This window comes from Clostridium sp. OM05-9 (assembly GCF_003481465.1).
GTDB lineage: Bacteria > Bacillota > Clostridia > Lachnospirales > Lachnospiraceae > Coprococcus > Coprococcus ammoniilyticus.
The window spans coordinates 188,258-303,600 of the sequence record NZ_QULF01000003.1; the positions used below are offsets into that span (position 1 = coordinate 188,258).

Genomic DNA, 115,343 nt, shown 5'->3' on the forward strand with positions numbered 1-115,343 from the left:
CATTATAGCATAGTTCTGATCAAATCGACTGACATTTCATGCACATATAGTGACAATTCATGTAGCGGATGCAAAAAAATAAAATCTGTTGTAGAATGCGGAACTGCTTCATGATAGACTGAAAAAATCAAGAGAATTCAGATCAATGGAGGATTAATAATGGGAAAAGTACGATTCAATGATAATACAGAAATAGTTGCAGCTGTAAAAGAAGGACTAAAAAGGAAGGATGGATATTGTCCGTGCAGGCTTGAAAAGATACCGGAGAATAAATGTATCTGTAAAGAATTTCGGGATCAGATCAATGATCCGGAGTTTGAGGGATACTGCCATTGTCAGTTATATTACAAAGAAAAGTAAAATAATATATGAATTATTATCAGAACATATAGACTGGTTCGTCAAAATAAACATAAAAATATTAATAAATCCAAAAAAATTGCTAATAAATCCAAAAATATTCTATTCTTTCTTCCTGCTTGTCACATTATAATGAATTTAGTCAATGAGACAGAGCGAAAAATAAACAAAATGTACAAACAGGAGGAATGAAATATGAGAAAGAAAAAAATTATAGCTGTCGTTGCAGCAGCAACACTTGCATTATCAATGGTAGGATGTGGATCAGGCGGATCAGGCGGATCAGGCGGAAGCAGCTCAAGCGGAGTTGCAAATAAGGATAAGCCACTTTGCTGGTTCAACCGTCAGCCATCCAACAGCTCAACAGGAGAACTTGATAAGGAAGCATTAAGCTTCAACAAAGATACTTATTATGTAGGCTTCGATGCTAATCAGGGTGCTGAGCTTCAGGGCCAGATGGTACTTGATTATATCAAAGCAAATGCAGCAACAATCGACCGTAACGGTGATGGCGTTATCGGATATGTTTTAGCAATCGGTGATATCGGACACAATGACTCAATCGCTCGTACTCGTGGTGTTCGTTCAGCACTTGGCACAGGAGTTGATGCAAATGGTGCAGTTGATTCAACACCTGCAGGTACAAACGTAGACGGATCAGCAAAAGTTGTTCAGGATGCAAAGCTTGATGTAGGTGGTAAGACATATACAATCCGTGAGCTTGCTTCACAGGAAATGAAGAACTCAGCAGGTGCTACATGGGATGCAGCAACAGCAGGAAACGCTATTGGAACATGGACAGCTTCATTCGGTGATCAGATTGATGTAGTTGTTTCAAATAACGATGGTATGGGAATGTCAATGTTCAATGCATGGGCAAAGGATAACAAGGTTCCTACATTTGGATACGATGCTAACAGCGATGCAGTAGCAGCTATTGCAGAAGGTTACGGCGGAACAATTTCACAGCATGCAGATGTTCAGGCTTACTTAACACTCAGAGTTCTTCGTAACGCACTTGATGGTGTAGACGTTGATACAGGTATCGGTACAGCAGATGAAGCCGGTAACTGCTTAACAGAAGGTGAAGATTACAGATATAGCGAAGAAGAAAGATCATACTACGCATTAAACGTAGCAGTAACTGCTGAAAACTATCAGGATTTCACAGATTCAACAAAGGTTTATGACAAGGTTTCAAAACAGCTTGATTCAAGCAAGAGCCCAACAAAGAAAGTATGGCTTGATATTTACAACGCTTCAGATAACTTCTTAAGCTCAACATACCAGCCACTTCTTGAGAACTACGATGATCTGCTCAACCTGAAAGTAGATTACATCGGTGGTGATGGTCAGACAGAGTCTAACATTACAAACCGTCTTGGTAACCCGGGCGAATATGACGCATTTGCGATCAACATGGTTAAGACAGATAATGCAGCATCATACACAACACTTCTTAACAAATAAGATAACGGATCGGCAGGCAATAATGATTTAACTCAGAGGGGTGTCAGATACAAGATTTGATACCCTTCTTTTACTAAGAAAGGGAAGTAGAGATATGGCAGAAGATAAGAATAAATACATCTTATCGATTCAGGGCATGAGCAAATCATTCGGTAGAAACAAGGTTCTGGATCACATCAATCTGAATGTGAAACCGGGTTCGATCATGGGTCTTATGGGTGAGAACGGTGCCGGAAAATCGACAATGATGAAATGTCTCTTCGGAACCTATCAGAAGGACGAAGGAACTATAATATTAGATGGTAAAGAAGTAAACTTCTCAGGTCCAAAGGATGCCCTTGAAAACGGAGTTGCAATGGTTCATCAGGAGCTTAACCAGTGTCTTGAAAGAAGCGTTGTGGACAACCTGTTCCTGGGACGTTACCCAAAGAATTCCCTCGGTGTGATTGATGAGGGCAGGATGAAAAAAGAAGCTTCAGATTTGTTCAGAAAGCTCGGTATTACCGTAAATCTGACACAGCCGATGAAGAAAATGTCAGTATCGCAGCGTCAGATGTGTGAGATCGCAAAGGCTATTTCTTACAACTCAAAAGTAATTGTACTTGATGAGCCGACATCTTCACTGACAGCACCTGAGGTTGCAAAGCTGTTCAAGATGATGAGACAGTTAAAAGAACAGGGTATTTCCCTGATATATATATCACATAAAATGGATGAGATCTTCGAGATCTGTGACCAGATATCCGTTCTTCGAGATGGTAGTCTGGTAATGACAAAAGACAGTAAGGATACAAACATGAACGAACTGATCTCCGCAATGGTTGGTCGTTCTCTTGACAATAGATTCCCACCTGTAGACAATGAGCCTGGTGAGACAGTTCTCTCCGTACAGAACCTGTCAACAAAGTATGCACCAAAGCTCCAGAACATTACATTTGATGTTAAGAAAGGTGAGATTTTCGGACTGTATGGTCTGGTAGGTGCAGGTCGTACAGAGCTCCTTGAAACCATATTCGGTATGCGTACAAGAGCAGCAGGAAATGTACTTTATAATGGCAAGATGATGAACTTCTCATCACCAAAGGATGCCATGGATCATGGTTTTGCCCTGATCACAGAGGAAAGAAAAGCAAACGGACTTTTCCTGAAAGCAGATATCACATTTAATACAACAATTGCAAATATGAACCATTATAAGAGCGGAATCGCACTTAGCCATGACGATATGGTTCGTGCAACCGCAGAGGAGATCAAGGTCATGCATACAAAATGTATGGGACCGGATGATATGATCGCAAACCTCTCCGGTGGTAACCAGCAGAAGGTTATCTTCGGTAAATGGCTGGAGCGTTCGCCTAACGTATTTATGATGGATGATCCTACAAGAGGTATTGATGTAGGAGCCAAGTATGAGATCTATGAACTGATCATCAACATGGCAAAGCAGGGTAAAACGATCATCGTTGTATCCTCAGAGATGCCTGAGATCCTTGGTATCACAAACCGTATCGGTGTTATGTCGAACGGTCATCTTGCAGGAATTGTAAATACAAAAGAGACCAACCAGGAAGAATTATTAAGACTTAGTGCGAAATATTTGTAATAGAGAGGAGTTTTGGTTATGGCAGATAAAAGTAAGATCCTTTCGGCTGATGCAGAAGCAGCGCTTTTAAAGCCGATTGATGAATATGTAGGAAAAATACAGTCACAGATCGATGCACTCCGTGTAGACGGATCTGACAAGGTTCAGAGCTATAAGAACCAGATCGCAATTGCGAAGGAAGACAAGAACTTATCAAAGGATGAGAGAACAAAAGCAGTTGCAGCAGCAAAAGCCGGACTGGAAAAAGCAAAGAGTGTGGAAGCAGCAAACAAGGATAAGGTATCCAAGTTGATCGCAGAAGCAGAAAAGTACCTTTCCGAGAATTATAACAGCAAATACTATGATAAAGTAGTTGCAAGCTGCGAGGCAGAAAAAGCAGCAGAAAACGAAGCGTATGAGAAGGTTCGTGCAACGATCAAGACAGAGCACGAACAGACACTTGCCAAGCTGTCCGCTGCAGATGAGATCAAAGATGAGAAATATGTATATAAGAACAGATTGTTTGATGCACAGATGTCTCATGAATCCAGATTACAGGAGATTAAGGACAGAAAGCATGATGCATTTGCACATAAGTTCCATCTGATCGATCTCTTACGGATGTCCAAATACACATTTGGTCAGAAGCAGGCTCAGAAGATCGAGAATTACAAATACACATTTAATACATCCCAGTTCCTTTATAAGAACGGTCTGTATATCGTAATCATCCTGATCTTCATTGCACTTTGTATTATCACACCAATCGTTAAGAATACACAGTTATTAACCGTTACCAATATCCTGAATATCTTACAGCAGGCATCTCCTCGAATGTTCCTTGCACTCGGTGTTGCCGGTCTGATCTTACTTACAGGTACTGACCTTTCCATCGGACGTATGGTAGGTATGGGTATGGTTACAGCAACTATCATCATGCATAACGGCCCTAACACAGGTGGCGTATTCGGACATATCTTTGATTTCTCAAATATTCCGGCCGCTCCTAGAGCAATTCTTGCCCTGGTAGCCTGTATAATTCTTACAACAGTATTTGCAAGTATCGCAGGTTTCTTCATGGCGAAGTACAAGATGCATCCTTTCATCTCGACCATGGCGAACATGCTGATTATCTTTGGTTTAGTAACATACGCAACAAAGGGTGTATCATTCGGTGCGATTGATTCTTCCATCCCTAGCATGTTCATCCCTACATTTGGCAGCTTCCCATCTATTATTCTTTGGGCAATTGTAGCAATCATTGTTGTATGGTTCATCTGGAACAAGACAACATTTGGTAAGAATCTGTACGCTGTAGGTGGAAACCCGGAAGCAGCAGCAGTTTCAGGTATCTCAGTATTCAAAGTAACACTTGGCGCATTCATCCTTGCAGGTATCCTTTACGGATTCGGTTCATGGCTTGAATGTAACAGAATGGTAGGTTCCGGTAGTGCTGCTTATGGACAGGGCTGGGATATGGATGCCATTGCAGCCTGTGTAGTTGGTGGTGTATCATTTACAGGTGGTATCGGTAAGATCTCCGGTGTTGTAACTGGTGTACTTATCTTCACATCATTAACATACTCACTGACAATCCTTGGTATTGATACAAACCTTCAGTTCATTTTCGAAGGTATCATCATCCTTGCGGCTGTAACTCTTGACTGTCTCAAGTATGTACAGAAGAAGTAAGGAAATGTAATAATCGCTCACAAAAAAAACGATATAAATCAAAAGCCGCTCCGTTCGTCTTTGATATGCTTTCTGTCAGGCTGACAGATGCAGGCTCCAGACTGAACGGGGCGGCTTTTAAAATATCAGGAGTACGCTGCTATTTTATTTGGGATATATACGGTAAAACGGGATTTTGGGGTTCATTCTGAACGTAGATTTGTTATAATAAGGAACAGATAGAAAGAATAAAAGAGGAATGAGATATGGATAATTATAAAGTGGTACTCGTCGATGACGAGGTGGAAGTAATCGATGCGATCGAACAGAGAATTCATTGGGATATATTAGGATTTGAAGTCGTTGGAAGTGCGACAAATGGTGTGAAAGCACTGGAGCTTGTGGAGAAGCAGCAGCCGGATGTCGTGATAACGGATATCAAGATGCCATATATGGATGGACTGGAGCTTGCCAGAAGATTGAATAAAGAATATCAGAATATCCATATCATCATTTTTACAGGATTTGATGAGTTTGAATATGCGAAGGAAGCGGTTCATCTGGAAGTAGAGGAATACATGCTGAAACCGATCAATGCGCTGGAGCTTACGGAATGTATGAAACGATTGAAAAAGACGCTGGATAAGGAGAGAGAAGAACGTCTGAATGTAACAAAGCTTGAGAATTATCTAAAGGATTCCCTTCCGGTGCTTCAGACGAATCTGTTTGTTTCGTTGATCGAGGGTCGTGTAAATGAAGAATATTGCGAGAAATTTTTGAATGCGTATCAGATCGATATAAAAGGACCGTATTATTGCTGTGCGATCTTTCATACCTCGGAGCATCATGTTCCGGATGGTATGAATCCATTGCTGCTTGCCATGTCAGTCGAGCATGAGATCAAGGATCGTTTAGCACCGGAATGGAAGAATCATATGTTCACATATCTGGGAAATGCGCTTATGATCATAGAACTGGAAACGGAAGAAATGGTCGTTGCATTTACAGATGCCTGTGACCGATTCTGCAAATGGGCATATCGTGTTATGGGAGCTGTTGTGACTGCGGGAATCGGAAGAGTCTGTGATAATCTGATCAGCATTAATTCTTCTTATGATGGAGCAAGAGAAGCAGTTTCTTATCGCGTGTTATATGGAACGAGCCGTGCGATCAATATTGGTGAGATCGCACCGAAGGAGCAGGAGATCCTAATCCAGCCGGAGGATACAAAGATGCATGATCTGTTCAAGGCTATTCATCTGGGAGTACCGGAGACACTTGAACAGTCGGTGCGGAAGGAAGTGGAGAAGCTTCACAATAATGCGCAGACTGTGAGCCAGTATAACCTTGCGATCATGGAGATGGTGGGAGCATTTTATCGATTCTGTGCTAATAATTTTATAGATTTTAATGAGTTTTGCGGTAATGTCGGAAATCCATACGAACGTGTACCGGAGATGGATGAAAGCACATTAACCGCATGGATGATCGATTCGGCAAAAGCCATCAGTGAGGAGCTGAAAAATGCCAGAAACAGTACATCGAGGCGTATGGTTACGGATGCGCAGAATCTGGTGCATGACAGGTATATGGAGCCGAATCTTTCCCTGGATACCGTGTGCTCGGCACTTGGAGTATCGAATTCTTATTTTTCCAGTGTATTTAAAAAAGAGACAGGAAAAGCATTTGTAACATATCTGACTGATTACCGGATGGATCATGCGGCAGAACTGATTCTCGAAACAAATGAGAAAAGTTATCAGATTGCAGAGCGGGTCGGTTATCTTGATGCAAATTATTTCAGTTATGTATTTAAGAAGCGTTTTGGGGTATCGCCATCCAAATACAGAACGGAGCATCTGAAAAAATAAAGGGTAAATAAGGGGAAGCGTGTTGAAGGATATAAGAAAGAATAAAAAGAAGAAAAATGAAAGTTCTATTATCGGACGTCTTCGGGGGTGGTTTTATCACGGCAGATTTATAGGTTTTGATATTCAGTCGATCATTATGACGGTGCTTACTGCCCTGACGATCATCACAACCGTTATCATGGGTCTGCTGTTGTATAATCGTTTTAAGATGGCAATTAAGCAGACTGCGGTCACGAATACGGAAAATATGGTGGAAAATACTGTTGAAAAGCTGGATGCGGATCTGTTAAATGTGCGTCAGATTACGAATGCGGTGAATTATAATATTATTCAGGAATATGATATTTCCAGTCGGGATTTTAACCGGCAGTTCAGTCTGTTATATGAGATTAATGCCGATAAAATCCAGAGTATGGCGTTATATGATGATAAAGGAAATCTTCTTACGGCAGAACCGGTCGCGGTACAGAAGGATGCTGTGGAACCGTCGGAGCAGGACTGGTATCAGGATGCAGAGGCAGATATCGAGAATATTCATTTCTCTATACCGCATATCCAGAATCTGTTTGTCGATGGCACATATCGATATTACTGGGTTGTATCTCTCAGCCGTTCAGTTGATATTAACGATGGTGAGCAGCCGGGAAGTGGTGTCCTTTTGGTCGATATGAAATATTCGGTGATAGAGGATACATTGGCACGGATCAATGATGCGTCAAATGGCATCTATTATTACCTGTGCAGCCGTGATGGTCAGATGATCTATCATCCGCGCGGAACCGATATGGACAGAGGATATTTCAAAGAAGAATACAGGGATGCAGCAACCTATGAGGATGGAACATATGAACTTACGTTCAATGGCAGGACAAGCAATGTGATCGTAAACAGTGTTGCTTATACCGGATGGAAGGTGGTCGGTGTAGTACCGGAAAGTGTACAGATCGCGAGCATCAACCGGTTCCGGTATTATATCATTACAACGGTTATCATTCTTATGATGATGCTTTTAGGGGTGAACCGTATTATTTCGAAGAAGATATCCAGGCCGATTCTGAAGTTAAATGAATCAGTCAAAGCATATGAGGCAGGTGGTCCGACAGATATCTACATCGGTGGATCGTCCGAGATCCGTCATCTGGGATATTCCGTTCAGAAATCCTATGAACAGATCGAAGCTTTGATGCAGGAGATCATACGGGAACAGACGGAACGAAGAAAGAGTGAGATGGATGCGCTGCAGAGCCAGATCAATCCGCATTTCCTCTACAATACCCTGGAATCCATCACATGGATGGTAGAAGCAAAGAAGAACCTGGATGCGGTGTTTATGATCTCCGAGCTTGCAAAGCTGCTTCGTATCAGTCTGTCAAAGGGCAGAACGGTGATCAGAATATCGGATGAGATCCAACATAGCAGAAGTTATATGAATATTCAAAAAGTTCGATATAAGGAGCGTTTTCAGATCGAATTTGATATTGATGAAGAGATTAATGAGTACTGTACAGTAAAGCTGATCGTTCAGCCGATTCTTGAAAATGCCATTTATTATGGTGTAGGGAATATGGATGAGGATGACGGCGGCAAAATCACGATCCGGGGAGAGAAAAAGGACGACGATATATATATTTCCGTAGAAGATAATGGTATGGGAATGAATGAGGACATTGTAGAGAATATATTAAAAGATAATAACAAAGTACCAAAACATGGTTCAGGTGTCGGTCTGATCAATGTTCATTCCAGAATTCAGTTGATGTTTGGAAATGAATATGGTCTGGAGGTTTACAGTGAGCCGGACGAGGGTACAAGGATTGTGATCCACATACCGGCTATTCCATATACAGAGGAGAATCGGGAACAGCTTGAAACACAAAATTATGGAAAGGGGAGAGTGACAGATGAAGAGAAATAGAATTACTTTCCTCATAGCAGAGCTGATCCTGGTTGCCATTGCCGGTATATTTATCAACCGGATCTTTCGGGAAGATAATCCACAGAAACGTGTGGCAGTTATTCTTCCGGATTCCGGTAATACCAGATGGGAAGGTCTGGTTAATGGACTGAAGCAGTCTGCGCAGGTAAATAATATTCATTTGATCATCTGTAATACAGATGAGATCGTAAGTGCAGATGATGAAAAAGAGCTGATCGATGAACAGCTTGAAAATGATGTGGATGCATTTATCATCTGTCCGGCTCCCGGAACAGATACAAAAGATATGCTTACGTCTTTGCAGGCGGAGAAAGAGACCTTTGTTCTGATAACGGAGGATGCATATATGGCAGATGACACAGAATCGACCGGATTTGTAACGATAAAGCCGGATAACTATCAGATCGGCTATACTCTCGGCAGGCAGATCATAAAAAATGATACAGATAAGTCGGCAGGCAAGAAGATCGGAGTGATTGTCGGACGGGCAGAGACTGAGGCAAGTGTCAGCCGTGTAAAGGGACTTACCGATGCACTTGCAGGATATAACTGTGAGTTTGTCTGGACATATAATCAGAATAGCGGTAAAGATACCTGTAAGGCGGTGGATTCTCTGGAAGCGGTTGATTATATAGCAGCTATGGATACAGAAGCTCTCGATACACTCGGAGAAAATGCTGAAAATGGGTATTATAAAGGGGCAGAAATATATGGGGTAGGTACAAGCATGAAATCCATAGCCCTGCTTGATTACAACAAGATTAAATGCCTTGTTGTGCCGGATGGGTACAGCATCGGTTATGAGAGTGTAAATGAGCTCGCAAAGAAACTTGGACGACCATTATATACATTAAAAAGTCATGAAGAAGCGATACGGGTAATCTATAAGGATGACCTGTTTTCGGAAGAGACAGAAAGGTTTTTATATTCGTATGAATAGAAAGAAAATAAGAAAAATAATAGCCTGTATATGCATATTGGCAGTTATGATGTCTCTGGTATCCTGCGACAGCAGGAAAAATCAGAAAGACAGAACTCTGCGGGTCGGCGTTGTTACGTATACGCCGGATGATCCGTTTATCAATGCAATGACAGATATATTGAAGGAGGATCTGAAAGCATTAGAAGCAAGTGATATGAAGGTTATCGTATCAGTCAGAAGCGGAGATAACAGTCAGCAGGAGCAGGATGAAGTGGTGGAGGAAATGATCGATGCCGGATGCGATGTGCTTTGTGTAAATCTGGTCGATCGAACTGCTCCGTCAAATATTATAAGACTCGCAAGACAGAATAATATTCCGGTGATTTTCTTTAACAGAGAGCCGGTAAGAGAGGATCTGCTGCAATGGGATAAGCTGTATTATGTCGGATGTGATGCAGCACAGTCCGGCGAGATGCAGGGGGAGATTGCTGCGGAATATATAAAGAATCATCCGGAGGTGGATCGCAATCAGGATGGTAAGATCCAGTATGTACTCTTAGAGGGTGAAGCCGGACATCAGGATGCGATCAGCCGGACAGACTGTTCGGTAAAGACCATTCTTGAAAATGGTGTGAAGCTTGAGAAACTGACCTATCAGTTTGCAGACTGGAACCGCGCACAGGCAGAGAACCGAATGAGCCGGTTGATCAGTCAATATGGGGATCAGATAGAAATGCTTATTTCCAATAATGATGAGATGGCACTCGGTGCAGTCGAGGCTTATAAGAATGCCGGATATATGCAGAGTGATTATCCGGTCATCTTTGGTATCGATGGATTAGATGATGCGCTGGAAGCTGTTCGGCTGGGCACTATGCAAGGAACTGTCTATAATGACAGAGAAGCACAGGCAAGAAAGATTGCACTGATTGCAGTAGCCTTGTTCCGTGGAAATGATGTGAGCGTATTAGGACTTGAGGATGAACGGTATTATATGGCACAGTATCGTAAGGTCGATGTCGATAATGTGGATGAATTTTTGCAAAAATAGCTATGCAACAGGAGGTTTGCAGGTATGCAGGATATATGGATTGAATCTTTTTATAATGAAATTGATGCTGAGAAACGACAGGCATTTCTAAAAGAACATACAGGAGATCCAAAGGACGAATTGGACGCATTTCGAGAGAAGCTCTGGATTGCCCGGTATGGCAAACGAAAACCAAAGAATGATGCATTTGTGGGCTATCTGATGCAGATGAAATATATCGCAGAAGGTGGCGGCATGAGCCTTGGCGCACAGAAAAGAAAGCAGGCTGCGGAAGTCCTGACAGGTTTATTCCTCGGAAACTATGACAATCTGGATATCGAGAAGCAGGAAATGATATTTTATGAGATTAAAAATGCTTTCCTGAAGCTGATCGGTGTCAGCAAGAACGGACGTGGATTTACTTCTGTTGTATTTGGCATGGGGCAGTTATCCGATGAAAGTGTAGCAAAGAAGATCGCAGATCAGGTCAGCACGATCGCATTTGCCACACCGCATATGCTTCATATGGATAAGGAGTTTGCGGTATTCCAACAGGCAGCACTTGAAGCCTTTCGACAGGAATTCCCGAACCGGGAGCATTTTCTGAAGAAGTAGGGGTGTAAAAAGAGCGTTATAGGGCAAAAAAGCCAGATAAACATTAATTATTGTGTTTATCTGGCTTTTTTATGATTCTCTATGCATTCTCCTGCGTAGCAGCACCTTCGTATACGGCTTCGTTTGTAAGTTCAATGCCGAGCTTCTTAAAGGTTGTCATGTCGACTGTGGACAGGATCGATGATACATGGAGCTGGCAGCCGGACAGCTTTGGAAGCTGTTCCAATGCATGCTTTGCATTTGGATCGGATACAGCACACATGGATAATGCGATCAGAACTTCGTCGGTATGAAGACGAGGATTCTTGCTGCCAAGGTATCCGGTCTTTAAGTGCTGGATCGGTTCTATAAAGGTACGTGAGATCAGATGTGTATTTTTATCAATATTTCCAAGTACCTTAATTGCATTTAATAATACAGCAGATGCAGGACCGAGCAGATCGGAAGTGGAACCGGTAACGATCGTTCCGTCCGGCAGTTCTAAGGCTGCGGCGGCTGAACCGTTTTCCTGTGCAAGGTTATTTGCAACCGGAACAACAGCGCGGTCGTTGACTGTGATCTTCGCCTGATTCATGATAAGTTCCTGTTTGTATACTTCGTCTTTGGTCGCTTCGTCTTTGACGAAACGGTTCAGAGACTGGTAATATCGTCTGATAATTTCCTGCTTGGACGCTTCTCTGCAGGCTTCGTCGTCAATGATGCAGTTTCCCGCCATATTTACACCCATATCGGTTGGAGATTTGTATGGACAGTATCCATAGATTCCTTCGAACATGGAAGCCAGAACCGGATAGATCTCGATATCACGGTTGTAATTGACGGTTGTTTCACCATAAGCTTCCAGATGGAAAGGATCGATCATGTTGACATCATTTAAGTCTGCGGTAGCAGCTTCATAAGCCAGATTGACTGGATGCTTAAGTGGGATATTCCAGATCGGAAAAGTCTCAAATTTGGCATAGCCGGCCTTGATGCCACGCTTGTTCTCATGGTACAGCTGTGACAGACAGGTCGCCATCTTGCCGCTTCCCGGACCCGGTGCGGTAACAATGACAAGCGGACGGGTTGTCTCTACATAATCATTTTTTCCATAGCCTTCATCACTTACGATATAGTCAATGTTATTCGGATAACCCTCGATGGAATAGTGATGGTAGACCTTGATGCCGATCGCTTCCAGTTTCTTCTGGAAAATATCGGCAGATGGCTGTCCGGCATATCGTGTGATAACCACGCTGCTGACATACAGCCCTTTCTTTTTATATACATCGATCAGACGGATAACATCCTGATCGTATGTGATTCCCAGATCGTGACGGATCTTATTGCGCTCGATATCGGCGGCGTTGATCGAGATGATCATTTCTGCCTGATCTGCAAGCTGTAAGAGCATCTGTAATTTGCTGTCCGGTGCAAATCCCGGAAGTACGCGGGAGGCATGATAGTCGTCAAATAATTTGCCGCCAAATTCCAGATACAGTTTATCTCCAAATTGTTCGATACGTTCCCTGATGTGCGCAGACTGCATGGACAGGTACTTGTCATTGTCGAAGCCAATGCGTTTCATTTTTTGAAATTCTCCTTCGTAAATTAATCAATATACGGAAGACACTTAAGAAAATGAAGTGCCCTATAAGAGAATACCACAGAGAGGGGAGAAAATATAGAGAAAATTTGCTCAAGGCTTCGATTTTCCCCAATATCCTTCTATAGCTTCCTGATTCAACCCTTCGCCGATGACAATCAGGATTGCCTGTCCATTTGGGATCGGCTCAATCTCGGTCTTCTGGTGTGTGACGTTGATGGATATCCAGCTTCCATCAGCGAGCTTCTGGAATCCTTTAATCCGGAAGACCTTACCACAGGCTGGATCGAGCAGGATTTTCTGGCAGCTTTCTTTTAAGAAATCCTCTGTAAAATCCATATTCATGAAGTACAGACTGTCGTAGGTCTGTTTGTCGTCAAACCAGAGTTTCGTATAATTGGCATCCTGATAGCCGGATGAGAGGATCGCTTTATAGTCTTCATCGGTCAGATCTTTCCAGTCCTTTTCCAGAACTATCTGCTTTGGCGTGGACTTAGAATGCAGAATGTCAAATGACTGTTTTACATAATCTTTGGTAGAGGTTAACTGTTCCGGTGTGACTTCCTGTGAATGACTGTATAAGACAGTGCCGGCCTGTGCCACCTGAGAAGCCAGAAGATAACGGGAAGCTTCGGAGAGATTCTGCTCCAGTGTGGCATCGATGATCGTGATAACATTTCCAATCGTGTACCAACGGTCAAGCGGATCTTCGTGCAGGGCATCAAAGAATTCATCCATATCGAAGATGCCGGATGGCTCTACCAGAACGCGGTCATAACCACACATTCCCATTGCGATCAGCTTGGTTTTGAATCGTCTGCGGTGACAGTCGGCATCACAACCGCCGGCAACCATTTCCAGTGTACAGTTATCACCAAGGATATCCTGTAACAGCATGGCATCGACATTCACTGCACCAAAATCGTTTTCAAGAATGCCGATATTTAAGCCCTGATCGATCAGGTATTTGGCATATTTCCTTATAAAAGTAGTTTTACCGGAGCCTAAGAATCCGGTGATCAAATCTATCTGAATCATAAAAATCACCTCTTGCTGTATTTGCAGATGATATTCGTGTGTGCATTCGTAACCTATATGTTATTTGTGTATCTTAACTTGCCAATACAGGGGCATTTGAGGTCGCCGGTACTTGATGGCACATAAGTGGCATCTTAGTACCGCTGCAGACCGAAACGAGCGGAAGCGTCCCCTGATTGGGAATGTTAAGGATACACAAATATAGAAGTAGATAAGTGCACACACGAATACCATCTGCAATCACATTCTAGCATAGGTGGGGGAAAAAGAAAATCGAAGGAATGGGAAAAGTTATCTTGTCTGAATCCCATCCATAAGGTATAGTAACCTTATCACGAAATAAACGGAAAAGGGTAAGACGAATGATTTTAAATGTAGAAAATTTGACACATGGTTTTGGAGACAGAGCCATTTTCAATAATGTATCTTTCCGGCTGCTTGCCGGTGAACATATCGGACTGGTTGGAGCAAATGGTGAAGGTAAAAGTACCTTTATGAATATTGTGACAGGAACACTTGCGCCGGATGAAGGTAAGGTGGAATGGAACAAGCATGTGCGTGTTGGCTATCTGGATCAGCATGCGGTGCTGGAAAAGGGAATGACGATCGAATCTGTGTTGAAGTCAGCATTTTCTTATCTGTTTGAGATGGAGGAGAAGATCAACCAGATTTATGACAGCATGGCGGATGCAACGGATGATGAGATCATGGAAATGATGGAGGAAGTCGGCACGTTGCAGGATCTTCTGACAAATCATGATTTCTATATGATCGATGCCAAGACGGAACAGGTAGCGAGAGCGCTGGGGCTTCTGGAACTTGGACTGGATCATGACGTAACAGATCTGAGCGGTGGTCAGCGTACCAAGGTTTTGCTTGCAAAGCTGTTACTTGAGAAGCCGGAGATTCTGTTGCTTGATGAGCCGACAAACTATCTGGATGCAGAACATATCGAATGGCTGAAACGGTATCTGCAGGAGTATGAGAACGCATTCATCCTGATCAGCCATGATATTCCATTTTTAAATGATGTCGTAAATATCATCTATCATATGGAGAATCAGGAGTTGAACCGCTATGTCGGCAACTATGACAAATTCTTGGAAGTATACGAGGCGAGAAAGGCACAGCAGGAGGCTGCTTACCGGAAACAGCAGCAGGAGATCAGCGAGCTGAAGGATTTCGTTGCCAGAAATAAAGCGCGTGTTGCCACAAGAAATATGGCGATGTCCAGACAGAAGAAGCTGGACAAGATGGATGTGATAGAACTTGCCAGGGAGCGCCCGAAGCCGGAATTTTATTTTAAGGAAGCGAGAACACCGGGCAAGATGTTATTTGAAACTGAGGATCTGGTGATCGGGTATGACAAACAGGCACCACTTTCCAAACCGATCAACCTGCGAATGGAGCGTGGAGAAAAGATCGCGATCGTTGGTACAAATGGTATAGGAAAGAGTACGCTGCTTAAGAGTTTGCTTGGAATCATCAAGCCGATATCCGGTACGGTACATCTGGGTGATTATCTGTATAAAGGTTATTTTGAACAGGAAATGGCCGGAACAGAAAATACCTGTCTGGAAGAAATCTGGCAGGAATTTCCGGGATTTTCACAGTATGAGGTGCGATCGGCACTTGCTAAATGCGGACTGACAACCAAGCATATCGAGAGTAAGGTAAAGGTATTAAGCGGTGGTGAGCAGGCAAAGGTACGCCTGTGTAAACTGATCAATCAGGAGACGAATCTGTTGATCCTCGATGAGCCGACAAACCATCTGGATGTGGATGCAAAGGACGAATTGAAGCGAGCATTGAAAGACTATCACGGTTCGGTTTTGTTAGTCTGCCATGAGCCGGAGTTCTATTCGGATATCGTGACAAAGGTGTGGAATCTGGAAGAGTACAGTGTGCTGACACTGTAATAAAGAAAGGTATTGCAGGCAGTTTTTATGTAGAAAATATAAGGCTGTCTGTAATTGATAGCACATATAGTTTAGTATGAGAAATGAAGTTATAAATATGAGGTGAAGAACGTCTACAATTCGTAGGAATATAGACGGCTATAAATATGCTGACAGAGATAATACTGAATGACAAAGTGACAAATGAAAACATCCGGGTACAGGTTATAAGATCCGGGAGAAAAAGTCTTGGTCTGGAGGTGCGACCGGATGGAACGGTACTTGCAAGGATTCCGGCGAGATTATCTGACTGGGAATTAAAAGCATTTATAGAGAAACAACAGGATTGGATCTTAAAGAAGGTGGATCAGGTAAAAAAGCGTGCGGATGCACGAACGAAAATTAAGGTTCCATCTGTGGATGCGTTATCAGATGCAGAGATTCAGAAGATCAAGGATAAGATAGCAGATCGGGTAAAGTATTATTGTGCGGTTATGCAGGTGACAGTTGGGCGCATCACGATCCGCAACCAGAAGACCAGATGGGGAAGCTGCAGCAGTGCCGGAAATGTGAATTTTAATTATCAGTTATATTATCTGACGGATGAATTACTTGACTATGTGGTAGTGCATGAGCTGGCACATAGACGTCATATGAATCATTCCAAAGAATTCTGGTCAGAGGTAGCGCGGTATTGCCCGGACTATAGAGCGAGACGGAAGCAGTTAAAAGAATATCAACTGGCGAATTAAAACCTGAAATGTAAAGGAAGTTTAATATGGGATTATTTCGAAAAAAGAAAGAGCAGGCATCATATGATAGTCAGAAAAAACGACCGGTCATCAAATGCAGCATCTGCACCGGTGAGCAGGTCGCAGGTTTTCAGGATATTCATAACGGGACATTTGAAGATGTCATGTTGATCCGTGGAAAAGAAGATCTGAAAGTCTTCCGGAAAAAATATGGAATCCCGCAGAATGCGGAGATTCCAAAGATATATTGATTTTCTTTCATGTTTTCAATATGATCGCCGAGTGTAACCCCGTCTTTGTTTATATCGATGTCTTTAATACCCATAATAGTACCTCCTGAAAAAATAGTTCCTATATTATCTATAATACAGAGTTCATAACAAATAGCAAAAAGGAGTTTAACAGTGACACAGGAAAATTTAGTAAGATTTGAGTTCCGAAATATTAAAAAGAATGAAGCAGAGCAAACAGCAGAGATCGAACGGATCTGTTTTCCTTCGAATGAGGCATGTACTCCAGAGATGATGTATTTGCGTGTAGAGAAGGCACCGGAAATGTTTCTGGTTGCGGTAGATAAAGCGACAGGTAAGATTGCAGGATTTATTAATGGGCTGTCTACAAATGAAACGGTTTTGCGTGATGAATTCTTTCAGAATGCAGATCTGTATGATCCTGCCGGAGAAAATGTAATGATCCTTGGTGTTGATGTCCTGCCGGAATACCGCAGGATCGGGCTGGCTTCCGAGATGATGGAATGTTATAAGAACAGGGAAAGACAGAATGGACGAAAGCGACTGATCCTTACCTGCCTGGAATCCAAGGTTGCCATGTACCGGAAGATGGGATACGAGGATAACGGCATGTCGGTTTCTTCGTGGGGCGGCGAACAGTGGCATGAGATGACGTGTAAACTGGGAAAGGGTATCCCGGAGGCGATTGCAAAGACAGCGTTGGAGCTTGGATAAGGAGAAAGAATATGCATACATTAGAAGTAGCCAGAAAATATGAAAAAGAATATGAAGTTGATGCTGATAAAAGACCGTTATTTCATGTGACACCACCGATCGGCTGGATGAATGATCCCAATGGATTTTCAGTATATAAGGGACAAATCCATTTGTTTTATCAATATCATCCATATAGCAATGTATGGGGACCGATGCATTGGGGGCATCAGGTAAGTGAAGATATGATAAGTTGGAAGCAGTATCCGACGGCACTTGCACCGGATATGGAATATGATGAGGAAGGATGCTTTTCCGGTTCGGCAGTTATGACAAATCTTGGACATGTGCTGTTTTATACAGGAGTCAGTAAAGATAAGAATGGTGGCTGCAATCTTCAGAATCAGTGTATGGCAGTTGGAGATGGTGTAGGTTATAAGAAGCTGAAGAACAATCCTGTTCTCACAGGAGCGGTGATGCCGGAGGGATTCAGCCATATTGATTTCAGAGATCCGAAGGTATGGGAAGAAGATGGTATTTACTATATGCTGACCTGCAGCCGGGATGCTCAGAATAAAGGAATGATCGCGTTATTTTCAAATTCTGAAATATATCAATATCTGGAAAAAACAGAGCTTACCGAACAGGAGACAGAAGCCTTTGAGAAAGCAGCAGGTTGTTGGAAATATGGAGGTGTATTTGCAGAGCACATGGAACGGTTAGGAAGCGTATGGGAATGTCCGGATTATTTCAGGTTAGACGGAAAAGATGTGCTGTTGTTTTCACCACCTGATGTACAGGCGCAGGGAAATGAACTGCATAATGGTAATAATGCGATCTATGTTGTTGGAACATATGATCATGCAAAAAAGCAGTTTCAAATGGGGCAGCCACATACACTTGATAAAGGTCTGGATTTTTATGCATCACAGACGACAGAACTTCCGGATGGAAGGAGAATCCTGATCGCATGGATGCAGTCATGGCATAATTCATTTATCCCGGATGGACAGGAGTGGCAGGGCATGATGACAATTCCAAGAGAATTATATCTGTCAGATGGCAGGATCATCCAGAAGCCTGTGAAAGAACTGGAGCAATATCGGGTTCGGCCGGTTTCCTATTCGAATGAAAAGGTAGAAGGCGGACAGAACTTTGATGGGATAGAGGGAAGAACGCTGGATATGACAGTAACAATAAAATCCGGTGAATTTCAGGAGTTTTACATTGATGTAGCAAAAGATGCAGAGCATTATACCAGAATTACATATAACAGAAGAAAACGGGAGATCGAAGTTGACCGGACATTTGCCGGAATGAACCGGGATGTAGCCTGCATCAGGCGGGCAGAGGTAGAATCAGAATCAGAGCAGATAACATTACGGTTTATTCTTGACCGCAATTCGGTAGAACTGTTTGTGAATGACGGAGAGTTGTCAATGAGTACAGCAATTTATACGCCGCAGACAGCAGATGGCATTTCGTTTTTCTGTGATGGAAATGCGATAATCGATATAAAAAAGTTCGATATTGAGATTCCGATGAACAGATAAAATTCTGATACCGGTTATAGATATAGTAATCTGAAATACCGACAATGCAATGAATTTATTTGACGGATAAACCACATGTAGTATAATAAACATGACCATTCGTTTAGAAATAAGTGCGGCATTTGCCGTATTACCCATGACTCTTTTTTCTATTGCGTAGGCAGAGCGGAGCTTTCAGAAGGTAGCGGATGGTCTTTTTATGTATATAGATCAGACAGGAGGAAGCACTACAATGAAGATGATATCGTGGAATGTGAACGGAATTCGCGCATGTGTTGGAAAGAATTTTATGGATTTCTTTAAAGAGGCAGATGCAGATATTTTTTGTATTCAGGAATCAAAAATGCAGGAAGGACAGCTTCAACTGGAGCTTCCGGGTTATTATCAATATTGGAATTATGCAGAGAAAAAGGGATATTCCGGAACTGCTATTTTCGCAAAGAAAGAGCCGTTGTCAGTGGCATATGGAATCGGTATAGAAGAACACGACCATGAGGGACGAGTCATCACACTCGAATATGATAATTTTTATATGGTCACTGTATATACGCCAAATTCACAGAATGAGCTTGCCAGACTGGACTATCGTATGAAGTGGGAGGATGATTTCAGAGAGTATCTGAAGCAGTTGGAACAGACAAAGCCGGTGGTAGTATGTGGGGATATGAATGTGGCACATACAGAGATCGATCTGAAAAATCCAAAGACCAATCGTAAGAACGCCGGATTTACAGATGAGGAAAGAGAAAAATTCAGCACCCTGCTTGACAGTGGATTTATTGATACGTTTCGTTTTTTTAATCCGGACGCAGAAGGCATTTATTCCTGGTGGTCTTACCGTTTTAAGGCAAGAGAGAAGAATGCCGGATGGCGGATCGACTATTTTTTGACCTCAAAGGTTCTGGAATCCAGACTTGTGGATGCAAAGATCCATACAGAGGTGTTGGGTTCCGATCATTGTCCGGTAGAACTTGATATTGACCTGTAACGGTGCCATTTATAAGAATAAATGTTTACTGACAGGAGAAAAAGCACAGATTACAGCACTTGCGGGTGTAGAAGAATAGAAAAAATGATAAAAGGAGAAATTATATATGCCAGTTTTTGATTTCAGTGATAAACCGGTAAAGAATGAGGATACGGTTTGTACCTATACGGCATTTCAGTCAAATGCAAAGGAAAAGACACCGGAGGAACCGATTCTGGTGTTAGATAACAGTGAGAGACAGTGGATCCATCATGCGCTGGGCGTTTTTACAAATCCGGCAAAGCGTACTACTTTTGAATTCAAGGAAAATGGGGAGACATTTTCAGCAGATATTTTAAAGATTGATTCCAGATTTGTCAGTCTGATCAAATGGCTGGGAGAAAATCATATCAGTGTACGTCTGTCCGGTAAAAATCTGGAAGACGGATATGCAGTATACAGAATCCGAGAGACAGCATTTGGTGGCGGAACCAAGTTATCTGCGGCAGATGGATTTTTACAGTTTATGATCGAACGACTGCTTGCAAGTACAGCATCAGAGGAAGTCGAGGAGGATGACGATGCAGACGAGGAAGGCGACGATATGAAGCTGACCAGTCTTCAGAGCATTTCTGATTTTATGACATGTGCGGGCAGAACGATGCCGGATAATATCCGTCTCTGGGCGAGAAGAAATCTTGCTGTTGCCAGATCAAACGAGGTGTCACCGGAGGAGCGTCGTCATGCACAGAGAGCACTCTCGATCATGATGAATATTCAGTGGAAGAGCAATTATTTTGAAGCGATCGATCCGGTTGAAGCAAGACGGATTCTGGATGAAGAATTATATGGAATGGAACGTGTAAAGCAGAGGATCATGGAGACGGTTATCCAGATCAACCGAACTCATACCCTTCCTGCTTATGGACTTCTGTTGGTCGGACCTGCCGGTACCGGAAAATCACAGATCGCGTATGCGGTTGCCCGTATTCTGAAACTGCCATGGACAACCCTTGATATGAGTTCGATCAATGATCCGGAGCAGCTTACAGGAAGCTCCAGAATCTATGCAAATGCAAAGCCGGGTATCATCATGGAAGCATTCTCGATCGCAGGAGAATCCAATCTGGTATTTATTATCAATGAGCTTGATAAGGCTGCATCCGGAAAGGGAAATGGAAATCCCGCGGATGTACTTCTGACCCTGCTTGATAATCTTGGATTTACAGATAACTATATGGAGTGTATGATCCCGACCGTTGGCGTATATCCGATCGCAACGGCAAATAATAAAGAAGATATCAGTGCGCCATTGATGTCACGTTTTGCGGTTATCGACATACCGGATTATACCTTTGAAGAAAAGAAGATCATTTTCAGTAAATTTGCATTGCCAAAGGTATTGAAGCGGATCGGTCTGAAAGAGAATGAATGTATCATTACAGAGGATGGGCTGGATGCGGTCATAGAAGAATTCAAGAATACCTCCGGTATCCGTGATCTGGAGCAGGCAGCCGAGCATCTGGCAGCAAATGCACTCTACCAGATCGAGGTAGATCATGTACCACAGGTGACCTTTGACGCGGAGGGCGTGAGACATTTGTTCCTGTAGGAGATTTCCTGTAGGAATGTTGCCGGACGGCTGTTTTTAGTTAAATGAAAATGGAGCGTAAGTAAAAATGATAAAATTAGTAGCAAGTGACGTGGATGGAACTCTTGTTCCTGACGGAACATTTGAGATCAATCCTGAGATCTATGATGTAATAAAGGCATTAAAAGAAAAGAATATAACTTTTGTAGCAGCAAGCGGCAGGCAGTATGCGAGCCTTAAGAAGTTATTTGCACCGGTTGCAGATCAGATCTTATATATCCCGGATAATGGCGGATTTGTCAGAGGAAGCAAGGGCGAAACATGGCTCAAACGTCCGATGGAGAAAGACCTGATCCGTGCGATCGTGGAGGATGCAGAGAAGCTGCCGGATGTAGAGCTGTTGCTCTGTGGAAGGGATTATGCCTATGTTGGAAGCGAGGATGGACGACTGTATAACTGGATGCGGGAAGCATATCGCTATGAGATCAAGGCAGTGCCGGATCTTACCGATATTAATGATGATATCGTGAAGATCTCGATATTTCACCCGGAGGATGCAGAGCGGATCGTAAAAGACTGGTTTTATGACAAATGGAAGGATACCATTCTACTGGCACCTGCCGGAGTTTACTGGGTAGACTGTTCGGAACCATCGATCAACAAGGGAAGTGCATTACAGTTTCTGCTTGATAAATATGAGATCAAACCGGATGAAGTTATGGTATTTGGTGATAATATCAATGACCTTGGTATGCTTGCCTGTGCAAAGGAAAGCTATGCGATCGGAAGTGCCAGAGATGAGGTAAAGCAGGTAGCAGCCCATGTAGCAGATACGATGCGCAATCAGGGTGTGATCAAGGTGTTAAAGGAGCAGCTGTTAAAATAAACTTAGACAGTAGTTGTGATTGAAAAAGGAGTGAAGCCTGATGGCATGTACAACGATATTAGTTGGAAAGAAGGCATCCTATGATGGATCAACGATCATTGCCAGAAACGATGATTCAGGATCCGGTCATTATATGCCGAAGAAATTTGTAGTCGTAGAACCGGAAGAACAGCCAAAGATCTACCATTCGGTTCTGGCGCATCTGGAAATTCCGCTTCCGGAAGAAGCGATGCGCTATACCTCGATGCCAAATGCAGTCGATGGTGAGGGCATCTGGGCGGCAAGCGGTGTAAATGCAGCCCATGTTGCAATGACAGCGACCGAAACCATTACATCGAATCCGAGAGTGCTCGGTGCAGATCCTCTGGTCGAGTATCAGCCGGCAGAGAACGGAAACGAAGAAATATCGGGCGGAATCGGAGAAGAAGATATTGTCTGTCTGGTACTCCCATATATAAGAAGTGCGAGAGCAGGTGTAGAACGTCTTGGAAATCTGCTTGAAACGTACGGAACCTACGAGATGAATGGAATCGCATTCCAGGATCAGGATGAGATCTGGTGGATGGAGACGATCGGAGGACATCACTGGATCGCGAAGAAAGTGCCGGATGATGTCTATGTTGTGATGCCGAATCAGTTCGGCACGGATGTATTTGATATGAAGGATGCATTAACGGATCAGAACGCACATATGTGCTCAAAAGATCTGGCGGAATTTATCGAGAAGAATCATCTGGATCTGACTATTAGAAGAAGCACAGAACGTAAGGACGAAGATGCGGATCTGCCGTTTGGTAGATTCATTAATCCAAGAGAGATATTTGGCAGCCATGATGATTCGGATCATGTCTACAATACGCCAAGAGCATGGTTTATGGAGCGGTACCTGAATCCGAAGACGTACCGCTGGGATGGTGAAAATGCAGATTACACACCGGTATCGGACGACATTCCATGGAGTCTGATTCCGGAGTATAAGGTGACGATGGAGGATGTCAAATATGTGTTGTCCTCGCATTATCAGGGAACACCATATGACCCATATCTTCCATATGGAGATAAGAAGATGGCAGGTGCATATCGTTCCATCGGCGTTAACCGGACTGATTTCATGTCTGCGATCCAGATGCGACCATATGGAGCAGAGGACAGCCGTGTGATCGAGTGGGTGGCATTTGCTTCAAATGCGTTTAATGTCATGGTGCCATTTTATGCAAATGTGGACACAACACCGGAATATCTGGCGAACACGACCGCTGATGTATCTACCGATAATTTCTACTGGAACAGCCGGATGATCGCAGCGATGGCAGATGCATCTTACAGCAAGTCGCTGTTTCATATCGAACGGTATCAGGAAACCATGCTTGCGAAAGGGCATGAGGTGATCAACCGATACGATGAGCAGATAGAAAAAGAACCGGATGTCGGTAAACGAAGTGCGCTTCGAGAGCAGGCCAATCAGGAAATGGCAGATATCCTCCGGAAAGAGACCGGTAATACGCTTTCCAAAGTCTTATATGAACTGAGTAATCAGATGAAGAATTCTTATGCGAGATCGGATGCTTAAGGCATCGGCATAGAGAAGCAAGAAATACAGGAGAAAAAGTAGAAAATATGAAACGAGAATCATTTAAATCCCGTTTAGGCTTTTTATTAGTAAGTGCGGGATGTGCGATTGGAATTGGAAATGTATGGAGATTCCCATATGTGGTAGGAGAAAATGGTGGAGGAATATTTGTATTGTTCTATCTGCTGTTCCTTGTGGCGATGGGGCTTCCGGTTCTGACGATGGAGCTTGCGGTCGGACGAGGCAGCAGAAAGAGTGCAGTTCTGGCTTATAAGGAGCTTGAAAAACCAAAGAGTAAATGGCACATTCATGGATGGTTTGCGATCCTTGGCTGTTATGTTCTGATGATGTATTACACAACCGTATCCGGCTGGATGGTATCTTATTTTTATAAATTTGTCACAGGCGAATTCAAGGCCGGTATGGATGCGGATGCGACCGGATCTGTATTCTCGGATCTGCTTGCCGATCCGAAGCAGATGGGCTTCTGGATGATCCTGACGGTTATTGTCGGATTTATCGTATGCAGCCGTGGGCTTCAGAATGGTCTGGAACGAATCAGTAAGATTATGATGACAGCACTGTTGGTGCTGATCGTGGTACTGGCAGTTCACAGCATTACTTTATCAGGAGCCGGTGAAGGTTTACGGTTCTACCTGATTCCAAATCTGTCAACGGTTGAGAAAGTCGGTATCGGAAATGTGATCTCCGCGGCTATGAATCAGGCCTTCTTCACTCTGAGTCTTGGTGTAGCTGCGATGGAGATCTTCGGAAGTTATATGAGCAAGGATCATGCGCTGGCAGGCGAAGGTGTGCGAATCTGTGCCCTGGATACATTTGTTGCTGTTATGTCAGGATTGATCATTTTTCCGGCATGCTTCAGCTATGGAGTAGAGGTCACTGCAGGACCAAAGCTGATATTTGTAACGCTGCCGAATGTATTTGTAAATATGGCAGGCGGCAGGATCTGGGGTTCATTGTTCTTTCTGTTTATGACATTTGCAAGCTTTTCTACGGTTATCGCCGTATTTGAAAATATCATGTCATTTGCGATGGATATGTTTGGATGGAGCAGAAATAAAACGGCTTTCATCAACTGTATCATCATACTGATCGCAAGTCTTCCTTGTGTTCTGGGATACAACGTGTGGAGTGATTTGCACCTGATCGGTGGCAGGGATATATTAGACAGTGAGGACTTCCTGGTAAGTAATCTTCTGCTCCCACTCGGTTCACTGATCTATCTGTTGTTCTGTGTTACGAAATGGGGTTGGGGCTTTGATAATTATATTGAGGAAGTAAATACCGGTTCCGGAGTGAAAATGTCCGTAAAATTAAAACCATATTTCCAGTTTGTACTTCCTGTTCTGATCCTGATCATTCTGATTCAGGGAGTGTTATAAAGAAGATTTTCAAGATGAAATATGAGAAGATATTTGGGAGATCAGACGGTATATGGATACGAAAAAATATGAAGATCAGATACCTGTAGATGAAGGCTTACAGGGAAATGAGACAATTGAAGAAGCAATCCTTGTTTTACAGCAGGAACCGACAGAAGAAATGCTTGCACATACACTTACAGTGATAAGACGGCGTGCGAGAGCAAATGGACAGTTCATTGTTGCTGTTATACCACCGGCGGGTGCGGAGAGCAGTTTGCAGATCCAGGCGATCCAGACCGAGGATGAGAGGTACTGGTGGATGGCATTTACCAGCTTTGATGAGGAGATAAAGGGCGGTGAAACCGTAATGTCGACCTTTATGGCAGATATCAGCCATCTCTTTGAGGCAGCTTTAATGACGGACGATATAGAGGGCATTATTCTGAATCCCTGGAACCGTGCATTAATGTTGGATAAGAGCCTGCTTCAGCTGATTCTTGCAGGAAAGTAGCTCAACATTAGAAAAATGCCATTTTTTATATAAAAAGTTTAGATAATTTAATTTTTCACAAAAACAGTTGTTTAAATTTCACAAAAATATAATGAGAAATGAAAAGAATTGTGATATAATCAGAAAGTAGTGTAGTAGTACACTACTTTTTGTTTTTTATAGGCAAGAGCCGTTTGCGGCTCCTTAGTCGTACCAATAAGATAGAGTAATAGGAGGATGGAAAGATGGCAAGATTTACGTTACCTAGAGATATTTATCATGGAAAGGATGCATTAGATGCATTAAAAACTTTTAAAGGAAAAAGGGCGATGATCTGTGTTGGCGGTGGCTCGATGAAACGCTTTGGATTTCTGGATAAAGTAGAAAAGAATCTGAAAGAGGCAGGAATGGAAGTTCAGTTATTTGAAGGCATTGAACCGGATCCGTCTGTTGAAACAGTTATGAAGGGTGCTGCTGCCATGCTGGAGTTTGAACCGGACTGGATCGTAGCAATCGGCGGAGGTTCTCCGATTGATGCGGCAAAGGCAATGTGGATCAAATATGAATATCCGGACATTACATTTGAAGATATGTGTAAGGTATTTGGTATTCCTTCCCTTCGTAAAAAAGCTCATTTCTGTGCAATTTCATCTACTTCAGGAACTGCAACTGAAGTAACGGCCTTTTCAATTATCACGGATTATCAGAAGGGTATCAAATACCCGATCGCTGATTTTGAGATCACACCGGATGTAGCGATCGTTGATCCTGAGCTGGCAGAGACGATGCCGCAGAAGTTAGTTGCTCATACCGGTATGGATGCAATGACACATGCGATCGAGGCATATGTATCAACCGCAAACTGTGATTTCACAGATCCGCTTGCATTACATGCTATTAAGATGATCCAGAATGATCTGGTTGGTTCTTATAACGGAGACATGGAAAAACGTGACGCAATGCACAACGCTCAGTGCCTTGCAGGTATGGCATTCTCAAATGCGCTTCTGGGTATTGTTCATTCTATGGCACATAAAACAGGTGCAGCATTTGCGGATTATGGCGCACACATCATTCACGGTGCGGCAAATGCAATGTATCTGCCGAAGGTCATCGCATTTAATGCAAAGGATGAAACTGCAAAAGAAAGATATGGAGTGATCGCAGACTTTATGGGACTTGGCGGTGATACATTAGATGAGAAGGTAACACTTCTGATCAACTATCTGCGTAAGATGAACGATGATCTGAATATCCCACACTGTATCAAACATTATGGTGCTGACAGCTATCCGGCAGAGCAGGGCTTTGTACCTGAGAATGTATTCTTAGAGCGGTTGCCTGAGATCGCAGCAAATGCAATATTGGATGCATGTACAGGATCAAATCCAAGACAGCCAAGTCAGGAAGAGATGGAGAAACTCTTAAAGTGCTGTTATTATGATTCAGAGGTTGATTTCTAAAAGTAATTGATTTATAAGAGGTACAATACTGATATAAAATAAGAATCCAGGGTATTTTTGGAACAAATTCCGAAAATACCCTTTTAAAATGTCAGGTAAAACTTGATTTCTCAGGGATAGCACTTTATACTGGAAAAGTAGTGTGCCTTTATGGAAACGAATGTAGCAGAATGCTTATCATAGGGCATAAAAAACAAAAGAAAATTTTGGAGGAGAGAAATTGAAGATCAAAAGAAAACAGATAGCGATGCTTATATTCATTGCGATCATAATCGTACTCATGGTGGTAACCGGTAAAACACCGGGGGAGATCGCAGATCCGGAGAATTATCAATGTAAGACCTATGCAACGATATTATCTCTGCTTCCACCGGTTATTGCGATTGGTCTGGCACTGATCACAAAGGAGGTTTATACCTCATTGCTTGCAGGTATTATCACAGGTGGATTATTATATTCGAATTTCAATCTGGAGTTAGGTATCAATACCATGCTGTTTAATGAAAATGGCGGTATGATCGCGAAGCTTTCAGATTCAGGAAATGCGGGTATTCTGGTATTTCTTGTTATGCTTGGTATTCTGGTATCCCTGTTAAATAAAGCCGGAGGTTCTGCGGCATTTGGGAAATGGGCATCAAAACACATTAAGACAAGGATTGGTGCACAATTATCCGTTATGGTTCTTGGAATCCTGATCTTTGTAGACGATTATTTTAATTGCCTGACTGTAGGCAGTGTCCTTCGTCCTGTAACAGATCGTCATAAAGTATCAAGAGCCAAATTATCTTATATTATTGATGCTACAGCAGCACCGGTGTGTATCATAGCACCGATCAGTTCATGGGCTGCCGCTGTTACATCATCCGTACCGGAAGATGCTGGAATTAACGGATTTGCAGTATTTATCCAGACAATTCCATATAATCTGTATGCGCTTCTTACGTTAGTCATGGTACTTGGAGTAACCATTCTTCGTGTTGATTTCGGTCCGATGAAGAGACATGAAATAAATGCGATCGCAGGGGATCTGTTCACAACTCCGGGAAGACCATATGAAGATAATGAAGAAGAAATTTTAAAAGAAAATGCACATGTGCTGGATCTGATCCTGCCGGTTGTTGTGCTGATCATAAGCTGTATCATTGCAATGGTATATACAGGTGGTTTCTTTAGCGGAACATCATTTGTAGATGCATTCGCAAATTCATCCGCATCGGTTGGTCTGGTGCTTGGTGGTGCTGTTACACTGGTATTTACGTTTATTTATTTCATGCTGCGTGATACCTTATCCTTCCGGGAATTTACGGAATGTATACCGGAAGGTTTCAAATCAATGATCGCACCGATCCTGATCCTTACAATGGCGTGGACACTTTCCGGTATGACGAATCTCCTCGGCGCAAAGGTATATGTAGCTGATCTGGTATCCAGTTCTGCCGGTTCCATGCAAGGCTTCCTGCCGATGATCATATTCATTGTTGCAGCCTTACTTGCATTTGCCACCGGAACGTCATGGGGAACTTTCAGTATTCTGATCCCGATCGTGATCGGCGTATTCCCATCCGGACAGATGATGGTAATCTCTATCGCATCCTGTCTGGCAGGTGCGGTATGCGGTGACCACTGCTCCCCGATCTCAGATACAACGATCATGGCATCTGCCGGGGGACATTGTGAGCATGTAAACCATGTATCTACACAGCTTCCATATGCACTTGTTGTAGCTGCTGTATGTATGGTTGGATATCTGTTGATCGGAATTCTTCAGGCTGCAAAGCTTGCCGCACTTTCATGGCTTGCGCTTCCGGTTTGCATCGTGCTGTTATTTGTAATTCTAATGCTTATTCGTGCAAAAACCGGACGTGAAGAGATTTAGATTTCGGATATTTTCACCGAAACGCATGGACATATTTAAGGGCGTACGATCTGAATTCGAAAAACCTGCCAGATTATAGTAAAGGAAATTAGTAGTAAAATATGTTAGAAACAATTGAATCAATCAACAATGTAGTCAATAACTTTATATGGGGAGTCCCTGCCATGATCTGTATTATTGGTGTCGGTCTGGTGTTAAGCTTCCGAACCCGGTTTCTGCAGATCCGGAAATTCCCATATGCGATGAAAGTTACGATCGGGCGAATGTTTCGAAAGAAGCAGGCTGCTGATGGAGCCATGACACCGTTTCAGGCGGTGTGTACCGCGCTTGCGGCTACGGTCGGGACAGGAAATATAGCAGGCGTTGCCGGAGCAATCGCTATCGGTGGACCGGGTGCCGTCTTCTGGATGTGGATATCCGCACTTCTTGGTATGTGTACAAAGTTTTCAGAAGTAACACTTGCCGTTCATTTCCGGGAGAAGAATGATAAGGGCGAATTTGTCGGCGGACCGATGTATTACATTAAGAATGGTCTGAAGAAACACTGGCACTGGCTTGCATATCTGTTTGCGGCATTTGGTGTGATCACAGTGTTCGGTACAGGAAATGCCACACAGGTAAACACGATCACGACAGCGATCGATTCTGCATTATTTAATTATGGAATTATTTCAAAGGATTCCGTATCAAACATAAATCTGGTCATCGGTATTGTGCTCGCAGTCCTGCTTGCATTGATCCTGCTTGGCGGGATTAAGAGAATCGGACAGGTAACAGAGAAGCTGGTACCATTTATGGCGCTGTTCTATGTGGTGCTTGCGCTTGGAGTCGTAATTTTAAATATCAATCATGTGCCGGCAGTATTTAAAGAGATTGTGGAAGGCGCATTTTCACCGGCGTCAGTAACCGGTGGTGTTGTTGGAAGCTTTTTCATGAGCATGAAGAAGGGTGTATCAAGAGGTATCTTTTCAAATGAGGCCGGGCTTGGTACAGGTTCAATCGCACATGCATGTGCAGATACAAGAAAGCCGGTAAAACAGGGATTCTTTGGAATCTTTGAAGTATTCGTAGATACTATAGTTATCTGTACCCTGACTGCATTGGTTATACTTTGCAGCGAAGTGCCGATCACATATGGACAGGCAGCGGGCGCTGAGCTTACGATTAGTGGGTTTACTGCTACATATGGCAACTGGGTATCACTTTTTACAGCTGTGGCAATGTGCTGTTTCGCATTTTCAACTATTATTGGTTGGGGATTATATGGTGCGAGGTGTATCGAGTTCCTGTTCGGAACAAAGGTAAATAAGCCGTTTATGTTTGTTTATTCACTGGTTGCTATCGTTGGTGCAACCTTAGATCTTGGATTGCTCTGGAGTATTGCAGAGACTTTCAATGGTCTGATGGCGATACCAAACCTGATCGCAGTATTCTTGCTTTCCGGTGTAGTTGTGAAGCTGGTCAGGGAGCATTTTGATCTGGAAGCAAGGGAAGAAGCATAATAAAAATAACAGATAAGTAAAAATAATAGATAAACAAAAAACATCTAATCGGATAACAGATATGAATATGTCGTTAACCGATCGGATGTTTTTTTCTTTATGGAAAGTCTTATTGCATAAAGCAAGGAACTTCAGATTAAAATTTCGTCAAATCAAAATTTTTTCAAAAAATATAAATTTGTATCAACTTTTTCTCATCCTTAAACATCTAAATAATAGAAAACAAAGTAAGAAATACTTTTGAGATAGATAAGGAGGAACGGATAATGCGTCAGAATAGGAATAGAGTCAGATTACAAAAAAGAAGAAAGATGTTCTTAATGCAGCAAAAGAGAAAGAGAAGGAGAAGAAGACAGCAGATATTTATGCGTGGAACGGCAGCAGCAATGCTTCTGTTTGCGTTCTGCATCAGTATTCGGTTTATACATATGGCGAAAGACAGACCGATTGTAGAAGGATCAACGCAGGAGCCTGTGACAACAGAGGTAAGTACGACAGAGACAAGTACGACAGAGAGTTCCGGAACCGGTAATGTGAAAGAGACATTGCTGACAGGCCGGGGAGATGATACTACAACAGGATCAGTAAAAAACATGGATTTAAAGAGCGATGACAAATCAAATGATTTTTCGGATGCGGTATTTGTCGGAGATTCCAGAACGGAAGGCTTCGTGTTACAAACCGGTATACAGACAACCGCATATGTACACAAGGGATTAACTGTTGCAAGCGCATATACCGCAAAAGTAATCCATCAGGACGATGAAGACCGGTCAGTGATGGAGGCACTTGCCAGAACAAGATATAATCGTGTATATTTAATGTTTGGAATCAATGAGACAGGCTGGATCAGTAATGATATATTTATCTCAGATTACAAGCAGATCATTGATGATATTAAGGCACAAAATCCATCTGCAAAGATATTTATTCAGTCGGTACTTCCGGTAAGTAAAGCGGTATCGGATTCCGGCGGATATGTCAGAAATGATAAGATCGCGGAATATAATAAACGATTAGAGCAGCTTGCAGCGGATGAAGGTGCTACATTTGTGAATGTGCAGGAAGCGGTATCAACAGATGGAGTTCTGCCGGATGATGCGGCCACAGATGGAATTCATCTGAATAAGAAATATTGTGAAAAATGGCTCACATATCTGGAGGAACATACACTGGATAAATAAAAATATTAACAGAGGGAACAGAACGTGAATGAGCGTAGTATTTTAAGAAAAACGAAATATCAGAATGAACGTGCCGGTTATAAAAAGCAGGAATCACAAGATACGGGAATCCGGTCAACTGTGGTGATACGATTTATTGAGGATAATCAGGAGAAGTTTTATCGGATGGCATTTAGCTATATGAAGAATGAACAGGATGCTTTAGATGCGGTTCATGATGCGGTTGTTAAGATACTGCAGAACCGGAGCCAGGTAAAAAGTCCGGAATACTTTGAAACATGGGCGTATCGTATACTGATCAATGAATGTCTGATGGCTTTGCGAAGACAAAAAAAGGTTGTCTATCTGCAGGAGGATGATTCACTTGAAGACAGTACAGACAGAACGGGAAAGCAGGAGGAATATGTCGATCTGTATCATTCTATGGATCGGCTTCCGGCAAAATTGAAAACAGTCGTTCTTCTGCGTTTTTTTGAAGATATGCCATTTGACAAGATCGCAGAGGTTACAGGAGATAATATCAACACAGTAAAATCAAGGTTGTATAAGGCTTTGAAACTCTTAAAGCTGGATTTGGAGGTTTATGATGAAGTTTAATAAAGAGGAATATGAAAATATAAAAATCCCGGAACAATTGAATTCCATAGTTCAGGATGCGATAGAAGAAGGACTGACGACAGAGAGCACAGGGATGTCGGATCAGAAGCCTGTTAATATATATACGAGACGGAAGAAACATATACTGCGTTATGCAGGAGAGGCCGTAGCTGCAACATTTTTGATATTTGTGGTTCTGCTGAATGTATCGCCGACGTTTGCAAAGGCAGCTGCCGATACGCCGTTTATCGGTTCTGTGTGTCAGGTATTTACCTTCCGGGAATATGAATATGCGGATGAAGCCAAATATGTAAATGTGAAAGTTCCGCAGTTGAATAATACCGGAAATTCCGAACTGGAAAAGCGTGTGAATCGTGAGATAGCAAAGATGATCAACCAGGAAGTGGAAGCAAGTAAGAAGCGTGCGGAAGAAGAGTATAATGCTTATATATTAACCGGGGGAGATCCGAAGAACTTTATTCCATATGATATCGTCATTGACTATGAGGTCAAATGTCTGGATGAACATTATGTATCCTTTGTGATCAGTGAAAATGAGACCCGGGCAACCGGTTATTACCAGATGTTCTATTATAACATTGATCTGGATACAGGAAAGGATATTACATTAAAAGAATGGTTTGGCAGCAATTATAAGAAGATCATAGCCGATGAGGTTCAGAGGCAGATCAATACCTGGGACGACGAAAAGAAATTCTATCTCTGGGAAGATTTAGATCTGGAAGATCTGATCAATGAAGATACACAGTTTTATATCAATGACAAGGATCAGGTTGTGGTATTTTTTAATAAATATGAGCTGGGCGCAGGAGCAATGGGAACGCCGGAATTTATAATTGATGTATCAAAATAATAGAAAATAAAAAGCTGTAAAGGAAATGTGAAATCTTTATAAAAGAGATTGACATTTCCTTTTTTTCTGGCTATATTGTTCTAAAAGAAACTTAGCACTCTTGCGACATGAGTGCTAACAGACTTTTGCCTGTATAACCAATACCAAAAGCTGTGTCAACACAGGTCAGCGGCGATTGCTGCGATAATTTGCGAAACTCAGAAATAATACAGGAAAAGGCAGTACATATATGTAGAAATTACAGGTACCTGCCGGAAAGAGAGGAGACATATGAAAGAAGTAAAATCACCCAAGAAGCCGTTGATCTTCTATTATGGGATCGTGCTGGTCGTTCTTCTGGTTTTTAATATGTTTATTTATCCGCTTCTGATGAAGATACAGGTCAAGGAAGTAGATTACGGAACATTTATGAAGATGATCAATGAGAAAAATATTGGCGAAGTAGAGGTGGATGATTCCGAGATCATCTTCACAGACAAGGATAAGAACACATACTATAAGACCGGAGCTATGGATGATCCGGGACTGACGGAACGGTTATACGATGCCGGAGCGGTATTTTCAAAGAATGTTGATGAAACGGTATCACCGGTCTGGAATTTCCTGTTGAGATTTCTTCTTCCGATTATTATATTCATCGGACTGGGCCAGTATTTCAGTAAGAAGCTGATCGAACAGGCGGGCGGTAAGAATGCGATGTCCTTTGGAATGGGCAAGAGCAATGCCAAGGTATATGTGCAGTCGACAAATGGTATCCGTTTCTCGGATGTCGCAGGAGAGGATGAAGCAAAAGAGAATCTGGCAGAGATCGTTGATTATCTGCACAACCCTGCGAAATATACGGATGTCGGTGCTTCGATGCCAAAGGGTGTCCTGTTAGTAGGTCCTCCGGGAACCGGTAAAACAATGCTTGCAAAAGCAGTTGCGGGAGAGTCCAATGTACCGTTCTTCTCGATGTCCGGTTCGGAATTTGTAGAAATGTTTGTAGGTATGGGTGCCTCCAAGGTCAGAGATCTGTTCAAGCAGGCAAAGGAGAAAGCCCCATGTATCGTATTTATCGATGAGATCGATGCAATTGGTAAGAAACGTGACGGACAGATCGGAGGAAATGATGAAAGAGAACAGACATTGAATCAGCTCCTGACTGAGATGGATGGTTTTGAAGGAAACAACGGCGTTATCATTCTGGCGGCAACAAACCGACCGGAATCGCTTGATCCTGCACTTACCCGTCCGGGTCGATTCGACCGTAGAGTCCCGGTTGAACTTCCTGATCTGAAAGGAAGGGAAGCAATCCTTCAGGTACATGCCAGAAAGATCAAGGTTTCGGATGATGTGGATTTCCATACGATCGCAAGAATGGCAGCAGGAGCTTCCGGTGCAGAGTTGGCAAATATCGTAAATGAAGCAGCTCTTCGAACAGTACGGGCAGGCAGAACGATCGTTACAGAAGCAGATCTTGAAGAAAGTGTAGAAGTAGTTATCGCAGGATATCAGAAGAAGAATGCTGTTTTATCAGATAAAGAAAAGCATGTGGTTGCCTATCATGAGATCGGACATGCGCTCGTAGCGGCCATGCAGTCGCACTCAGCACCGGTACAGAAGATCACGATCATTCCGAGAACTTCAGGTGCGCTCGGCTATACCATGCAGGTGGAGCAGGGAGACAGATATCTGCTGACAAAAGAAGAACTGGAAAATAAGATTGCAACCTTTACCGGTGGACGTGCAGCAGAGGAAGTGGTATTCGGTGAGGTTACGACCGGAGCATCGAATGATATCGAGCAGGCAACGAAGATCGCACGGGCAATGATCACCCAGTATGGAATGAATGGTGACTTTGATATGGTTGCGATGGAAGCGAGAAATAATCAGTATCTTGGCGGGGATACATCCCTTACCTGTTCACCGGAAACCCAGAGGGAGATCGACCGCAAGGTTGTAGAACTGGTGAAGGTTCAGCATGAAAAAGCACGTAAGATCTTAGAGGAGAACCGGGAAAAGCTGGATGAACTGGCAGCCTTTTTATATGAGAGAGAGACGATCACAGGAGACGAATTTATGAGCATTTTACAGGATAAGAGGTGAGAATTATGAGGAAACGAACAGGATTTGGCTGGATGGAGCTGATACTTGGAATTATACTCACTATACTTGGCATCTTTACGATGATCCGTCCTGAAAGTATGTTGAACAGTATTGTCATCTGTTACGGAATCGTGGCAGCAGTCAGCGGTATAGCAGATATTATATTCTATGTAAAGATGGAGCGGCATATGGGAGTTGTACCGACAGTATCCCTGACCTCCGGCATCTTAAGTACCCTGCTTGGTATGATGCTGATCCTCTGTCCGGGAGCCGCACAACGGTTAGTGATCTGGCTCTTTGCACTCTGGATCATTATGCACAGTATATCCAGACTGTCCCATATCAGCACTGTACGGTATTTTGCAGGTAACAGCTTTGGACTTGTATCCCTGTTGTTGAATATCATCGGTATCGTGATCGGAGTTATGCTTCTGATAGAACCGATTATGGCAGTTGTCGCATTCGGTTATCTGATCGGACTGTATCTGATCGTGCTTGGAATTGATAGTATTGCATCAGCACTCAGCAAAATGGGATCAGACTGGTAGGCGTAAATAATCCGAATCATAAAAAAATACATTTCCAGTAGAATCTCGTCGAGAAATGATGTATGATTGTACTAATTGTTTGTTAAGGACGAAAGCAATCTCAAGGAGGAACTACAGTTGAATTTCTTAGAAGAAAGAATTGTAAAAGACGGAATTGTAAAAGAAGGAAATGTATTAAAGGTTGACAGCTTTTTGAATCACCAGATGGACATCCGGTTATTTGACCAGATCGGTGAAGAATTTAAGAAGCGTTTTGAAGGAACGCCGATCAATAAGATCCTCACGATTGAGGCATCCGGAATCGGGATCGCATGTGTGGCAGCGCGACAGTTTGATGTGCCTGTTATCTTTGCGAAGAAATCAAAAAGCATCAATATAGAAGGTGAAGTATATGTGGCAGAGGTAGAATCCTTTACCCACAAATGTAAGAATCAGGTTATCGTGTCAAAGAAATTCTTGAATCCGGATGACAATGTTCTGATCATTGATGACTTCCTCGCAAATGGCTGTGCGCTTCAGGGATTGATATCTATCGTGACATCAGCCGGTGCAAATGTTGCGGGAATCGGTATCGTAATCGAAAAAGGCTTCCAGACCGGCGGACAGATCATCCGGAATCTGGGATATCATCTGGAATCCCTTGCAATTGTAGACGAGATGGATGCAGCGACAGGAAATATCATTTTCCGGGAGCAGTAATTAAAGGAGTTTTTTATGGCAGAACAGAATGAGAAAGATTCTGTGCAGACAACCTCCGGCAGTGGAGAGCACAGAGAGAAAGATTTATCCATTATGGATTACAGTAAGACCTATGGCGGAATCTCCAAACGGTTTTCAAATGTAGCAAATGAGAAGATGGAGACACCGAAACCTGTCGCAATCGGAAGAGTTCTGATCGGACTTATGGCGATGCTTCTGATATGGGCAAACTTCCAGCCGTTCGTTCAGGCGACTGTGGATGGAACAACAGAATCCGTCAATTTCCTGAGTGGAGACGGAATCCTTGTTATATTTTTTGCATTGATCACAAGTATTATAATGGTATTTAAAAATGCAAGAAAATGGACGTTACTTACAGCGATCCTGACTCTGGCTGTGATCATGATCGATCTGGTCAATACACTGGTACAGATCAAGAATAATGCCAATGGCGATATAGTCTATAGTCTTGGCTATGGAACCGTCTTCCTGCTGATCGGCGCGATCGTTATGGTAGCCGGCGCAGCAATGATTCTGGTGACAGACTTGAAGAATAAGAAGAAATAATTAAAAGTGTAAAATAAAAGAACAGCAGTATCATTATGTGGCAAGGAGATGTCTTGTGAAATAATGGATACTGCTATTTTTTTATCCAATGGCTTTTCAGCTTTAAAATTAACAGCCTAAACCAAGGTACTTGCAGATCATATTCCAAAGATCTGAACAGTTATAATTAATACACATAATAAAATCCTCCTGTTGTAATTTATAAATGTATCGATCGAGTACAATGGGATTGTAACAATTCTGTAACATTTTCACAATATGAAACAATTACCAGTTTGATTTAGCTGCATGGATCCTTTCAGGAAGCCTTTTTCGTATGTAAAAAAACAAAAATTTCCACTTGAAAAATCGAACGTAAGTTCTTATAATAAACATATGTTCGAAATACAAGCGAATAAAACTATACAGGAAAAATTACATATACTGGCGGATGCGGCGAAGTATGATGTGGCATGTACATCCAGCGGTGTGGATCGAAAAGGAAAGGAAGGAATGCTCGGAAATGCACGATCCTGCGGAATCTGTCACAGCTTTGCATCAGACGGGCGCTGTATCTCTCTGCTCAAGATTCTGATGACGAATCATTGTATTTATGACTGTAAGTATTGCGTGAACCGAGTATCGAATGATGTCAAGCGTGCCACTTTTACGCCGGAGGAGATCTGTGAACTGACGATCGAATTTTATAAAAGGAATTATATAGAAGGGCTGTTCTTAAGCTCCGGTGTGATCCGTGATCCGGCATACACGATGGAGCAGATCTGTATAACTTTACAGCTCCTTCGTACAAAATACAGGTTCAACGGATATATTCATGTAAAGACGATTCCGGGTGCGCCGGATGAACTGCTTGCGGCTGCCGGATTTCTGGCCGACCGCATCAGTGTGAATCTGGAGCTGCCGACTGCGGAGAGCCTGAAGAAGCTTGCTCCGAATAAGAGCTTCCAGACGATCATGACTCCGATGGGGAAGGTGCGTGATACGATCGCAGAGACAAGAACCCTGATAGGGAAAGATGCAAGAATGGAACGCAGTCTGGGGAATCGTTACCTGCCGGGAAGTATATTCGGGAAAGAACAGTTACGGCTGACCGGAGCACAGAGTAATGGAGGCGGCTCTCTTTGGAAGAAAGCTGCTTCCTTTGCTCCGGCAACTCAGGATACATGGAAGCCACGGGCATTTGCACCGGCAGGTCAGAGTACACAGATGATCATTGGGGCATCCGATGAGAGCGACTATACGCTGGTTCAGACGACACAGAAGTTATACCAGAACTATGATCTGAAACGTGTCTTTTATTCCGCCTATATTCCGGTAAATGAGGACTCGGCACTTCCGTCTCTTGTGACTCCGGTTCCGCTTCTGAGAGAACACCGACTGTATCAGGCAGACTGGCTGCTGCGGTTTTACGGATTTCAGGCAGATGAATTGTTGTCGGAGGAGCGACCGAATTTTAATGTCCGGATGGATCCGAAATGCGACTGGGCGATCCGGCATCTGGAACAGTTCCCGATCGAAGTGCAGACAGCTTCTTATGATACGCTGCTCCGGGTGCCGGGGATAGGACCGAAATCAGCAGGCAGGATCGTAAAGGCGAGACGGTACGGACATCTGGAATTTGACCATCTGAAGAAGATGGGCGTGGTGTTGAAACGGGCGCATTATTTTATTACCTGTGGAGGACGGATGATGTATAAGATACCGATCGAAGAGCAGTATATTACCAGACAACTGATAGGCGAGCATGCAAAAGAAAACTGGCAGGTAGAGCATAAGGAAGAAGAATATAAGCAGTTATCCTTTTTTGATGCTCAGGGAGTATTTGGAGTTCCGAATTGATTTGTGAATAAATGTAAAATCCTATTTAAGAATAGACGATTGTATGAAGAAATATTGTCAGGATAGATTTTATAGATAGATGAGGATATAGATGGGAGAATGTAAATATGAGGATATTTACCTGTAAACATCAATTAGAAGATATGATGACCTGCATCTATGATGCATGGGTCTATGCACTCCGGGTCGGACATGATAGGGTGCGGTTACGGACAGAGCCGATCGTGCAGGCAACTTTATTTGACGAGTATGTCCATGTGGATGCCGATGCAGAAAAGACGGAAAAGGTTCTGCGTTCCGTTCGAAATAAGATCGGGATGCAGGCATATATCGATGTGTATTATGCCTGTCTGATGGAAGATGATGTACTGGACGATATCTACCGGTTTTTGCGGATCGGATTTCAGGCAGGACCAAGGGTGATCGGGATGCTTGCAGAGCCTCCGGTCAGCCGGATGCTGGAGATTCGGCGGGCAGTTGGAAATGAAATTCATCATTTTCGGGAATTTGCCAGATTCAATTCGATTGATAATAAGGTGTATGTCTGTCATCTGGAACCGAAGCATGATGTGATCTATCAGGTGGCAGAGCATTTTGCAGACCGGATGCCGGACGAATATTTTATGATCCTTGATGATAACCGGAAGTATGCGGTGATCCATCCGGGAAAACATTACTCAGGACAGCAGGCAGATAGAGAAAGAGAGATTTCAGAACAGAACCGATATATGAAGGAAAAGGCTCAGAAGATGTATTTGCGGGAGTTGTCCGATGAGGAAATAAAGACGCTCCGACGGACGGAATTATTGAAGGATGAATATACCGAACTCTGGAAGACCTTCTTTCATACGATCGGGATTGAACAGCGGAAGAATCCAACCTGCCAGCGGAATCTGATGCCGATATGGAAGCGGAAGCATGCGGTAGAATTCATGCAGTAAACAAAAAAGAATAAAATTTACTAACTTTTAGTAAAAATTTAGCAAAAACTATTGATTAGTTTTTATTCTCGTGTATAATGATGATAGTGGTTATCGTAACAGAGAATCCGGTACCGATAAATGTTGTGATAACCGAAGGTTAAGAATTTATTTTACAGGAGGATTATGATATGAAGATTTTAGTAACAGGTGGTGCTGGTTATATTGGAAGTCATACCTGCGTTGAATTATTAGAAGCAGGATATGATGTAGTAGTTGTTGACAATCTGTATAATGCGAGTCCGAAAGTAATTGGAAGAATAAAAGAGATAACAGGAAAAGATGTAACATTTTATGAGAAGGATATCCGTGATCTGGATGCAATGAATGAAATCTTTGCAAAAGAAAAGCCGGATACAGTAATTCATTTTGCAGGCTTAAAGGCAGTTGGTGAATCTGTTCGTAAGCCACTCGAATATTATGAGAATAACATTGCGGGTACATTAACACTTTGCAAGGCAATGCGCGAGAATGGATGCAAGAACATTATTTTTTCATCATCTGCAACCGTATATGGCAATCCTGCATTTATTCCGATCACAGAGGAATGTCCAAAGGGTGTCTGCACAAATCCTTACGGCTGGACCAAGCATATGCTTGAGCAGATCCTGACAGATATCCACACAGCAGATCCGGAATGGAATGTAATCCTGCTTCGTTACTTCAATCCAATCGGAGCACATAAGAGTGGACTGATCGGAGAAGATCCAAAGGGTATTCCAAACAACCTGCTTCCTTATGTAGCACAGGTAGCGGTAGGAAAGCTTCCTTGTCTTGGTGTATTCGGCGATGACTATGATACACCGGACGGAACAGGTGTCAGAGATTACATTCATGTTGTAGATCTTGCCAAGGGTCATGTAAAAGCGATCAATAAGATCAAAGAGAATCCGGGTGTAAAGATTTACAATCTGGGTACAGGAAAAGGATACAGCGTTTTAGATGTTGTTAAGGCATTTGAGAAGGCGTGCGGTAAGAAAATCCCTTATGAGATCAAGCCTCGTCGTGCAGGTGATATCGCAACCTGTTATTCTGATGCAACTCTTGCTAAGAAAGAACTTGGCTGGGAAGCAGAATACGGAATCGATGAGATGTGCGCAGATTCATGGAGATGGCAGAGCATGAATCCGGATGGCTATGGTGCATAATGAAAATATTCAGTAAATAAGTAACAGACAGGCAATTGTAAACGTGCCGGAATACAGGGCATAGAGAAGATACAATTGCCTGTTTGTTTAAGATAGAAAGGGGTTCGTTTATATGGCAGAATATACAGCTTCAAAGACCAGATATACAGAGACAGAAGGAACGGATTTTTACCGCCATTGCGGTAAAAGTGGTCTGATGCTTCCTCCGATCGCACTTGGTTTATGGCATAATTTCGGTAGTGTAGATAATTATGAGAATATGAAACAGATGTGCTTTACCGCATTTGATCACGGAATCACACATTTCGATCTGGCAAATAATTACGGTCCGGTATATGGTAGCGCAGAGGAAAATTTCGGCAGAATCCTCCGGGAAGAAATGAGTGCTTACAGAGACGAGATGGTGATCAGTACAAAAGCAGGATTTGATATGTGGGAAGGTCCTTATGGCAACTGGGGCAGCCGCAAATACCTGATTGCGAGTCTGGATCAGAGCTTAAAGAGAATGGGACTTCCATATGTAGATATCTTCTATCACCATCGCATGGACCCGAACACACCGTTAGAAGAAACGATGGAAGCGCTTGCACAGATCGTAAGAAGCGGTAAGGCTTTATATGTAGGTCTGTCGAATTATGACGGTCCGACGATGGCAAAGGCAGAACGGATTCTGGATGAACTGCATTGTCCGTTTATCATCAACCAGAATCGTTACAGTATTCTGGATCGGACAGTTGAGAAGAACGGACTGCTGAAGCAGACATATGCATCCGGAAGAGGACTGATCTGCTTTTCTCCACTGGCACAGGGTATGTTAACTGATAAATATCTGCAGAATATTCCAAAGGATAGCCGGGTGGCAAGAGATGGACGGTTCCTTCATGAGGATCAGGTCGTATCGATGCGTCCGCTTCTGACAGAGTTAAATGATATTGCAGCAGGCTATAATATGAGCTTGTCAGAGCTTGCGATTGCATGGCTGCTGAACAAACCGGAGGTTACAACCGTTTTGATCGGTGCATCGAAGCCGGAACAGATACTCAGTAATCTGAAGGCTGCTGAGAAGCAGAGAACAACCGAGATGGAAGAAGAGGAACTGGCACTGATCGAAAAGGCGGTCAACCTTTATCACGCATAGAGGATAAGTGTTATTTGACTTCACTTCAAAAAAGAATATAATATAAAAGACAGTTCTGAAAAGCATTTTCTGACAGAGAATGCTTTTGAAAGTAGGAATGGATCATATTATATGTTATTTTGAAAGAGGAAGACGGTATTGCAGGCACATCAGACAGATTTCTCAAGTGGAAATGTATATAGAAATATTATAGAAGTAGCTGTACCAATGATTCTGGCACAGCTACTTAATCTTTTATATAACGTGGTTGACAGGATCTACATCGGACGGATCCCGGAAGTCGGTACAACTGCACTGACAGGGGTAGGTCTGTGCTTTCCGATCATTTCACTGATCACAGCCTTTACCTATCTGTATGGAAATGGAGGTGCACCGCTTTGTTCCATGGAACGTGGCAAGGGTAATGATAAGGAAGCGGAGCATCTGATGGGAAATGCTTTTACTTTATTGATCGGAACAGGAATTGTATTGACGATTATCGGGCTGATCTTTTATAAGCCGATTCTTTATCTGTTTGGCGCAAGTGATGATACATTCCCATATGCAGGCTCCTATATTCGGATCTATCTGCTGGGAACGGTATTTGTCATGGTATCGGTAGGAATGAATCCGTTTATTAACAGTCAGGGCTTTGGAAATACAGGGATGATATCGGTTCTGATCGGAGCAGTTTTAAATATAATACTGGATCCTATATTTATCTTTGTTTTAAATCTGGGAGTAAGAGGAGCGGCTATTGCGACGATCATTTCTCAGTTTTGCTCGACAGTATGGGTTCTTGTATTCCTGACCGGAAAACGGGCAGTGCTTCATTTGAAATGGAGCTGTATGTGGCTGCGGTGGAAGCGGGTTTTGCGGATCATCAGTCTGGGAGTGTCCAGCTTTATCATGGCATTTACAAACAGTCTGGTACAGGTTGTATGTAATGCGACACTTCAGATCTATGGCGGGGATATCTATGTGGGCGTTATGACCGTGTTGAATTCCGTGCGGGATATCTGTACACTTCCGGTTATGGGTATTACAAATGGTGCATCTCCGGTCATGAGCTTTAATTATGGAGAAGGGGCATATGAGAAGGTACGGAAAGCCATCCGTTTCCTGACTATATTATGCGTAACCTATACTTTTGCGGCATGGGGCACTCTCAGATTGTTCCCGGAGCCGTTTATCCGTATATTTAATCATTCACCGGAACTGATCGCAAAAGGGGTTCCGGCATTACATATATATTTCTTCGGATTTTGTTTTATGGCATTGCAGTTTACCGGACAGAGTGTGTTCCTTGCGCTTGGAAAGGCGAAAAAGGCTACCTTCTTTTCTCTGCTTCGAAAGGCGTTTATCGTAGTGCCGCTTACCATTCTGCTTCCGAAAATCGGAAATCTTGGAGTGGATGGTGTATTCTGGGCAGAGCCAATCTCGAATCTGATCGGCGGATGTGCCAGCTTCTTTACAATGTGTGCCACGGTGTTGCCTGAATTAAAGCATGAAAAAGCTCGATAAAAAATATAAACGACCGGATAGGATTATTAATTAATTTATTCAATCTCCCGTAGTGCCTTTCTGAATTGGAAGAAGAACAGGATGGCGGTGAAGGTTACGGCGATCAGGTCTGCGATCGGTTCTGCCATGTAGACAGCCATTGTCTTATCTGCGGTGTAGATATGTGGCATAATGAAGATCAGTGGGATCAGCAGGACGAATTTACGCATGATCGCAACGATGATGGATGCCGGAGCGTTACCGAGGGCATTGAATGTCATTTGGCAGGAGATCTGGACTCCAAATAAGAACATAACCGCGAGGTAGTATCTAAGTGCAACTTTAGTAAACTCGATCAGAGCAGTATCCGGGGTAAAGATGGATGCAAAAACCTGAGGGAAACACATAATGCAAAGCCATAATAAAACAGAATATGTCAGGCTGACCTTCAGCAGAAGTTTGAATGCATCCTTTACTCTGGATGCATTTTTTGCACCATAGTTATAACTGATGATCGGCTGAGCACCCTGGCCAAGTCCCTGAAGTGGGAGCATGGCGAACTGCATGACGCTGGTAAGGATCGTCATAGCACCGACGGCCATATCTCCGCCATATTTCAGAAGGGAGGAGTTGAAGCACACGGATATGATACTTTCACTTCCCTGCATGATAAAGACGGCAGAACCGAGTGCCAGACATGGCAGGATATAGGAGGCCTGCAAACCGAGGTTTTTCACACGGATGCGGAGAGTTGTCCGCTTGCCGAAGAGGAAGCTTAAGACCCAGATGCAGGAACAACCCTGAGAAATGATTGTTGCAAGGGCCGCGCCTTTTACCCCCATATGAAGCGCAAAGATAAAGATCGGGTCTAAGATAATATTCGCGATCGCACCGATCAGTACGGACAACATACCTTCTTTGGCGAAGCCCTGTGCAGTGATAAATGCATTCATACCCAGAGTGAGCTGTACAAAGATTGTGCCGATTGCGTAGATATTCATATATGAGGTTGCATAGTTAATGGTATTCTTACTTGCACCGAATGCCAGAAGCAGGTCGCGATTCCAGATCAGAAGAACAGCAGTCAGTATAACGGATAAGATGATCTGCATGGTAAAACAGTTACCGAGGATTTTCTCGGCATCGTCTTTTTTATTTTTGCCCATATAGATGGTAGCCCGTGGAGCACCGCCATTTCCGACCAGAGCCGCGAAAGCGGAGATGATCATGATAAGGGGCATACAGACACCGACACCGGTAAGTGCCAGTGAACCGTTTTGTGGAATATGACCGATGTAAATACGATCAACGATGTTATACAGCATATTGATCATCTGTGCGGCGACTGTAGGAAGTGCGAGCTTTGCCAGTAATTTACCGATCGGTTCTTTTGCCAGAAATTCCCGGTCGGATGAGCCTGAGTTGTGTGCAATCCGATTCGGTTGATTGTCCCTGATGTTTTTCGATATGGATTCTCCGCCGGTTGGTGGTGAAGCTTTTGATGTGTTGTTTGGAGAATCGGTCATGCTGTAGGCTTGTCTTTGTTTCTTCATGTATATTCCTCGTTCCTTTGATTGATGTTTTATATTGTATAAAAGTTAATTGCAATATGAGCCTGCCTGAATATAGTATTGTACTAACAGCCCGGTATTCAAGCAGTAGTATTGTGACCATATTATTTTAAATGTGATAATACGTTGTCATACAAACGCTTGTTATAGGATGCAAAATTCTTCTTTTCGTCATCTGAAAAACCTTCAAAGATGCAGGAGATCAGTTCGTCCTGCTTTTTCTCAATCGCATGTACAACAGGAATTGATCGATCGGAGAGCTTCAGATGAATGATCCGTTTATCGTCAATATCCGGATGTCTGGTCAGATACCCTTTGTCTGCGAGAGAATCAATGGCTGTGGATACATTTCCGCGCTGTAGCATACGAAACTCTACGATATCTCTGGCAGTATCATGTGCCGGATTATTGTGTAAAAAAGTAATGATGATAACTTCAATCCGTGAAAGCTTATAGTCTGTCCGGATGCTTTCGAGATATTTTTCCTGAAGCTTCATCAGGCTTTTTGTCATATCAAAAATATTGGATGGTGATTGTAGGATCATATATATTCCTCATTTCCTTATTAAGTTCTTTTTAGAACTATTATAGCTTTAAAATAAAAAGAGTCAACCTGTTTATACAATTTTTATAGAAAGAGAAAAACACAGTCTGGGTGTTATCTGAAACAGAAAACTAGAGATAAAAATATTATTGACAGGAAAGAAATAATAGATATACTAAAATTTATAGTGTTTTTTGGAGAATTCAGATAACAGAATATATGAAAAAATATGTTTGACCAGAGGATAAATATGCCACAGATGAACGAGAAAAACTGGATGATCATAGTAGCAGTAGTTATTGTGCTTATAGGATCACTGATCTACAATATCATTTCAGCAAGAAATCTGAAGAAAAAAAGACAACAGTTTGTAGAAAGTATCCAATCTTCATATACGCATATGAAGAGTATAGAAGACACCAGCAAAAAGATATATGAGATTTCAAACGAGATCAATGAAATGATCCGGGAGCAGAAAGACACCGAAGAGTACATAGAAAAAAAGAAGAAGGAGATTGAGGAGATCAGGCAGATGATTGTGACAAATGACACAATCCTTGACTGTGCGGTCTCAGATAAGCGGGATCTTGCAAGGAAGAAGCAGATTGCATTTACTTATAATATTCCAACCGGGTTACCGGAGATTCGTATGGAGGATGTCGATAAGATTCGTCTGTTTGCCAATCTGTTAGACAATGCGATCGAAGCAGCCGAGTGTGTGCCGGTGCAGGATGCAAATGGGGAAAATAAAAGATTCATACATGTATCGATATTGAATCGTGGGAGTAACTTCTTTATCACTGTTAAAAATTCCAAAAGAACGGAGATCGCCGTTATGGAGAATCAGTTCCATACAACGAAGTCGGATGCAGAAAACCACGGCAGAGGTGTTCGTATTATCAGGCAGATTGTTGCCAGGTACGATGGAGCGGTCGAGTTCACGGACAAGGGTGATGCCTTTGAAGTAGCGATCATGTTGTAAAAGGCATACAGAACAGCCATGGTTTGTGTGTTTGTAATTTACAACATAGCGTGTTCGGAGATATATTTGAGGTAGTCGGCTTTGAATGGTTTGGCATAGCGTCTGCCAACAGGCAGTTTGATGCTGCCGGTCAGCTCGGTTTCCTGTGAGGATAAATTTTTTACATATCCAAGATTGACCATAAAAGAACTATGGCATTGCGAGAAATAGGACGGCAGTCGTTCGCTTACAGCCTGAAGGGATTCGTACACTTTATAGGCTTTCCCATCGTCAGTATAAATAATAATTTCGCGGCTGAGCCGTTCAATATGAGTGATCGTTCCGCATGAAAGGGTGTACCGTTTTCGGTTGGAGATAACGTCCAGAAAGCGTGCTTTTCGTTCAATTACAAGCTGAATCGCTTTATCCAGTGCCTTAGGCAGATATTGTTGTATGGAATCCTTTGTAACATAATATATGTGACGGACTTCGTAAGATTCAGATATATAGTCGGTATGGCTGGTGAGAAAGATAACTGCACACTGTGGGCAGCATTGATTAAGCTCGGAAGCAAAATCGATACCGTTGAAGTCCCCCATTTCGATATCTAAGATTGCAATATCATAATTAATCGTATCGGTCTCAAGCAATTTTTTTAATTTCTCTGGCTCGTAGGAGTCGATTCTGAAAGTGAAGGATTCAGAAGCATCCAAACAGGAATGTGCAAAATTGGTTGTTTCTTTTAATTGTAGATCTGAATCATCACATATTAGAAGTTTGAGTTTCATATATGGTATCCCCCCTGTAATTGGTAATTTCAATGTAGAAAACATTTTGCTTAACTGGTAATATTATAATAAAAAGGTTGCCATAAAACAAGAAAAATATCAAAATATATATACGCATATTGATGATGGTATAAAGAAAGCGAGAAGATAAAAATGAACATATGGACATTCCTGCAGGTGCTCGGAGCAGCCCTGATCACGGCATTACAATTTAATATTTATCTGGGTGCTTATATGGGAATGAATCGTGGAAGAAGAGACCGGATCTATCTGGGCTTGAATATTTTAAATATGTTTTTCCTCCGCGTTTTAATAAATACAAGTATACAGCTTGATGCACCTGCATGGCTTCGTGCCATCATTTATATTTTTGGATTTGCGATGATGCTTGGAGGTGTCGTATTATACCGTAAAGAGTGCATGGTTATAAATTTGGTATCATTTATGGTGGGTATTATGACATTTGATCTTGTTACGGTGACGATGTCAGCAGTGATCGAGGAACTGTTTGGATATGCATATAATGATACACCGGTATTATACAGTGCAAAAGCATTGCTTGTCTGGCTTGGAGTAGAAGCCTTGCGTGAGGGCATAGGAACGATCATTGAAGTCTGGTTTATGCGGACATTTATGCCATACAGGAAGTTCCGGAGACAATCATTTGTCAGAAGCATGGTGTGGATTCTGGCTGTTGGAACCGGATATATGATGTTGGTTGTATATTTTGTGACTATGGTAAAAGAGGTTAATCTGATGTCACAGTTTATAGGACTTGGAATCTGGGCATCTGCTTTTATAGCTACTTATCATCTGTATACGATCGTATATAATAGCTATCAAAGAAAAATGATACGTTTTCTGGAAGCAAAGATGAAGCAGCAGAAAGAGGATTATGAGAAGCTTCTGGCGGATTATAACAGGCTGCGGGATATCAAGCATGATCTGTATAATTATGTGCATATACTTGATCTGGCAGGAGATGTCCGGAAGGAACAGGAGCAGATCAGACAGTTACAGGAAGATCTGAAACCGGTAAAACAGAAGGAGTATATAAAATACACAGATCTTTCAATCCTGAATCTGGTATTAAATAATGTTACATCTGCCTGTGAGGGTGCAGGTATTCATCCGGAAGTTGCAGCAGAAGAAATTCAGATTGATACAAATGTAGAACTGGACATGGGATATCTGATCGAGCGGATGGTACATAATGTTATTTTGTTGAATGAAGATCAGGGAGAGAATAAACAGGATTCCGTATCAGAGTCACTGCCCCGGACACTCCGGATTCAGATCGCACCATCGGAATCCTCAGATGGAAATATTCAGGTTGTGCTTAAGGGTATCGGACTTCGTATGAAGGGCATTGAGATGAATTCAGACAACAGAAAGGAGATACGGAATAATAAGCAGATCATCCAGTTTATTATGGAGCGGCATGAGGGATTCCAGTGGAATAACAGGAAAGAAGCTCATCTGTATCTGACTGCATAAGCAGAGAACCGTATTCGGAATTTGTAGAAATATGTCGATTACGACGGAAACATTGCAGATTACGACAGGTTTATTGTATCTGATAAATGTTTTGATATAATAACTTCATAGATATATCGAAAACCGATATATTATTGAGTGGGAAAGTTCATAATATATGCATTTATGTCAGAGAGGACATATATTTTTCAGCCCAATCAGCTCTCCTTGCTGCAAGATTGTGGAAACTCAGAATGAGTGCAGTAGATTATGGTTGCAAAATATGAAAAGCATACATTGGAACGGATGAAGGAAGATCTGATAGTTGTACCGAGAAACGCAGGTATCAGGTCTTCTTTTTTTAGCCTTTTACCATGTCTTAACCATAAAACGTGCTACAATATATGTTGTGACAGTTTAGAATATGAATATATAATAATGATTGTCAGAATTGATTGAAATGGATACGATTGTTATAACAGATTACAAAAAGATACAGTGGAGAAAGCGATGAACAGATTCCTGAATTTTACGAAGAATTTTTTAATTACAGCGGCGATATTGGTATGTGGATTTTTGTTGTCCCTGTTTATGCAGAAGGAGTGGGGAAATCAGACTTTGATACCCTCTATTTTTCTGTTGGATGTATTTCTGGTATCCGTTATCACAGATGGTTTCTTATATGGTGCGGTCGCATCTGTCATCAGCATTCTGGCGGTAAATTATGCATTTACATTTCCGTATTTTAAGATTAATTTTACGATCCCGGAAAATATGATCTCTGCCGTTATCATGATAGCTATTGCAGTTATTACCTGCGGATTTACAAATAAGTTGAAGAGTCAGGAACAGTTAAAGGCAGAGAGTGAGCAGGAGAAGATGCGGGCAAACCTGCTCCGATCCGTATCCCATGATTTTCGGACACCGCTTACAACGATTTATGGTGCAAGCTCTGCAATGTTGGATGATAAGAATGAATTTACGGAGGAGCAGAAAAAAAGCATGCTTCGTGGAATCAAACAGGATGCACAATGGCTGTCGCGAATGGTTGAGAACATGTTATCGATTACCAGACTGGATGGAAAAAATGTTAAGATCATTAAGATTCCGATCGCGCTGGATGAGCTGTTAGATTCTGTCCTGGTTAAGTTCAATAAACGGTATGAAGGTCAGAATGTTGAGATTGACATTCCGGATGAACTGATCATGATTCCGATGGATGCGATCTTAGTCGAGCAGTTGATCCTGAATCTGTTAGAAAATGCAGTTCAGCATGCAGAGGGAATGAGTAAGCTTGGGCTTCGTGTATATACGAGTGGGCATTTTGCAGTATTTGAGATCTGGGACAACGGATGTGGTATTCCGGTTGACAAGGTAAAGGATATATTTGCAGGGAAGCTGGTTTATGGTGAATCAGGACTTGACAGTAGTAAGAAAAATGCAGGGATCGGGTTGGCGGTATGCACCACGATCGTAAAAGCCCATGGTGGTGAGATCTCTGCGGAGAATCTGCAGGATGGCGGTGCTGTTGTGCGGTTTACATTGGATATGGAGGAAACTGAGAATGATTAATAACAGATATAAGATATTGATAATTGAAGACGAAGAACATATTAATAATCTGATCAGTGCGCTGATGGAAGCAAATGGATATCAGGCTGTTTCTGCATATTCCTGTCGGGGGGGACAGATGATGTTTGCATCTCATCGCCCTGATCTGGTCATTCTGGATCTGGGATTACCGGATCGGGATGGAATGACATTTTTAAAGGAAGTGCGGCAATCATCATTTACACCGATCATCGTTTTATCGGCACGTTCTGATGAGAGGGATAAAGTAGAGGCACTCAATGAGGGTGCAAATGATTATGTAACCAAGCCATTCAGTTCAAATGAACTGGTAGCAAGGGTACGTTCAGCACTCCGTATCGCTACGCATCGGGCAGAGGATGGATTACGGCCGGGAGGAAGATTCGAGGTTGGAGAGCTGGTTATCAATTATGATGCAAGACTGGTTACGATCGCCGGAAATGAAGTGAAGCTGACACAGACAGAATATAATATTGTAGCGTTGTTATCCGAGCATGCAGGTAAGATGCTGACCTACAGTTTTATCATCAATGAGATCTGGGGATATAATGATTCGGGAAGCCGGAAGAAGCTGCAGGTAAATATGGCGAATATCCGAAAGAAGTTCGGTGCAGTTCCCGGTAAGGAGAATTACATAACGAATGAATTAGGGGTCGGATACCGGATGTGTGATTCATAGAATAGAGCTTCAAAACGCTACAGCACTCAGTCACGGGGATGGCTCCTGTTATAAATAACGTGCTGCGATTTCTGTTCTCTGGACATTGCCTTATTCGTAAATACTTCTGTGCTAACTCGCTTTCAGCTCAGACAAGCACTCGTATTTACTGGCAATGTGCAGTTCACAACGAAATCTCGCAATGTTATTTTATAACAGGAGCCATCCCCGTGACTGAGTGCTGTAGCGTTTTTTGTATAATTAGATAACTGACTATAAGAGAAAGATTTTATGTTTTTTTAATATAAAAAGCAGGAAAGGTTGTTGACACAACCTTTTTTTTGGAATAAAATGTAGCGTGCTACACATCGAGAGATGCATGGTATGTATAAGATATGATAGCTATATAACATTCGATGTAAGAGCGTTTTCGGGATATTATACATAGCTGTAAATAAAAGGAGAAAACAGTAATGAATCAGGAAAAAGACATGGATACAGACCGAAAGCTGTCGTGTGGTCCGGAGAAGGATATTGGTTATTATATCAAGCGGATCAATGATAAGTTGAAGGCCGGATTTGACGCATATTTGCGTGACGTGGATCTGACCAGTTCACAGGCACGAGTACTTGAATATGTTTATTGGAATGGTGGAATGGTGACACAGAAGGAGATCGAGGTATTTCTGGATGTGGCGCATCCGACAGTTGTCGGCATCGTGAATCGTCTGGAAAAGAAAGGTTATCTGAACTGTTATCTGGATGAGAATAATAAACGGAATAAGATGGTATGCAGCACCTGTGAAGCTGAAAAACTGCTCCATAAAATGTATGAAGGCAGGAGAGCGTCGGAACAGAGACTGCTTCATTCTTTTTCAGAGGATGAGGCGGCGCAGGTGAAAAAGCTGCTTGAAAAATTATATGATAATGTCAGATAAAGAAAGAAGGAGGACGTATGATTAAAAAATTATTAAAAAGTCTGCGGGAATATAAGAAGCCGACATTGTTTACGATATTCTGTGCAGCAATGGAAGTAGTATTTGAGATTTTAATTCCGCTTTGTATGTCTGATCTGTTAGATTTTGGTATCGAAGGTGGAAAGATGAATATTGTTGTAAAGGATGGAATATGGCTGATTGTGCTTGCAGTCTTACAGCTTTTAACAGGTGTGCTTGCAGCCATTCTCGGGGCGAAAGCATCAGCAGGATTTTCCGCAAATCTGCGGCAGGACATCTATGATAATGTCCAGACATTTTCATTTTCTAACATAGACAAGTTTTCTACTTCATCTATCGTAACAAGACTGACCACAGACGTAACGAATATTCAGAACGCATATCAGATGATCATTCGTATCGCAGTCAGAGGACCGATCATGCTGATCTTTTCTGTGATCGTTTCCTTTACGATCAATGCAAAGCTGGCATGGATATTCCTGATCGTTATTCCGTTTATGGGATTCGGTCTGATATTTATAGCAGCCAAGGTTCACCCGATCTTCGAACGGGTATTCCACAAATATGATGGATTAAACAATATCGTTCAGGAAAATGTAAAGGGAATGCGGGTTGTCAAATCCTTTAATTCACAGGAAGCCGAGATCGGCAAATTCAAGCATGCATCAGGCGACATCTATAAGGATTTTGTAAAGGCAGAGAGGATTCTGGCATTTAACTCACCTTTAATGCAGTTCTTCATGTATGGATGTATGATTGCGATTTCATGGATCGGAGCAAAAGCCATCGTAGCAAGTGGAAATAATGAAGCACTTGGACTTACGACCGGTAAGCTGACTGCACTTATCACATATGCGATGCAGATATTGACGTCACTTATGATGTTATCAATGGTATTTGTCATGATTATGATATCCAGATCTTCAATGGAACGTATCGTTGAGGTGCTTGGAGAGACCACTACGATACAGAATCCGGAGAATCCGGTTCAGACAGTTGCAGATGGTTCGCTCGTGTATGATCATGTAGATTTCTCTTACAGTAAGCGTGCGGATAAGAAAGTTATTGACGGAGCAGATCTTAAGATCCGATCCGGTGAGACCGTTGGCATTATCGGTGGAACCGGTTCGTCAAAGTCTTCATTTGTCCAGTTGATCCCTCGCCTGTATGATGTGACAGGTGGAACACTTATGGTTGGTGGCATAGATGTCCGCAAATATGATCTGCAGGTGCTTCGGGATGCGGTTGCAATGGTTCTTCAGAAGAATGAACTGTTTTCAGGAACAATAAAAGAGAACCTCCGCTGGGGAAATGAACAGGCGACGGATGAAGAAGTAAAAGAAGCCTGTCGCCTTGCCTGTGCGGATGAATTCATTGAGGCGATGCCGGATGGATATGATACCTACATTGAGCAGGGAGGAACAAATGTCTCCGGTGGACAGAAGCAGCGTCTTTGTATTGCGCGAGCACTCCTTAAGAAACCGAAGATATTGATCCTCGATGATTCGACCAGTGCGGTTGATACGAAGACTGATGCGATAATCCAGAAAGCATTTGCCGAATATCTGCCGGATACGACCAAGATTATCATAGCGCAGAGAATTTCTTCTGTCCGGCATGCGGATAAGATCGTGGTGTTGGATGATGGTAAGATCATGGATGTAGGTACACATGAAGAATTGATCGTAAAGAGTCCGATCTACAGAGAAGTATATGAATCACAGCAGAAGGGAGGCGGCCAGGATGAGTAAACAGAAGAACCAGATGAACGCACCCGACAGAGAGCAGGGCAGCAGGATTAATAAAGATACAGCCAAACGGCTGCTGTCCTATATCGGAGCATATAAGAAGACGCTGGTTGTTGTATTTATCTGTATTATCTTAAGTGCACTTGCAAGTGTAGCGTCAGCAATGTTTATCGAGATACTGATCGATGATTATATCACCCCGATCCTTGCAATGGATCATCCGGTCTATACCGGGCTGATCAAGGCACTTTGCATGGTCGGCGTTATTTACCTGATCGGTGTATTTTCTACATGGTTTTATAACTACCTGATGGTAGGAATCGCACAGGGAACTCTGAAAACCATACGAGATGAGATGTTCGAGAAGATGCAGAGCCTGCCAATCCGTTATTTTGATACGCATACACACGGAGATATCATGAGCTGCTATACCAACGATACCGATACGCTCCGCCAGATGATCGCACAGTCCCTTTCACAGATGATCTCATCGATCTGTACGGTTGTTGCGGTATTCTGCTGTATGTTATATCAGAGCATTTATCTGACGCTGATCGTTGTCGTGATGCTGTTCTTTATCATGAAGCTGGTGAAGGTCATCGGTGGCAAGAGTGGATTTTATTTTATAAAACAGCAGCAGACACTTGGTGCATTAGATGGTTATATCGAGGAAATGGTCAATGGCCAGAAGGTTGTTAAGGTATTCTGCCACGAAGAGAAAGCCAGAGAAGATTTCCAGAAAAAGAATCAGGAATGGCAGCAGGCAGCAGCCAGTGCAAATGGTTATGCAAGCGGAATGATGCCGATGATGAATGCACTTGGTTATGTGCAGTATGTAGTTGTTGCGGTTGTTGGCGCATGGCTTGCGATCTCCGGTGCAACGAATCTGACGCTGGTCGGAACGAATACAGCCACTCTTGGTATGATCGCATCCTTCCTTACGTTGTCGAAGAACTTTACCAATCCGATCTCACAGCTTTCGAATCAGTTTAATGCGATCGTAACGGCGCTTGCAGGCGCGGAGCGTATCTTTAAGCTGATCGATGAAGAACCGGAAGTGGATAATGGTTATGTAACACTTGCAAATATCAAAGAGGAAAATGGTGAGCTGATGGAAGTGAAAGAACGAACCGGAATCTGGGCATGGAAGCATCCACATGAGGATGGCAGTCTTACTTACCAGAAATTAGAGGGCGATATCGTTCTGGATCATGTGGATTTCAGTTACAATTCGGACAAACAGATTCTGCGTGATGTGACGCTCTATGCGAAACCGGGTCAGAAGATCGCATTTGTAGGTGCGACCGGAGCAGGAAAAACGACGATCACCAATCTGATCAATCGTTTCTATGATATAGACGATGGTAAGATCCGGTATGACGGAATCAACATTAATAAGATCCGCAAGAAGGATCTGCGGGCATCCCTCGGTATCGTATTGCAGGAGGTCAATCTGTTTACCGGAACGGTTATGGAGAACCTGAAATATGGAAATCCAAATGCCACGGATGAGGAATGTATTGCAGCCGCCAAGCTTGCAAATGCGCATAACTTCATTATGATGCTGCCAAATGGATATGACACGGTGCTTGCCGGAGATGGAAGCGGATTGTCACAGGGACAGCGTCAGTTGATCTCAATCGCAAGAGCAGCCGTATCCAATCCGCCGGTTATGATACTGGATGAAGCAACCTCCTCGATTGATACGAGGACGGAGGCAATGGTTCAGCAGGGAATGGATCGGCTGATGGAAGGCAGAACCGTATTTGTCATTGCACATCGTTTGTCTACAGTTAAGAATTCGGATGTTATCATGGTACTGGATCATGGTGCGATCATTGAACGTGGTACACATGAGGATCTGATCGCAAAGAAAGGAACCTATTACCAGCTTTATACCGGAGCATTTGAATTAGAATAACCATAGGGATTCAACAGTGCGAGATCATAATCATTATTCCGCAAGGCGCTTTCGCTCTATCTCCATGTAACGGTACTAAGTTCACTGCTTTTGGCAGTTCACTAAGGACCGACATGTCGATAGGCTTGCTGCATAATATTATGATCTCGTACTGTTGAATCCAGGTATTCCGTAGGGTGAGATCATAATATTGTAATCTTGCGCTACGGAATTTCTATGTTGTAACATGCTTGAATTGGCTATAAGAGAAAGTTATAACAACTTCTAAATTTTATGTATTGTATTTTAGTTGGAATTTATTATATAATTCATACATTCCAAATAGGAATAGTAAAATAATAATGTAAAGAAACAAAAAATGTATTAAGGTTGAACATTTCGGATTACCAAGACAGAGGCATTTGAGTCCGCCGGTTCTTAGGTGGCGCTGTAAGCGGCAGCTTAGTACCGTTGCAGGACGAAACGAGCGGAAGCGTCCTCTGGATTAGTAATGCCGAAAGTGTTCAAACATGATGATATTACGTTACTGCATTAGTAAAATATAAGAAGGAGGAAATGCCATGCGACAGGTATTATGCTTTGGTGATTCAAACACATATGGTTATGTGCCGGGAACGGCAGAACGCTATGACTGGGATACCAGATGGACCGGAATCGTAGGAACCGGACTGATGGAAAAGGGATATATTGTACAGGAGGAAGGGCTGTGTGGCAGAACTACAGTATTTGACGATCCGCTTCGTCCGGGCAGACGTGGCAGTGAACTCCTTCCGATCATATTAGAAACCCATAAGCCGGAGAATCTGATCATTTTAATGCTTGGAACAAATGATTGTAAGACATTTTATGGTGCAACGGCAGGCAGTATCGGCTTAGGTATCCGTAAACTTGTGCGACAGATCCGGGATGGTGCACCATCAGCGAAGATCCTTCTGATGTCACCGATCGCACTGGGCGAGAAGGTCTGGGATGGATTTGATCCGGAATTTGGAAAGAATTCTGTACAGGTGTCCAAAGAGCTGCCGGAGATTTACCGGCAGATCGCAGAGGAAGAAGGACTTTATTATCTGGCGGCTTCTGATTATGCCGTACCATCGGAACGGGATCAGGAGCACATGGATGAAGAAGGACACAAGGCGCTGGCAGAAGCGGTACTGGAAAAGATTTCAGAGATATTGTAATGTGAGTTAGGAGCACAGAGAAAAATTATGGCTGGGGAGACTGTAGACAGAAAAGAAGTATTAAAACAGGCATTTGTGAAGGCTTTGCCGATCACCGGAAGTTATCTCTTTGTCAGTATGGCATATGGACTTACGATGCAGAAAGCAGGACTTTCCTGGTTCTGGTCGTTGTTTACCAGCCTGACGGTATATACTGGCGCATTTCAGTTTGTGCTGGTAACATTCTTAAGTAGCGGTGCATCGATCCTCACGATCGCACTGACTGCATTGTTCATGAATAGCAGACAGTTCTTTTACGGACTGACATTTGTTGAAGATTTCAAGAAAATGGGTAAGCGTTATCCATATATGGTTCATACAATGACGGATGAGACATATGCCGTCAACTGTTCCATGCTGTCTTCTGAGGTGATAAGAGATCGCAACGCAGAGAAGGCAAATGACCGAAGACGCAGATTGGATATTATGTTTTATGTGGCATTATTCAGTCGTATATCCTGGATGGTGGGCGCTGTGCTTGGCGGCATACTCGGTCAGATCCTTCCGGTGAAATTAGAGGGGATCGATTTCTGTATGACAGCGTTATTTATTACGATCGCGATCGATCAATGGAGAAGTGTGAAAGTGCATTTGCCGGCACTTGCCGGGTTTATCGGAGGTGTGCTGTTGCTTCTGTTAATAGGAAAAGATTATTTCCTTCTTCCAACTTTGATTCTGGTATCAGGTCTGTTGCTGATCTGTGAAAGAAAGGTGGAAGCCCATGAATGATCGATATGTACTGATCTGCATCCTTGTGTCTGCAGCGGCGACTTTGTTTATGCGGGCGCTCCCATTTACCATTCTTGGAAAGAGAAAACAAATCCCCGAAAAAATCCGGTATCTCGGACGAATCCTTCCGGCAGCCATCATGGCTGTGCTGATCGTATACTGCCTGAAGGAAGTACCGACCGAATTCTTAAGCGGCGGCTATAAGAAGTTGATCGCAGCCGCAGTTTGTGTCGCCCTTCATGTGTGGAAAAAGAATACATTTGTCAGCATCATAGGCAGTACGATTGTGTATATGTTATTATGAGCAATGACACCGAAAAAAAGGGCTGTCGCACCAATCACTTAGTGCGGCAGCCCTTTTTTATAGTATCCGTTGTAACGAAATTACTTTATTTTATATGATCACATTGTTGGAAAATAATTATGCTAAAGAACCGTGCGTTAGTGTTCTAACGTAGCAAGTTTAGCCTGTAATGCAGCAATTTCAGCATCCTTCTCAGATATTGTGGCATCTTTTTCTTCCAACGCTTTCTTCATCTGTTCGATCATAAAATTAACAGTATTTTCATCCATCTTTTTTAATGCTTTTGAAAACATACTAATAACCTCCTCAGGGCGATACAGATATTCAGATATATCCTGGCATATAGATTCCATCCATGGATAGTTGGATATCAGTGTGGCAAGGTTGTCTGTAGAGTCAGCGGTTAGCAGAGACAACCATGCATTTAGATCGTTGATATCTTTAGCATACTTGCTATTTTTAAATACGTCAAGGTTAACGACATAGTATTCCTGTAAAAGACTCAGATTTACACCAGTATTAAAAATGGTTCTTCCATGATGCAGATAGATATTTGCAAAACGGTCTTTCAGACATTCGTTTGGACTCTTTTCATACATAACAATTGTATAAACAGTTCTCATATCCTTATATGTGAAATCTTTCCCAAGGTTGCTTTTTACGCGTGTATATTGGCGAAGTAGTAGATCTGCGGAATAGCATGACATTCGCTCACCGGGAAATGTGTATGGATTTTTTTGAAAAATGGATCATAGGTTAGTGGCAGACTTTTTTTGCCTTCCATAAATTCCATAAAACGTTTTTTCCAGTCATCAGGCCAGTTCTTATATGTCCAATAAAGTTTTGGGTATTGTTTTAATTCTGCAAGGCATTCATCTTCCGTTCGTTGTGGAAAAAGCTGATAAATATTGAACGTTGAATGTTTGGTATTTGAGTTCTGTGAAGTGGTGTTTGTGTCCTTATTATGCATAAAAATTCCTCTTAATTTCCGGTACCTGATTTGTCGACAAAATTACCATATCAGAAATAAAAGAGAAAAGTTCATAAATGTAATAAATGGTACTGTTTGATGTAAATTTTGGTAAGTGGATGATTATAAAGACTATAAAAGAATAAATTAAAAATCCCTTCTGGTTAGATAAAACGTAAACCAGAAGGGGTGATTAAAGGACTCAATTTGTTATAGCTTATAGAGCTTTGACCTGTCAATTCTAGGACGGTTAGGATTTGGTTAAGAAATATAAATATAATATTGACAATCAAGAGAAATGAAATAATAAGTGCCTAAATTTTCCACATGTGGAAAATTGTTAGATAAAGCTAACAGATAGGAATATAGAAAGAAGTATGACATGTAGATATTTTGGTCGGAAAATCAAAAAAATTAATTTTCTCCTTATAATTTAAATCAAATCAACAGTAGAATATATATGGAATCTCTAGAGATTTAAAAATAATTAAGAAAAGGAAGAAAGCAAATGAAAACAAAATACGAAGAATTTTATTTTGAAAATGACAGAAATTACCCCGCAGATACCTATTGGAACTTATATGATGAAAATAAGAATGCGGCGATGAGAACATATGATGGGCACATATTTTGTCCATTATGTAAATCAGCACCACTGACAGTTGTGCATGGCAACAAATTAAGATATTTTAAGGTTTCTGGATCGAATATGGAAAAGCATACCGCCGATTGTTCGTATCGATATGATAAAGCAACAAAAAAAGAGGTATGTAGTTTTTATAGTGATTTAAATAACGATGACATAAATAATCGCTTAGTGAGCTGTATAAATAAAATGTTAAAAAAGGAAAGAACTAAAATAAACAATAGAAAAAATATTGATTATAAAGGAAATGGAACGAGAAGAAATTTTTGTGACATAACAGGAAAAGAAGGAAAAAATAAATATTTACCACACAAAAATTTTAATTGTGGGAATCTGGAAATTGATTTGGATGAACAGAAAATTTATTACGGTCAATGTTATTTGTATATTGTTAAATATATCCCCAAAAATAAAAATGAAGTGAAAATGTATTATCTGAAGGTGCTTAGTCCGAATAATAAAAAACAAATTTGTGAAATAATTATATCGCCATATGTATATAATTATTTGATAAATGATTTGGCAGATGTTCCGATAGAAAAAAAGGATGCAGCAAAGTATTATCTTTGTTTCGCCGGGATATTGGAAAAGACAAAGTGGTCATATGGAATGAAATTGAGAGATTCAAGATTAATTGTCGTAGAAAAAGCATAGGATTTGATGTGCATATTTGTATAAAAAGCTGGCATGAAAGTGTCAGATAAAAAATTCAATTTAATCTGACACTTTAAGCCATGTAATGATTACAAATTTATTAAAACAGAAAATTTAAAAACGCGACTTATGCGTTAGTGTTCTAGTGCAGCAAGCTTAGCCTGTAATGTAGCAATTTCGGCGTCCTTTTCAGACAAAGCGGCGTCTTTTTCAGACAAAGCAGCGTCTTTTTCAGACAAAGCAGCATCTTTTTCTTCCAACGCTTTCTTCATCTGTTCAATCATAAAATTAACAGTATTTTCATCTGCTTTTGCTAAGGCTTGTGAATACATACCGATAACCTCCTTTGGACGATATAAGTATTCGGACATATCCCAACAGATCTTTTCCATCCAGGGATAGTCGGATATTAGTGTAGCAAGGTCATCTATAGAATTAGCTGTTAGCAGAGATAACCATGCATTAAGTTCTGTCTTTTCTTTAGCATACTTGTTATTCTTAAATACGTCAAGGGCGATAACATAGTATTCCTGTAAGAGATGAAGATCAATGCCTGTATTAAAAATTGTTTTTCCATGATGTATAAAAATATCAGAAGATTTGCATTCAGGTGGGCTGTCTTCAAACATGACGATCGTATATACAGTCTTGATATCGTGATAGGTGAATTGATCTCCTTTTTCTCCCTTGACTCGTGTATATTGACGGAGAAGAAGATCGGACGAATAACAAGACATGCGCTCGCCTGAAAATGCATAATGTATTTTCTGAATCTCCACATTTGCAATAGAGCCATCTTCCAACTGTACGATGATATCCATAATTAATAATGGTGAAGTTGGCAGTAAACGGTTTTCCTGCGATAGAACGCTTTGAACTGTAACATTAATTCCTATGATGCTGCTAAGCAAATGAGATAGTCGTCCAGGATAGATATCAGGGTTAAACATTGCTTTAAAGAATGGATCATAGGTTAAAGGAAGAGATTTATTTCCTTCCATAAAATCTTCAAATCGATTTCGCCATTCATTGTTCAAATCCAGATATTTGCTAAAGGTATTGACATCTTTTTGCAAATCTTTTAGAAAGTCATCTTTTTTCCGAATTGGGAAAATTTGACGAATATCTACTGACGTGGATTTACATGGAGTGGTAGGTGTGACATTATTGTTGCCTTCCGTATGATTATACGTTGGTTATTCCTCTCAATTTCCGGTACCTGATTTGTCAACAAAACCACCATACCAGAAATAATGGTATAAAAACCGTTGATGTAATAACTTGTATGGTTTGATGTAACTTTTGGTAAGTGGATGCTTATAAAGACAATCTGTAAATATTTTTCCGGTAAATATTTTGAAAAAATCTCAAAATTTTACTTATGGTTTTCGGTAAAGTGCCAGTAGAATATATATTCTAAAATTAATATAAAAGAGAAAACAGATCTATGAGAAGATCCGGTATCTCGGACGGATCCTCCCGGCAGCCATCATGGCAGTGCTGGCCGTATACTGCCTGAAGAAAATGCCAACCGAATTTTTAAGCGGCGGCTATAAGAAGCTGATCGCAGCCGCAGTCCGCGTCGTTAATAAAATAACAACACCCCGGTCGCGAGGAATGCGTACCAGGGTGGTATTCAAAGGACATACTTTATTATAAACATTTGTATTTTGGACTGTCAATTCGTTGCTGGTTAAGAAATATATAAATTTATGTGCCTATGCGTTGGTTTGTAGGGAGTATACTTATACTTGACACAATGCGCTATTATTAATCATTTAATATTATAAATAATGATTTTTTACTCCAATTTTCTCCCTATCTCACTTTTCCCTTTACGGGATATTGAAAACAAAAAGATTACGGTATTTGATTCGGGCTTTAACTTTGGTAAAAAAAAGGCGGAAAGATATACTCTCCGCCCATCCTATAATAGGATCAAATGAATTTATTAACATATTTATTATAAAATATCCAGATAGTAATGTCAATGAACCCAATCTCCTGATCCATATTTCTTTACCATATCTTATCTAGTAACTCATTGAATATTATGGTCTTTGAGTAACTGCAGGTAAGTATCTGGGAGAAGAATATTGTCTGATTTACTTTCTTCTCCAAGATAACAAAATCCGTATTTTGATAATGATTGTTCGCTTGTTATCTGTTTTCCATTATATATACTAGCAGGATAAGCCATATTAGCAGAAACGCTCATTTTTTTCTCCATACGCATTGATTATATATCCACTCTTGCTCGGAATCAATAATCCATTATATTCTCCCTTTGTAGGGTTCCCTCGTATATTTCTTTCTTTCATTTTTTCTCCACAAACCCGACAGGTATAATCCTGATAATATTCAGACCAGGCTTTCTCCGTTATAACAGTCGTATTTTCATACTTTGGTTCATCTGCGGTTGGATGATGGATGGTATCAAGGAGGACCTTGGCAGGTTCATAATTTCCATGATTGGTTTCGCTGGAGTGCTTATTCCATTCCTCTGGTGTATCGTAATACTTCCCACACTTTTTGCAAATATATTTTATATCCTCTGACCACACTTCTTCGTCCCACTCTTTGACCGGGATCTGAACTTCCTTTGTCTTGGCTTTATGATCAATCTGTTCTGTTACAGAACCCGCCTTCCATAAATGAACATGATTCGCCGGCTGTTTAGACAAAGATCCGTCACTCACAGTTTCATAAGCCTTATTCTTGATAAACACAGTGCTGTTTTTCTGGATCTTCCCCTTGTTATCAACCGGATATTTTTTTCCGGCTGCAGCATAGATCCCGGATGAAACCGCCATACTATTATCGGGCCTTACAATCTGATTATTCTTCACTTTAAAATCCTGTCTGCTACCATTTTTATCTACAAAATAATTGCAGCCACTTGATTTAACGATTGTTGACCGCTGTATCTTTCCATTTTTTACATAAACATCATCGTTCCAGCCATCTTTCAACGCCTTGATGTCACCATTTTTTGTGATCCGGTAAGAAGTGCTTCCGTCATCATAATACTTTACACATCCATCATTGTCGATGAAATAAGACCCCTGCCAACCCATTGCTCTTGAAATGTTTCCGTTCGTATTCACGAAAAAAGATTTTTCATTATAGGTATAAATTTTTCCCTTATATTTCTTTAAATCTTTCTTATCCCATCTAGTGTTATTTCCGTTCCAGACTCTAAATTTACCATTTGTTATTTTTACAGAAACAGTACCGTTTTTTTTAACATAGTAAGTATATAATCCGTTATTATTTAATTTCCAGCCTTTGTTTAGGTTAATAAGACCGTTAGCCCCTACATAGAAATTTTTCTTATGTAGCCGAATGATGGTATTTTTCTTGTTTTTGAATACTTTTGAAGATGGTTTTTTATTGTTAGCAGTATATGTGTAGTATTTGCCGTCTTTGATTTTGGCATACAAATAACCATTTTTTCCGGTGCAATAGGCGATTCTTTTCGATGAATCGAAACTCCAGCCATTATTCAATTTGGAGCCGTTTTTTTTACAGATAAATCGTCCTTTATTGTCATTCCAAGTCAGTGTATAACCTGATTCTCTGCCGGCAAGTTCTGCTTGTTTTTTTTGCTTTTTCTCCATGTGCAGCAACAGAAGCAGATGAAATACGCAATATGAATAAAGAGCAACGAGTAATGCATTATCTTAAAAACCATGATAGTATTTCAACACAACAGGCAATGGAACTGTGTGAATATAAAACACGAGCAAGTGCATGTAAGTTGCTAGATAAAATGATTCAGAATGATATTTTGAGAAAAATAGGAAGTGGACCTGGTACAAAATATATATTTATTGATGACAACTTTGTTGCTCATCGTATGCAGAATGATAACAATGCAGGCAAATGGAAGAGCATGAACCGCCTTGCATGGTGCGGGCCGCTGCTCTGTTCCTTACAGACAGCACTTCCGACGCTTATTGTTGTAATCTTTGGTGCAAATGTAGTCAACTTCATTTTAAAGGTAATTCCGGAATGGGTAACGGATGGTCTTTCCATCGCAGCAGGTATCCTTCCTGTTGTCGGTATCGGTATGCTGATGCGTTACATGCCGATCAAGAAATTTCTTCCATTCGTGCTGATCGGATTTGTCCTTTCCGCATACCTTTCCGTACCGGTGCTCGGTATTGCGATCGTAGGATTTGCAGCAGCATTTTGGTATTTCACAAGTGAACTGAAAAAGCAAATGCCCCTGCAGCTACAGCAGTTGCCGGAGCAGGAACATATGAAGCAGAGGGAGATGATTTCGATGAGTATCTCCACAGGTGGATAACGGATATGATATCGCAGATTATAAAGATATAGATCCAAGCCTTGGAACAATGGCAGATTTTGAACACCTGCTTGCAAGAGCCGTTTCCAGATTCGGAAATGATTCTGAGAAATACCGTGTGATCTCAGCCAAGATGCTTGGAACCTGTCTTCATATGATGCAGGGAACTCCTTATGTATATGAAGGTGAAGAACTCGGTATGACAAATGCAGATTTCGCAGAGATCAGCGAATACAGAGATCTGGAAGCGTTAGATATCTATTATGCATCTGGTGGATGATCTGGCAGGATATGTTAGAAAAGAATCCCGCGATGTTCAGAAAGGAGCCATTCTCTTTTCTTCCTCTGAGGATGGCATTCTGATCGGTTGGGATGAAACCAGAGAATATCTGAATACAAGGCCGGGTGTCCATGCTGTAGATGGTGGCTGTGATAACCTTGAATTTAACCGGTCAGATGCAACTAAAGCAGCAGGACTTCAGACACTTGCGGTGATGCTTGGTATTCCCATGAATGAGACTCTGTCAAATAATGAAGACGGCGTTGCTGTTGTATTAGAACGCATCGCTTCGCTCATTTGACAGACCACCCATCTGTTTGCGGTAGGCATTCGGTGTCAGGCCATATTCTTTTTTAAAACAATTTACAAAATGACTGCAGGACGCAAAATACAGAAATGAACTGATTTCTGTACAGCTCGCCTGGCTGTTTAACAGCATGTAGCGAGCCGTCCTGCATTTTTCTTTTATGATATATTGTGAGAGACTGCAGTTCATATCTTTTTTGAACAGACGGGTCATATAGTCCGGGTGGAGCTTCACTGCATCGGCGACATCCGATACCCGGATCGGTTCTGTGATATGGTTGTTGATGTAGGAGACGGCCTGCATGACATGATAAGACAGTCCGGGACTGTTATGAAGCTCGTGCATGGCAAGTACAAAATCCTTCACAACAGCTCCTTTTCGCGGATTCAGTTGTTCCGGTGTCAGACATGCGTCGATTTTTCGGATATGCATATCACTTAAAGTATAGGCCTGTTCCGGATCCAACCCGGCCTCGATACAGAAACGTGTGATCATGGCAGTCAGAATGACCAGATGGTACTTTTTGTTCTGCAGTGGGGATGAAGACAGCTTTCCCATGCCTTCCATGGTATCTGCATTCATATTTAGCTTCAGCAGCTCCATATCCCCATTTGCGATCCGCCGGTAAAATGAATACTCTGCCTCCATCGGCAGGTGATAAGACTGTTCCTCCTGCTGCGCTAATAACAGTTTCTGTAATTCTTTATTCATGGAAATACTCCTTTCATATAATATACAGCTATAAAAATATTTGCATATAGGCATTATTTTATCAAATGAACGGATTGTCCATCTCTAAAAATACAATCAGAACAATGAAGGTCAGCTATGCGATATAAAAATCGGATATATTATATTCCCTACATATGCATTTATAGTATCATAAATTCAGAAAATAACAATTACAAATTTATTATTTGCTAAATGAAAAGGAGATCATGCATATGAAGACATGGAAAGGGTATCAGAAGGGTGTTAATCTGGGAGGCTGGTTTTCCCAGTGTGATTATTCCGAGGACAGATTCAATAATTTTATTACGGAAGATGATTTTAAAGAGCTTACAAGCTGGGGACTGGATCATCTCAGACTGCCGGTGGATTATAATCTGGTAGAGACAGAAGACGGACAGTATAAGGAAGAAGGTTTTGCACGGATCAAACGTGCACTGGAACTCGGACATAAATATGGTTTCAATATGATTCTTGACCTGCATAAGACCGCCGGTTATTCTTTTGATCCGGGAGAAAAACAGAGTGGATTTTTTGGAAACGAAGCTCTTCAGGAACGCTTCTACAGATTATGGGAAGAATTTGCAAAGCGCTTTGGCGGATATGGAGATAAAGTTGCATTTGAATTATTAAATGAGGTAGTAGATAAAGAAGATGGTGCCGTATGGGCAGAGATCGCACCAAAGTGTGTCGAACGTATCCGTGCATATGCACCGGCAACTGATATTCTGATCGGTGGTTACTGGCATAACAGCGTGCAGGCAGTCAGAGATATTCCGATGCCGATGGATGAACATATCATATATAATTTCCACAGCTATGACCCTCTTCTTTTTACACATCAGGGCGCACAGTGGGTAGATGATATGCCGGCGGATTATCATATGGAATTCAAAGGCAGCATGGAAGATTTTTGTGCATATGCAAAAGCACACCTGCCTGCAAAACTTGCGGGAACGCTGTCGATCCTTGATTATAAGGGCAATCTTGATTCAGCATATTTTGAAGACCTGTTTGCCGATGCGATCGCTGTTGCAAAGGAGCGAAATGTAGCACTTTATTGTGGTGAATATGGTGTGATCGAAAACGCAGATCCGGCAAACACTGTATTATGGTATAAAGCCATCCATGAAGTATTTGCAAAATATGGTATCGGCCGTGCGGCATGGTCATACAAGGAGATGGACTTCGACCTTCGCGCTGATCGTCTGAAACCGGTATTTGCTGAACTCAAGAAATATTTTTAAGGCTGTTTATCCATATACCCGGGTAAGACAGATAGAGATGGTGGGGTGGTTGAGACATCAAGTCTCAACCACCCCACCATCTCTATCTGCCTTACCCGGGTATATGGCATTCTTTTAATCAAGGCGTTAATTCTATTTAAGAAACTTTTTCCGGCGTATGCTTGCTTATTCTTTTCGTATGGATTATAATAACAAAAGCTGATTTTTGTAGTAAGAAAAGAAGTAGGAGAAAACAAGATGGTAAACGAAGAAAAGGTCAGATTGATGACCAGACTTGCCATGTACGAACAATCTACAGGAAAAGAAGATCTGGAAAAAGGCAGATATTTCAAATCAGACTATGTAAAATACAACTGTCTGAAGACCCTGGTATCGACAACGATATTATTTGTGATCGTGGTAGCGGCCTATATTTATTACAATATGGGCAAACTGATCACGGAGCTTGTAGATATAGATTTGTTCGGTCTGGCATATAAACTTCTTATAGTATATGCGGTTGTTTGCGTAGTATTTATGGTTCTTGCATGGTTTCTATACTCCTATAGATACACCAAGGCAAAGCCTCATATCATAAAGTACAATCAGGATCTGAAGAAGCTGATTGCTTTCTATGAGAAAGAGGACAAAACCAAAGGGAAGAAGAGGAGGAAGTAAACATGGCATCACTTTTGACATTCAGAGATGGAATTAAGAATTTTTGCAGTAAATACGATAGGATCGTAGCACCGGCTATCCGGTTCATTCTCGCATTGCTGATGTTCTGGTCCATTGTACATATTACAGGCGGACATAATGAAACGATATCCAGCGGGCTGGTTATTTTTCTTCTTGCTGTTGTATGTGCATTTATTCCGGAAAGTCTTACTTATGCAATTGGTGGAGTTGTTGCATTTATGAATTATTTTTCGGGCAATAAAGAAACAGGCATATCATTTATTGTTTTATTTATTATCATGTATTGCCTGTATATCCGGTTTTTCCCGAAAGCAACATGGGTGGTCATGTATGCCCCATTATTTTTCATTATTAAAATGCAGTATGTGCTTCCGATTCTTGCAGGTATGTTTGTAGGACCGATCGCGATCGTTCCGTTAGCTTTTGGTGCTGTCTTCTATTATTTTTCATTAGATGCATCCAATTATCTTGCAGAACTGAGTAAGACAACAGATACAGAAAATATGCTTGAAAGTTATAAATATATATTCCAGCATTTGATTGATAATAAAGATCTTCTGCTTACGATTGTTGTATTTGCAGTTGTTCTTATTATTACGCATGTGATATACAGATTATCGGTTGAATATTCATGGTATGCGGCAATTATTGTTGGTGGTCTGTTTGAGATTATCTTATTCCTGGTTGGAAATGTTGTACTCAATGCAAGCATCTCGATTGGAGAGATTCTGCTGGGTTCGATCTGTGCAGTGATTATTGCGGTTGTAGCGCAGTTCTTCAAAACAGTTGTGGATTATTCAAGAGTGGAGAATACACAGTTTGAAGATGAGGAATATTATTATTATGTAAAAGCTGTTCCAAAGATCGTTATGACGAAACAGCAGAAGAACGTAAAAAAGATCAATACAGTATCACAGAATATCGCTGATGAAGATTCAGTAAGTGGTGTTACGAGGTAAAATGAATTCTTGCATATGACCTGACGTTTTTGTCAGGTCATATCTTTATCCCACCATATAGGAAGGCTGATACAGCCTTTGTATATCCGGAATATTCAGAAAGGAGAGATATCGAATGGATAAGATCCTGGCATTTATGAGAACATATTTTGACTGGTTTTACATTACCACACCGGATATCAGTGACATTATTGAGATCCTGATCCTTTCATATGTGATTTATAAGATACTGATGTGGTTTAAGAGCAATCGTGCATGGACACTGTTAAAGGGTATTGTTCTAATCCTGTTATTTACGATTCTGGCATCCCTGTTCCAGTTTAATACGATTCTGTATATATTGAAAAATGTGTTCAGCATAGGTATTCTGGCAGTTATCATTTTATTCCAGCCGGAGTTCCGGCGAGGTCTGGAAACACTTGGACGAAAGAAATTTTTTGATTATATCATGCATGAAGATGCAGATGAAAGAAAGTTGAGTGACAAAACGATTTATGAGCTGATCAAGACAGTAACTGTTTTATCAGCGAACCGGACAGGTGCATTGATCGTTATTGAAGACAAGGTCGCACTGGGTGAATATATTGATACGGGAATCCCTGTTGATGCGGTTGTAACGAACCAGCTTCTGCTTAATATATTTGAGCATAATACACCGCTTCATGATGGTGCAGTCATCCTCAGAAATAACAGAGTGGTTGCAGCAACCTGTTATCTTCCATTGTCAGCCAATCTCTCTATCAACAAGGAGTTGGGAACCAGACATCGTGCAGGTGTAGGTATCAGTGAGGTGTCCGATAGTGTAACACTGATCGTATCAGAGGAGACCGGCTCGATCTCGATCGCAAAGGGTGGCGAGCTGTATCGAAACCTGGATACAGAAAGTGTCCGGAACCATCTGGAACTGTTAAATCAGGAGGATGGAAAGAAAAAGGATGAACGCCGGCAGAGGGATGGCAAACGCAAAAAGAAGAGTACTGAGAAAAAGACCAGTTCAGGTAATGTAAAAAGTGGAAAGTCTTCTGATAAGAGAAAGGAGGCTGACGGCAATGAAAGATAAATTATTCAGTAACTGGGGATGGAAACTCTTATCATTGATCCTTGGATTTGTTGTCTGGGTCACAGTTTTAAATGTGGATGATTATTCAACCACACGGCAGATCAGAGATATACCGGTTACCCTGATCAATACAGATGCGATTACGGACAAGAATCAGTTGTATGATATTGTGTCCGGTGAAACAGTGGACATCATCGTAAAGGGCAGACGTTCAGTTGTAAATGCACTTGGAGCTTCTGATTTTACAGCAGTTGCGGATATGTCAAAATTGTCGATCACAAATGCTGTAAATATTACGGTGACAGCGAATTCATCGTCTGTAAATAACAATATCAGCATTACGATCGTAGATAATGTACTCCAGGTAGAACTGGAGGAGGAACAGACGGCATCCCTGCCGGTAACGGTTACGACAAAGGGTGAAACGGCAGAAGGATATACGACCGGTATTCCGGTATCTACGCCGAATCTGATAACGGTAAAGGGAGCAGCAAGCGTGATCGAACGGATTGAGAAGGCAGAGGTACAGGTGGACGTATCCGGACGGACTTCAGATGTAACAGCAACCTGCACACCAATCTTCTATGATGCAAATGGTGACGCGGTATCCGGTAAGAAGCTGGAAAGCAAGGTGACCGGAGTGTCTGTAACTATACCGGTTTATAAGACGAAAACGGTAGCAGTAAAGCTGGACACAACCGGTGTTCCGGCAGATAATTATAAAGTAGTGAACGTAGAATATGTGCCGAATGAAATAACAGTTGGAGGACCGGCAGATGTGCTGCAGAATCTCATGGAGATAACAGTAGATGATATCGATGTATCCGGATGCAGTGAAGATCTGGAAAGTACGATCGAGATATCCAAGTATTTGCCTGATGGAGTTGTTCTGGCAGATGAGAATACAAGCATCAGCGTCCATGTAGCGATTGAACGGAATATCAGCAGAACAATGACGATATCAGCCAATGATATTACGATTGAGAATAAACGGACGGACTATGATTATGCTGTTCAGTTTCCGGAGGGAAATACAGTTGTGATATCAGGGCTTTCTGATGAGGTTGCCAAGCTTACAGCGAAGGATCTGAAGATAACGATTGATGCGGAAACATTATCCATTGGTGCAAATACGGTTGAGCTGTCGATAAAAGACAGCGATACATACACAGTGGACAGTACCTGTAAAGTGGATATAGAAGTTACGGCAATGCCGTGACACAGCAAGGACAGGCAATAGTAGAACTACAATAGGAAGGTTGCGCTATTGCCTGATCCTGTATTATGCAGAAGGGAGACTGATATATGGAACAAATGAATGAGAAAATTGCAAAGTTAAAAGAAATTGTTGCAGGTTCGGAACGTATGGTTTTCTTTGGTGGAGCGGGTGTTTCTACAGAGAGCGGGATTCCGGATTTCCGCAGTGTGGATGGATTGTATAATCAGAAATACAAATATCCACCTGAAACGATCATCAGTCACAGCTTCTATATGCGTGACCCGGAAGAGTTTTACCGTTTCTATAAGGATAAGATGATCTATCAAGATGCAAAGCCGAATATGGCACATAAAAAACTTGCAGAACTGGAAGCGCAGGGGAAACTTGCAGTGATCGTAACACAGAATATTGACGGCCTGCATCAGATGGCAGGAAGTAAGAATGTGATTGAGCTGCATGGTTCGATCCATAGAAATTATTGCACAAAATGTCACAAATTCTATGATCTGGATTATATTATTCAATCAGATGGTGTACCAAAATGCAGTTGTGGTGGAATAATTAAGCCGGATGTAGTATTATATGAAGAGGGTCTGAACAATGACGACATTGAGAATGCGATCCGGTATATTTCGGAGGCAGATACATTGATCATTGGCGGAACCTCGTTGGTTGTTTATCCTGCCGCCGGACTGATTCGGTATTTCAGAGGAAAACACCTGGTAGTTATTAATATGTCGCCGACACAGACGGACAGTCAGGCAGATCTTCTGATCGCTGACAAGATCGGAAAAGTGCTGGGACAATTATAAAAATGAAAATAAAACGAAATGGAGAAAGACATGAACAAACTAGACCTTCAAAAAAAGGCTGTTGACATCCGTAAGGGAATTGTTTCCTCCGTACATTCTGCAAAAGCAGGACATCCGGGCGGATCACTTTCAGCAGCAGACATTTTTACTTATCTTTATTTTGAGGAATTACATGTGGATCCGAAGAATCCAAAGGATGAGAACAGAGACCGTTTTGTATTATCCAAAGGACATACAGCACCGGGTTACTATTCAGCCCTTGCTGAGAGAGGATTTTTCCCGGTTGAGGATCTTCTGACCCTGCGTCATATCGGTTCTTATTTACAGGGACACCCGGATATGAAGCACATTCCTGGTGTGGACATGTCATCCGGTTCTCTCGGACAGGGACTTTCTGCAGCAGTCGGTATGGCACTTGCAGCAAAGATGTCCGGTAAGGAATACAGAACCTACTGCCTGTGCGGAGACGGAGAGATCCAGGAGGGACAGATCTGGGAGGCTGCTATGTTTGCAGGTCACAGAAAGCTGGATAACCTTGTAGTGATCGTAGATAATAATAACCTTCAGATCGACGGAACCGTTGAGGATGTATGTTCCCCATATCCGATCGATAAGAAGTTTGAAGCATTTAATTTCCATGTAATTAATATCGACGGAAATGATTTTGATCAGATCGATGCAGCATTCAAGGAAGCAAAGGCAACCAAGGGAATGCCGACAGCGATCATCGCCCATACCGTAAAAGGTAAGGGAGTATCCTTCATGGAGAACAATGTGGGATGGCATGGTAAAGCTCCGAATGACGAGGAGTATGCGATTGCAATGGAAGAACTGGAAAAGGCAGGTGACGTGTTATGTCAGAAGTAAAGAAGATCGCAACAAGAGACAGCTATGGTAATGCATTGGTTGAGCTTGGAAAAGAACATGAGAACCTGATCGTACTGGATGCAGACCTTGCAGCAGCAACAAAGACCGGAATCTTCAAGAAAGCATTTCCGGAACGCCATGTAGACTGTGGTATCGCAGAATGTAATATGGCAGGCATCGCAGCCGGAATGTCAACCTGTGGATATGTGCCGTTTATGAGCTCCTTTGCGATGTTTGCGGCAGGCAGAGCTTTTGAGCAGGTAAGAAACAGTATCGGATACCCACATCTGAATGTAAAGATCGGAGCAACTCACGCAGGTATCTCCGTAGGAGAAGACGGAGCAACCCACCAGTGTAATGAAGATCTTGCACTGATGAGAGAGATCCCTGGCATGGTGGTTATCAATCCATGTGATGATGTAGAAGCAAGAGCAGCCGTAAAGGCAGCATATGAATATGTAGGACCTGTCTATATGAGATTTGGAAGACTGGCAGTACCGGTCATTAATGATGAGACAACCTACAAGTTTGAGATCGGCAAGGGCGTAGAATTATGGCCTGGAAAGGATATCACGATCATAGCAACCGGACTTCCGGTATCTGAGAGCTTAGAAGCTGCGAAGTTTTTGGCAGAGGACGGTATCGATGCACAGGTGATCAATATCCACACGATCAAACCGCTTGACGAGGAACTTGTCGTAAAGGCAGCACAGGCAACCGGCAGAGTGTTCACGGTAGAGGAGCATTCGATCATCGGTGGACTCGGTTCAGCGGTTATGGAATGTCTGGCAGAGAAGAATCCGGTTAAGGTAACAAGGATCGGTGTTCGCGATACCTTCGGTGAGTCCGGCCCGGCAAAGGACCTGCTTCATAAGTATGAACTCGACGCAGAGGGCATCTATAAGCAGATCAAAGCAGCATTATAAAGGCTATGTAACAAAAATAAAGATACATTATTTATTATTACGCAAGTCACGTTCGGGAGCCTTTGAAACAAAATGGAAAATACATTACATATTATTACGCAAGTCGTTTGCACTCTATTCCAACGCAACGGTACTAAGTTCCTCGCCTATGGCGACTCACTAAGAACCGGCGTTGGAAAAGGCTTGCTACATAATAGTAATGCTATTTTCCATTTGTACTTTAAGTATTCGTGTCCGAACGTGCTTGCTGCATGATGATAATGTATCTTTATTTTTGTATCTAAGTGCCTTTATAACGCTGCTTTTTATAGATAGAGGGTATGGCGGCAGACAGGGCAATAAAATGAGATACACATATGTAGAGTATAGATTATATTGAGCTGCCCATTAATGAATAAAATGGATGAGAGATATACTATTATGGAGTAAGCCTTATCCGAGGCCGGTACTTAAGTTGCGTCTTTTGCAACTTTATGTACCGCTGCACGAGGATACGAGTGGAAGCGTCTTACGGAATAATATGTATATTCTTATTCATTTTTAATTCATTAAGGGCAGCTACTTGCAAATAAAACTATATATGTGTATCTTACATGGATTCCTGTCTGCCGCCATCCCTCTCTATCATAATTCTAAAATTTTCGGCGCAGTTCTTAAATAAGGATAAAGTCGGTTGACAGAAGCCGGAAGTTTCATTTATCATATCAAGTAGAGTATATTTAAATCTATTATTTCAATAAAATCTTTTCATTCATTGTTCCGTTCATGTTTGGAACAGATACGAAAAATCTATAAAAAGATCAGGAAATAAAACTACATAGGGACAGAGAGTTGACAGAGCAAAGGGACACTTATACTTGTTATTGTGTACAATTCAGTGAAACAATATACGTTGGAGTGATAACAGGGGCTTTTATATGTGTACCGGAAAGGGAGGTTGTTTATGCAGGAACAGAAAGTCGAACAGGAAATTGATATTACGAAATTATCGAATGAATTTACCTACAGAAAATACATGATGAGCAGGGACTCCGTACGGCATTTATTTTCTAAATTAAGTGTTGCGGAATATGTCGCGCTGCAAAGTATAGAGGCGATCAGCGGGGATTCTGCTATTTATGGCGGCAAGGCATATCTGACTGATCTGTCCGTCCGGATGCAGATGAGCATTCGCAGGACATCAAAGACGGTAAGGGATCTCAGAGATTGCGGCTATGTCAAATGGTCACATGATGGAAATGGTACGGACGGCACTTATGTAACGATCACGGATGCCGGTGCGAAACAGCTTCATGAGCAGGAAACGATCATTAAGGACTTTTACGGAAATGTAATTAACAAATTCGGCAAAGAGAATATGATCAATCTGTTGATCCTGATGAAGGAGCTGGATACGGTTATGGAGAGTGAGATTGAAGAAATGCAGGTGGTGAAGAACGATGATGAGTCTGATGAAAATGAATGAGTATGTGGCAATACAGGAAAAGATATGCGAGAAAAATGATTATATCGCACCAAGATTATATGATGAATATGGAGTAAATCGCGGACTTCGCGATGACCGCGGAGTTGGTGTATTGACCGGTCTGACGAATATTTCAAAGATTGTATCCTCTAAGGTGCAGAATGGCAAGAAAGTACCTTGTGATGGAGAACTCTGGTACAGGGGTTATCGGGTGGAGAATCTGATCGGAAGTCTGGGAGAAGATGAACTGGGGTTTGAAAAGGTGGCATATCTTCTGTTGATGGGTGAGCTGCCAAATGCAGAAGAACAGCATGAATTTGAGAAGATCATCGGTGGGCTTCGTACGCTGCCATCGAATTTTACAAGAGATGTTATCATGAAAGCGCCGACAGAGGATATCATGAATTCCATGACACGTAGTATCCTGACGCTTGCATCCTATGATAAGAATGCAAAGGATACCGGTGTGAATAATTCTCTGCGTCAGTGTATCCAGCTGATCAGTGAATTTCCGATGCTGGCTGTATATGGATATAATGCATATAATCATTATGTAAAGAATGACAGTATGTTCATCCATCGTCCGGCAAAGAATCTGTCAACGGCTGAGAATATTCTCATGCTGCTTCGTCCGGATAAGAAATATTCCAAGGTAGAGGCAAAGGTACTTGATACGGCACTGATCCTTCATATGGAGCATGGTGGTGGTAATAATTCAACCTTTACAACAAGAGTTGTTACGTCCTCCGGTTCGGACACCTATTCCACAATGGCGGCTGCTATGTCATCCTTAAAGGGACCAAAGCATGGTGGTGCCAATATCAAGGTTATGGAAATGATGGATAATATTCGCGGACATATAAAAGACTATGAAGATAAAGATGAGATAGAAGCATATTTAAGCAAGATCCTGAACAAGGAAGCATTTGACAATAAGGGACTGATCTATGGTATGGGACATGCCGTATATTCCTTGTCAGATCCGAGAGAGCGGGTGTTCAAGGATTATGTCGTTAAGCTGGCTCATGAAAAGGGCAGGGAAAAAGATCTCAGGTTGTATGAGAACATAGAGGAGCTTGCCCCGGAGCTGATCGCAAAGCAGCGCAAGATCTTCAAGGGTGTAAGTCCAAATGTGGATTTCTACAGCGGATTTGTATATGACATGCTGGGAATCCCGATGGAGCTTTATACAGCGATGTTTGCAGTTGCACGTATCGTTGGATGGAGCGCACACAGGATCGAGGAGCTGATCACGAATAACCGGATCATGCGTCCGGCATACATGAGTATCATGGAGAAAAATCCCCAGATATAAACAAAAGCCAAAAACAAAGCGTAGTTTATAACATGAGAACAGACAGGTTATAAGAGCCCATTGAGGTTCTTATAATCTGTCTGTTTTTATGTATGGATCGCTGTATCGACTATAAAATAAATCAGATAATACAGAAGAAAATATACAGAAGGAATCTGCATAAACATACATTTTACATAAATAGAAATGCAACGGATCACATATACTTAGAAAGAAATGTAAAATTTTCGGGTGCTTTTCAGAGGGACCCGAAAGTGCTGAAAATATGGGGAATCATTTGGGGATGCTGGTAATACATCGAAAATGAATGATTTTACTACAATTTTACAAAGAATTTTCAAGTGATTGATAGCAGCAAAAAATGGGATGGTGTAAATTGAAGAACAGTGAAGCAGAAGAGAGATAGATGACGTATGAAAGTAACATTTGAAGATGTAAAAAAGAACAGAGCGGTTCAGACATATATAAGGATGGCAGACGAATCCTTACATGCAATGGGATATACAGAGCATGGATTTGCACATGTGGAACGTGTAGCAGAGACAGCAAGGGAGATACTGCTGACACTTGGCTATTCCGAGCGCGAAGCAGAGCTTGCGAGTATTGCAGGGTATCTGCATGATATCGGAAATGTTGTGAACCGGGAAGGACATGCGCAGTCCGGTGCGGTCATGGCGTTTCGAATATTGGACGATATGGGTGCAGATCCGGAGGATACAGCGACGATCATAACAGCAATAGGCAATCACGATGAGTCGGCGGCATTTCCGGTAAATCCGATTGCAGCAGCATTGCTGATCGCGGATAAAAGTGATGTGAGAAATTCGAGAGTCAGAAATACGGATATTTCATCCTTTGATATTCATGACAGAGTGAACTATGCCGTAAAAGAAAACAAACTGAAGATTACCAGGGATTCACATATTGAGCTGAAATTAAAGATCGATAAATCTATGTGTGCCGTTATGGATTATTTTGAGATCTTTTTACAACGTATGATCCTGTGCAGGAAATCAGCCGAGGTGCTTGGGCTGGAATTCTGGCTTACGATCAATAAACAACGGGTAATCTGACAGGGGGTGTATGGCGATTCAAAGAATATTTCAGTACATAAAAGAGAAAATAACAGGAGCGATAAAAAGAATGAATAACGGAGAAAAGAATCTGAAAAATGCAGAAGTGGCAAATGAGAAAATACAGCAAGAAAAGCGGGTAAAAAAGGTGAATCATATCGGATTGTATGAAAATCGTGAATTATCATGGCTGAAATTCAATGAACGAGTGCTGGAAGAAGCCGAGGACACCAGTGTTCCATTGTGCGAGCGGATGACATTTTTGTCTATCTTTCAGAGCAATCTGGATGAATTCTTTATGGTGCGTGTCGGTTCGTTGGAAGATCAGAAGCTGTTAAGCCAGAAACTCCGGGAGAATAAGACGAATATGACAGCGGGAGAGCAGATCAAGGCAATCTTAAAACGAGTTGCAGAACTAAACGAAAGAAAGGATGCCATCTATGCGTCTATTATGAAAGAGGTTGGGGAGAAGGGCGTCCATCTGACGGATTTTAAAACACTTGCAAAATCAGAGAGCAAATATCTGGAAGAATATTTCATGAAAGAAATCGTACCGTTGTTATCGGTTATGATCGTTGGAAGAAAGCAGCCATTTCCGTTTTTGAAGGGACAGGAGATCTACGCGCTTGCTGTTCTTGGCACAAGGAATGGTAAGAAAAAAATAGGGATCATTCCATGCAGCAGTTCTGTATTTCCAGGACTGATCCGGATTCCGACGAAGGATGATACCTATATGCTGGTCGAGGAGCTGATCCTGCATTTCCTGCCAAAGGTGTATAAGGACTATAAGGTTCTGGAAAAATCTGTGATCCGCGTAACGAGAAATGCGGATATTGATTTTAATGCAGTCTATGATGAAGATCTTGACTACAGAGATAAGATGGCACAGATCGTAAAGCTCAGAAAAAAGCTTGCACCGGTACGACTGGAATTATCCCGTGATATCAATGAAGAAATGATAAAGCAAGTATGCGAGTATGCAGAGATGGAAGAGCCACATGTGTTCTTAAATCAGGCTCCGCTCGATCTTTCATTCCTGTTTCAGATTGAGGATATTTTGAGAAAAGATGCAAATCTGGTCTATCAGAGACGTGTCCCACAGCCATCTCCGATGTTAAGGAGCAATGAACATATCATACCACAGATTTTGGATCATGATGTTTTATTATCCTATCCGTATGAGAGCATTAAACCATTTCTGCATATGCTTCAGGAGGCTGCCCGTGATCCGGAGGTTATCTCTATTCGTATGACACTTTACCGTCTGGCAAGAAACAGCAAGGTGGTAGAGGCACTGACCGAAGCTGCTGAAAATGGCAAACAGGTCGATGTACTGGTTGAATTAAAGGCGAGATTCGACGAGGCAAATAATATTGAGTGGAGCCGTACGTTAGAGGATGCAGGCTGCCATGTCGTATATGGAATTGATGGCTTAAAGGTTCATTCAAAGCTGTGTCTGATCACCAGAAAGGTCGGAGATGAGATTCAGTATATTACGCAGGTCGGAACCGGAAATTATAACGAAAAGACTTCCAGATTATATACGGATCTGTCGTTGATCACAGCAGATAAGAGAATTGGAGAAGAAGCAGCAAAGGTATTTCAGGCGATCCTGCTTGGTTCTGTAGTAGAAGATATGGAACATCTGCTGGTTGCACCAAAATGTCTCCAGAATAAGGTTCTTGCCATGATCGAGAATGAGATTCAGATCGCAAAGGAAGGAAAGCCCGCCTATATCGGAATCAAGATCAATTCACTGACGGATAAGAAGATCATAGATAAGCTGATCGATGCATCCAGAGCCGGAGTAAAGATCGACATGGTGATACGTGGCATTAACTGCTTAAGAAGTGGAATACCGGGCGATACCGATAATATTCATATTGTAAGTATTGTAGGACGTTTCCTGGAACACTCCAGAATCTATATTTTCGGAACGCATGACAGGGATAAGGTATATATCGCATCGGCTGATTTTATGACGAGAAATACACTTCGTCGTGTGGAGGTCGCAGCGCCGCTTTATGATGAGACGGTGAAGAATAAAGTCAGGAAGATGTTTGCAACGATGCTTCGCGATAATGTGAAAGCCAGAGAGCAGCAGCCGGATGGCAGTTATCAGAAACTGTCAATGGTGGAACCTGTCTTAAATTCACAGGAATATTTTTACGAGGAAGCATATATGGAAGCCGGAGATGCTTTTCATCAGCTTTTAAGAAAGCAGGATATGGATACGGAGAAGAAACAGACGGTGTAATTCAGACAAAGTCAGAAAATAGAACCTGACACAGGGGAAAATGTTATTGAAAGTTTACCTGTAAATAGATATACTATAAGTGGTAAAACAGGTTAAAAAGATAAGGAGTTTTAACACGATATGAAGCTTTCGATAACAGGATTATTTAAGCGGCATGTAAAGGAAGAAAAAAAGCCGCAGAATATAGATGCAGGTCAGGAAAAGAAACCGGCTTCCATAATTCAGACAGATACATGGAAGAAGCCATCAACAGATGGACTGGTGGATTATCATGCTGTAACCGGAGAAGGAACACCGGAGTATCAGGAACGGCAAAACAGTTTACAGCAGATGGAGGCATGGGCGAAAGAGAACCAGATTCCGGTCGGCAAGCGTACGGTGACCGATTATTACTATGACAGTAAGATCGTACCGGGACGGGTTGTACTGATGGGACTCGGAAAAAATGTCCGTGGCAGTATGCAGTATATTTTAAATGAATTAAATCATAACGATGCATTTAAAGATTTTCATATCTATGTCAAAACAGCCAAAGATACAGAAGAGATTGTAAAGACCTATATCAGACAGAACGGATGGAGCCGTACAGAAGCGGTGACTCCGGATTCTGTCTATATGGAGTTGATCGAAACGGCACAGTTTCTTCTGACTGAGGTGTATTTAACGGCTGCATGGGTGAAGAAAGAAGGTCAGATGTACATTAATATCTGGCATGGAACCCCGCTTAAAAAGCTGGGGCTTGCAAAGAATGCAAAAGGAAAGCATAAGAATGGCATTCAGCAGAGCAATTTCATTGATGCAGACTATCTGTTATATCCAAATGATTATACAAAAAAACATATGCTGGAATCCTATAAGGTTGCAGACCTGATGCCGGGTAAGGTCTTAAAGCTCGGTTATCCAAGAACCGGTGGTATGTTAGAGGCTGCGCAGAGTGACCAGACAGAATTGCGCAAGAAGCTTGCACCGAACGGGGAGCACATTTATGCCTACATGCCAACCTGGAAGGATTACCTTAAGGTCGATCAGGTTGTTGCGGAATCAAAGGAGCTTCTGGATTATCTGGATGCAAATCTCCGAGAGGATCAGATCCTGTATGTAAATCTGCATCACAGAGTCAGCGATTCGCTGGATTACAGTCAGTTTAAGAGGATCCGCCAGTTTCCTCCGACAGTGGACAGCTATAAGCTGTTGGCATTGACGGATGCACTGATCACGGATTACTCCAGTGTATTCTATGATTATCTGGCACTTCGCCGGCAGATTGTTTTATATTGCGCTGACTATGAGCTGTATCGTAAGAAACGTGGCACTTATATGGATCTGATGGAGCTTCCTTTTGATAAGGCAGTAACACCGGAAGAGGTACTTGCGGCGATCAACCGTGGTAAGACCTATGATGATGAAGCAGCATATCAGGAGTTCTGTGCTTACGATTCTGTTGAGAATGCGCACAAGCTCTGCAGTTTATTCCTGGGAACCGAGGATGAAGTTGAAGTAGAAGCGATTCCGAAAAATAAGAAAAAGAAAGTAATGATCTATTCAGATGCACTGTCCGAGTGTACGGAGACACAGTGGCTCAGAAAAACAGCGGAAAACTGTGCCGGAAGTGATACGGTGGAATTATTTATTTCCTGCAATCAGGATATGGTCAATGAGAATAAGGATTCAGCATATCCGTTGCTGAATAAAGTTCCGGTTATCGGAACAACCGCTGATTATTTCCCAAGTGCGATGGGACATACAGCGAAGAAGCTTTACGAAAGTGGGAAGATTACGATAGGACAGGCAATGTCCGTATGGAAATATGATTATGCAGCAGCAGTCAGGCGTTTTCTGGGACGTGCTGCCTTTGATCTGGCAGTATTGCTTGATGTGACAGATCCGGAAAAACTTCTGTCATTGACATTTATGGATCAGCCAAATAAAATAATGATTATCAGTGACCTTATGTACAAAGAGATCACAGAAAATAATAATACATTCCTGAAGGATGCCTTACAGGTAAGTGCATCTTATATGAGGGCAGTATTTGTGAAGAATGAAGAGCAGTATGCATATATCAGTCAGATGATCGGGGATGCATGTCCGGTTTGTTATATGAAGGATGCAAAAGATCTGACACAGGCGATCAACGCTGCTGTGATGAGAGAAGGAGAATAATATGAAAAAGGTAATAACATATGGAACCTTTGATTTACTGCATTACGGACATATCAATCTGTTACGGAGAGCAAAGGAATTGGGAGACTATCTGATCGTTGCACTTTCAACAGATGAATTTAACTGGAATCAGAAGCATAAGAAATGTTATTTTTCTTATGAGGAAAGAAAGCAGTTATTAGAGGCAATCCGTTATGTTGACCTTGTCATTCCGGAGGAATGCTGGGAACAGAAATCAGAAGATATCAAAGAATTTAAGATTGATACCTTTGTTATGGGAAATGACTGGGAAGGAAAGTTTGATTTTCTGAAAGACTATTGTGATGTCGTGTATCTTCCAAGAACACCGGACATTTCAACCACCCAGATCAAAGATGATCTTGGAAAATAAAAGGATGGTAGCGGAAAATGAAGTTTCATCTGCCCTGGAAACGGGAACAGGAAAAGAAAGAATATACATTGATCTATGATGGAAATGGCGGCAGACAGAACGGTGAACGTTTTGTCCGCCGTTCATTTTGGCTTCCGGACTTGGGCTTCGGGAAAGAAAAAAAGTTTGTTTCAAATACTGATGGTGGGGATTTGACTGTTGAAACAGTATTTTCCAATTCCGATCTGAAGTGCATCGGTTATTATGCCAGAAAGCGTACAGAAGAAGGCTGGATATGGTATGGAACGGATCATAACTGGCACGATTCCTTTTATGACGTCACGGTTTGCAAGCAGTTGATACCGATCGCAGCATCGGTAGAATCTTTGTATGAAGCTGCGGATGATGAGATTTATCTGGTTGCACAGTGGGAGGATGAACATGGAATCCGCAGAAACTGTGGATATGAGATATTCTCGAAAAAACTGATGGCACATGCATTTGGCGGTATGGATGGTACAACCTATCATAATACGGCAGAGGCATTTGAACATGGGAAAAAGGAAGGCTATCAGTCGTTTGAGATCGATCTTTCCTATACGGAGGATGACCGTCTGGTATTGTGTCATGGCTGGACAGAGAATAATTGTAAGTGCACCGGGGTTTCGTATAAGCCGGAATTTGCACATATGACATATGAACAGGCAATGCAGATACCGATCCACGGACATTCGATCATGGACGCGAGACAGTTCTATGAAAAAGTAAAGAATGAACCTGCCTATACATTTGAAATTGATTTCCATAATATAAAAAAAGGGAACGAGAAACGGGTTGCCGCTATGCTGGAGGATTTCCGGCAGGATGAAGGTCTGCTCGATCGTCTGCTGATGCAGGTATACAGCCAGCCGATGTATGAACAGATCGACTCCGTGTATCATTTTGCAAATTATATGTATCTGGTTGGATTAAATATCGATAAGCTGGATTCGATCCTCACTTATTGTCTGGATCATGGAATATGCAGTGTTGCAATGCGGACGAATTTTGTAACAAAGGAAAATGTCCGTAAGGTACATGATGCTGGACTGTATGCATTTTGTTATACGGTTTCAGATGATGCTGTTTATGCTAATTATCTATTCCAGCTTGGTGTGGATATGATCTGTACAGATTTTGTAACGGAAAAAGCACTGGAAGCAACGAAGGAAACATTTGGCAGATATCCGTTTATGGTGTGGTACAACAGCAACCATAAGGAAGCAGTCAGTCATTACCCAGAGACTTCCGATGGAGATGAGAATGCGGGAATGCTTACCCGGTTGAAGAGTGGAAATCTGGAATACAGGGATAAGACGATCTGGGAACATACCGAAGGGCAGACACTGCGGGCATGCGGATACGAAGTACCGGGAAAACGATTTGCAGGATGGAAACTGCGCATATCCATTGAAGGAAAAAATTTGTGGTATTCGACGGATGGATTATTCCATGCAGCGAAGGACTATACGGTCAGAAAGAGTATTCAGGCACGTATTTTCAAGGATGGAGATGTGCTCCCGGATTTCGATGTCAGGAAGAATATGAAAGTAATTATGGTAGCAGTATGGGAGAATCTTGATTGATCCTCCCATATTTTAAATAAGTTTATATGCTTATCAGTTATTCTATTTGCCTGTGCCTGCTGTCAGGGGGGATAGAAAACACGTTTCATTTCCTATTCTGCCCGCACGCCTATTTGCCGTCAGCCGCCCTAACTTACCCTTACGGGTTTAGACAAGGGCTTTGTGCCGGCAGCTGGTGCAGGCATCATAACGGAAATTACACTTTATGTTTTCTATCCACCCTGACAGCAGACGCAGGCGAATGGAATGTCGGATAACAAAAATAGATGAAAGGATTAAAAATAAATATGAAGATAGTATTTTTAGATCGTAAGACGATAGGAGAAGACATTGACTTGACGGGCTTTGAGGCTTTGGGAGAAGTTGTAACATATGAGATATCACAGCCGGAAGAAGTTCCGGAGCGGGCGAAGGATGCAGATGTTATCATTGTGAATAAAGTCCCGGTAAATGAGCAGACGGTTGGAACGGCTCAGAATCTGAAGCTGGTCTGTGTAGCAGCAACCGGAACAAACAATCTGGATAAAGATTATCTGGACAAACGGGGAATTGAATGGAGAAATGCAGCCGGATATTCCACCACGATCGTTGCCCAGCACACATTTGCCATGCTTTTTTATCTGCTCGAAAAGCTCCGGTATTATGATGATTATGTAAAGAATGGATCATATCAGAAAAACGATGTATTTACCTGGTTTGGCGAGCCGTTTACAGAGCTTGCCGGAAAGACATGGGGTATCATTGGGCTTGGTGCGATCGGAAGGAAGGTGGCAGATATAGCAAAGGCATTTGGCGCACATGTAATCTATTATTCAGCATCCGGCAGACCGGCACAGGAGGGCTATGAGCAGGTTGACCTGAATACACTTCTTCGGACATCTGATGTCATATCGGTTCATGCGCCATTAAATGAATATACCGGGAATCTGATGGATAAAGCGGCATTTGCAAAGATGAAAAAGGATGCAATCTTCCTGAACCTTGGACGTGGGCCGATCGTAGTCGAAGAAGATCTTGCAGAAGCCTTGAAGCAGGACACGATCGCAGCCGCAGGCGTAGATGTCCTTCGGACGGAACCGATACAGCCGGACAATCCGCTGCTTGCTATAAAGGACAGCCATAAGCTGCTCATCACGCCACATGTCGCCTGGGCAAGCACCGAAGCCCGTACCCGCCTGATGCAGATCGTCCTTTACCATGTAAAGGGTTTTGTTGAGAAGAGATAGCATTAATACAAAAAAACGTTTGGATAGCTTAATATGCGGAAGATGAATGTGATACCCGGAATCGTCATTGAACTGAACGCATATATGGGTATAGATGATATGAGATTAACCTGATACCCGGAATTGTCATTGGCCTGAACGCATATACGGGTATAAATGTTATGAGATTAATCTGATACCCGGAAATTATTAAGAAGATGGGTATAGTGTAAAATAAAATGATTTTATACCCATAAATAAAATGATTTCAGGGTATGGATGCTTACTATGGGCTATAATACCCGAAAGTAAGGTAGAGATAAGGGTATAGATTATTAAAATAAAAGCAGATACCCCAAAAACAAAATAAAATGTGGTATGAAGTGTTATAAAGTGGTTTAATACCCACTAACTATATAGCTAAGGGAAAGAATGAACGGCGTATTACATGATGCGGATACGACCTTTAATTGATATAGCTAAGGAAAAGAATTAACAGAGCACAGAAAAAATAAGAGGACTCGGAGGTATGAAACTGCACCTCCGAGTCCTCTTTATATAAGAGAAATGCAAAAGATCCCGGTCAATTATTCAAAAGGCTGCTTATTATGACGGCTGAAGAAATCACGCGTTTCCCTTGCAACCACACCGCTTAAAGCAAAGATGGCGATCATATTAGGAATAGCCATCAGTCCGTTGAAGATATCGGCGATCGTCCATACAGCAGAAACTGTCATGTAAGGTCCGATAAATACAGCAAGAATGTATAACCATCTGTAGATCATGATGGATTTCTTTTTGCCGCCGGATAAGTATTCCAGACAACGCTCAGAATAATAATCCCATCCAAGGATCGTCGTAAATGCAAAGAATACCAGACAGAGCATTAACAGGAAGCTTGATATCGTTGCAGGAATCGGAAGTCCCTCGTTAAAAGCATATGTGGTAACCTGAACACCCTGTAAACCTTCCACTTTCCATGCACCGGTAAGAACAATGGAAAGACCTGTCATTGTACAGATAATGATAGTATCGATGAAAGTACCGGTCATGGATACAAGTCCCTGACGAACCGGTTCCTTTGTCTGGGCAGCGGCTGCTGCGATAGGAGCAGAACCAAGACCGGCTTCATTTGAGAAGATACCACGCGCGACACCTTTCTGCATAGCAACGATAAATGAACCGGCGATACCACCCGCAACAGCAGAAGGCTTGAAAGCGCTCTTTACAATGATAACAACAGCCTCAGGAATTTTAGTGATGTTGCAGATCAGTAACATCACACATATAACAACATAGATAACAGCCATAAATGGAACGATGATCTGGGATACGCTTGCGATACGCTTCAGTCCGCCAATCAGAACGAGTGCAACACATACACTTAAGATCAGGGAAGCGATAACAACGGTCCATGAATAAGTACCGATTCCTGGAATATTAACCGTCCACTGCATGTCAGGATCAAAGAATGAATTAACAGCGGAAGAAATACCATTTACCTGAGAGAAGGTTCCGATACCGAACAGACCTACACAGATACCAAAGAAAGCAAATATTTTTGCAAGCCATTTCCATTTTGATCCCATACCTTTTTCAATATAGTAGAATGGTCCGCCAAGTGCATGGTTGTCCTTGTCAACGACACGATATTTGACAGCCAGAAGACCTTCTGCATATTTGGTTGCCATTCCGAAGAATGCAGCAAGTACCATCCAGAATAATGCTCCCGGTCCACCGGCTCCGATCGCAGTTGCTACACCAACGATATTACCGGTTCCAATCGTAGCGGAAAGAGCAGTACACAGTGCACCAAAGGAAGTAACCTCGCCTTCGCCTTCTTCTTCGTTTTTGATCATCCATTTGAGTGCTAATGGCAGTTTGCGGATCTGAAGAACGCCCATCCGGATTGTGAGAAGAATTCCACCGACCATAATAAGGACCATAAGTGGAGGACCCCACACAAAATCATCGATTTTTGTTAAGATTTCATTTACAGTTGCCCACATGATTTTCTCCTTTTCATTTTTGTATTGTGGTGATGTGTTATTCTGATAAATTATATGAATAAAATAAAGAATTATATTATGAAAAAATCAAATATTTATAAAAATAACACAACATTTTAATATAATACATACTTTTCTACGCTAATGCAACAGAATTTGCTTAATTTCGTGAAAAAACAGCGGTAAAAACAGCAAAAATTACAAGAAGAAGACTATTTTTTTGACTTGCGGAGTTGGGAATCCGATAATAAAATTACTATAAAAATAAAAATGCCGGATAATATCAGATGCGGTTCATAGGAAAAAATACCATATAATACAAGATCGGTTTCATATAAATGTGTCGCATAATACGGAGGCATATTAACAGACTGCGTTGCATGGTACAGAATATATATTAGCGGACTGCGTTGCAAAACAGTAAATGTATAAATAGAAAAATACAGGAATTTACAGGAAAGGATATAATTGCAGAATGAATCAGAAATTAACTATCAGGGAATGGCTGCCGCTCATCGGAATGACGGTAGCGGCATTTATATTTAATACATCGGAATTCATGCCAATCGGACTTCTGACCGATATCGCAGATGATTTTCGGATCACGGAGGCAAAAGCGGGGATGCTGATTTCAGCATATTCGTGGGCGGTTATGCTGCTATCACTGCCACTCATGCTGCTTGCATCAAGGATCAGCTTCCGAAAACTGTTGCTGGGAACGATTGCATTATTTGGAATCGGTCAGATATTATCAGCGGTTGCAACCGGATATGCGATGCTGATGGCGGCAAGGATCATAGTTGCCTGTGCACATGCGGTCTTCTGGTCGATCGCATCACCGGCAGCAGTTAAGATCGTGCCGGAGAAGTTCCGGTCGTTTGCGATGAGTATGGTAGTAACCGGTACATCCATTGCGATGATATTTGGGCTTCCGCTTGGAAGGATTGTTGGTTTATATGTAGGATGGAGAATGACATTTTTCTGTGTTGCGGTTGTTGCATTTCTTGTTCTTATCTATATGGCATTTGTATTTCCGAAGGTTGAAGGCGGTACATCCTTTAAAATGAAAGAACTGCCGGTGATATTGAAGAACCCGGTTATGCTTGGGATCATATTAATGTCGTTCTTAGTTGCGGGTGCATACTATACAGGCTACAGCTATATTGAGCCGTTTTTGAAGCAGGTTGCAATGTTTAAGGATAATCTTGTTACTATAACTTTAATGTTGTTTGGAGCGGCCGGAATTCTTGGAAGTTTTCTGTTCTCCTGTGTATATGACAAACACAGATATCATTTTATCCGTGCATCGATCACACTGATTGCTGTTGTCATGCTTTGCCTGAAACCGGCATCGAAATTTACGTGGACAATGATATTGATCTGTATGCTGTGGGGTATGGCTGTAACGGCATTTAACGTTACTTTCCAGTCAGAGACAATCAAAGCGGTTCCGGAGGAAGCCTCCGCTGTTGCCATGTCGATGTTCTCAGGAATCTATAATCTGGGAATTGGATGTGGCACCTGGATCGGAGGACTGGTATGTACACATGCATCGATGGGGTATATCGGATTTGCAGGGGGGATCATGGCAGTTATAGCAATCCTGTATTGCAGCTTTATACTGATCCCACAGATGAAGAGAAAGTAGATAAATACTTGTATAGAATGCGAAACTATAAACTGTGATGATCAGTTGGAAAAGGCATGGTTAATAATCTCTAAAAAAAATATAAATTTATCGTTGACATGAGTAATCCCCGGTGCTATACTCATGGACATAGCAAAGGCGCTACGAAATATTCGTAGTGCCTTTTTCTTTTATCGGGAGGCATAAGTTCCCCGGTACAGGACAAAGAAAAACCTGATATCCGGCTATACGCGCGGACCGGATGAGGGGAAAAATGAAGTAAAATGCGATGCAATGGGGCGTCTGTTAAGGATAAGTCTCCATGTATCGCATTTTTGAGTTTTAGGAGGTAAGAACTATGACAAGTGAAATTTTAGATGCAATTTCTGGTGAAGTGTACGGTGTCTGGTTCCTGATCGGAGCGGCATTGGTATTCTGGATGCAGGCAGGATTTGCGATGGTAGAGACAGGATTTACCAGAGCAAAGAATGCCGGAAACATTCTGATGAAAAACCTGATGGACTTCTGTATTGGTACAGTTGTATTTATCCTTCTTGGTTTTGGACTCTTACTTGGTGAAGACATGGTTGGTTTGATCGGTAAACCGGGATTTGACATATTTACTGATTATGCAAATTTTGACTGGTCCAACTTCGTATTTAACTTAGTGTTCTGTGCAACAACAGCGACAATCGTATCCGGTGCGATGGCAGAACGTACAAAATTCATTTCTTATTGTGTATATTCAGCAATTATCTCAGCAGTTATTTATCCGATTGAGGCACACTGGACATGGGGCGGCGGCTGGTTGGCTCAGATGGGCTTCCATGATTTTGCCGGTTCTAACTGTATTCATATGGTTGGTGGTATCTGTGCATTGATCGGTGCAGCAATCCTTGGACCTCGTATCGGTAAGTTTGTAAAGGGCAAGGATGGTAAGGTTGAAAAAGTAAATGCATTCCCTGGACATAACCTTCCGATCGGTTGTCTCGGTGTATTTATCCTCTGGCTTGGCTGGTATGGATTCAATGGTGCAGCAGCAACAACCGTTTCAGAACTTGGTTCAATATTTGTAACAACAACAATTGCTCCTGCTGTTGCAACAGTTGTAGCAATGATCATTACCTGGGTAAAATATGGTAAGCCTGATGTTTCAATGTGTCTGAATGCATCTCTTGCAGGTCTGGTAGCAATTACAGCTCCTTGTGATGTCTGTGATGCTTTCGGTGCTATCGTGATCGGTGCTGTTGCCGGTGTATTGGTTGTATTCGGTGTATGGCTCTTAGATTACAAATTACATATTGATGATCCTGTAGGTGCTGTTGCAGTTCACTGCTTAAATGGTATCTGGGGAACAATCGCAGTTGGTCTTTTCGCTACAGATACAGCTCCTGCATTTGCAAGAGGTATCGGTGATGGCGTAACATATGGTGCAAACCAGATTGCAGCCAAAGGTTTATTCTATGGCGGTGGTTTCAAGCAGCTCGGTATTCAGTTCGTAGGTATGGGCGCGACCATCCTCTGGACAGCAGTTACGATTACAATTGCATTCCTTCTTATTAAGAAGATCTTCGGCCTTCGTGTATCAGAGGAAGAGGAAATTGTTGGTCTGGATTCATGCGAGCATGGTCTTCCATCTGCATATGCTGGCTTCAGTATCGTTGATGTATCAAATACAATGACAATGGATGTAAATGAAAACACAGATCTTGGTGTAGCTGATTATGATAAGGCTTCGGATACATTAAAGAATGCAGCAGTTAAGGTTGCGGAAGCTCCTGTTACAGCATCTCCAAGTGGTATCTACAAGGTAGTTATCATTGCAAAGCTTGCACGGTTTGAGATTTTGAAGAAGGCATTGAATGATCTTGGTGTAACTGGTATGACAATGAATCAGGTTATGGGCTGTGGTATCCAGAAGGGTGCCGGCGAGATGTACCGTGGTGTTGAATTAGATGCAACCCTTCTTCCAAAGGTTAAGGTAGAAGTCGTAGTCAGCAAGATTCCTGTCAGTGCAGTTATTGAAGCTGCTAAGAAGGCTCTGTATACCGGACATATCGGTGATGGTAAGATCTTCGTATACAGTGTTGATAAGGTTGTTAAGGTTCGTACCGGTGAGGAAGACTTTGCAGCTTTACAGGATGTAGAGTAAATTACAAATAACCTATAATTATATAGAAGAAAGAGCCAGACCGGTGAGTGCCGGTCTGGCTCTTTCTTTTAAGTGTAGAAATAGAAATCAGATAGTTCACAAAATCTTCACATAAAATTAGCACTCGCCTATTGACAGTGCTAATAAACGGTGCTATAACATAGCTAAAGATAAGGAAAGGGATTAAGAAAGAAGATAAAAGAAAGAATCCCGGAACTTATAACATACAAATTCGACACCTCAGTTTCTCTGACAGTGCTAAACATACAAAAGTCTAAGTGCCTCAAGGTTCCATAAGGAGCTGAGATTTCCGACACTGGTTTGAAATTGAAAGGAGTAATGACTTATGTTAAGACCTAGTATTTTTGGAGAAAGTTTATTTGATGATTGGATGGATGATTTCCCATTCGGTAAAGATTTTGAAAAGGAAATGTTTCCGGAGAAAAGCCCGTTGTATGGCAAACATGCTAAGAACATGATGAAGACGGATGTCCGTGAAACAGATGACAGCTATGAAGTAGACATTGATCTTCCCGGATTTAAGAAGGATGAAGTAAATGTCAAACTGGAAGATGGCTACATCACCATTTCCGCTGCAAAAGGTCTGGATAAGGATGAGAAAGATAAGAAGACCGGTAAGTATATCAGACGTGAACGTTATGCCGGCAGCATGAGCAGAAGTTTCTATGTTGGTGACGGTATCAGTCAGAAGGATATACATGCAAAATATGAAAGTGGTATTCTTCGTCTGACCCTTCCAAAGAAAGCACCGGAAGCAATTGAAAAGGAGAACTTCATTGCCATCGAATAAAATGTGTTGATATCGAGCCGTGCGAATAAAAAACATGACCCCTTATGTATATGTATACAGATATAAGAAAGGGAGTGTAGATCATGGATAAGAATCCAAAGCATCCATTGAAGAAAAAGAAAGCAGTTCAGAAGGTATGTGCAACAGCTAATCATAATGCACAGGAGGTTGAAGCTGCAGCACCAAAGTCAAAGAAACATACTTATTAGAGTGAATAAATCAACAAATAAAGAAAAGGTTCCCCGCATTTGCCTGTAGCCCGAAGAACTACAGGAGACAAGTGCGGGGGATTTTTTTGCTTTATAGGAACAGAAGTATCATCGGAAGCATTTTCATCGAAGGCATTTGGTGACAAAATCGAAAAAATATACATGGAGGAGTGCAAAAAAACACAGTTCTGTGATACTCTATAAACGGAGGTGGTTTTATGCAGGAACAAAAAGGAGCAAAAATAGGAGCATTTGTTTTCTTTTGCTTTGGTGTGATGATGCTTGCCCTCGGAGTCTGGGGCATAACAAACCTGTATGATCAGGGAGGAATCTTAACATGGGGGATTGTACTTGGATTCGGATTGATATTTGCATTGACAGGAATCGTATTGTTTATTAATTCGATGGAAAGTGTATCCAATCGGGTCAAACAATTACTGGGTTGCATTCTGGGAACTTTGGTATTCATGAGTTTTGGCTTTGTGGGTCTTTTTGCAAAAGGACTAGGTGTCATGAGATTTTTCCTTCTGTTTTTCGGGGGCATAGGAGTGCTGCTTCTGATCCAGGGAATTCGTAACTTTTTAAAAGAAGACAGCGGTGATGTCGTTCAGACTTCCGGATATAACAGTCAATATGGCGAATATAATAGTCAGTCCGGATACAACAGTCAGTCCGGATACAACAGCCTATATGGTGTGTATGGCAGTCAGCCGGCAGATATAATAATAGAAAATAGCGAGAAAACATCACCAGTGGCTACAGATACCGGGCAGAATTCACAATGGCAGCAGGGAACTCCAGGCACACCATATTCAGGAAGTGCGGAAAATAAGGTCTATACCAGTCAGGTAAATGATGATGCTGCAGGATATGGAAGCGGACTGTCACCGGAATTTGACCAGATGATGAACGGCATGGGTATGGATTCTGCACAGCGGGAGAAGGCAAGAAAGGTTGGTTCTGTAGTTCAAAAAGGTGCAAATATTTATGCCGGAGTCATATGTATTGTGGTCGGAGGTTGTTTTATATTGGCAAACAGCATTATCGTGCTTAGTTTTATTGTCATGCTTATTCAGACAGCAAGCCTTATGGCTGTTATGAGTTCATTGTTCTCAACTGTAATGTCGGCGGCATTGTTGATCGTAGGTGTATTCATGATTGTTCGTGGTGTGAAGATCCTCCGGGGAAAATAAATAAGTGATACTTATCTGAAAGACATACAAAATCACTTGCATAAGTGAAGCAACAGAGCAGACCGGTAGAAACAGTGTGTGATTTACATACAGGCAGGAGGACAAAAGGTGAATCAGATGGAGTTAACGATTTTGGATTTTATACAGGAACATATGAGAAATGCATTTCTTGATGTAGGGATGCCATTTGTATCAACACTTGGAAATGCAGGGATTATCTGGATTGCACTTACGGTCGTGCTGTTGATCAGTAAGAAGCACAGAAAAACAGGGATTCTGATGGCACTTGCACTGGTATTTGATGTTATACTTTGTAATGGAATATTGAAGAATGCGGTAGCAAGGACAAGACCCTTTGATGTAAATACAGGGATTTCCCTGTTAGTGAAGAAGCCGACAGATTATTCATTCCCATCCGGTCATACGGCAGCTTCCTTTGCAGCAGTAACTGTATTGTTTTTTGCAAAAGAGAAATACCGGTATCCGGCATTGGTGCTCGCGGTGCTGATCGCATTTTCCAGACTATACCTGTATGTGCATTACCCGACCGATATCTTAGGTGGCATTTTGGTTGGAATTCTGTGTGGCGTAATAGCATATCTGATTACAAAAAAGAAACTGAAATTTGGTTCAATAAACGGATAGAGAGAAAATTAGGGACAGGCTATCGCCTGAATAAAGAATTAACAAAATTTAACATTTATTTTCGTTTTCTTTCCATAAGAATGTAGTAGAATGGTGTAAAAGTTTTAAGAACACAGACCAGAGAGGAAATCTTATGGATGATACAAATGCAAATCAGATCAATCCCTCGATCCGGGGACTGACAGAAAACGAAGTAAAGAAACGAATCGAAAAAGGGCTGACGAATCAGACCGATATATCGACGGATAAAACGACAAAAGAGATCATTCTGTCGAATACACTTACATATTTTAACTTAATATTTCTTATTATCACAGTCTTACTGATCCTTGTTGGTTCCTTTCGGAACCTGACCTTTCTGCCGATTATCATAGGTAATACATTGATCGGTATCATACAGGAGCTGCGTGCGAAGAAGACACTGGAAAAAATGAATTTCTTAAATGCACCTCATGCAGATGTAGTCAGAGACGGTGTTTTGCAGCAGATCCGTTCGGAAGAACTGGTAAAGGATGATGTCATTTTACTGACAGCCGGAAAGCAGATCTGTGCAGATGCGGTTGTTATCGATGGCAGCATTCAGGTAAATGAATCCCTCCTTACCGGTGAAGCAGACGAGGTAGAAAAGACGAGCGGCAGTTCTCTGTTATCCGGCAGCTTTGTGGTGTCCGGTGAATGTTATGCCAGACTGGAAAAGGTCGGAAATGAATCCTATATCTCAAAACTCAGCATGGAAGCAAAGACCATGGGAAGCGGTGAACAGTCCGAGATGATCCGGTCGATCAATCTGATCGTAAAATGGGTTGGTATCATCATTATACCGATCGGGCTCATCCTGTTCTGGCAGAGTCATTTCGTAAATGATGACTCGATCCGGAAGAGTGTAACCTCTATGGTTGCAGCTATCCTTGGTATGATCCCGGAGGGATTATATCTTCTTACTACAATCGCACTGGCACTTAGTACGATGAATCTGGCAAAACGAAAAGTCCTGCTGCACGATATGAAAAGCATCGAGACACTGGCGCGTGTCGATGTGCTGTGCGTGGATAAGACCGGAACGATCACAGAACCGGTTATGAGTATCAAGGATGTATTCTTAAGTAAGGACAGCCGGAATCCGCTAAAGACGACAGATGAATTAAAGGGGCTGCTGATCGATTATACAGCAGCGTCACAGGATAATAACGCTACGATGGAGGCATTGAAGAAATATGCCGATGAGGCAGACGGTAGTGCCGGAAAACACAGAGTACCGCTTGACCGTCTGGCATTTTCATCCAGTTTGAAATACGGTAGTATTACATTTTCGGATGGCATCTATCTGCTTGGCGCACCGGAATTTATCATGCGGGATGATTATGCGTCAATCGAGAAAGAGATCCTTCCTTATGCTGAAAAGGGAGATCGTGTGCTGTTATTTGGAAGATATGAAGGAAGCAGTATTGCAAATGGATTATCAGACAGAGTAACACCGCTTGGCTTTGTGGCACTGGCAAATCCGATCCGTGAAAATGCGGTAAAGACTTTTGCATACTTTAAGAGTCAGGATGTAGCGATCAAGGTTATATCCGGTGATAACCCAAAGACGGTATCACAGATCGCAGTTCAGGCGGGTATTGACAACGCAGAAAGCTATGTGGATGCAACGACACTTGATACGGATGCAAAGATCAAAAAAGCCGTACGGGAATATACGGTTTTTGGTCGTGTGACACCGAAGCAGAAGCAGAAGCTTGTGCAGGCACTTAAAAAGCAGGGGCATACCGTGGCGATGACAGGTGATGGTGTCAATGATATCCTTGCAATGAAGGATGCGGACTGCAGCGTGGCGATGGCATCCGGTAGTGAAGCTGCAACACAGGCAGCACAGGTCGTTCTGCTGGATTCCGATTTTGCACATATGCCGGATGTGGTATACGAAGGACGACGGGTTGTAAATAATGTACAGCGTTCCGCCAGCCTGTTCCTTGTTAAGAATATATTCTCACTGTTGATGTCGCTGTTCTCGGTTATCTTTATGATCACCTATCCGCTGGAACCGGCGCAGATCTCATTGGTCAGTATGTTTACGATCGGTGCTCCCGGATTTCTGCTTGCACTTGAACCGAACAGAGACCGGATCAAAGGACATTTCCTTACAAATGTCATGTTCAAAGCATTTCCGGGTGGCCTTACTGACGTAATTGCGGTTGGCGCGTTAGTGATTTGCGGTGAGGTATTTGCCCTGCCGGAAGAAAGCATCGGTACGATCGCAACAATGGTGCTTTGCGTTGTTGGCTTTATGATCCTGTTTAAGATCAGTGAGCCGTTAAACAAGATGAAATATGGTGTGATCGGACTGAACATCATTGGATTTATATTCTCAGGATTTTTCCTGAAGAAGTTATTTGCATTGACCGATCTGTCAAATATCTGCGTACTGCTTATGGTGGTATTCGGATTCGCGGCAGAATCCCTGTTCCGCTACCTCACCCTGTTGGTGGAGAAGCTGCAGGAATACTATAAAAAGAAAAAGCCAAAGCTTAAGAAATATCTGGAGCTTAAATAGAGACAGGCAGCCCACAAAGCAGGGCTGCCTGATTTTTTGAGGTCAGAAAAAATCCTTGACTTATATATAAGATGTGTTTATGAGTATTGACATTATATTTTATTTCTTATAAAATTAATGATACAGTACGTATCAAAAAAGGAACACGGTAATGAACAAATCAGAGAAACAAAAAGCAAAAGAAAATGAACGACGACAGCGGATCCTGGATACTGCATTTCGCATCTTTGTAGAAAAGAAGATTGAAGCGGTAAGTATGGGCGAGATCGCAGAGGCGGTCGGTATCGGCAGGGCGACCTTATTCCGGTGTTATTCGAATAAGACAGAACTCGTGATCGCAGTCTGTATGGCACAGTGGAAATCATATCTGGACGAGCTCGATAGAAACAGACCGATTTCATCGGTTCAGGATATTCCGGCGATCGATCGATTCATATTCACGCTGGACAGTTATATTGAAATGTATCTGAATCATAAAGAACTGCTTCAGTACAATGATAACTTTAATCACTACGTCACGCATGAGGGCGTAGACCCGGAACAGTTTGAGAATATTCATACGTCGGTGTATTCGGCTGATACCCGATTGCATATGATGTATGAGAAAGCAAAGGAAGATCATACCCTTCGCACGGATATACCGGAGGATGAATTTATCCGTGTGACCATACATACGATGATGGCAGCATGTACCTACTATGCGGGAGGCTTTATATGGGGCGCAGAGGATAACAGGGATTATATGCCGGAGTTGATACGTTTAAAGGAAATGATCATAAACTATGCGACAGCATCTGTATAACAGGATGCAGGGGTACTAGGGATATAAGGGATACGTGCATGAATGAAAGGGAGGTAAATATGAGTAAATTAAAAACAAAGAGAAAAAAGCATTATCTGACAGCCGCCATGCTTGCCATGCTTGCGATTGCGACGCCCATAACGCTTTATGGGTCAATGACAACGTATGCACAGACGGAGGATGCAGCAGAGGTAGAAGTCGATGAGGGAATCGGATATCATTATCAGAAGACCGGAGAGGCATTGGTAGAGCAGGTAGACAGCTATAAAAATATATGGCGTATCTATGCTTCTACAGAAGAAAAAAAGTATATTGCAACGATCACATATGGAGGCGAAGATACAAACTATTCCGGTCAGTTTGGATTATTTTCAGATTATGAAGATGTATTTGCCAAGTACAATATCGTGCAGGTAGAAGTTGGAGAAGGACTGACATATTTTAATGTATATAGTCCACCAGAAAATCTCCAGTATGAATATATCTATCTTCCAAGTACGATGCAGAAATTAACAACAGCACTGGTGCAGCAACAGAAGAAGCTGAAGGAGATCACGATTCCGGCATCTGTTACAGAATTCAATTCAGGTTCGTTCAATCATGGCATGTTCTATATGGATGAGTCACTGGAGAAGATTACATTTGAGGAAGGATGCAAGCTTACTTCATTTGGAAAGAATGTTCAATATTTACTTTACGGTTGTAAGTCTTTAAAAGAATTTACGGTTCCGGCTTCCATTGAAACGATACCGGAGAGGTGCTTTTATAATTCACAGTATCTTGAGACGATCCGGTTCGAAAAAGGCTCAAAGGTTGAAAGCATAGGAAAGGAAGCTTTTTATGCCTGTTACGCTTTGAAAGATGTTGAATTAGCGGAAGGACTTACAACAATCGGAGAATCAGCATTCCGAAATCTGGATCAGATGGAGAAGCTTGTGATTCCTGGCACAGTCACAACGATCGGTATATGTGCATTTTATGACTGTGACGGATTACAGGAGATCGCAATTCCGGATTCCGTGACATCAATTGGAAAAGCAGCATTTGCATATTGCGGTAATGTTACCGATATACAACTTCCTGATCAGTTAGAGATGATTGAAGAGCAGGCTTTCATGGGATGCTCAAAGGTATCATCACTTCGGATTCCGGACAGTGTTAAGACAATTAAAGATGAAGCGTTCCGTTATATATATATAACCGAGCTGCCGTATATGCAGAACGTGACTACCATTGGAACTCGGGCATTTAGCATCAGTAATCTGCGAAGCCTTGAATATCCAAAATGCTTGACGGATTTTACAGCGACTTCATTGGATGGTGGCGGAAATGCAAAAATCAAGTACATAACATTTGAAGACGGATGTGCCTTGAATACCTTGCCGGAAGGCTTATTTTCTACATATAAAGAAAATAATACAAATCTGAAAGAACAACGTGAGATTAAGCTGCCTCTTTCTTTAAAAGAGTTAAATATGAATGTATTTTGTGGTTCATGGAACCGAACGATGGTAGAGATTCCGCACAAAGATAAGGATTCTTTGCAGTTAACTTTAACAGATTATGGAGATAAATCAAAAGAGACGATAGCGAATAGTTTAAAGAGCATGTACTATATGGTACATTCATTTGAGATTTACAGATGCCTGACGGAGACCTTTGGTGTGCCAAGAGATCACATCACTTTCCATGAGGAAAAGGTGGGTTGGAAATTGGCCGGTGTAAAGGATGGCATATATACCTATACGGCAGAATGTAGTACATGTGGAGAAGTCAGCAAGAGCTTGACCTATGATGAAAATGGATTTGCAACGGTGGATGGTTCCTATCAGCCGGCTGAGCAGGTCACGGCAGAGAATTGTAAGGCATTTGGATTAGACGAAAATTACATAGGATACTATGCAGTAAGCAATGCCGGACAGTTATACTGGTTTGCTGATTATGTAAATGGAAACGGAGATGATGCTACGGCACATCTGTCGGAGAATGTCGTTCTTTGCAATGATATTGAGATGAATGATACAAGTGAATGGGATGTATGGACAGATGAAACGACAAATGTGATCAACTGGCCATCTCTCGGATCTTATAATGTTAATTTTACGAAATATAACATTATATATCAGGGAGTTTTTGACGGAAATCATAAGACGATCCGGGGCTTGTATCGGAAAAATCCGGGATATGATAATCAGGGCGGACTGATCGGATATATCGGCAGATCGGGAGCTTTAAAGAATCTGACGATAGAGAAGTCTTATGTAACTGCATGTGCAGTATTTGCAGGATTCAATAATGGATCCGTTACGAACTGTACAGCCGGAAGACTGCGCACAAAATATTGTGGGCATGGCGGTGCTGTTTTTGTATATAAGAATTATGGAATTATGGATGCCTGTGTGAATACAGCAGATGTAGAATGGATCGATAAACAGCGTGAAAATTGCTTTGGCATAGTAGATATGAATTATGGCATTGTAAAAAACTGTGTCAATCGTGGAGCAATCAATAATACCGGAGGACGCATTAGCGGAGATGTGGGAGGAATTTGTGATTGGAATAAGGGCAAGATCCTGAACTGTTATAATGAAGCGCCAATTACATCAACCGGTCAGGCAGCCGGTATTGTAAGAGATAACAAGGGATATGTTGCTAACTGCTATAATAAAGGAGCACTTACAGGAACATATGTCGGAGGTATTGCAGCAGGAACCGGTGTGGCAGAAGGCGGTGATGTAATAATCGTAAATCCATCCATTGGGGGGTGGGAAGATACATCCGGCGGATCTTCAGATGATTCGGGAAGCGGTTCTACGGAAGCGGAGGAATTGGTTCCGGTTTCTCTGTCACAGTATGGAATCTATTATTGTTATAATACAGGAGCTGTTACAGCTTCGGACAGTTGCGCCGGAGGTATTGCTGCTTATGCAATATGTAGTAAGGGTACGATCTACGGCTGTTATAATACAGGAGACGTTGAAGGTGGTTCCCATACCGGAGGAATTGTAGGAGGGGTAGAGAATGCTCTGATAAGAGACTGCTATAATTATTCCACGAATATAAAGACAACAAATGTTGCAACCAGCTTCCAGAATAATGAACCGCATGCATTTGCAGCGCCTATTGCAGGTTGTGTTTCATCTTATTTGGGAAATGCAGTGGTATCTGCCTGCTGTTATGTGGGAGATATTGATGTGGAAGCTTACGGATATTCCATGGATTTGAAGGGACATAAGGTGACATTTACTGATAATGAAGCTATGACAGCGGAAGATTTTGAATCCGGTAAGGCTGCCTGGAAACTGCAGAATGGTATCAATGAAGATCTGAAGGCTTCCGGAGGAAAGCAGTTATTTGTATGGAAACAGATAATAAGCGGAGCAGAAATCGAACGATATCCGTATCTTGATTTAACAGAGGAAGAAACAAGCAGAAGCGTTATGCAGATGACCTTCCATTATACGACCGGTGGTAAAGATCTTGCAGGATATGGATATACGAATTACAACCATGCAGTTACCGAGACCCAGGCACCGACTGTAACAGGAAAGAATGATGCAATTCATACATTCGACTGGTATGAAGATAAGGAACATACGACCTTGTATGATTTCACGCATGTATTAACTGCAGATAAGGATGTATATGCAGAAGCATATGACCTGTATACTCTGGAATTTAAATTGACGGAAGGTAGTTATGCATCGGCAAGCGTTGATAAGAAGAAAGTGACAGAGCTTATCACCGAGACCGGTGAGACTGTTGTATTTACAGTAACACCGGATACAGGATGCATATTAGAAGGGGTAAGCTTGGATGGAAAGACACTGAAGCCGGATGAGGATGGCAATTATACGATATCCGATATCTCAGCAAATCATACGGTAGAGATTACAACAAAGGAAACAGAAGTTACATTTACCTACAAGGCCGGCGAGCATGGAACAGTAAAATGGGTAGGTGACAAGACCGGTTCCGGTGAATTGACAGAGACGATCAAGGCAGTAAGCGGAACACCAAAGGGAGTTCTTCCGGTGGCAGATCTTGGCTGGCATTTCGTGAAGTGGGTTGACAGCAAGGAGGGTAGTCCGTTCTATTCCATAACCGGACTCTATCCAACTGCGGTAAACGGTGTTTTTGAGGGCGAGACCTACACCGCAATCTTTGAAAAGAATATAGAGACTTATGCGATCTCCGGAACTGTTCGCGATCCCGAAGGCAATCCTGTACCGGGTGTAACAGTTAAATTAAAAGGAAACGGTGATACAAAAAAGACGACATCAGCAGAAGATGGCTCTTATCGGTTTGAGAAATTAGAAGAGGCAGAATATCAGTTAGCAGCCATAAAGTATTATGAGAATAACTGGAAGGCAGAGAGTGAAACCGCTGGTGTCAGATTAGAGGGATCGGATGTAACCGGTCGGGATCTTAAGCTTTCGATGAACAGAGCGACAAATACGAAACCTGACGGATGCATCGAGTATTACAGAGTTACACTTACAGAGAATGCGCAGGACTATCTGGAAGAAACAGGTGGCGACGTAGTTGAAGATTCAGACTATACATTATCGGCAAGAGATAGATACAGCAATGCCCATGCGGTTGTCTATGTATACGAAGCGGTGAGGGGATTTGATGGTAACTATTATAAACTGTCTGATGAAGTGGCAGAGGCACTTAAGACAGATGGCAGATGCTATACTATTAAGAACATTGGAAAAGACTACATCATAGATGTGAAAGCAGAAGATGTGATCCCGAACCGATATGAGGTTACGATCCCATCCGGTGGGGATGATTATACGATCCTTCCGGAGAAAGAGGGAGAAACAATCAGTTATGGCGAGGATTATTCCTTTACAGTTAAGGCTGCAGCCGGTCGATGTGTTCTTGTATCTGCAAATGGCACAAGGATAGAATTTGCAGATGGAAAGTATACGATCAAAAATGTGACAAAACCACAGAAGATCATAGTAGAATTTGCGGATCAACATACCTGTGGAGAATGGAAGGTTGTTACACCTGCTACCTATGATGCGGCAGGAGAAGAAACAAGAACCTGTTCTGTATGTGGAGCGGTTGAGATAAGAGAGCTGGCGCAGCTTATCTGCAAGCATGTATCAAAGCGTCTGGTAACAGATAAGAAAGCAACCTGTACGGCGGCAGGAAGTGGACATTATGTTTGTGATACCTGTGGAAAGACAGTGCAGACAAATGTCAGTATAGCAGCAAAGGGTCATACCTGGACTGCATGGACAGTGACAGTGAAGCCGACTACCTCAAATGCAGGGGAAGAAAGCAGAACCTGCTCTGTATGTAAGAAGGTTGAGAAACGTCAGGTCAGCAAGTTAAGCCAGAAAAAATATACGATTACTTATAAGTTAAATAAGGGTAAGAATAACAGGAAGAATCCGAAGACCTATACATCAGCGAAGAAGGTTATATTAAAGAAACCGACCCGGAAGGGATATGCATTCAAGGGATGGTATACAAATAGTAATTATACGAAGAAGATAACCTCGATCAAGAAAGGCTCAAAGAAGAATTATACCGTATATGCGAAGTGGTCGAAGATAAAGGTGAAGAAGACAACCGGACTTAAGGTTACGAATACGAATGGCAGGAATCTGGTTGTGAAGTATTCAAAGGTATCCGGAGCAAAGGGATATCAGATCACATACGCGACCAATTCTAAGTTCACCAAGGGCAAGAAGGTTGTCAATACAACGAAGAGAACGAAGACCATAAAGAAGCTGAAAAAAGGAAAGACCTATTATGTACGGGTCCGTGCATATAAGAAGGATTCTACAGGCAGGAAAGTATATGGTAAATACAGTAAAGTAAAGAAGGTCAAGATAACAAAATAAGATTAAGACAAAGGAGCATGATTAAGAATGTAATCAGGGGCAGGATAAAAAGTTTGCTTTTTATCCTGCCCCTGAATCTGATTATTTATTCTATTTATCAGCATCGATTACTGATTGGATCTGTTTCATAAGAGTGTCATAGTTATTCTGGTCATCGATACCGCCGAGCATAGGATCTCCGACGATATTACCATTCCTATCGACAAGTATGGTTGTAGGAAATGCCATGATGTCGGAGGCATATTTACCTATGTTTGAATCAGAGTCAATGGAAATATTGCGGTATTTGGCACCCTGACTGTCAAGAATGGCTGCGGCCTCCTTGATAGCATCTTCGTTTCCGTCAAAGGTCTCTGTGTTGATACCTACTACCTCGCCTCCCATCGATTTGATGGCATCGTTTAATTCATTAAGCTTGGATAATTCTGCGACACAAGGTTTGCAGCCGGTAAACCAGAAATTAACGACCGTTACCGCATTATTGGAAAACAGGCTTTCGTCAACAGAATTACCATCGAAATCCTTACCGGTGAAACTCTTGAAAGGTGTGATTTCTTCGGAACTGTCGTTCTGGTCGGCGCTTTCTGATCCTGTATTATTATTTTCGATTTCGGATATCTGCTTTTCAATCTGTCTGATGGTTTCAATATCATCGTTAAGTGTTTTCAGTTCATCATCTGTAAAGGATTCCTTGTTTGATTCCACGGCGCCGGCCAGATAATCGGCATAATCTCCGCTTGGATCAGCGCTGCTTTTATTCATCATGCCAAATACCTTGTTCCATACATCCGCATGATCTGCAAAAATCTGGTTCTCCTGCTGATATAAATCATCCAGCTTCGTGTTGGAATTGTCCGCAGCTTCAGTGGTGGCTTCTGTCTGGTTTTTTTGTGAACTCTCAGTTGTGGCAGATCCTGATCCGCTACATGCCGTGAGAGATAATGCTGCACAGAGAGTGATAATAGGTATTAATGTTTTTTTTGTCTTCATAGATAATTGCTCCTTTAAATAATAATTTAGATAATATTAGTGTGGCTGATTGTTACACGTTGGTTTTGGAAGATTGCTTATGTCCCTTTTGGGAACATGGTCTCCCCATAAACTGATAGCAGATCGCGTCTTTTGGACAGGCCTTTATACATGCTCCGCATCGTATGCATTCCGGATGATTTGGTGTTTTGCATACATCTACATCCATTTTGCATGCCTTTGAACACTTACCGCATCCGACACATTTGCTGCTTTCAACCTTGATATTCATAAGGCTGACCTTGTTAAATAATGAATAGATTGCTCCAAGAGGACAAATCCATTTGCAGAAAGGTCTGTAGAACAAAATACTCAGTATAATAACCGTAATTAAAATAAGGCACTTAAAAGAAAAAAGCTTTCCGAGAGCAGACCGTATAGCGGTATTTCCAAGTGAAAGTGGTATAGCTCCCTCTAAAACACCCTGTGGACAAATATACTTACAGAAGAACGGGTCTCCCATTCCTATGGAGTTCGTTACAAGCATCGGCAGAAGTATAACGAAAACAATCAGGATGATATATTTCAGGTATCTTAACGGTTTCAGTCTGGCTGTGGAAAATTTTTTCCCCGGTATTTTATGAAGCAGATCCTGAAACCATCCAAATGGGCACAAAAAACCACATATAAATCTTCCGAGGATCACACCGAGCAAAATGAAAAAACCGGTTATGTAGTATGAAAACTTAAATTTGAATGAGCCGACAACCGCTTGGAATGCCCCGATCGGACACGCTCCTGTTGCAGCGGGACAGGAGTAACAGTTTAATCCCGGTACGCATACTGTTTTGGCTTTGCCCTGATAGATCTTGCCTTTAAATAAATTGGGGATGTGAATATTGGTAAGCAGCGTGGCAGCTGCCTGTATCCATCCGCGTATTCTGGCTGTTTTTTTTGATATTGATTTGTTCTTATCCAATTCCTACACACTCCAGACATAATTTTATTGCTTTGCTGAGCACGGCAGCCGCTTCACCTCTGACTACACCATAGCTGATCATTGCTATACCTGTGATGAGTAAAACGATCTGAGATATTTTCCTGTACTTCAAGATATTGCAGCTCCTTTCTTGATTGTGTTTGTTGACCAGCTGACTTAGGTATTATACAATAGCTGTTGTAAAATTTTTGTTAAGAAACAGGTGAAAGATTTTTGAGATTATTAATAGTTGAAGATGAGAAACAAATATGTGATATGGTTGCGAAAAGCCTGTATGGTGTTGGGTATGAAGTGGATACCTGTTATGATGGGGAAGAGGCTCTTGAATGTATCCTTACGGAGGATTATGATCTGATCGTTTTGGATCTGAATCTGCCCGGTATGGATGGAATGGAAATCTTAAGAGAACTCAGACGGGAAAATGAGGAGACAAAGGTTATTATATTATCTGCAAGAGGACAGATCGCGGATAAGGTTGAGGGACTGGATGCAGGTGCAAATGATTATATGGAAAAACCATTTCATATAAAGGAACTTGAAGCACGTATCAGAAGTCTGACAAGAAGAAAATTTGTGCAGAAGGATGTATGTCTGGAAAGCGGCGGGATAAGCTTTGATACGATAAAACGTGAGGCATATGCAAAAGGGGAAAAGGTTTCCCTTACAAGAAAAGAAAATGGTATTTTAGAATATCTGCTTCTCAATCTGGGAAGACCGGTAAGTCAGGAAGAATTGATGGAGCATGTCTGGGATGCATCCGTGGACAGCTTTAGTGGAGCAATTAGAGTACATATGTCTTCGCTTAGAAGAAAGCTTAAGGCAGTGCTCGGATATGATCCGATTTTGAACAAGGTGGGAGAAGGGTATAAAATACGAGAGGAGGCCGACAGATGAAAAGAATATCGCTACAGTGGAGACTTACATGTATAATTACATTATATATTGCGCTTATATGTGGATGTCTGACTATGCTTATTTATAAAAATGGTGTGTACTATATTGATTCTCTGCAAGAGACTGTTGATGCCAGGGGAGATGATAACGGAAGCTCTTCGGATGAAATATATATCAGCATTCCGGAGGATAACTGGGATGATTTTGCAAATGATTTTTCCGTTCAGGTGTACAATAACAAGGCAGACTACAAAAAAAACAGCCTGATAATTTCAGCCTTGCTGGCGCTTCTGGGTGGTGTGGCCACGTATTTTATCAGTGGACATGCCCTAAAGCCGATTGGTAAGTTTTCTGATAAGATTGAAGAGGTACAGGCACAAAATCTGGCAGATTCACGAATAGAAGAAAACAATGTTAAAGAACTGAACCAACTGAGTGTTTCGTATAACAAGATGCTTGAACGTCTCTCGGATTCATTTGATATACAGAGACAATTTACCGCAAATGCGGCACATGAGCTTCGAACCCCATTATCTTTAATGCAGATACAGCTTGATTCATATAATTCCAATCCGCATCCGGGCAATGATGCAGATACCGAGCAAACGATAAAGATGGTTACGGAACAGAATGACAGACTCGGTAAAATGGTAAAAACCCTTCTGGATATGAGCGAGCTTCAAACTGTGGGGAGAGACGATGTAATAATGGTCAATGCTCTTGTTGATGAAGTATTGGCGGATCTGGAACCGCTTGCACAGGAAAAAAATATAAAACTTATTGGAAAATGCACGGATATAAGGATGATCGGAAGTGATATCCTTATTTATAGGATGGTATACAATCTTGTTGAGAATGCTATAAAATATAATCATTCTGGGGGACGGGTTACAGTGACCGCATATCAAAAGGAAAAACATATTTACCTGTCAATAGAGGATACCGGAAATGGAATCCCGGAGGAACTCAGGCAGCGTGTGTTTGAACCGTTCTTTCGTGTGGATAAATCCAGAAGCCGGGAACTTGGTGGTGTCGGACTTGGACTTGCACTTGTTCATGAAATCGTAAGTGCGCATGATGGGACAATTACAGTTAGGTCTAATCCATCCGGAGGTACGATTTTTGATGTGAGTTTTACCCAGTGATCATTCCTGAAATGTGTGTGAAAAAATAAAATAAAAATAATTAGCACTCACCTCTTGACAGTGCTAACAAAAAATGTTATGTTAACTACTGTAATGAAAGTGTATCTTGAATTACAGTAGTTTTTATATGTCAGGAGGTAAATGATTATGGATATGGACAAATATACAAGAAAGTCGCTTGAAGTAATAGAAAAAGCGAAAGATAAAGCCCTGGAATATGATAATCAGGAGCTTGCACAGATTCATTTACTTGCAGGATTGCTTGAGATAGACGAAAGCCTTATTTCGAAGATTTTTGAAAAACTCGATATAGATGTAACAGCAGCGGTAAATAGGGTGGAAGATAAGCTTGCATCACTGCCAAAAGTAAGTGGTGGAAATCTGTATGCCGGAAATAATTTTTCAAAGGCGCTCATTCAGGCTGAAAAGGAAGCAAAGCAGATGGGAGACAGCTTTGTATCGGTTGAGCATCTGTTCCTTGGACTGATCGAAAAAGCCGATTCCGATGTGAAGCCATTGCTTAAAACATGGGCGATCGATCGGAACACATTTTTAAAGGCTCTGGCAGATATCAGAGGAAATAAAAAGGTAGACAGTGAGAATCCGGAAGATTCCTATGAAGCAATGGAGAAGTTCGGATACGATCTGGTGGAACGGGCAAGAGAGCAGAAGATCGATCCGGTTATCGGACGAGATGCTGAGATACGAAACGTGATCCGGATCCTTTCCCGTAAGACCAAGAATAACCCGGTTCTGATCGGTGAACCTGGTGTAGGTAAGACAGCGGTTGCAGAAGGTCTGGCACAGCGTATTGTCAGAGGTGATGTGCCGGAAGGCTTGAAGAATAAGAAGATATTCGCACTGGATATGGGTGCGTTGGTTGCCGGTGCCAAGTATCGTGGTGAATTTGAGGAACGTCTGAAGACAGTTCTGGATGAAGTAAAGAAATCAGAAGGTGAGATAATCCTCTTTATTGATGAGCTGCATACGATCGTTGGAGCCGGTAAGACAGATGGCGCAATGGATGCAGGCAATATGTTAAAGCCTATGCTTGCCCGTGGCGAACTGCATTGTATCGGTGCAACGACACTTGACGAATACAGACAGTACATTGAAAAGGATGCCGCTCTGGAACGTCGTTTCCAACCGGTACAGATCGATGAGCCGACGGTAGAAGATACGATCTCCATTCTTCGTGGTATCAAGGAAAGATATGAGGTGTTCCATGGAGTTAAGATCTCGGATGGTGCATTGGTAAGTGCAGCGGTGCTTTCCAACCGGTACATTACAGATCGTTTCCTTCCGGATAAAGCGATCGACCTTGTCGATGAAGCCTGTGCGATGATCAAGACGGAGTTGGATTCCATGCCGACCGAAGTTGATGAGATCACAAGAAAGATCATGCAGCTTGAGATCGAGGAAGCCGCACTGAAGAAAGAGGAAGACCACCTGAGTAAGCAGAGACTGGCGGATATACAGTCAGAGCTTGCAGAGTTAAAGGATAAAGCAAATAATCTGAAAGCCAAATGGGAGAATGAAAAGGCAGGCGTTGAGAAGATCCGTAACCTGAAAGAGGAGATCGAGAAGATCAAGAATGATATTCAGGTTGCCCAGAGAAATTACGATCTGAACAAAGCAGCCGAATTGCAGTATGGCAAACTTCCGGCAGCTCAGAAAGAGCTGGAACTGGCAGAGCAGTCTGCATCGGAGAAAGAACGAAAGCTGGTACATGAGGTCGTATCAGAAGAAGAAATTTCGGAGATTGTATCCAAGTGGACCGGTATTCCGGTAGCCAAACTGACGGCGAGTGAAAAGAGTAAGACACTGAATCTTGCAGATGAACTTCATAAGAGGGTTGTCGGTCAGGATGAAGCTGTTGAATATGTCAGCGATGCGATTATCCGTTCCAAAGCAGGAATCAAGGATCCAAGCAAGCCGATCGGCTCATTCCTGTTCCTTGGACCAACCGGTGTAGGTAAGACAGAGCTTGCAAAGACACTGGCAGAAGCTTTATTTGATAATGAACAGAACATGGTTCGTATCGATATGAGTGAATATATGGAGAAATACAGTGTATCCAGACTGATCGGAGCGCCTCCTGGATATGTAGGCTACGATGAAGGCGGACAGCTTACCGAGGCAGTCCGTAGGAAACCATATTCGGTTGTCTTGTTCGACGAAGTAGAGAAGGCACACCCGGATGTATTCAATGTATTATTACAGGTATTGGATGATGGACGTATCACGGACTCACAGGGCAGAACGGTAGACTTTAAGAATACGATCATCATCATGACATCGAATATCGGTGGTGTGGATATCGCAGAAGGCGGTGGCGAGATCACGGATGAGATACGGGAGACAGTTATGAACAAACTGAAACAGCACTTCCGTCCGGAGTTCCTGAACCGTATCGATGAGACGATCATCTTCAAGTCATTAAGCAAAGAGAATATTGGCAGTATCGTTGATCTTATGGTCAAGGATCTGAACAAACGTCTGGCTGGACAGGAGATCACGATCAAGCTTACGGATGAGGCTAAGAGTGCGATCATCGATCAGGGCTATGATCCGGTCTATGGTGCAAGACCATTGAAGCGTTTTATTCAGAAGAATGTTGAGACACTGGTTGCCCGTATGATCCTTGCAGGTGAAGTATCCACCCAGTCAGCGATCATCATTGACTATGACGGTCAGAAATTGACAGCGAGAAATGAGAAGTAGTAATATAAACAGGTAGTAAATGCCTGGTGACAACTAAAATAAGCATGATAAAAGGGATTGGCATTGAAAATATTTTTCGGTGCCAGTCCCTTTAATCTTATTTTAATGATGGTATGCCATTGTATATTAAGATAGGGAGGTTGTGTCCATGCGCATTTTGGTTGTTGAAGATGAATTGGATCTGAATCATATAATATGTAATAAACTGACAAAAGAAGGATACAATGTAGATGCCTGTTTTGACGGGCAGGCAGCACTTGATTATCTGGAGACGGCAAGTTACGATGGAGTTATAATGGATATTATGATTCCGAAAAAAGATGGTATGTCGGTTTTAAAAACAATCCGGGCAGAAGGAATACAGGTTCCGGTGCTTTTTTTGACTGCAAAGTCCGAAACGCAGGATATTGTCAGGGGACTGGATGCAGGAGCCAGTGACTATATGACAAAACCGTTTGAGTTTTCGGAATTGCTCGCAAGGTTAAGGGTAATGCTTCGTACTGTACATATAAGTAATGACAGCATATTGAATTATGGGTCATTACAGATTGATACAAATAATCACCGGGTTGTCCGGGATGGTGTGACTGTCGATCTTACAGTCCGGGAATATGCAATCCTGGAATATCTGGTGCGTAACAGGAACATTGTTGTCACAAGAGAGCAGATCCGTGCAAATATATGGAGCATTGATGATGATATCAATTCAAATGTAGTTGATGTATATATTCGATATCTTCGCAGAAAAATCGATGATCCTTTTAAAGAAAAACTGATACATACGATCCGGGGAGTAGGTTATAGACTGGAATGTTAAAAAGGAAAATCTCATTTATTAATTTTACTGTTATTGTTTGTGGACTTATCATTGCAGCAGGAACGATATGTCTTTTGTTGATGCAGAAGAATCTGATCAAAGAGGATACTAAATATCTGGCTTATACAGAACTGGCGCAGGAAGTGAAACGTGCAAAAAAAAATATAGGATTTGATGAGAATGAGAATCCGTATATAAAAAGCGATTTTTACGATCCGGAAGAGAAAGATACTTATAACGAAAATGTATATGTGTTTTTACAGTCAAGAGACGGAAGTTTTCTTGATGGCAGAATGCCGGATGATTCCAGAACCGGGCTTGATATCGGATTACAGAGTCTTACAAAAGTAACCTTTCAGGGAGAGCGTTATTACGTAGCAACCAGACGAGGAAAAAGGAAGAATGGAACGGAGGATGACAGTTTTTATCTGGTATGTGCTATGATGTCGGAACAGGCGGTGAAAGAAAATTATCGCGGACTGTGGCATCAGTCATATTTGGTGATAGGAGTTGTTGGCGCATTTTTTATTTTATTTGCCCTTTTATTAAGATATCTGATCGCTGTACCAATGAGACAGTTGAATGAATCGATAAAAAAGAGCGGGGAGAATCTGGATTTTACGGATAGTCTGGAATACAAAGGATGTTTTAAAGAACTTCAGATGTTAACAGATGCAAATAATCATTTGTACCAGAGAGTGCAGCAGGAGTTGGAACGTCAGGAAGAATTTAATGCGAATGTATCCCATGAACTTCGTACGCCTATTGCTGTTATGCATGCACAATGCCAGGTGTCGAGAGAGGTGGCAGAAAAGAAGCAGGATAAAGAAGCAATAAAAAGTATAGAGGTATTTGAGCGACAGACAAACCGTATGAAGAATCTGGTTGATCAATTGCTTCAAATGACTGCAATAGATAGAAAGGGGACAACATTCAGTATGGAAGATATTGATGTTCGGGATGTAATTGAATCTGCATGTGATGATATAGCATATATTGATACGAAACAGATTACATTTGAATATTCCTTTCAGCCGACGATCATACATGCAAATATGAATCTTATCTATATTGTTATAAATAACTTGCTTTCAAATGCTGTAAAGTATAGTAATGAAGGAACTAAAATCTATGTGTCCTGTGGAGAGAAAGACGGAAAGTCGTATATTCGTATTCAGGATGAAGGCTGTGGAATAGAGAAAGAAAATATATCCAAAATATTTGAAAGCTTTTATCGGGAAGAAAAAGATCGTAATGCGGAAGGTTTTGGCCTGGGACTTTCACAGGCAATGAAGATTGCTGAGTTATATGGGGGAGGGATTTATGTTGAAAGTACAAAGAATAAAGGAAGTATTTTCACATTTTTTATTCCAAAACCTTAAAAATAAATAGAAGAATGTCGAATTTTTAATAGAGCTTTAATATTGGATTTTTATAATCCGATATTAGGGTTCTTTTTTTATGTAGAAAGAACAATATATCGAGTAGGACTTGAGTGGAGGATTCTATGAGAAATTATAAACGATTGATTCATTTGTTACTTGGACCGGTTCTATTCCTGTTGGCATGCTTTCTTTTACCGCGTGCAGTCCTGCCGACATTTGCAGAACGGGCAGCAGTTGGAACGGTATTCTGGATGGCATACTGGTGGGTAACAGGTCCGGTAGATTATGCAGTAACGGCGTTTTTGCCGATTGCGATCAATGCAGTAGTTCCTATGGCGGAGATGAAGGCCATAATATCGAATTATGCGGACGAAACGATTCTGCTATTGCTTGGAGCTTCGATCATAACAGTATTATGGGAAAATACAGGACTGGACAAACGAATTGCAATCACGTTTCTGCGTCTGATCGGAAACAGTCTTAGAATGCAGCTTGTGTTCTGGTTTGCGTTGTCAATGGTATTATCTGCGGTGCTTCCGAATGCAGTAGTATGCGCAACGATCACGCCGATCGCAGTTTCTATGCTGAAATATATTGGAATGGATGACGTGAAAAACAGCAAGACGGCATCGAAGATCCTGCTGACGATCGCCTATGCGACAGGACTTGGTGGTCTGGCATCTCCACTTGGTGGTGCTATGAATCTGGTAACGGTGGAATATATCCAGCAGTTGACCGGAAAAGAATATATGTATTCCTCCTGGGTTATCCGGTTCCTTCCGGTTATGCTGATCCTAATGCTGATCAATGTAGTATTTATTCTTCGTGATGTAAAGAAGACAGATCTGTTAGGTGGTTCCAGTGAATATTTTGCGGAACAGTACCGGAAGCTTCCAAAGATGAGCTTTGAAGAAAAATCCGCACTTGTGCTGTTTGTAGTGGCAACAGGTCTGGCATTTACCAGACAGCTTTATCAGGATATATTGCCGGGATTAAAGCCTGCATATGTATTTATCATCTGTGCGATCATCGCCTTTCTTTTTACAAATAAAGAGGGAAAACGGATCATGGTCTGGAAACAGGTGCAGGGAAAGATCGTCTGGGATCTGATGTATATATTTGCCGGAGGTCTGGCACTTGGAAGCCTGATCAATGCAACAGGTGTTGCAAAAGCACTTGGAGAAGTGATTTCTTCCCTTGATATGAAGGGTGGTTTTGTAACGATCCTGATCATTCTGACTGCAACACTACTGTTGTCGGATGTGACCTCAAATACAGCTACGGCAGCGGTTGCGATTCCACTTGTGATCTCAATCACACAGGGATGTGGGCTGAACCCGATTCCGTATATATATGTAGCATCCATTGGTGTGAACCTGTCTTATATGCTGCCAACGTCGATCCGTGCGATTCCGGTGGGATATGGACTGGAACCAAAGTATATGTTCCGGGAAGGTTGGAAGATTTCCCTTATCATTATTCTTGTAATGTCGATCATATGCACATTGCTGTTAAAATACTGGAGCACATTCAGTACGGTGTAAAAAAAGCCATACAGAAACGGGCGTGAAACGAAGAGAAAGAAATGGAGAGAAGGCATGTCTGTCGTATCATACATATTTATAGTATTCTTTGCAGTTACAGTTTTGATATATTATATAGTACCAAAGAAAATCCAGTGGTGGGTGCTCCTTGCCGCAAGTGTGGTTTTCTATGCTTATAGTGGGATTGATGACCTCCTGATCGTAGTTGGAACTGCATTTCTGGTATATCCGTTGACAATGTTGATGGAGAAAAATCTGGAGGAACAGGACCGGCTGCTTCTGGATGCAGATAAGAGAGCTGCAAGAAAGATAAAAACAGCACAGAAAAAGAAACGAAAGAAATATCTGGTGCTGGCATTGCTGATCGTAATAGGTGCGCTTATTGTATTCAAGGTGACAGGATTTGCCATCGAGAACATCAAACGTTTTCTTCCATACGAAGCGATACAGCGGATTCCAGACTGGCATTTCCCTGCACCGCTTGGAGTTTCTTTTTATTCCTTTATGATGATCTCTTATCTGGTTGATGTCTATAACGGAAGGATCCATGCACAGAAGAATTTTCTGAAATATCTGTCGTATGTATTATATTTTCCACATATTACGCAGGGACCGATTGCGCGATATGAACTGGTTGCGCATCAACTATGGGAAAAGCATAAGTTTGATTATGATACGGTGATAAAAGGTACATGGTTGATTCTGTGGGGAGCACTTAAGAAAATGGTGATGGCAGACCGTATCAGTCCATTTGTGACAGAAGTATTTAAACATTCTGATCAGTATGAAGGTATGATCTTCTTTCTGGCGGCGGTTATGTATTCCATCCAGATTTACTGTGATTTCTCCGGATGCATGGATATCGTACGTGGTGCGTCGGAGTGCTTTGGCATTACGCTTGGAGAAAATTTCAGGCGGCCATATTTTTCCCAGACGTTGCCGGAGTTCTGGAGAAGATGGCATATTTCACTCGGAGCGTTCTTCAGAGAATATGTATTCTATCCGGTATCGACTTCAAAGATCCTGTTGAAATGGAATACCAAGGTGCGGAAATATCTGGGAAATGCCATAGGAACCGGATTTGCCTCCTGTGTACCAATCCTGTGCGTATGGATTCTGACCGGACTCTGGCATGGGGCAAAGTGGAATTATATCGGCTGGGGACTGTTTCACGGAATTCTGATCTGCTTATCGACATTATTTGAGCAGCCGGTTGCTAAATTAACAGAGAAACTGAATATACGGACAAACTGTATAAGCTGGAATATATTCCGGATGCTTCGGACATTTTTA

95 protein-coding genes and 1 pseudogene (1 of these 96 cut by a window edge) are annotated in these 115,343 nt (G+C 42.0%); 82 read left to right on the forward strand and 14 right to left on the reverse strand.

Annotated features, from left to right (window positions below; genetic code table 11):
• The first annotated feature begins 159 nt into the window (after window positions 1-159).
• The 9 genes from DXB77_RS06370 to DXB77_RS06410 all read left to right on the forward strand — a co-directional run bounded on the left by DXB77_RS06370 (window position 160) and on the right by DXB77_RS06410 (window position 11,457).
• Window positions 160-360 (forward strand): Ferredoxin thioredoxin reductase subunit beta, encoded by a 201-nt coding sequence (locus DXB77_RS06370; RefSeq protein WP_021944545.1) that lies wholly within the window; start codon window positions 160-162, stop codon window positions 358-360.
• Window positions 361-555: 195 nt separating this feature from the next.
• Window positions 556-1,830, forward strand: a complete 1,275-nt coding sequence (locus tag DXB77_RS06375; protein ID WP_117808612.1) for a substrate-binding domain-containing protein — start codon at window positions 556-558, stop codon at window positions 1,828-1,830.
• A gap of 94 nt (window positions 1,831-1,924) precedes the next feature.
• Window positions 1,925-3,433, forward strand: a complete 1,509-nt coding sequence (locus DXB77_RS06380) for a sugar ABC transporter ATP-binding protein (RefSeq protein ID WP_008402285.1) — start codon at window positions 1,925-1,927, stop codon at window positions 3,431-3,433.
• A gap of 18 nt (window positions 3,434-3,451) precedes the next feature.
• Window positions 3,452-5,104 carry a galactoside ABC transporter permease gene (locus DXB77_RS06385; protein ID WP_117808611.1) on the forward strand — a complete coding sequence of 551 codons (1,653 nt, stop codon included), beginning with the start codon at window positions 3,452-3,454 and terminating at the stop codon, window positions 5,102-5,104.
• A gap of 245 nt (window positions 5,105-5,349) precedes the next feature.
• Window positions 5,350-6,954: a response regulator gene (locus DXB77_RS06390; protein WP_117808610.1), complete on the forward strand. Its 1,605-nt coding sequence runs from the start codon at window positions 5,350-5,352 to the stop codon at window positions 6,952-6,954.
• A 19-nt stretch (window positions 6,955-6,973) separates the two neighbouring features.
• Entirely contained in the window at window positions 6,974-8,869 is a 1,896-nt protein-coding gene (locus DXB77_RS06395) for a sensor histidine kinase (RefSeq protein WP_173783647.1), read from the forward strand.
• The gene (locus tag DXB77_RS06400; RefSeq protein WP_117808609.1) at window positions 8,856-9,830 is read left to right on the forward strand and encodes a substrate-binding domain-containing protein; all 975 of its coding nucleotides are present in this window, start codon (window positions 8,856-8,858) and stop codon (window positions 9,828-9,830) included. Before DXB77_RS06395 ends, DXB77_RS06400 begins: the two co-directional genes overlap by 14 nt.
• A complete protein-coding gene (locus tag DXB77_RS06405) occupies window positions 9,823-10,863 on the forward strand; it encodes a galactose ABC transporter substrate-binding protein (RefSeq protein ID WP_117808608.1) in 1,041 nt (346 codons plus the stop codon). The genes DXB77_RS06400 and DXB77_RS06405 overlap by 8 nt, the downstream gene beginning before the upstream one ends.
• 24 nt (window positions 10,864-10,887) lie before the next feature.
• A complete protein-coding gene (locus tag DXB77_RS06410) occupies window positions 10,888-11,457 on the forward strand; it encodes a DUF6553 family protein (protein WP_117808607.1) in 570 nt (189 codons plus the stop codon).
• A gap of 79 nt (window positions 11,458-11,536) precedes the next feature.
• Here DXB77_RS06410 and DXB77_RS06415 read toward each other — a convergent pair whose 3' ends face one another.
• Window positions 11,537-13,024 (reverse strand): DUF1846 domain-containing protein, encoded by a 1,488-nt coding sequence (locus tag DXB77_RS06415; RefSeq protein ID WP_117808606.1) that lies wholly within the window; start codon window positions 13,022-13,024, stop codon window positions 11,537-11,539.
• A gap of 111 nt (window positions 13,025-13,135) precedes the next feature.
• Complete coding sequence (locus DXB77_RS06420; RefSeq protein ID WP_117808605.1) at window positions 13,136-14,080, reverse strand: GTP-binding protein; 945 nt, start codon at window positions 14,078-14,080, stop codon at window positions 13,136-13,138.
• Between the two features lie 362 nt (window positions 14,081-14,442).
• Between DXB77_RS06420 and DXB77_RS06425 the strand changes: the two genes are divergently transcribed.
• The 26 genes from DXB77_RS06425 (at window position 14,443) to DXB77_RS06550 (ending at window position 44,122) form a co-directional block, all read left to right on the forward strand.
• Entirely contained in the window at window positions 14,443-15,999 is a 1,557-nt protein-coding gene (locus DXB77_RS06425) for an ABC-F family ATP-binding cassette domain-containing protein (RefSeq protein WP_008402300.1), read from the forward strand.
• A gap of 146 nt (window positions 16,000-16,145) precedes the next feature.
• On the forward strand, window positions 16,146-16,730 hold the full coding sequence (locus tag DXB77_RS06430) for a M48 family metallopeptidase (protein WP_179960547.1): 585 nt from the start codon (window positions 16,146-16,148) through the stop codon (window positions 16,728-16,730).
• Between the two features lie 26 nt (window positions 16,731-16,756).
• Window positions 16,757-16,981 carry an aspartate dehydrogenase gene (locus tag DXB77_RS06435; RefSeq protein ID WP_117808603.1) on the forward strand — a complete coding sequence of 75 codons (225 nt, stop codon included), beginning with the start codon at window positions 16,757-16,759 and terminating at the stop codon, window positions 16,979-16,981.
• A gap of 153 nt (window positions 16,982-17,134) precedes the next feature.
• Window positions 17,135-17,695 carry a GNAT family N-acetyltransferase gene (locus tag DXB77_RS06440; RefSeq protein ID WP_117808602.1) on the forward strand — a complete coding sequence of 187 codons (561 nt, stop codon included), beginning with the start codon at window positions 17,135-17,137 and terminating at the stop codon, window positions 17,693-17,695.
• A gap of 11 nt (window positions 17,696-17,706) precedes the next feature.
• Window positions 17,707-19,227 carry a glycoside hydrolase family 32 protein gene (locus DXB77_RS06445; RefSeq protein WP_117808601.1) on the forward strand — a complete coding sequence of 507 codons (1,521 nt, stop codon included), beginning with the start codon at window positions 17,707-17,709 and terminating at the stop codon, window positions 19,225-19,227.
• A 232-nt stretch (window positions 19,228-19,459) separates the two neighbouring features.
• Window positions 19,460-20,215 carry an exodeoxyribonuclease III gene (locus DXB77_RS06450; RefSeq protein WP_117808600.1) on the forward strand — a complete coding sequence of 252 codons (756 nt, stop codon included), beginning with the start codon at window positions 19,460-19,462 and terminating at the stop codon, window positions 20,213-20,215.
• A gap of 106 nt (window positions 20,216-20,321) precedes the next feature.
• The gene (locus DXB77_RS06455) at window positions 20,322-21,806 is read left to right on the forward strand and encodes an AAA family ATPase (RefSeq protein ID WP_117808599.1); all 1,485 of its coding nucleotides are present in this window, start codon (window positions 20,322-20,324) and stop codon (window positions 21,804-21,806) included.
• Window positions 21,807-21,873: 67 nt separating this feature from the next.
• Window positions 21,874-22,671, forward strand: coding sequence for an HAD family hydrolase (locus tag DXB77_RS06460; protein ID WP_117808598.1), 798 nt, complete (start codon window positions 21,874-21,876; stop codon window positions 22,669-22,671).
• Window positions 22,672-22,711: 40 nt separating this feature from the next.
• The gene (locus DXB77_RS06465) at window positions 22,712-24,241 is read left to right on the forward strand and encodes a C69 family dipeptidase (RefSeq protein WP_117808597.1); all 1,530 of its coding nucleotides are present in this window, start codon (window positions 22,712-22,714) and stop codon (window positions 24,239-24,241) included.
• Window positions 24,242-24,288: 47 nt separating this feature from the next.
• Window positions 24,289-25,644, forward strand: a complete 1,356-nt coding sequence (locus tag DXB77_RS06470; protein WP_118662852.1) for a sodium-dependent transporter — start codon at window positions 24,289-24,291, stop codon at window positions 25,642-25,644.
• A 52-nt stretch (window positions 25,645-25,696) separates the two neighbouring features.
• Window positions 25,697-26,137 (forward strand): SseB family protein, encoded by a 441-nt coding sequence (locus tag DXB77_RS06475; protein ID WP_117808595.1) that lies wholly within the window; start codon window positions 25,697-25,699, stop codon window positions 26,135-26,137.
• A gap of 224 nt (window positions 26,138-26,361) precedes the next feature.
• On the forward strand, window positions 26,362-27,579 hold the full coding sequence (locus DXB77_RS06480) for an iron-containing alcohol dehydrogenase (protein WP_021944524.1): 1,218 nt from the start codon (window positions 26,362-26,364) through the stop codon (window positions 27,577-27,579).
• A gap of 220 nt (window positions 27,580-27,799) precedes the next feature.
• On the forward strand, window positions 27,800-29,455 hold the full coding sequence (locus DXB77_RS06485) for a Na+/H+ antiporter NhaC family protein (RefSeq protein ID WP_330584347.1): 1,656 nt from the start codon (window positions 27,800-27,802) through the stop codon (window positions 29,453-29,455).
• Window positions 29,456-29,556: 101 nt separating this feature from the next.
• Window positions 29,557-30,957, forward strand: coding sequence for a sodium:alanine symporter family protein (locus DXB77_RS06490; protein WP_118483440.1), 1,401 nt, complete (start codon window positions 29,557-29,559; stop codon window positions 30,955-30,957).
• 266 nt (window positions 30,958-31,223) lie between these two features.
• Window positions 31,224-32,141 (forward strand): GDSL-type esterase/lipase family protein, encoded by a 918-nt coding sequence (locus DXB77_RS06495; RefSeq protein WP_118483438.1) that lies wholly within the window; start codon window positions 31,224-31,226, stop codon window positions 32,139-32,141.
• 24 nt (window positions 32,142-32,165) lie between these two features.
• Entirely contained in the window at window positions 32,166-32,738 is a 573-nt protein-coding gene (locus tag DXB77_RS06500) for a sigma-70 family RNA polymerase sigma factor (RefSeq protein WP_118483436.1), read from the forward strand.
• On the forward strand, window positions 32,728-33,612 hold the full coding sequence (locus DXB77_RS06505) for a DUF3298 and DUF4163 domain-containing protein (RefSeq protein ID WP_173783649.1): 885 nt from the start codon (window positions 32,728-32,730) through the stop codon (window positions 33,610-33,612). Before DXB77_RS06500 ends, DXB77_RS06505 begins: the two co-directional genes overlap by 11 nt.
• A 270-nt stretch (window positions 33,613-33,882) precedes the next feature.
• Window positions 33,883-35,700, forward strand: a complete 1,818-nt coding sequence (ftsH, locus tag DXB77_RS06510; protein ID WP_117808814.1) for an ATP-dependent zinc metalloprotease FtsH — start codon at window positions 33,883-33,885, stop codon at window positions 35,698-35,700.
• 5 nt (window positions 35,701-35,705) lie between these two features.
• On the forward strand, window positions 35,706-36,248 hold the full coding sequence (locus tag DXB77_RS06515) for a DUF308 domain-containing protein (protein WP_117808815.1): 543 nt from the start codon (window positions 35,706-35,708) through the stop codon (window positions 36,246-36,248).
• A gap of 117 nt (window positions 36,249-36,365) precedes the next feature.
• Entirely contained in the window at window positions 36,366-36,947 is a 582-nt protein-coding gene (locus DXB77_RS06520; RefSeq protein ID WP_044945885.1) for a xanthine phosphoribosyltransferase, read from the forward strand.
• A 15-nt stretch (window positions 36,948-36,962) separates the two neighbouring features.
• A complete protein-coding gene (locus DXB77_RS06525) occupies window positions 36,963-37,514 on the forward strand; it encodes a hypothetical protein (RefSeq protein ID WP_117808816.1) in 552 nt (183 codons plus the stop codon).
• A 375-nt stretch (window positions 37,515-37,889) separates the two neighbouring features.
• Complete coding sequence (locus tag DXB77_RS06530; RefSeq protein WP_118662914.1) at window positions 37,890-39,353, forward strand: putative DNA modification/repair radical SAM protein; 1,464 nt, start codon at window positions 37,890-37,892, stop codon at window positions 39,351-39,353.
• Window positions 39,354-39,460: 107 nt separating this feature from the next.
• A complete protein-coding gene (locus tag DXB77_RS06535; protein WP_118662853.1) occupies window positions 39,461-40,294 on the forward strand; it encodes a TIGR03915 family putative DNA repair protein in 834 nt (277 codons plus the stop codon).
• 170 nt (window positions 40,295-40,464) lie between these two features.
• Entirely contained in the window at window positions 40,465-41,481 is a 1,017-nt protein-coding gene (galE, locus tag DXB77_RS06540) for a UDP-glucose 4-epimerase GalE (RefSeq protein ID WP_008402329.1), read from the forward strand.
• A 112-nt stretch (window positions 41,482-41,593) separates the two neighbouring features.
• On the forward strand, window positions 41,594-42,619 hold the full coding sequence (locus DXB77_RS06545; protein WP_117808818.1) for an aldo/keto reductase: 1,026 nt from the start codon (window positions 41,594-41,596) through the stop codon (window positions 42,617-42,619).
• A gap of 138 nt (window positions 42,620-42,757) precedes the next feature.
• Complete coding sequence (locus DXB77_RS06550; protein WP_117808819.1) at window positions 42,758-44,122, forward strand: MATE family efflux transporter; 1,365 nt, start codon at window positions 42,758-42,760, stop codon at window positions 44,120-44,122.
• Between the two features lie 35 nt (window positions 44,123-44,157).
• Here DXB77_RS06550 and DXB77_RS06555 read toward each other — a convergent pair whose 3' ends face one another.
• Window positions 44,158-45,654, reverse strand: coding sequence for an MATE family efflux transporter (locus DXB77_RS06555; RefSeq protein WP_226801028.1), 1,497 nt, complete (start codon window positions 45,652-45,654; stop codon window positions 44,158-44,160).
• A 122-nt stretch (window positions 45,655-45,776) separates the two neighbouring features.
• Window positions 45,777-46,217, reverse strand: a complete 441-nt coding sequence (locus DXB77_RS06560) for a MarR family transcriptional regulator (protein ID WP_117808820.1) — start codon at window positions 46,215-46,217, stop codon at window positions 45,777-45,779.
• A 249-nt stretch (window positions 46,218-46,466) separates the two neighbouring features.
• Here DXB77_RS06560 and DXB77_RS06565 point away from each other — a divergent pair, with 249 nt between their 5' ends.
• Window positions 46,467-47,198, forward strand: coding sequence for an ATP-binding protein (locus DXB77_RS06565; RefSeq protein ID WP_182439438.1), 732 nt, complete (start codon window positions 46,467-46,469; stop codon window positions 47,196-47,198).
• 38 nt (window positions 47,199-47,236) lie between these two features.
• Here DXB77_RS06565 and DXB77_RS06570 read toward each other — a convergent pair whose 3' ends face one another.
• The gene (locus DXB77_RS06570; RefSeq protein WP_182439439.1) at window positions 47,237-47,965 is read right to left on the reverse strand and encodes a response regulator transcription factor; all 729 of its coding nucleotides are present in this window, start codon (window positions 47,963-47,965) and stop codon (window positions 47,237-47,239) included.
• A gap of 153 nt (window positions 47,966-48,118) precedes the next feature.
• Here DXB77_RS06570 and DXB77_RS06575 point away from each other — a divergent pair, with 153 nt between their 5' ends.
• From DXB77_RS06575 to DXB77_RS06615, 9 genes are all read left to right on the forward strand, one after another.
• Window positions 48,119-49,462, forward strand: a complete 1,344-nt coding sequence (locus DXB77_RS06575) for a hypothetical protein (protein ID WP_118662856.1) — start codon at window positions 48,119-48,121, stop codon at window positions 49,460-49,462.
• Window positions 49,463-49,951: 489 nt separating this feature from the next.
• Window positions 49,952-51,013, forward strand: coding sequence for a DUF4118 domain-containing protein (locus DXB77_RS06580; protein WP_118662857.1), 1,062 nt, complete (start codon window positions 49,952-49,954; stop codon window positions 51,011-51,013).
• Window positions 51,006-51,710 carry a response regulator transcription factor gene (locus tag DXB77_RS06585; RefSeq protein ID WP_118662858.1) on the forward strand — a complete coding sequence of 235 codons (705 nt, stop codon included), beginning with the start codon at window positions 51,006-51,008 and terminating at the stop codon, window positions 51,708-51,710. The genes DXB77_RS06580 and DXB77_RS06585 overlap by 8 nt, the downstream gene beginning before the upstream one ends.
• Window positions 51,711-52,162: 452 nt before the next feature.
• Window positions 52,163-52,627, forward strand: a complete 465-nt coding sequence (locus tag DXB77_RS06590; protein WP_118615974.1) for a MarR family transcriptional regulator — start codon at window positions 52,163-52,165, stop codon at window positions 52,625-52,627.
• A gap of 17 nt (window positions 52,628-52,644) precedes the next feature.
• A complete protein-coding gene (locus DXB77_RS06595) occupies window positions 52,645-54,396 on the forward strand; it encodes an ABC transporter ATP-binding protein (protein ID WP_117808827.1) in 1,752 nt (583 codons plus the stop codon).
• Window positions 54,397-54,409: 13 nt separating this feature from the next.
• Window positions 54,410-56,314 carry an ABC transporter ATP-binding protein gene (locus DXB77_RS06600; RefSeq protein ID WP_118615986.1) on the forward strand — a complete coding sequence of 635 codons (1,905 nt, stop codon included), beginning with the start codon at window positions 54,410-54,412 and terminating at the stop codon, window positions 56,312-56,314.
• 560 nt (window positions 56,315-56,874) lie between these two features.
• Window positions 56,875-57,495, forward strand: a complete 621-nt coding sequence (locus DXB77_RS06605; RefSeq protein ID WP_118662859.1) for a GDSL-type esterase/lipase family protein — start codon at window positions 56,875-56,877, stop codon at window positions 57,493-57,495.
• Between the two features lie 27 nt (window positions 57,496-57,522).
• The gene (locus tag DXB77_RS06610; protein ID WP_118662860.1) at window positions 57,523-58,263 is read left to right on the forward strand and encodes an AzlC family ABC transporter permease; all 741 of its coding nucleotides are present in this window, start codon (window positions 57,523-57,525) and stop codon (window positions 58,261-58,263) included.
• Window positions 58,256-58,567, forward strand: coding sequence for an AzlD domain-containing protein (locus DXB77_RS06615; RefSeq protein ID WP_021943205.1), 312 nt, complete (start codon window positions 58,256-58,258; stop codon window positions 58,565-58,567). Before DXB77_RS06610 ends, DXB77_RS06615 begins: the two co-directional genes overlap by 8 nt.
• 137 nt (window positions 58,568-58,704) lie before the next feature.
• Here DXB77_RS06615 and DXB77_RS13280 read toward each other — a convergent pair whose 3' ends face one another.
• Window positions 58,705-59,190, reverse strand: a complete 486-nt coding sequence (locus tag DXB77_RS13280; protein ID WP_243100154.1) for a hypothetical protein — start codon at window positions 59,188-59,190, stop codon at window positions 58,705-58,707.
• A 35-nt stretch (window positions 59,191-59,225) separates the two neighbouring features.
• Entirely contained in the window at window positions 59,226-59,537 is a 312-nt protein-coding gene (locus DXB77_RS13285) for a hypothetical protein (protein ID WP_243100155.1), read from the reverse strand.
• 508 nt (window positions 59,538-60,045) lie between these two features.
• Between DXB77_RS13285 and DXB77_RS13005 the strand changes: the two genes are divergently transcribed.
• On the forward strand, window positions 60,046-60,837 hold the full coding sequence (locus DXB77_RS13005; protein ID WP_182439440.1) for a hypothetical protein: 792 nt from the start codon (window positions 60,046-60,048) through the stop codon (window positions 60,835-60,837).
• A gap of 134 nt (window positions 60,838-60,971) precedes the next feature.
• Here the strand turns inward: DXB77_RS13005 and DXB77_RS06630 are convergent, their stop codons facing one another.
• A complete protein-coding gene (locus DXB77_RS06630; protein WP_243100156.1) occupies window positions 60,972-61,874 on the reverse strand; it encodes a PD-(D/E)XK nuclease family transposase in 903 nt (300 codons plus the stop codon).
• A gap of 406 nt (window positions 61,875-62,280) precedes the next feature.
• On the opposite strand from DXB77_RS06630, the gene DXB77_RS06635 reads away from it, so the two are divergent.
• Window positions 62,281-62,496, forward strand: a complete 216-nt coding sequence (locus tag DXB77_RS06635) for an AzlD domain-containing protein (RefSeq protein ID WP_117808832.1) — start codon at window positions 62,281-62,283, stop codon at window positions 62,494-62,496.
• Between the two features lie 542 nt (window positions 62,497-63,038).
• Here the strand turns inward: DXB77_RS06635 and DXB77_RS12940 are convergent.
• Window positions 63,039-63,944 carry a hypothetical protein gene (locus DXB77_RS12940; protein ID WP_147353801.1) on the reverse strand — a complete coding sequence of 302 codons (906 nt, stop codon included), beginning with the start codon at window positions 63,942-63,944 and terminating at the stop codon, window positions 63,039-63,041.
• Window positions 63,945-64,627: 683 nt separating this feature from the next.
• On the opposite strand from DXB77_RS12940, the gene DXB77_RS06645 reads away from it, so the two are divergent.
• From DXB77_RS06645 to DXB77_RS06655, 3 genes and pseudogenes are all read left to right on the forward strand, one after another.
• Window positions 64,628-65,149 carry a PTS sugar transporter subunit IIC gene (locus DXB77_RS06645; protein ID WP_243100157.1) on the forward strand — a complete coding sequence of 174 codons (522 nt, stop codon included), beginning with the start codon at window positions 64,628-64,630 and terminating at the stop codon, window positions 65,147-65,149.
• Between the two features lie 76 nt (window positions 65,150-65,225).
• Window positions 65,226-65,411 (forward strand): annotated as a pseudogene (locus tag DXB77_RS13295) (alpha-amylase family glycosyl hydrolase); the annotation flags it as partial.
• 1 nt (window position 65,412) lies between these two features.
• On the forward strand, window positions 65,413-65,730 hold the full coding sequence (locus DXB77_RS06655; RefSeq protein ID WP_117822987.1) for a hypothetical protein: 318 nt from the start codon (window positions 65,413-65,415) through the stop codon (window positions 65,728-65,730).
• Here DXB77_RS06655 and DXB77_RS06660 read toward each other — a convergent pair.
• Window positions 65,704-66,447 (reverse strand): AraC family transcriptional regulator, encoded by a 744-nt coding sequence (locus DXB77_RS06660; protein ID WP_173783654.1) that lies wholly within the window; start codon window positions 66,445-66,447, stop codon window positions 65,704-65,706. The two genes, DXB77_RS06655 and DXB77_RS06660, sit on opposite strands and share 27 nt — an antisense overlap.
• Before the next feature lie 233 nt (window positions 66,448-66,680).
• Between DXB77_RS06660 and DXB77_RS06665 the strand changes: the two genes are divergently transcribed.
• The 16 genes from DXB77_RS06665 (at window position 66,681) to DXB77_RS06740 (ending at window position 85,727) form a co-directional block, all read left to right on the forward strand.
• Window positions 66,681-67,712, forward strand: coding sequence for a cellulase family glycosylhydrolase (locus tag DXB77_RS06665; protein WP_226801031.1), 1,032 nt, complete (start codon window positions 66,681-66,683; stop codon window positions 67,710-67,712).
• Between the two features lie 237 nt (window positions 67,713-67,949).
• Window positions 67,950-68,369, forward strand: coding sequence for a hypothetical protein (locus DXB77_RS06670; RefSeq protein WP_117808841.1), 420 nt, complete (start codon window positions 67,950-67,952; stop codon window positions 68,367-68,369).
• A gap of 2 nt (window positions 68,370-68,371) precedes the next feature.
• Window positions 68,372-69,349, forward strand: a complete 978-nt coding sequence (locus DXB77_RS06675) for a hypothetical protein (RefSeq protein ID WP_117808842.1) — start codon at window positions 68,372-68,374, stop codon at window positions 69,347-69,349.
• 115 nt (window positions 69,350-69,464) lie between these two features.
• On the forward strand, window positions 69,465-70,409 hold the full coding sequence (gene cdaA, locus DXB77_RS06680; protein WP_117808843.1) for a diadenylate cyclase CdaA: 945 nt from the start codon (window positions 69,465-69,467) through the stop codon (window positions 70,407-70,409).
• Window positions 70,399-71,628 (forward strand): CdaR family protein, encoded by a 1,230-nt coding sequence (locus DXB77_RS06685; RefSeq protein ID WP_118662864.1) that lies wholly within the window; start codon window positions 70,399-70,401, stop codon window positions 71,626-71,628. The genes cdaA and DXB77_RS06685 overlap by 11 nt, the downstream gene beginning before the upstream one ends.
• A 95-nt stretch (window positions 71,629-71,723) precedes the next feature.
• Complete coding sequence (locus tag DXB77_RS06690) at window positions 71,724-72,440, forward strand: NAD-dependent protein deacylase (protein ID WP_117808855.1); 717 nt, start codon at window positions 71,724-71,726, stop codon at window positions 72,438-72,440.
• Between the two features lie 30 nt (window positions 72,441-72,470).
• A complete protein-coding gene (locus tag DXB77_RS06695; protein ID WP_117808845.1) occupies window positions 72,471-73,307 on the forward strand; it encodes a transketolase in 837 nt (278 codons plus the stop codon).
• Entirely contained in the window at window positions 73,295-74,233 is a 939-nt protein-coding gene (locus DXB77_RS06700) for a transketolase family protein (protein ID WP_118662865.1), read from the forward strand. The genes DXB77_RS06695 and DXB77_RS06700 overlap by 13 nt, the downstream gene beginning before the upstream one ends.
• Window positions 74,234-75,176: 943 nt before the next feature.
• Window positions 75,177-75,698 (forward strand): MarR family winged helix-turn-helix transcriptional regulator, encoded by a 522-nt coding sequence (locus tag DXB77_RS06705; protein ID WP_117808847.1) that lies wholly within the window; start codon window positions 75,177-75,179, stop codon window positions 75,696-75,698.
• A complete protein-coding gene (locus DXB77_RS06710; protein WP_347465503.1) occupies window positions 75,676-77,013 on the forward strand; it encodes a citrate/2-methylcitrate synthase in 1,338 nt (445 codons plus the stop codon). The genes DXB77_RS06705 and DXB77_RS06710 overlap by 23 nt, the downstream gene beginning before the upstream one ends.
• Window positions 77,014-77,426: 413 nt before the next feature.
• Window positions 77,427-78,086 (forward strand): HD domain-containing protein, encoded by a 660-nt coding sequence (locus DXB77_RS06715; RefSeq protein WP_118662866.1) that lies wholly within the window; start codon window positions 77,427-77,429, stop codon window positions 78,084-78,086.
• A 70-nt stretch (window positions 78,087-78,156) separates the two neighbouring features.
• A complete protein-coding gene (gene ppk1, locus DXB77_RS06720) occupies window positions 78,157-80,343 on the forward strand; it encodes a polyphosphate kinase 1 (protein WP_347559477.1) in 2,187 nt (728 codons plus the stop codon).
• Window positions 80,344-80,463: 120 nt separating this feature from the next.
• Window positions 80,464-82,506, forward strand: a complete 2,043-nt coding sequence (locus tag DXB77_RS06725; protein WP_118662868.1) for a CDP-glycerol glycerophosphotransferase family protein — start codon at window positions 80,464-80,466, stop codon at window positions 82,504-82,506.
• A 1-nt stretch (window position 82,507) separates the two neighbouring features.
• Window positions 82,508-82,897: a glycerol-3-phosphate cytidylyltransferase gene (tagD, locus tag DXB77_RS06730; RefSeq protein WP_021943559.1), complete on the forward strand. Its 390-nt coding sequence runs from the start codon at window positions 82,508-82,510 to the stop codon at window positions 82,895-82,897.
• 17 nt (window positions 82,898-82,914) lie between these two features.
• Window positions 82,915-84,501, forward strand: a complete 1,587-nt coding sequence (locus DXB77_RS06735) for a phosphatidylinositol-specific phospholipase C/glycerophosphodiester phosphodiesterase family protein (RefSeq protein WP_118662869.1) — start codon at window positions 82,915-82,917, stop codon at window positions 84,499-84,501.
• Between the two features lie 287 nt (window positions 84,502-84,788).
• Window positions 84,789-85,727, forward strand: coding sequence for a D-2-hydroxyacid dehydrogenase (locus tag DXB77_RS06740; RefSeq protein ID WP_118662915.1), 939 nt, complete (start codon window positions 84,789-84,791; stop codon window positions 85,725-85,727).
• Window positions 85,728-86,293: 566 nt separating this feature from the next.
• On the opposite strand, the gene DXB77_RS06745 is transcribed toward DXB77_RS06740, so the two are convergent.
• Window positions 86,294-87,715 (reverse strand): alanine/glycine:cation symporter family protein, encoded by a 1,422-nt coding sequence (locus tag DXB77_RS06745; protein ID WP_117822973.1) that lies wholly within the window; start codon window positions 87,713-87,715, stop codon window positions 86,294-86,296.
• Window positions 87,716-88,190: 475 nt separating this feature from the next.
• Between DXB77_RS06745 and DXB77_RS06750 the strand changes: the two genes are divergently transcribed.
• The 9 genes from DXB77_RS06750 (at window position 88,191) to DXB77_RS06785 (ending at window position 103,572) form a co-directional block, all read left to right on the forward strand.
• On the forward strand, window positions 88,191-89,363 hold the full coding sequence (locus DXB77_RS06750) for a sugar transporter (RefSeq protein WP_117822971.1): 1,173 nt from the start codon (window positions 88,191-88,193) through the stop codon (window positions 89,361-89,363).
• Window positions 89,364-89,700: 337 nt separating this feature from the next.
• Entirely contained in the window at window positions 89,701-91,494 is a 1,794-nt protein-coding gene (locus tag DXB77_RS06755; RefSeq protein WP_021943564.1) for an ammonium transporter, read from the forward strand.
• A gap of 346 nt (window positions 91,495-91,840) precedes the next feature.
• Window positions 91,841-92,305, forward strand: coding sequence for an Hsp20/alpha crystallin family protein (locus tag DXB77_RS06760; protein ID WP_118483399.1), 465 nt, complete (start codon window positions 91,841-91,843; stop codon window positions 92,303-92,305).
• 83 nt (window positions 92,306-92,388) lie between these two features.
• The gene (locus DXB77_RS13380) at window positions 92,389-92,514 is read left to right on the forward strand and encodes a hypothetical protein (RefSeq protein WP_021943566.1); all 126 of its coding nucleotides are present in this window, start codon (window positions 92,389-92,391) and stop codon (window positions 92,512-92,514) included.
• A gap of 218 nt (window positions 92,515-92,732) precedes the next feature.
• Window positions 92,733-93,707: a hypothetical protein gene (locus tag DXB77_RS06765; RefSeq protein WP_118662870.1), complete on the forward strand. Its 975-nt coding sequence runs from the start codon at window positions 92,733-92,735 to the stop codon at window positions 93,705-93,707.
• A gap of 117 nt (window positions 93,708-93,824) precedes the next feature.
• A complete protein-coding gene (locus tag DXB77_RS06770) occupies window positions 93,825-94,352 on the forward strand; it encodes a phosphatase PAP2 family protein (RefSeq protein WP_118483595.1) in 528 nt (175 codons plus the stop codon).
• Window positions 94,353-94,485: 133 nt separating this feature from the next.
• A complete protein-coding gene (locus tag DXB77_RS06775; RefSeq protein WP_118662871.1) occupies window positions 94,486-96,903 on the forward strand; it encodes an HAD-IC family P-type ATPase in 2,418 nt (805 codons plus the stop codon).
• A gap of 151 nt (window positions 96,904-97,054) precedes the next feature.
• Window positions 97,055-97,705: a TetR/AcrR family transcriptional regulator gene (locus DXB77_RS06780; RefSeq protein ID WP_118483395.1), complete on the forward strand. Its 651-nt coding sequence runs from the start codon at window positions 97,055-97,057 to the stop codon at window positions 97,703-97,705.
• Window positions 97,706-97,764: 59 nt separating this feature from the next.
• Complete coding sequence (locus DXB77_RS06785) at window positions 97,765-103,572, forward strand: leucine-rich repeat protein (protein WP_182439441.1); 5,808 nt, start codon at window positions 97,765-97,767, stop codon at window positions 103,570-103,572.
• Between the two features lie 90 nt (window positions 103,573-103,662).
• On the opposite strand, the gene DXB77_RS06790 is transcribed toward DXB77_RS06785, so the two are convergent.
• From DXB77_RS06790 to DXB77_RS06800, 3 genes are read right to left on the reverse strand one after another with little or no spacing between them, the layout of a single operon-like run.
• Window positions 103,663-104,562: a TlpA disulfide reductase family protein gene (locus DXB77_RS06790; protein WP_117808735.1), complete on the reverse strand. Its 900-nt coding sequence runs from the start codon at window positions 104,560-104,562 to the stop codon at window positions 103,663-103,665.
• A gap of 52 nt (window positions 104,563-104,614) precedes the next feature.
• Window positions 104,615-105,520, reverse strand: coding sequence for a 4Fe-4S binding protein (locus tag DXB77_RS06795; protein WP_117808734.1), 906 nt, complete (start codon window positions 105,518-105,520; stop codon window positions 104,615-104,617).
• Complete coding sequence (locus DXB77_RS06800) at window positions 105,513-105,656, reverse strand: CD1871A family CXXC motif-containing protein (protein WP_117785383.1); 144 nt, start codon at window positions 105,654-105,656, stop codon at window positions 105,513-105,515. Before DXB77_RS06800 ends, DXB77_RS06795 begins: the two co-directional genes overlap by 8 nt.
• 98 nt (window positions 105,657-105,754) lie before the next feature.
• On the opposite strand from DXB77_RS06800, the gene DXB77_RS06805 reads away from it, so the two are divergent.
• The 7 genes from DXB77_RS06805 to DXB77_RS06835 all read left to right on the forward strand — a co-directional run.
• On the forward strand, window positions 105,755-106,435 hold the full coding sequence (locus DXB77_RS06805; protein WP_117808733.1) for a response regulator transcription factor: 681 nt from the start codon (window positions 105,755-105,757) through the stop codon (window positions 106,433-106,435).
• Window positions 106,432-107,580, forward strand: a complete 1,149-nt coding sequence (locus DXB77_RS06810) for a HAMP domain-containing sensor histidine kinase (protein WP_117808732.1) — start codon at window positions 106,432-106,434, stop codon at window positions 107,578-107,580. The genes DXB77_RS06805 and DXB77_RS06810 overlap by 4 nt, the downstream gene beginning before the upstream one ends.
• A 147-nt stretch (window positions 107,581-107,727) precedes the next feature.
• Window positions 107,728-110,304, forward strand: a complete 2,577-nt coding sequence (clpB, locus tag DXB77_RS06815) for an ATP-dependent chaperone ClpB (protein WP_117822953.1) — start codon at window positions 107,728-107,730, stop codon at window positions 110,302-110,304.
• A gap of 148 nt (window positions 110,305-110,452) precedes the next feature.
• Window positions 110,453-111,121: a response regulator transcription factor gene (locus tag DXB77_RS06820; protein ID WP_117808730.1), complete on the forward strand. Its 669-nt coding sequence runs from the start codon at window positions 110,453-110,455 to the stop codon at window positions 111,119-111,121.
• Complete coding sequence (locus DXB77_RS06825; RefSeq protein WP_118500575.1) at window positions 111,115-112,503, forward strand: HAMP domain-containing sensor histidine kinase; 1,389 nt, start codon at window positions 111,115-111,117, stop codon at window positions 112,501-112,503. Before DXB77_RS06820 ends, DXB77_RS06825 begins: the two co-directional genes overlap by 7 nt.
• 125 nt (window positions 112,504-112,628) lie before the next feature.
• Window positions 112,629-114,050, forward strand: a complete 1,422-nt coding sequence (locus tag DXB77_RS06830) for an SLC13 family permease (RefSeq protein WP_118662873.1) — start codon at window positions 112,629-112,631, stop codon at window positions 114,048-114,050.
• 54 nt (window positions 114,051-114,104) lie between these two features.
• Window positions 114,105-115,343, forward strand: partial view of an MBOAT family O-acyltransferase gene (locus DXB77_RS06835; RefSeq protein ID WP_118662874.1) — the 5' portion only. Its footprint extends 351 nt past the window's final position; 1,239 of the gene's 1,590 nt are visible here — the first part of the coding sequence; the start codon lies at window positions 114,105-114,107; its stop codon lies off the right edge, out of view.

Excerpts from the sequence above, each read along its gene's own strand:
- DXB77_RS06370 (WP_021944545.1), top strand. The coding sequence starts at position 160 with ATGGGAAAAGTACGATTCAATGATAATACAGAAATAGTTGCAGCTGTA.
- DXB77_RS06375 (WP_117808612.1), top strand. The coding sequence starts at position 556 with ATGAGAAAGAAAAAAATTATAGCTGTCGTTGCAGCAGCAACACTTGCA.
- DXB77_RS06380 (WP_008402285.1), top strand. The coding sequence starts at position 1,925 with ATGGCAGAAGATAAGAATAAATACATCTTATCGATTCAGGGCATGAGC.
- DXB77_RS06385 (WP_117808611.1), top strand. The coding sequence starts at position 3,452 with ATGGCAGATAAAAGTAAGATCCTTTCGGCTGATGCAGAAGCAGCGCTT.
- DXB77_RS06390 (WP_117808610.1), top strand. The coding sequence starts at position 5,350 with ATGGATAATTATAAAGTGGTACTCGTCGATGACGAGGTGGAAGTAATC.
- DXB77_RS06400 (WP_117808609.1), top strand. The coding sequence starts at position 8,856 with ATGAAGAGAAATAGAATTACTTTCCTCATAGCAGAGCTGATCCTGGTT.
- DXB77_RS06405 (WP_117808608.1), top strand. The coding sequence starts at position 9,823 with ATGAATAGAAAGAAAATAAGAAAAATAATAGCCTGTATATGCATATTG.
- DXB77_RS06410 (WP_117808607.1), top strand. The coding sequence starts at position 10,888 with ATGCAGGATATATGGATTGAATCTTTTTATAATGAAATTGATGCTGAG.
- DXB77_RS06415 (WP_117808606.1), bottom strand. The coding sequence starts at position 13,024 with ATGAAACGCATTGGCTTCGACAATGACAAGTACCTGTCCATGCAGTCT.
- DXB77_RS06420 (WP_117808605.1), bottom strand. The coding sequence starts at position 14,080 with ATGATTCAGATAGATTTGATCACCGGATTCTTAGGCTCCGGTAAAACT.
- DXB77_RS06425 (WP_008402300.1), top strand. The coding sequence starts at position 14,443 with ATGATTTTAAATGTAGAAAATTTGACACATGGTTTTGGAGACAGAGCC.
- DXB77_RS06430 (WP_179960547.1), top strand. The coding sequence starts at position 16,146 with ATGCTGACAGAGATAATACTGAATGACAAAGTGACAAATGAAAACATC.
- DXB77_RS06435 (WP_117808603.1), top strand. The coding sequence starts at position 16,757 with ATGGGATTATTTCGAAAAAAGAAAGAGCAGGCATCATATGATAGTCAG.
- DXB77_RS06445 (WP_117808601.1), top strand. The coding sequence starts at position 17,707 with ATGCATACATTAGAAGTAGCCAGAAAATATGAAAAAGAATATGAAGTT.
- DXB77_RS06450 (WP_117808600.1), top strand. The coding sequence starts at position 19,460 with ATGAAGATGATATCGTGGAATGTGAACGGAATTCGCGCATGTGTTGGA.
- DXB77_RS06455 (WP_117808599.1), top strand. The coding sequence starts at position 20,322 with ATGCCAGTTTTTGATTTCAGTGATAAACCGGTAAAGAATGAGGATACG.
- DXB77_RS06460 (WP_117808598.1), top strand. The coding sequence starts at position 21,874 with ATGATAAAATTAGTAGCAAGTGACGTGGATGGAACTCTTGTTCCTGAC.
- DXB77_RS06465 (WP_117808597.1), top strand. The coding sequence starts at position 22,712 with ATGGCATGTACAACGATATTAGTTGGAAAGAAGGCATCCTATGATGGA.
- DXB77_RS06470 (WP_118662852.1), top strand. The coding sequence starts at position 24,289 with ATGAAACGAGAATCATTTAAATCCCGTTTAGGCTTTTTATTAGTAAGT.
- DXB77_RS06475 (WP_117808595.1), top strand. The coding sequence starts at position 25,697 with ATGGATACGAAAAAATATGAAGATCAGATACCTGTAGATGAAGGCTTA.
- DXB77_RS06480 (WP_021944524.1), top strand. The coding sequence starts at position 26,362 with ATGGCAAGATTTACGTTACCTAGAGATATTTATCATGGAAAGGATGCA.
- DXB77_RS06490 (WP_118483440.1), top strand. The coding sequence starts at position 29,557 with ATGTTAGAAACAATTGAATCAATCAACAATGTAGTCAATAACTTTATA.
- DXB77_RS06495 (WP_118483438.1), top strand. The coding sequence starts at position 31,224 with ATGCGTCAGAATAGGAATAGAGTCAGATTACAAAAAAGAAGAAAGATG.
- DXB77_RS06505 (WP_173783649.1), top strand. The coding sequence starts at position 32,728 with ATGAAGTTTAATAAAGAGGAATATGAAAATATAAAAATCCCGGAACAA.
- ftsH (WP_117808814.1), top strand. The coding sequence starts at position 33,883 with ATGAAAGAAGTAAAATCACCCAAGAAGCCGTTGATCTTCTATTATGGG.
- DXB77_RS06515 (WP_117808815.1), top strand. The coding sequence starts at position 35,706 with ATGAGGAAACGAACAGGATTTGGCTGGATGGAGCTGATACTTGGAATT.
- DXB77_RS06525 (WP_117808816.1), top strand. The coding sequence starts at position 36,963 with ATGGCAGAACAGAATGAGAAAGATTCTGTGCAGACAACCTCCGGCAGT.
- DXB77_RS06530 (WP_118662914.1), top strand. The coding sequence starts at position 37,890 with ATGTTCGAAATACAAGCGAATAAAACTATACAGGAAAAATTACATATA.
- DXB77_RS06535 (WP_118662853.1), top strand. The coding sequence starts at position 39,461 with ATGAGGATATTTACCTGTAAACATCAATTAGAAGATATGATGACCTGC.
- galE (WP_008402329.1), top strand. The coding sequence starts at position 40,465 with ATGAAGATTTTAGTAACAGGTGGTGCTGGTTATATTGGAAGTCATACC.
- DXB77_RS06545 (WP_117808818.1), top strand. The coding sequence starts at position 41,594 with ATGGCAGAATATACAGCTTCAAAGACCAGATATACAGAGACAGAAGGA.
- DXB77_RS06555 (WP_226801028.1), bottom strand. The coding sequence starts at position 45,654 with ATGAAGAAACAAAGACAAGCCTACAGCATGACCGATTCTCCAAACAAC.
- DXB77_RS06560 (WP_117808820.1), bottom strand. The coding sequence starts at position 46,217 with ATGATCCTACAATCACCATCCAATATTTTTGATATGACAAAAAGCCTG.
- DXB77_RS06565 (WP_182439438.1), top strand. The coding sequence starts at position 46,467 with ATGCCACAGATGAACGAGAAAAACTGGATGATCATAGTAGCAGTAGTT.
- DXB77_RS06570 (WP_182439439.1), bottom strand. The coding sequence starts at position 47,965 with ATGAAACTCAAACTTCTAATATGTGATGATTCAGATCTACAATTAAAA.
- DXB77_RS06575 (WP_118662856.1), top strand. The coding sequence starts at position 48,119 with ATGAACATATGGACATTCCTGCAGGTGCTCGGAGCAGCCCTGATCACG.
- DXB77_RS06580 (WP_118662857.1), top strand. The coding sequence starts at position 49,952 with ATGAACAGATTCCTGAATTTTACGAAGAATTTTTTAATTACAGCGGCG.
- DXB77_RS06585 (WP_118662858.1), top strand. The coding sequence starts at position 51,006 with ATGATTAATAACAGATATAAGATATTGATAATTGAAGACGAAGAACAT.
- DXB77_RS06590 (WP_118615974.1), top strand. The coding sequence starts at position 52,163 with ATGAATCAGGAAAAAGACATGGATACAGACCGAAAGCTGTCGTGTGGT.
- DXB77_RS06595 (WP_117808827.1), top strand. The coding sequence starts at position 52,645 with ATGATTAAAAAATTATTAAAAAGTCTGCGGGAATATAAGAAGCCGACA.
- DXB77_RS06600 (WP_118615986.1), top strand. The coding sequence starts at position 54,410 with ATGAACGCACCCGACAGAGAGCAGGGCAGCAGGATTAATAAAGATACA.
- DXB77_RS06605 (WP_118662859.1), top strand. The coding sequence starts at position 56,875 with ATGCGACAGGTATTATGCTTTGGTGATTCAAACACATATGGTTATGTG.
- DXB77_RS06610 (WP_118662860.1), top strand. The coding sequence starts at position 57,523 with ATGGCTGGGGAGACTGTAGACAGAAAAGAAGTATTAAAACAGGCATTT.
- DXB77_RS06615 (WP_021943205.1), top strand. The coding sequence starts at position 58,256 with ATGAATGATCGATATGTACTGATCTGCATCCTTGTGTCTGCAGCGGCG.
- DXB77_RS13280 (WP_243100154.1), bottom strand. The coding sequence starts at position 59,190 with ATGAGAACTGTTTATACAATTGTTATGTATGAAAAGAGTCCAAACGAA.
- DXB77_RS13285 (WP_243100155.1), bottom strand. The coding sequence starts at position 59,537 with ATGCATAATAAGGACACAAACACCACTTCACAGAACTCAAATACCAAA.
- DXB77_RS13005 (WP_182439440.1), top strand. The coding sequence starts at position 60,046 with ATGAAAACAAAATACGAAGAATTTTATTTTGAAAATGACAGAAATTAC.
- DXB77_RS06655 (WP_117822987.1), top strand. The coding sequence starts at position 65,413 with ATGCATCTGGTGGATGATCTGGCAGGATATGTTAGAAAAGAATCCCGC.
- DXB77_RS06660 (WP_173783654.1), bottom strand. The coding sequence starts at position 66,447 with ATGAATAAAGAATTACAGAAACTGTTATTAGCGCAGCAGGAGGAACAG.
- DXB77_RS06665 (WP_226801031.1), top strand. The coding sequence starts at position 66,681 with ATGAAGACATGGAAAGGGTATCAGAAGGGTGTTAATCTGGGAGGCTGG.
- DXB77_RS06670 (WP_117808841.1), top strand. The coding sequence starts at position 67,950 with ATGGTAAACGAAGAAAAGGTCAGATTGATGACCAGACTTGCCATGTAC.
- DXB77_RS06675 (WP_117808842.1), top strand. The coding sequence starts at position 68,372 with ATGGCATCACTTTTGACATTCAGAGATGGAATTAAGAATTTTTGCAGT.
- cdaA (WP_117808843.1), top strand. The coding sequence starts at position 69,465 with ATGGATAAGATCCTGGCATTTATGAGAACATATTTTGACTGGTTTTAC.
- DXB77_RS06685 (WP_118662864.1), top strand. The coding sequence starts at position 70,399 with ATGAAAGATAAATTATTCAGTAACTGGGGATGGAAACTCTTATCATTG.
- DXB77_RS06690 (WP_117808855.1), top strand. The coding sequence starts at position 71,724 with ATGAATGAGAAAATTGCAAAGTTAAAAGAAATTGTTGCAGGTTCGGAA.
- DXB77_RS06695 (WP_117808845.1), top strand. The coding sequence starts at position 72,471 with ATGAACAAACTAGACCTTCAAAAAAAGGCTGTTGACATCCGTAAGGGA.
- DXB77_RS06700 (WP_118662865.1), top strand. The coding sequence starts at position 73,295 with ATGTCAGAAGTAAAGAAGATCGCAACAAGAGACAGCTATGGTAATGCA.
- DXB77_RS06705 (WP_117808847.1), top strand. The coding sequence starts at position 75,177 with ATGCAGGAACAGAAAGTCGAACAGGAAATTGATATTACGAAATTATCG.
- DXB77_RS06710 (WP_347465503.1), top strand. The coding sequence starts at position 75,676 with ATGAGTCTGATGAAAATGAATGAGTATGTGGCAATACAGGAAAAGATA.
- DXB77_RS06715 (WP_118662866.1), top strand. The coding sequence starts at position 77,427 with ATGAAAGTAACATTTGAAGATGTAAAAAAGAACAGAGCGGTTCAGACA.
- ppk1 (WP_347559477.1), top strand. The coding sequence starts at position 78,157 with ATGAATAACGGAGAAAAGAATCTGAAAAATGCAGAAGTGGCAAATGAG.
- DXB77_RS06725 (WP_118662868.1), top strand. The coding sequence starts at position 80,464 with ATGAAGCTTTCGATAACAGGATTATTTAAGCGGCATGTAAAGGAAGAA.
- tagD (WP_021943559.1), top strand. The coding sequence starts at position 82,508 with ATGAAAAAGGTAATAACATATGGAACCTTTGATTTACTGCATTACGGA.
- DXB77_RS06735 (WP_118662869.1), top strand. The coding sequence starts at position 82,915 with ATGAAGTTTCATCTGCCCTGGAAACGGGAACAGGAAAAGAAAGAATAT.
- DXB77_RS06740 (WP_118662915.1), top strand. The coding sequence starts at position 84,789 with ATGAAGATAGTATTTTTAGATCGTAAGACGATAGGAGAAGACATTGAC.
- DXB77_RS06745 (WP_117822973.1), bottom strand. The coding sequence starts at position 87,715 with ATGTGGGCAACTGTAAATGAAATCTTAACAAAAATCGATGATTTTGTG.
- DXB77_RS06750 (WP_117822971.1), top strand. The coding sequence starts at position 88,191 with ATGAATCAGAAATTAACTATCAGGGAATGGCTGCCGCTCATCGGAATG.
- DXB77_RS06755 (WP_021943564.1), top strand. The coding sequence starts at position 89,701 with ATGACAAGTGAAATTTTAGATGCAATTTCTGGTGAAGTGTACGGTGTC.
- DXB77_RS06760 (WP_118483399.1), top strand. The coding sequence starts at position 91,841 with ATGTTAAGACCTAGTATTTTTGGAGAAAGTTTATTTGATGATTGGATG.
- DXB77_RS13380 (WP_021943566.1), top strand. The coding sequence starts at position 92,389 with ATGGATAAGAATCCAAAGCATCCATTGAAGAAAAAGAAAGCAGTTCAG.
- DXB77_RS06765 (WP_118662870.1), top strand. The coding sequence starts at position 92,733 with ATGCAGGAACAAAAAGGAGCAAAAATAGGAGCATTTGTTTTCTTTTGC.
- DXB77_RS06770 (WP_118483595.1), top strand. The coding sequence starts at position 93,825 with ATGGAGTTAACGATTTTGGATTTTATACAGGAACATATGAGAAATGCA.
- DXB77_RS06775 (WP_118662871.1), top strand. The coding sequence starts at position 94,486 with ATGGATGATACAAATGCAAATCAGATCAATCCCTCGATCCGGGGACTG.
- DXB77_RS06780 (WP_118483395.1), top strand. The coding sequence starts at position 97,055 with ATGAACAAATCAGAGAAACAAAAAGCAAAAGAAAATGAACGACGACAG.
- DXB77_RS06785 (WP_182439441.1), top strand. The coding sequence starts at position 97,765 with ATGAGTAAATTAAAAACAAAGAGAAAAAAGCATTATCTGACAGCCGCC.
- DXB77_RS06790 (WP_117808735.1), bottom strand. The coding sequence starts at position 104,562 with ATGAAGACAAAAAAAACATTAATACCTATTATCACTCTCTGTGCAGCA.
- DXB77_RS06810 (WP_117808732.1), top strand. The coding sequence starts at position 106,432 with ATGAAAAGAATATCGCTACAGTGGAGACTTACATGTATAATTACATTA.
- clpB (WP_117822953.1), top strand. The coding sequence starts at position 107,728 with ATGGATATGGACAAATATACAAGAAAGTCGCTTGAAGTAATAGAAAAA.
- DXB77_RS06820 (WP_117808730.1), top strand. The coding sequence starts at position 110,453 with ATGCGCATTTTGGTTGTTGAAGATGAATTGGATCTGAATCATATAATA.
- DXB77_RS06825 (WP_118500575.1), top strand. The coding sequence starts at position 111,115 with ATGTTAAAAAGGAAAATCTCATTTATTAATTTTACTGTTATTGTTTGT.
- DXB77_RS06830 (WP_118662873.1), top strand. The coding sequence starts at position 112,629 with ATGAGAAATTATAAACGATTGATTCATTTGTTACTTGGACCGGTTCTA.